This is a genomic window from Bacillus sp. FSL M7-0003 (genome assembly GCF_038628485.1).
Lineage (GTDB): Bacteria > Bacillota > Bacilli > Bacillales > Bacillaceae > Bacillus > Bacillus safensis.
In genome coordinates this window covers 3,509,329-3,624,671 of sequence record NZ_CP152024.1, presented here as the reverse complement: position 1 = coordinate 3,624,671, position 115,343 = coordinate 3,509,329, and the positions used below count along the sequence as shown (strand labels likewise).

110 protein-coding genes, 1 pseudogene and 3 riboswitches (2 of these 114 only partly in view) are annotated in these 115,343 nt (G+C 41.1%); of the genes and pseudogenes, 73 read left to right on the top strand and 38 right to left on the bottom strand.

The features are described 5' to 3' along the window. The 3 genes from MHI23_RS18570 to MHI23_RS18560 form a co-directional block, all read right to left on the bottom strand. Window positions 1-223: the beginning of a shikimate dehydrogenase gene (locus MHI23_RS18570; RefSeq protein WP_024423990.1), read on the bottom strand. It extends 680 nt beyond the left edge of the window; only the first 223 of its 903 coding nucleotides appear in the window; it begins with the start codon at window positions 221-223; its stop codon lies beyond the left edge, outside the window. A gap of 18 nt (window positions 224-241) precedes the next feature. Further along, window positions 242-1,423 carry an MFS transporter gene (locus tag MHI23_RS18565; protein ID WP_208946218.1) on the bottom strand — a complete coding sequence of 394 codons (1,182 nt, stop codon included), beginning with the start codon at window positions 1,421-1,423 and terminating at the stop codon, window positions 242-244. A gap of 445 nt (window positions 1,424-1,868) precedes the next feature. Then, window positions 1,869-2,888, bottom strand: coding sequence for a LacI family DNA-binding transcriptional regulator (locus tag MHI23_RS18560; RefSeq protein ID WP_024423987.1), 1,020 nt, complete (start codon window positions 2,886-2,888; stop codon window positions 1,869-1,871). 264 nt (window positions 2,889-3,152) lie between these two features. Beyond that, a riboswitch (glycine riboswitch) is annotated at window positions 3,153-3,232 on the top strand. Between the two features lie 164 nt (window positions 3,233-3,396). Between MHI23_RS18560 and MHI23_RS18555 the strand changes: the two genes are divergently transcribed. Continuing rightward, a complete protein-coding gene (locus MHI23_RS18555; protein WP_025093724.1) occupies window positions 3,397-4,743 on the top strand; it encodes an amino acid permease in 1,347 nt (448 codons plus the stop codon). Between the two features lie 47 nt (window positions 4,744-4,790). On the opposite strand, the gene MHI23_RS18550 is transcribed toward MHI23_RS18555, so the two are convergent. Together MHI23_RS18550 and MHI23_RS18545 are read right to left on the bottom strand one after the other, a co-directional pair. Beyond that, window positions 4,791-5,471 (bottom strand): DUF3169 family protein, encoded by a 681-nt coding sequence (locus MHI23_RS18550; RefSeq protein WP_342492161.1) that lies wholly within the window; start codon window positions 5,469-5,471, stop codon window positions 4,791-4,793. Then, entirely contained in the window at window positions 5,468-5,674 is a 207-nt protein-coding gene (locus MHI23_RS18545; RefSeq protein WP_003215336.1) for a helix-turn-helix transcriptional regulator, read from the bottom strand. The genes MHI23_RS18550 and MHI23_RS18545 overlap by 4 nt, the downstream gene beginning before the upstream one ends. 170 nt (window positions 5,675-5,844) lie before the next feature. On the opposite strand from MHI23_RS18545, the gene MHI23_RS18540 reads away from it, so the two are divergent. After that, the gene (locus tag MHI23_RS18540) at window positions 5,845-6,468 is read left to right on the top strand and encodes a CoA pyrophosphatase (protein WP_135031597.1); all 624 of its coding nucleotides are present in this window, start codon (window positions 5,845-5,847) and stop codon (window positions 6,466-6,468) included. 11 nt (window positions 6,469-6,479) lie between these two features. Here MHI23_RS18540 and MHI23_RS18535 read toward each other — a convergent pair whose 3' ends face one another. Then, a complete protein-coding gene (locus tag MHI23_RS18535; protein WP_025093727.1) occupies window positions 6,480-6,962 on the bottom strand; it encodes a DUF4188 domain-containing protein in 483 nt (160 codons plus the stop codon). A gap of 4 nt (window positions 6,963-6,966) precedes the next feature. Beyond that, window positions 6,967-7,518 carry a PadR family transcriptional regulator gene (locus MHI23_RS18530; protein WP_025093728.1) on the bottom strand — a complete coding sequence of 184 codons (552 nt, stop codon included), beginning with the start codon at window positions 7,516-7,518 and terminating at the stop codon, window positions 6,967-6,969. 180 nt (window positions 7,519-7,698) lie between these two features. Here MHI23_RS18530 and MHI23_RS18525 point away from each other — a divergent pair, with 180 nt between their 5' ends. From MHI23_RS18525 to MHI23_RS18510, 4 genes are all read left to right on the top strand, one after another. Continuing rightward, a complete protein-coding gene (locus tag MHI23_RS18525; protein WP_224426988.1) occupies window positions 7,699-8,592 on the top strand; it encodes a hypothetical protein in 894 nt (297 codons plus the stop codon). Between the two features lie 348 nt (window positions 8,593-8,940). Next, a complete protein-coding gene (locus tag MHI23_RS18520; protein ID WP_342492160.1) occupies window positions 8,941-10,800 on the top strand; it encodes a beta-glucoside-specific PTS transporter subunit IIABC in 1,860 nt (619 codons plus the stop codon). A 4-nt stretch (window positions 10,801-10,804) separates the two neighbouring features. Beyond that, the gene (locus tag MHI23_RS18515) at window positions 10,805-12,271 is read left to right on the top strand and encodes a glycoside hydrolase family 1 protein (protein ID WP_342492159.1); all 1,467 of its coding nucleotides are present in this window, start codon (window positions 10,805-10,807) and stop codon (window positions 12,269-12,271) included. 30 nt (window positions 12,272-12,301) lie between these two features. Next, window positions 12,302-13,150, top strand: a complete 849-nt coding sequence (locus MHI23_RS18510) for a PRD domain-containing protein (protein ID WP_125586962.1) — start codon at window positions 12,302-12,304, stop codon at window positions 13,148-13,150. 96 nt (window positions 13,151-13,246) lie between these two features. Here the strand turns inward: MHI23_RS18510 and MHI23_RS18505 are convergent, their stop codons facing one another. Beyond that, window positions 13,247-14,425 (bottom strand): Rap family tetratricopeptide repeat protein, encoded by a 1,179-nt coding sequence (locus MHI23_RS18505; RefSeq protein WP_125586960.1) that lies wholly within the window; start codon window positions 14,423-14,425, stop codon window positions 13,247-13,249. A 354-nt stretch (window positions 14,426-14,779) separates the two neighbouring features. Here MHI23_RS18505 and MHI23_RS18500 point away from each other — a divergent pair, with 354 nt between their 5' ends. Further along, on the top strand, window positions 14,780-15,049 hold the full coding sequence (locus MHI23_RS18500; protein WP_235183653.1) for a hypothetical protein: 270 nt from the start codon (window positions 14,780-14,782) through the stop codon (window positions 15,047-15,049). Window positions 15,050-15,081: 32 nt separating this feature from the next. On the opposite strand, the gene MHI23_RS18495 is transcribed toward MHI23_RS18500, so the two are convergent. The 4 genes from MHI23_RS18495 to MHI23_RS18480 form a co-directional block, all read right to left on the bottom strand. Continuing rightward, entirely contained in the window at window positions 15,082-15,843 is a 762-nt protein-coding gene (locus MHI23_RS18495) for an ABC transporter ATP-binding protein (RefSeq protein ID WP_342492158.1), read from the bottom strand. A gap of 13 nt (window positions 15,844-15,856) precedes the next feature. After that, window positions 15,857-18,184, bottom strand: a complete 2,328-nt coding sequence (locus tag MHI23_RS18490; RefSeq protein ID WP_342492157.1) for an ABC transporter permease — start codon at window positions 18,182-18,184, stop codon at window positions 15,857-15,859. Continuing rightward, complete coding sequence (locus MHI23_RS18485; RefSeq protein WP_125586954.1) at window positions 18,181-19,434, bottom strand: MFS transporter; 1,254 nt, start codon at window positions 19,432-19,434, stop codon at window positions 18,181-18,183. Before MHI23_RS18485 ends, MHI23_RS18490 begins: the two co-directional genes overlap by 4 nt. Window positions 19,435-19,503: 69 nt before the next feature. Beyond that, window positions 19,504-20,154: a TetR/AcrR family transcriptional regulator gene (locus MHI23_RS18480; RefSeq protein WP_044334868.1), complete on the bottom strand. Its 651-nt coding sequence runs from the start codon at window positions 20,152-20,154 to the stop codon at window positions 19,504-19,506. A 161-nt stretch (window positions 20,155-20,315) separates the two neighbouring features. On the opposite strand from MHI23_RS18480, the gene MHI23_RS18475 reads away from it, so the two are divergent. The 8 genes from MHI23_RS18475 (at window position 20,316) to MHI23_RS18440 (ending at window position 27,760) form a co-directional block, all read left to right on the top strand. After that, entirely contained in the window at window positions 20,316-21,428 is a 1,113-nt protein-coding gene (locus MHI23_RS18475; RefSeq protein ID WP_342492156.1) for a sugar diacid recognition domain-containing protein, read from the top strand. Between the two features lie 119 nt (window positions 21,429-21,547). After that, entirely contained in the window at window positions 21,548-22,819 is a 1,272-nt protein-coding gene (locus MHI23_RS18470; protein WP_025093737.1) for a GntP family permease, read from the top strand. A 29-nt stretch (window positions 22,820-22,848) separates the two neighbouring features. Continuing rightward, the gene (locus MHI23_RS18465) at window positions 22,849-23,988 is read left to right on the top strand and encodes a glycerate kinase (RefSeq protein WP_342492155.1); all 1,140 of its coding nucleotides are present in this window, start codon (window positions 22,849-22,851) and stop codon (window positions 23,986-23,988) included. A gap of 92 nt (window positions 23,989-24,080) precedes the next feature. Beyond that, window positions 24,081-24,419, top strand: coding sequence for a zinc ribbon domain-containing protein YjdM (locus tag MHI23_RS18460; protein ID WP_034281410.1), 339 nt, complete (start codon window positions 24,081-24,083; stop codon window positions 24,417-24,419). 252 nt (window positions 24,420-24,671) lie between these two features. Continuing rightward, the gene (locus MHI23_RS18455) at window positions 24,672-25,226 is read left to right on the top strand and encodes a hypothetical protein (protein ID WP_342492154.1); all 555 of its coding nucleotides are present in this window, start codon (window positions 24,672-24,674) and stop codon (window positions 25,224-25,226) included. A gap of 204 nt (window positions 25,227-25,430) precedes the next feature. Beyond that, window positions 25,431-26,360 (top strand): ABC transporter ATP-binding protein, encoded by a 930-nt coding sequence (locus tag MHI23_RS18450; RefSeq protein ID WP_025093740.1) that lies wholly within the window; start codon window positions 25,431-25,433, stop codon window positions 26,358-26,360. Beyond that, window positions 26,357-27,307, top strand: coding sequence for an ABC transporter permease (locus tag MHI23_RS18445; protein WP_034624085.1), 951 nt, complete (start codon window positions 26,357-26,359; stop codon window positions 27,305-27,307). Before MHI23_RS18450 ends, MHI23_RS18445 begins: the two co-directional genes overlap by 4 nt. A 24-nt stretch (window positions 27,308-27,331) precedes the next feature. Further along, window positions 27,332-27,760, top strand: a complete 429-nt coding sequence (locus tag MHI23_RS18440; RefSeq protein ID WP_024427571.1) for a DUF4064 domain-containing protein — start codon at window positions 27,332-27,334, stop codon at window positions 27,758-27,760. Between the two features lie 41 nt (window positions 27,761-27,801). Here the strand turns inward: MHI23_RS18440 and MHI23_RS18435 are convergent, their stop codons facing one another. The 7 genes from MHI23_RS18435 to MHI23_RS18405 all read right to left on the bottom strand — a co-directional run bounded on the left by MHI23_RS18435 (window position 27,802) and on the right by MHI23_RS18405 (window position 37,384). Next, a complete protein-coding gene (locus tag MHI23_RS18435; RefSeq protein WP_024427570.1) occupies window positions 27,802-29,130 on the bottom strand; it encodes a citrate:proton symporter in 1,329 nt (442 codons plus the stop codon). Between the two features lie 278 nt (window positions 29,131-29,408). Further along, entirely contained in the window at window positions 29,409-31,478 is a 2,070-nt protein-coding gene (locus MHI23_RS18430; RefSeq protein ID WP_125586946.1) for a beta-galactosidase, read from the bottom strand. Between the two features lie 23 nt (window positions 31,479-31,501). Continuing rightward, window positions 31,502-32,710, bottom strand: coding sequence for a glycosyl hydrolase 53 family protein (locus MHI23_RS18425; protein WP_268481248.1), 1,209 nt, complete (start codon window positions 32,708-32,710; stop codon window positions 31,502-31,504). An 11-nt stretch (window positions 32,711-32,721) separates the two neighbouring features. Then, on the bottom strand, window positions 32,722-33,564 hold the full coding sequence (locus tag MHI23_RS18420; RefSeq protein ID WP_024423962.1) for a sugar ABC transporter permease: 843 nt from the start codon (window positions 33,562-33,564) through the stop codon (window positions 32,722-32,724). A gap of 1 nt (window position 33,565) precedes the next feature. Then, entirely contained in the window at window positions 33,566-34,783 is a 1,218-nt protein-coding gene (locus tag MHI23_RS18415; protein WP_283241896.1) for a sugar ABC transporter permease, read from the bottom strand. A gap of 167 nt (window positions 34,784-34,950) precedes the next feature. Then, a complete protein-coding gene (locus MHI23_RS18410) occupies window positions 34,951-36,216 on the bottom strand; it encodes an extracellular solute-binding protein (protein ID WP_125586942.1) in 1,266 nt (421 codons plus the stop codon). A 172-nt stretch (window positions 36,217-36,388) separates the two neighbouring features. Next, the gene (locus MHI23_RS18405; protein WP_342492153.1) at window positions 36,389-37,384 is read right to left on the bottom strand and encodes a LacI family DNA-binding transcriptional regulator; all 996 of its coding nucleotides are present in this window, start codon (window positions 37,382-37,384) and stop codon (window positions 36,389-36,391) included. Window positions 37,385-37,556: 172 nt separating this feature from the next. Between MHI23_RS18405 and MHI23_RS18400 the strand changes: the two genes are divergently transcribed. Further along, entirely contained in the window at window positions 37,557-38,456 is a 900-nt protein-coding gene (locus MHI23_RS18400; RefSeq protein WP_024427566.1) for a LysR family transcriptional regulator, read from the top strand. 15 nt (window positions 38,457-38,471) lie between these two features. Here MHI23_RS18400 and MHI23_RS18395 read toward each other — a convergent pair whose 3' ends face one another. The 3 genes from MHI23_RS18395 to MHI23_RS18385 form a co-directional block, all read right to left on the bottom strand. Then, window positions 38,472-40,148 carry a hypothetical protein gene (locus MHI23_RS18395; protein ID WP_268423008.1) on the bottom strand — a complete coding sequence of 559 codons (1,677 nt, stop codon included), beginning with the start codon at window positions 40,146-40,148 and terminating at the stop codon, window positions 38,472-38,474. 82 nt (window positions 40,149-40,230) lie between these two features. Then, window positions 40,231-40,641, bottom strand: a complete 411-nt coding sequence (locus tag MHI23_RS18390; protein ID WP_025093748.1) for a hypothetical protein — start codon at window positions 40,639-40,641, stop codon at window positions 40,231-40,233. Window positions 40,642-40,653: 12 nt separating this feature from the next. After that, window positions 40,654-42,138: a lipase gene (locus MHI23_RS18385; protein WP_326848905.1), complete on the bottom strand. Its 1,485-nt coding sequence runs from the start codon at window positions 42,136-42,138 to the stop codon at window positions 40,654-40,656. Between the two features lie 134 nt (window positions 42,139-42,272). On the opposite strand from MHI23_RS18385, the gene MHI23_RS18380 reads away from it, so the two are divergent. The 6 genes from MHI23_RS18380 (at window position 42,273) to MHI23_RS18355 (ending at window position 49,042) form a co-directional block, all read left to right on the top strand. After that, complete coding sequence (locus tag MHI23_RS18380) at window positions 42,273-42,779, top strand: DUF1433 domain-containing protein (RefSeq protein ID WP_125586936.1); 507 nt, start codon at window positions 42,273-42,275, stop codon at window positions 42,777-42,779. Window positions 42,780-42,873: 94 nt separating this feature from the next. Next, a complete protein-coding gene (locus tag MHI23_RS18375; RefSeq protein WP_125586934.1) occupies window positions 42,874-43,809 on the top strand; it encodes a nucleoside hydrolase in 936 nt (311 codons plus the stop codon). Window positions 43,810-43,902: 93 nt separating this feature from the next. Then, entirely contained in the window at window positions 43,903-44,760 is an 858-nt protein-coding gene (locus tag MHI23_RS18370) for a MurR/RpiR family transcriptional regulator (protein ID WP_024423955.1), read from the top strand. 185 nt (window positions 44,761-44,945) lie between these two features. Beyond that, complete coding sequence (gene gntK / locus MHI23_RS18365) at window positions 44,946-46,490, top strand: gluconokinase (RefSeq protein ID WP_125586932.1); 1,545 nt, start codon at window positions 44,946-44,948, stop codon at window positions 46,488-46,490. Window positions 46,491-46,514: 24 nt separating this feature from the next. Beyond that, window positions 46,515-47,843, top strand: coding sequence for a GntP family permease (locus MHI23_RS18360; RefSeq protein WP_024423953.1), 1,329 nt, complete (start codon window positions 46,515-46,517; stop codon window positions 47,841-47,843). 278 nt (window positions 47,844-48,121) lie between these two features. Then, window positions 48,122-49,042, top strand: coding sequence for a hypothetical protein (locus MHI23_RS18355; protein ID WP_198527728.1), 921 nt, complete (start codon window positions 48,122-48,124; stop codon window positions 49,040-49,042). A gap of 32 nt (window positions 49,043-49,074) precedes the next feature. On the opposite strand, the gene MHI23_RS18350 is transcribed toward MHI23_RS18355, so the two are convergent. Next, window positions 49,075-50,412, bottom strand: coding sequence for an amino acid permease (locus MHI23_RS18350; protein ID WP_041108467.1), 1,338 nt, complete (start codon window positions 50,410-50,412; stop codon window positions 49,075-49,077). Window positions 50,413-50,726: 314 nt separating this feature from the next. Here MHI23_RS18350 and MHI23_RS18345 point away from each other — a divergent pair, with 314 nt between their 5' ends. Beyond that, complete coding sequence (locus MHI23_RS18345) at window positions 50,727-52,241, top strand: PAS domain-containing protein (RefSeq protein WP_041108465.1); 1,515 nt, start codon at window positions 50,727-50,729, stop codon at window positions 52,239-52,241. A 39-nt stretch (window positions 52,242-52,280) separates the two neighbouring features. On the opposite strand, the gene MHI23_RS18340 is transcribed toward MHI23_RS18345, so the two are convergent. Beyond that, a complete protein-coding gene (locus tag MHI23_RS18340) occupies window positions 52,281-53,264 on the bottom strand; it encodes a Gfo/Idh/MocA family oxidoreductase (RefSeq protein ID WP_342492152.1) in 984 nt (327 codons plus the stop codon). 128 nt (window positions 53,265-53,392) lie between these two features. After that, window positions 53,393-53,752 (bottom strand): MerR family transcriptional regulator, encoded by a 360-nt coding sequence (locus MHI23_RS18335; RefSeq protein ID WP_039182663.1) that lies wholly within the window; start codon window positions 53,750-53,752, stop codon window positions 53,393-53,395. A gap of 307 nt (window positions 53,753-54,059) precedes the next feature. On the opposite strand from MHI23_RS18335, the gene yidA reads away from it, so the two are divergent. Then, entirely contained in the window at window positions 54,060-54,872 is an 813-nt protein-coding gene (gene yidA, locus MHI23_RS18330; protein ID WP_024423947.1) for a sugar-phosphatase, read from the top strand. Window positions 54,873-54,907: 35 nt separating this feature from the next. Here yidA and MHI23_RS18325 read toward each other — a convergent pair whose 3' ends face one another. Beyond that, complete coding sequence (locus MHI23_RS18325; RefSeq protein ID WP_326349775.1) at window positions 54,908-55,915, bottom strand: helix-turn-helix transcriptional regulator; 1,008 nt, start codon at window positions 55,913-55,915, stop codon at window positions 54,908-54,910. 129 nt (window positions 55,916-56,044) lie between these two features. On the opposite strand from MHI23_RS18325, the gene MHI23_RS18320 reads away from it, so the two are divergent. Together MHI23_RS18320 and MHI23_RS18315 are read left to right on the top strand one after the other, a co-directional pair. Next, window positions 56,045-56,752 (top strand): class I SAM-dependent methyltransferase, encoded by a 708-nt coding sequence (locus MHI23_RS18320; protein ID WP_087975965.1) that lies wholly within the window; start codon window positions 56,045-56,047, stop codon window positions 56,750-56,752. After that, complete coding sequence (locus MHI23_RS18315) at window positions 56,749-57,846, top strand: saccharopine dehydrogenase NADP-binding domain-containing protein (RefSeq protein ID WP_087975966.1); 1,098 nt, start codon at window positions 56,749-56,751, stop codon at window positions 57,844-57,846. Before MHI23_RS18320 ends, MHI23_RS18315 begins: the two co-directional genes overlap by 4 nt. 27 nt (window positions 57,847-57,873) lie before the next feature. On the opposite strand, the gene MHI23_RS18310 is transcribed toward MHI23_RS18315, so the two are convergent. After that, entirely contained in the window at window positions 57,874-59,697 is a 1,824-nt protein-coding gene (locus MHI23_RS18310) for an acyltransferase family protein (RefSeq protein ID WP_056765335.1), read from the bottom strand. 285 nt (window positions 59,698-59,982) lie between these two features. Here MHI23_RS18310 and MHI23_RS18305 point away from each other — a divergent pair, with 285 nt between their 5' ends. The 14 genes and pseudogenes from MHI23_RS18305 (at window position 59,983) to MHI23_RS18240 (ending at window position 72,571) form a co-directional block, all read left to right on the top strand. Beyond that, window positions 59,983-60,786, top strand: a complete 804-nt coding sequence (locus MHI23_RS18305; protein WP_162253743.1) for a S8 family peptidase — start codon at window positions 59,983-59,985, stop codon at window positions 60,784-60,786. A 56-nt stretch (window positions 60,787-60,842) separates the two neighbouring features. Then, a complete protein-coding gene (locus tag MHI23_RS18300; protein ID WP_140352791.1) occupies window positions 60,843-61,634 on the top strand; it encodes an SAR2788 family putative toxin in 792 nt (263 codons plus the stop codon). Window positions 61,635-61,659: 25 nt separating this feature from the next. Continuing rightward, the gene (locus MHI23_RS18295) at window positions 61,660-62,121 is read left to right on the top strand and encodes a hypothetical protein (protein ID WP_056765343.1); all 462 of its coding nucleotides are present in this window, start codon (window positions 61,660-61,662) and stop codon (window positions 62,119-62,121) included. 117 nt (window positions 62,122-62,238) lie between these two features. Then, window positions 62,239-63,114, top strand: coding sequence for an aldose 1-epimerase family protein (locus MHI23_RS18290; protein WP_056765349.1), 876 nt, complete (start codon window positions 62,239-62,241; stop codon window positions 63,112-63,114). Window positions 63,115-63,173: 59 nt separating this feature from the next. Further along, window positions 63,174-64,118: a sugar-binding transcriptional regulator gene (locus tag MHI23_RS18285; RefSeq protein WP_056765350.1), complete on the top strand. Its 945-nt coding sequence runs from the start codon at window positions 63,174-63,176 to the stop codon at window positions 64,116-64,118. Between the two features lie 84 nt (window positions 64,119-64,202). After that, on the top strand, window positions 64,203-64,874 hold the full coding sequence (gene deoC / locus MHI23_RS18280; protein ID WP_075621446.1) for a deoxyribose-phosphate aldolase: 672 nt from the start codon (window positions 64,203-64,205) through the stop codon (window positions 64,872-64,874). 166 nt (window positions 64,875-65,040) lie between these two features. After that, the gene (locus MHI23_RS18275; protein WP_041108453.1) at window positions 65,041-66,222 is read left to right on the top strand and encodes a NupC/NupG family nucleoside CNT transporter; all 1,182 of its coding nucleotides are present in this window, start codon (window positions 65,041-65,043) and stop codon (window positions 66,220-66,222) included. Between the two features lie 25 nt (window positions 66,223-66,247). After that, window positions 66,248-67,549, top strand: a complete 1,302-nt coding sequence (locus MHI23_RS18270; protein WP_342492151.1) for a pyrimidine-nucleoside phosphorylase — start codon at window positions 66,248-66,250, stop codon at window positions 67,547-67,549. Window positions 67,550-67,699: 150 nt separating this feature from the next. Further along, a pseudogene (locus MHI23_RS18265) lies at window positions 67,700-68,184 on the top strand (MarR family transcriptional regulator). A 13-nt stretch (window positions 68,185-68,197) separates the two neighbouring features. Continuing rightward, window positions 68,198-68,836, top strand: coding sequence for a nitroreductase family protein (locus MHI23_RS18260; RefSeq protein ID WP_041108448.1), 639 nt, complete (start codon window positions 68,198-68,200; stop codon window positions 68,834-68,836). Window positions 68,837-68,861: 25 nt separating this feature from the next. Then, the gene (locus MHI23_RS18255) at window positions 68,862-69,155 is read left to right on the top strand and encodes a putative quinol monooxygenase (protein WP_262089865.1); all 294 of its coding nucleotides are present in this window, start codon (window positions 68,862-68,864) and stop codon (window positions 69,153-69,155) included. A 189-nt stretch (window positions 69,156-69,344) separates the two neighbouring features. Then, window positions 69,345-71,729, top strand: coding sequence for an immune inhibitor A (locus MHI23_RS18250; protein ID WP_262089864.1), 2,385 nt, complete (start codon window positions 69,345-69,347; stop codon window positions 71,727-71,729). A gap of 210 nt (window positions 71,730-71,939) precedes the next feature. Then, window positions 71,940-72,194, top strand: coding sequence for an ORF6C domain-containing protein (locus MHI23_RS18245; RefSeq protein WP_012011773.1), 255 nt, complete (start codon window positions 71,940-71,942; stop codon window positions 72,192-72,194). Between the two features lie 5 nt (window positions 72,195-72,199). Continuing rightward, a complete protein-coding gene (locus MHI23_RS18240) occupies window positions 72,200-72,571 on the top strand; it encodes a DUF1304 domain-containing protein (RefSeq protein ID WP_041108444.1) in 372 nt (123 codons plus the stop codon). A 34-nt stretch (window positions 72,572-72,605) separates the two neighbouring features. Here MHI23_RS18240 and MHI23_RS18235 read toward each other — a convergent pair whose 3' ends face one another. After that, window positions 72,606-72,770 (bottom strand): hypothetical protein, encoded by a 165-nt coding sequence (locus tag MHI23_RS18235; protein WP_003214630.1) that lies wholly within the window; start codon window positions 72,768-72,770, stop codon window positions 72,606-72,608. Window positions 72,771-73,025: 255 nt separating this feature from the next. Here MHI23_RS18235 and MHI23_RS18230 point away from each other — a divergent pair, with 255 nt between their 5' ends. The 11 genes from MHI23_RS18230 (at window position 73,026) to MHI23_RS18180 (ending at window position 85,446) form a co-directional block, all read left to right on the top strand. Next, the gene (locus MHI23_RS18230) at window positions 73,026-73,682 is read left to right on the top strand and encodes a type 1 glutamine amidotransferase domain-containing protein (RefSeq protein WP_342492150.1); all 657 of its coding nucleotides are present in this window, start codon (window positions 73,026-73,028) and stop codon (window positions 73,680-73,682) included. Between the two features lie 141 nt (window positions 73,683-73,823). Continuing rightward, window positions 73,824-74,951: a hypothetical protein gene (locus MHI23_RS18225; RefSeq protein ID WP_041108440.1), complete on the top strand. Its 1,128-nt coding sequence runs from the start codon at window positions 73,824-73,826 to the stop codon at window positions 74,949-74,951. A 56-nt stretch (window positions 74,952-75,007) separates the two neighbouring features. Further along, a riboswitch (TPP riboswitch) is annotated at window positions 75,008-75,111 on the top strand. 87 nt (window positions 75,112-75,198) lie between these two features. Further along, a complete protein-coding gene (tenA, locus tag MHI23_RS18220) occupies window positions 75,199-75,897 on the top strand; it encodes a thiaminase II (RefSeq protein ID WP_342492149.1) in 699 nt (232 codons plus the stop codon). Next, window positions 75,882-76,481: an ECF transporter S component gene (locus MHI23_RS18215; protein WP_041108436.1), complete on the top strand. Its 600-nt coding sequence runs from the start codon at window positions 75,882-75,884 to the stop codon at window positions 76,479-76,481. Before tenA ends, MHI23_RS18215 begins: the two co-directional genes overlap by 16 nt. After that, window positions 76,456-78,054, top strand: a complete 1,599-nt coding sequence (locus MHI23_RS18210; RefSeq protein WP_342492148.1) for an energy-coupling factor transporter ATPase — start codon at window positions 76,456-76,458, stop codon at window positions 78,052-78,054. Before MHI23_RS18215 ends, MHI23_RS18210 begins: the two co-directional genes overlap by 26 nt. Continuing rightward, the gene (locus MHI23_RS18205; RefSeq protein ID WP_197202751.1) at window positions 78,044-78,778 is read left to right on the top strand and encodes an energy-coupling factor transporter transmembrane component T; all 735 of its coding nucleotides are present in this window, start codon (window positions 78,044-78,046) and stop codon (window positions 78,776-78,778) included. The genes MHI23_RS18210 and MHI23_RS18205 overlap by 11 nt, the downstream gene beginning before the upstream one ends. Window positions 78,779-78,927: 149 nt before the next feature. Further along, window positions 78,928-79,767: a methyl-accepting chemotaxis protein gene (locus tag MHI23_RS18200; protein ID WP_025093771.1), complete on the top strand. Its 840-nt coding sequence runs from the start codon at window positions 78,928-78,930 to the stop codon at window positions 79,765-79,767. 169 nt (window positions 79,768-79,936) lie between these two features. Further along, the gene (locus MHI23_RS18195) at window positions 79,937-80,752 is read left to right on the top strand and encodes a YwqG family protein (protein WP_098677084.1); all 816 of its coding nucleotides are present in this window, start codon (window positions 79,937-79,939) and stop codon (window positions 80,750-80,752) included. A gap of 235 nt (window positions 80,753-80,987) precedes the next feature. Continuing rightward, a complete protein-coding gene (locus tag MHI23_RS18190) occupies window positions 80,988-81,821 on the top strand; it encodes a PRD domain-containing protein (RefSeq protein ID WP_342492147.1) in 834 nt (277 codons plus the stop codon). 327 nt (window positions 81,822-82,148) lie between these two features. Next, window positions 82,149-84,056: a beta-glucoside-specific PTS transporter subunit IIABC gene (locus tag MHI23_RS18185; RefSeq protein ID WP_025093773.1), complete on the top strand. Its 1,908-nt coding sequence runs from the start codon at window positions 82,149-82,151 to the stop codon at window positions 84,054-84,056. Beyond that, window positions 84,028-85,446, top strand: coding sequence for a glycoside hydrolase family 1 protein (locus MHI23_RS18180; RefSeq protein WP_342492146.1), 1,419 nt, complete (start codon window positions 84,028-84,030; stop codon window positions 85,444-85,446). Before MHI23_RS18185 ends, MHI23_RS18180 begins: the two co-directional genes overlap by 29 nt. A 491-nt stretch (window positions 85,447-85,937) precedes the next feature. Here MHI23_RS18180 and MHI23_RS18175 read toward each other — a convergent pair whose 3' ends face one another. Together MHI23_RS18175 and MHI23_RS18170 are read right to left on the bottom strand one after the other, a co-directional pair. Continuing rightward, the gene (locus MHI23_RS18175; RefSeq protein WP_342492145.1) at window positions 85,938-86,927 is read right to left on the bottom strand and encodes a GNAT family N-acetyltransferase; all 990 of its coding nucleotides are present in this window, start codon (window positions 86,925-86,927) and stop codon (window positions 85,938-85,940) included. Window positions 86,928-88,067: 1,140 nt separating this feature from the next. Continuing rightward, the gene (locus tag MHI23_RS18170; protein WP_342492144.1) at window positions 88,068-89,189 is read right to left on the bottom strand and encodes a 5-methyltetrahydropteroyltriglutamate--homocysteine S-methyltransferase; all 1,122 of its coding nucleotides are present in this window, start codon (window positions 89,187-89,189) and stop codon (window positions 88,068-88,070) included. A gap of 88 nt (window positions 89,190-89,277) precedes the next feature. Continuing rightward, window positions 89,278-89,390: riboswitch (SAM riboswitch) on the bottom strand. A 210-nt stretch (window positions 89,391-89,600) separates the two neighbouring features. Here MHI23_RS18170 and MHI23_RS18165 point away from each other — a divergent pair. After that, window positions 89,601-90,278 (top strand): DUF3298 and DUF4163 domain-containing protein, encoded by a 678-nt coding sequence (locus tag MHI23_RS18165; RefSeq protein WP_254806046.1) that lies wholly within the window; start codon window positions 89,601-89,603, stop codon window positions 90,276-90,278. Window positions 90,279-90,362: 84 nt separating this feature from the next. Here MHI23_RS18165 and MHI23_RS18160 read toward each other — a convergent pair whose 3' ends face one another. Together MHI23_RS18160 and pepT are read right to left on the bottom strand one after the other, a co-directional pair. Then, window positions 90,363-90,542 carry a hypothetical protein gene (locus MHI23_RS18160; RefSeq protein WP_008345664.1) on the bottom strand — a complete coding sequence of 60 codons (180 nt, stop codon included), beginning with the start codon at window positions 90,540-90,542 and terminating at the stop codon, window positions 90,363-90,365. Window positions 90,543-90,831: 289 nt separating this feature from the next. Next, entirely contained in the window at window positions 90,832-92,064 is a 1,233-nt protein-coding gene (gene pepT / locus MHI23_RS18155; protein WP_151862758.1) for a peptidase T, read from the bottom strand. A gap of 226 nt (window positions 92,065-92,290) precedes the next feature. On the opposite strand from pepT, the gene MHI23_RS18150 reads away from it, so the two are divergent. The 5 genes from MHI23_RS18150 (at window position 92,291) to MHI23_RS18130 (ending at window position 95,699) form a co-directional block, all read left to right on the top strand. Then, window positions 92,291-92,614: a WXG100 family type VII secretion target gene (locus tag MHI23_RS18150; RefSeq protein WP_342492143.1), complete on the top strand. Its 324-nt coding sequence runs from the start codon at window positions 92,291-92,293 to the stop codon at window positions 92,612-92,614. A gap of 4 nt (window positions 92,615-92,618) precedes the next feature. Continuing rightward, window positions 92,619-93,815 (top strand): glycine zipper domain-containing protein, encoded by a 1,197-nt coding sequence (locus MHI23_RS18145; RefSeq protein WP_342492479.1) that lies wholly within the window; start codon window positions 92,619-92,621, stop codon window positions 93,813-93,815. Window positions 93,816-93,827: 12 nt separating this feature from the next. Further along, window positions 93,828-94,586: a hypothetical protein gene (locus MHI23_RS18140; RefSeq protein ID WP_041108411.1), complete on the top strand. Its 759-nt coding sequence runs from the start codon at window positions 93,828-93,830 to the stop codon at window positions 94,584-94,586. Window positions 94,587-94,607: 21 nt separating this feature from the next. Next, window positions 94,608-95,135 (top strand): YfjD family protein, encoded by a 528-nt coding sequence (locus tag MHI23_RS18135; RefSeq protein ID WP_076840539.1) that lies wholly within the window; start codon window positions 94,608-94,610, stop codon window positions 95,133-95,135. Window positions 95,136-95,234: 99 nt separating this feature from the next. Next, window positions 95,235-95,699 carry a helix-turn-helix transcriptional regulator gene (locus MHI23_RS18130; RefSeq protein WP_041108407.1) on the top strand — a complete coding sequence of 155 codons (465 nt, stop codon included), beginning with the start codon at window positions 95,235-95,237 and terminating at the stop codon, window positions 95,697-95,699. A 54-nt stretch (window positions 95,700-95,753) separates the two neighbouring features. Here the strand turns inward: MHI23_RS18130 and MHI23_RS18125 are convergent, their stop codons facing one another. Continuing rightward, complete coding sequence (locus MHI23_RS18125) at window positions 95,754-96,101, bottom strand: helix-turn-helix transcriptional regulator (protein WP_024427528.1); 348 nt, start codon at window positions 96,099-96,101, stop codon at window positions 95,754-95,756. A gap of 205 nt (window positions 96,102-96,306) precedes the next feature. On the opposite strand from MHI23_RS18125, the gene MHI23_RS18120 reads away from it, so the two are divergent. The 6 genes from MHI23_RS18120 (at window position 96,307) to MHI23_RS18095 (ending at window position 102,031) form a co-directional block, all read left to right on the top strand. Beyond that, entirely contained in the window at window positions 96,307-97,296 is a 990-nt protein-coding gene (locus MHI23_RS18120; RefSeq protein WP_024427527.1) for an asparaginase, read from the top strand. A 28-nt stretch (window positions 97,297-97,324) separates the two neighbouring features. Continuing rightward, window positions 97,325-98,746, top strand: coding sequence for an aspartate ammonia-lyase (aspA, locus tag MHI23_RS18115; RefSeq protein ID WP_034624136.1), 1,422 nt, complete (start codon window positions 97,325-97,327; stop codon window positions 98,744-98,746). 143 nt (window positions 98,747-98,889) lie between these two features. Continuing rightward, window positions 98,890-100,296: a Na+/H+ antiporter NhaC gene (nhaC, locus tag MHI23_RS18110; protein WP_034281362.1), complete on the top strand. Its 1,407-nt coding sequence runs from the start codon at window positions 98,890-98,892 to the stop codon at window positions 100,294-100,296. 295 nt (window positions 100,297-100,591) lie between these two features. Then, window positions 100,592-101,017: a DUF5082 family protein gene (locus tag MHI23_RS18105; RefSeq protein ID WP_025093782.1), complete on the top strand. Its 426-nt coding sequence runs from the start codon at window positions 100,592-100,594 to the stop codon at window positions 101,015-101,017. A 37-nt stretch (window positions 101,018-101,054) separates the two neighbouring features. Then, a complete protein-coding gene (locus MHI23_RS18100) occupies window positions 101,055-101,318 on the top strand; it encodes a YwqI/YxiC family protein (RefSeq protein WP_024423905.1) in 264 nt (87 codons plus the stop codon). Between the two features lie 287 nt (window positions 101,319-101,605). After that, window positions 101,606-102,031 (top strand): DUF5082 family protein, encoded by a 426-nt coding sequence (locus MHI23_RS18095; protein ID WP_024423904.1) that lies wholly within the window; start codon window positions 101,606-101,608, stop codon window positions 102,029-102,031. A 47-nt stretch (window positions 102,032-102,078) separates the two neighbouring features. On the opposite strand, the gene MHI23_RS18090 is transcribed toward MHI23_RS18095, so the two are convergent. Next, complete coding sequence (locus MHI23_RS18090) at window positions 102,079-102,282, bottom strand: hypothetical protein (RefSeq protein ID WP_024427523.1); 204 nt, start codon at window positions 102,280-102,282, stop codon at window positions 102,079-102,081. Between the two features lie 137 nt (window positions 102,283-102,419). On the opposite strand from MHI23_RS18090, the gene MHI23_RS18085 reads away from it, so the two are divergent. The 6 genes from MHI23_RS18085 to MHI23_RS18060 all read left to right on the top strand — a co-directional run bounded on the left by MHI23_RS18085 (window position 102,420) and on the right by MHI23_RS18060 (window position 108,842). Beyond that, a complete protein-coding gene (locus tag MHI23_RS18085; RefSeq protein ID WP_125586894.1) occupies window positions 102,420-104,378 on the top strand; it encodes a BglG family transcription antiterminator in 1,959 nt (652 codons plus the stop codon). Window positions 104,379-104,467: 89 nt separating this feature from the next. Continuing rightward, window positions 104,468-105,778 carry a PTS transporter subunit EIIC gene (locus tag MHI23_RS18080; RefSeq protein WP_125586892.1) on the top strand — a complete coding sequence of 437 codons (1,311 nt, stop codon included), beginning with the start codon at window positions 104,468-104,470 and terminating at the stop codon, window positions 105,776-105,778. A gap of 31 nt (window positions 105,779-105,809) precedes the next feature. Continuing rightward, window positions 105,810-107,243, top strand: coding sequence for a glycoside hydrolase family 1 protein (locus MHI23_RS18075; RefSeq protein WP_224426844.1), 1,434 nt, complete (start codon window positions 105,810-105,812; stop codon window positions 107,241-107,243). A 12-nt stretch (window positions 107,244-107,255) separates the two neighbouring features. After that, window positions 107,256-107,579 carry a PTS sugar transporter subunit IIB gene (locus MHI23_RS18070; RefSeq protein ID WP_024427519.1) on the top strand — a complete coding sequence of 108 codons (324 nt, stop codon included), beginning with the start codon at window positions 107,256-107,258 and terminating at the stop codon, window positions 107,577-107,579. A 19-nt stretch (window positions 107,580-107,598) separates the two neighbouring features. Continuing rightward, window positions 107,599-107,928: a PTS lactose/cellobiose transporter subunit IIA gene (locus MHI23_RS18065; RefSeq protein ID WP_024423898.1), complete on the top strand. Its 330-nt coding sequence runs from the start codon at window positions 107,599-107,601 to the stop codon at window positions 107,926-107,928. 65 nt (window positions 107,929-107,993) lie between these two features. Next, a complete protein-coding gene (locus MHI23_RS18060; protein ID WP_149126136.1) occupies window positions 107,994-108,842 on the top strand; it encodes a polysaccharide deacetylase family protein in 849 nt (282 codons plus the stop codon). A gap of 1,004 nt (window positions 108,843-109,846) precedes the next feature. Here the strand turns inward: MHI23_RS18060 and fosM are convergent. From fosM to MHI23_RS18040, 4 genes are read right to left on the bottom strand one after another with little or no spacing between them, the layout of a single operon-like run. Then, window positions 109,847-110,272: a FosM family fosfomycin resistance protein gene (fosM, locus tag MHI23_RS18055; RefSeq protein ID WP_081125082.1), complete on the bottom strand. Its 426-nt coding sequence runs from the start codon at window positions 110,270-110,272 to the stop codon at window positions 109,847-109,849. A 59-nt stretch (window positions 110,273-110,331) separates the two neighbouring features. After that, complete coding sequence (gene ribD / locus MHI23_RS18050; RefSeq protein WP_025093787.1) at window positions 110,332-111,423, bottom strand: bifunctional diaminohydroxyphosphoribosylaminopyrimidine deaminase/5-amino-6-(5-phosphoribosylamino)uracil reductase RibD; 1,092 nt, start codon at window positions 111,421-111,423, stop codon at window positions 110,332-110,334. Next, window positions 111,410-112,171, bottom strand: a complete 762-nt coding sequence (locus tag MHI23_RS18045; protein ID WP_342492142.1) for a GTP cyclohydrolase II — start codon at window positions 112,169-112,171, stop codon at window positions 111,410-111,412. Before MHI23_RS18045 ends, ribD begins: the two co-directional genes overlap by 14 nt. Window positions 112,172-112,187: 16 nt before the next feature. Beyond that, window positions 112,188-113,042: a VOC family protein gene (locus tag MHI23_RS18040; protein WP_342492141.1), complete on the bottom strand. Its 855-nt coding sequence runs from the start codon at window positions 113,040-113,042 to the stop codon at window positions 112,188-112,190. A gap of 177 nt (window positions 113,043-113,219) precedes the next feature. On the opposite strand from MHI23_RS18040, the gene MHI23_RS18035 reads away from it, so the two are divergent. The 4 genes from MHI23_RS18035 to MHI23_RS18020 all read left to right on the top strand — a co-directional run. Further along, on the top strand, window positions 113,220-113,552 hold the full coding sequence (locus tag MHI23_RS18035) for a helix-turn-helix domain-containing protein (protein WP_087977956.1): 333 nt from the start codon (window positions 113,220-113,222) through the stop codon (window positions 113,550-113,552). Between the two features lie 369 nt (window positions 113,553-113,921). Continuing rightward, entirely contained in the window at window positions 113,922-114,380 is a 459-nt protein-coding gene (locus MHI23_RS18030; protein WP_342492140.1) for an NEAT domain-containing protein, read from the top strand. A gap of 20 nt (window positions 114,381-114,400) precedes the next feature. Continuing rightward, complete coding sequence (isdC, locus tag MHI23_RS18025; RefSeq protein ID WP_024423890.1) at window positions 114,401-115,054, top strand: heme uptake protein IsdC; 654 nt, start codon at window positions 114,401-114,403, stop codon at window positions 115,052-115,054. A 19-nt stretch (window positions 115,055-115,073) separates the two neighbouring features. Next, window positions 115,074-115,343, top strand: partial view of an NEAT domain-containing protein gene (locus MHI23_RS18020; protein WP_342492139.1) — the start only. It continues 1,548 nt past the right edge of the window; 270 of the gene's 1,818 nt are visible here — the first part of the coding sequence; its start codon is at window positions 115,074-115,076; its stop codon lies off the right edge, out of view.

Here is a 115,343-nt window from a genome sequence, read left to right as displayed (position 1 = left end):
GCATAGAGACGTTAAATCCAGCTGCACCCATTGCTTTCATACCGTTTACGGCTGCTTCTAGTTCATCATTCCCTACTTCAAATGCAAGGTAAGCATAGTTGATACCTGTTAATGTATAGCCAAGGTTATGCATACGTGGTGAAAGGCTGTGCCCGATTGGTGTAGCAAGAAGACCGACTAATTTTGTTTTTCCATCAATATTTCGTTCATGTATGTTTGTCATGATTGACATCTCCTTTAATTATCTAAATAATTTTTTCATGCGTCCAAGAACAAAGACCGCTAGTAATACGCTAATAACCGCAATGATCATATCGAAAAATAACGTCATTTTAATATCGTACGAGCTGACCAATCCACTTGTAATGAGCGGCACGAGAATAAACGCTGAGCTTGCCGCAATGTTGACGTAGGATGAAGCCGTTGCTTTGTTTGTCGGGAACAATTTCATCATAATACTCATCGCCAGCTGGAAGATTCCCGCTGTAAATAGTCCTAAGAAGAAGGTGCTGACAATGACAATGCTGTACGTTTCGATTTGGAAAAGTGAAAGCATTGCAAGGAACGCCCCAATTGGATAAATGATCGCCACCATAATCGGTGAAATGAATTTATCTAAGACGACCGAAAGCAATAGAACAGATACCAGTGCACCAATACTAAAATAAGAAAGAAGCTGTGTGGCTTGTTCTGTGCCAAGTCCGATTAATTTCAACCCGAGCTGCGGAAGCCATGTCTGCCATACGACAAACAATGCAGTCGATGTGAATCCCATCAGTACAACAGCTAAGCCTTCGCCAAGCATTTTTGGTTCTTTCTTCAGCTGATCCTGTACTGGAAGAGCGTCTTGTGAAGAAACTTGCTTATGGTTCGGGAATGGCATAAAGATTAAGTAAATCCCTACGAGTAAATAAAGAAGCCCTAGTCCAAAGAACGCCCAGCCCCAGAAGATGTCATGTGCCACTAGGAACGCCAAGATAAATGGAAGAACAGTCGCCCCAATGGATACAGACGCTTTTACTAAAACAGAAGCCGAACTTGCTTTTTTAGGAAATGACTCTGACAAAGCAGGATAGGTTCCTGAATCAAGCAGTGAGTTGGCAATACCTGCTGAAATCGCAAAGATAAATGCCAGTGTATAACTTGTTGTCGTTGGAATACCGATTAAGAATAATAAGTAAAGAAAATTTCCTGTAATAATGACAGGCTTACGTCCCCAGCTGTCGGCTAACCGGCCTGAGAAAAAGAGCGCAATGAGTTTACCAATTCCGATCGCAGATACAAGCAAGCTGATTTTCGGAATATCTACATGGTAGCGTTCAGATAAGCTGTCCATGTTGGAAGCTACAATAATGTTGATCATGCCAAGCATGAAGTAATTTAAATACATGCCAAGTGACGATTTTATATAAGGATTTTTCATGTTCCCACTCCTATATTTGAAACCCCTTTAAGGTCAAATTCTTTGTATACCCTTTGTTATTGTTTCCTTAAAAATGAATAATATGAAGCCCATCACAACACCCCTTATGTGATTGATGAAAAAATAATGAATATTCATCTGTTCTTCAACCAAGTACATCGTTCTACTAAAATGCAAAAAATAATAACAGCCTTGATGAGGAAGTGAAACTTCATGATTTGATCAGAATCATAAAAAAACACTTTTAACTGTTTTTTGATAGAAATAATGATATGACGAAATAGGTATAACGATATACTAAAAGAAGCAACGAGATAAATATACTCCTGCATTTTAAATGTGTCAAGTTTATGACTTTGTGATTTAAAAAAAGAAAAATGAAACAAAGAAATAGTTGACTTGATCAATAAAAAAAGAGAATTGCAGCACACAATTCTCTTTTTCATCATGATGGGGAGGTTTCTCTAATATGAAGTTGGGGCTTTAAAATCAATCGCTGCAGCTCTTCATCCTGTTCGTTCATTTTATGATATAAAAGGTTCGCTGCTTTTACCCCAATGGATCGGGGAAATGAGGAAACAGTGGTGAGCGGCGGATGGTACATTTCCGCTTCAGGAACATTATCGAATCCAACGACATCGATATCTTCACCAGGCTGGATGCCCCGTGCTGACAGTGCTTGAATGACTCCAAAAGCGACTAAGTCACTAAAACAAAAAATAGCAGTAGGGGGCTCTGGCTGATCCATCACTTGGGCGAGTGCTTCTTTCCCGCCTTCACGAGTAGGTACTATATCAATAATAAGCGACTCATCAATCGTCACATTTTCTTCGTCATGAGCTCTTTTGAAACCTTTCATCCGCTCAATCCAAGTCGAAGAGGTCTTAATGCCGCCTAAAAAAGCGATGCGGCGATGTCCCTTTTGAAGAAGATGATGAACCGCCATCCAAGTACCTTGTTCATAATCAACGCCGACATAGTCACATTGCACGTCTGATAATTCACGATTTGCCAGTACTTTTGGGGTGCGAATTTGATTTAATTGTTTGACCGTTCGAGCAGAGCTTTTCGAAGCTGGGTTTAAAATAATCCCGCCCACTCGGTGCTCTACCATGGTGGAAATGAGCCGCTCCTGTTTATCGACACTGTCAAAGGTTGTACCAAGTAAAACAGTATAGCCCAGCGATTCAAGTGTGGTCTGTACGCCAATTAAAAACTCCGAAATAAAGGTGTTAGAAATATCCGTCACAATCACACCAACGATATTTGAGCTTTTTGACCGCATGTTAGCAGCAACGCGGTCGTATACGTATCCTAAGTCCTCCATGGATTGCAGTACTTTGTTTCGTGTGGCTTCAGAGATTCTAGGATTATTTCGAACAACGAGTGATGCCGTTGAAGTCGAGACACCGGCATGCTTGGCGACTTCCTGTAATGTAACACGCTGTTTGTTCATTTTTTTCATTTATCTTCACCAACTTCCATGGATTGCTTAACTTTGTTCATGATCAAGAGGGATTTCTCCATCAAACGAGCCGAACATCTTTTGATTTATTATACATGAATCAGGGGGGATTGATGAAGTGAAGACATATGCGTACCGCCGTAAATCATAAAAGATTACCATTGACAGCTTTCTGAATGAGGCGTAAAATATGAAATTATTCAGAAATAGCAACATTTTAATTAAATAACGAAGGCTATGAATGCTGTGGGTCACACTATAGCAGGAGCAGCTTCTGGAGAGACCGCATGTGTGTGCGGCGCCGAAGGGTTCACAATCTCAGGCAAAAGGACAGAAGAGTACGAAATATTGTATTTGTGGTGCATGGATGATGCCGTGTATGACTTTTCTCTATTTTGCTATTCTTTTATGACCGTGAGATTGGAGCGCATCCAATCTCTTTTTTTATGGACTTTTTTAAAGGGTTCATTATTTCAGTATAAGATCGTGTCGTAGGAGGGTGTTAGCATTGGCACAACAAGAATTAAAACGAGATTTATCAAACCGTCATGTGCAATTGATTGCCATTGGCGGAACCATTGGAACAGGGTTGTTTTTAGGATCTGGAAAAGCTATTCAATTGGCAGGTCCTTCAATCATTTTTGCTTATTTAATTGTCGGGATGGCTATCTTTTTTGTCATGAGGGCACTCGGAGAATTGCTTTTATCGAAGGCGGGCTATCAGTCATTAACCGATATTGCGGAGGACTATCTCGGCCCGTGGGCATCCTTTGTAACAGGGTGGACGTATTGGTTTTGCTGGATTATGACAGCGATGGCGGATGTCATTGCGGTCGGGGTGTATGTGCAGTATTGGTTTGACATCCCGCAGTGGATTCCTGCCATCATTTGTTTGTTGATTTTACTAGGGTTGAATTTGTTAACGGTAAAGCTTTTCGGAGAAATGGAATTTTGGTTTGCACTCATTAAAGTAATTACGATTCTATTATTGATCGGGGTTGGAATGGTTCTTTTAATCATTGGTTTTCAAACAGATGCTGGACCGGTGACAGTAACGAATTTATGGTCTCATGGCGGGTTATTCCCGAATGGTGTCACAGGTTTCTTATTGTCATTCCAGATGGTGATTTTTGCGTATGTGGGAGTTGAACTGGTCGGTGTGTCCGCAGCAGAAACAGCCAATCCGCAAAAAAACATCCCTTCTGCGATTAATAAGATTCCATTAAGAATTCTATTTTTCTATGTGGGTGCGATCTTTGTTTTACTATGTATCAACCCATGGACTGAGCTCAGTGCATCAGAAAGTCCTTTTGTGAAAACCTTTGGACTCATTGGGATACCAGTAGCAGCAGGGCTCATCAACTTTGTCGTCCTGACATCTGCGGCATCAGCTTGTAATAGCGGCATGTTCTCGACAAGCCGCATTCTGTATAATCTCAGTCATCAAAAGCAGGGTCCAGCTTCCTTCGGACGTTTGAACAAGCATGCTGTCCCAAGTAATGCGCTATTCGTTTCGACGATTGTGGTATCGGTTGGAGCTCTTTTAAGCAAGCTGATTCCCGAGCAAGCTTTTGGTATTGTTACCACGATCAGTGCCATTTGTTTCATTTGGGTATGGAGTATTATTTTAATTTGTCATTTGAAATATAAAAAAACAAAGCCTGAACTGCATGCAGCATCTACCTTTAAAGCACCGTTCACACCTTTTGTGAATATATGTGTTTTGGTTCTCTTCGCTGCGATTCTAGTGATCATGCTGTTTGCAGATGCAACACGCCCCGCGCTCTTATTAACGCCGGTCTGGTTTGGTTTCTTACTATTGATTTATGCACGAAAGAAACGCCGCGCGTCATAATGAACGGAAAAAGCACAGCCTTTGCATGAGGCTGTGCTTTTGTTCATTTAACGATTTCTAATCTTTAGCACATAATTTGCATTCAAAATGATTAAAACAAGTCCAATGACCATGATTGAGAACAGCTGAGAGTGATTGGCTCCAAGGGAATACACAATCAAAATAAACATGGCGCTGGTCAATAGGATATTCATCATTTGATACGTATGAAACAGTCCGTCAAGCATCACATGCTTTTCGCCTTCGTCCGAAATGGCAAGCAGCTTTTTACTGTAGTCTTTGTCAGATAGACTTGGCAGGTTCCGATTAGGGTAGACAAGCTTTAGAACAGATATCGATATATATGAAATGATAACGGTGACGATAAATAAAGCAGCATTGACGAGAATCAGCCAGAGTGGCTGCTCGGTGACGATCGCGATACCGATGGCAATAATGGAAAAAATGGTACTTACCGTATTGGCTAAAGTCAAATCAGTAAAGGTCCGATATTGTTTTGCTTCCAGTTCATCCTCCTCATCTCCAGAGACCGAAAGAGACACTCTTTTTTTCATACGTGAAATCCCTGAAAAACAATAAATAATCAATAAAATCGTCAATCCACTGATGACAAGAGTCGCTTCAAATGCAACATCAAGAAGTGTCATCTCAAATTCGGCTGCCAGCAGACAGTAAGCGCCGAGAAAGCCAAGGAGAGCACCTAAGAGCATTTTGTATACAGTTTTCATGAAAGTTCATCCTCCTCGAATAGAAAAATACGTTCAATGGGTTCCTGAAAAATTCGTGAAAGCTTAACCGCGAGCAAGAGAGACGGCATTAACTCATCTCGTTCCATTAAGCTGATGGTCTGACGAGAGACCTTTGCACGCTTTGCCAGCTCAGTTTGGTTTAAACCATCACGCGCACGAAGCTCTTTTAACCGATTTTTCATTCTGTCACCTCAATTTTGCTTGAAATCTTTCCTTGATTGTAAAGCATTATATTCATTTTGACAAGTAAAGTTGTCAAAATGATAAAAATAATTGTCAGAAGGATCATCTTTATTCAAAAGGAGAACCATGATACGCTAAAGGAAAGAGAAACAGAAAACAGGTGATGTCCGTGTTCATTGATCAATTAAAAAATGACTTACATCAATCACAGCCGTTGTTCATTGGAGAAGAGACAGCGTTCAAAGCAGCAGTCCTTATCCCTTTGGTGCAAGTAAATGGAGAATGGCATATATTATTTGAGGTACGATCGTTGACCATGAGAAAACAGCCGGGGGATATTAGCTTTCCTGGGGGCAAGCTTGACGGCAGCGAAACTGCACAGGAAGCTGCACTGCGAGAAACACATGAAGAGCTGGGTATTCCGCCAGAATCGGTCGAGATCCTTGGACAGCTTAGTCCTTATATCGCGTCTCCATCCTTCGTGGTATACCCATATGTTGGTATCATTGATGAGCAAAAAGTGAAACACTCCTTTAATCAAGAAGAAGTAGAGGAGACTTTTACCGTGCCTCTATCATGGCTCAGCCAATATGAGCCGTACTTACATCATGTATCCGTTCAGCCAACACCAGGCGAGGACTTCCCTTATGAAAAAATCATGAATGGTGAAAAATACAGCTGGGGAAGCCGTTCGATTGAGGAATGGTTTTATGATTACGAAAACTACACCATATGGGGATTAACAGCCCGCATATTAAAGCATTTTGTGACCGTTGCAAAAAGAAATTCCTAGAGAATCGCTCTCTAGGAATTTGTTGTATTCAGACGTTCTTTCGCTGTTTGTTGTCCTTTACTTATTGAGATAGGTGATTTTGCTTGGCTCAGTCCGTAGGAAGGCATGTTCACGTAGATGGATTCATACGAGCCAGCTTGAATTTGGTATGTCTCATGATAAATTCCGACCGCGTCATTACTTCGTGCTCTTTGGTTAAATTCTTTCCAAGCAGCCAAATGCTTCTCCATCTTGGCATAGGCAAGGAGTTCATCGGTTGATTTCCAATATTGAATCATCGCTGTCGTGCGTAATCCGAAATAATTCTCTGTCCCAAGAAACCCTAGCTCCTCTTGATGGGTATACAGCTCCTTGATCATGCCAGGCATCGCCATGAACACAGGCAGCCATTGATGAATGGCCCAGCGTTTGTTGATCCTCATTCCGATGATGAACACAACAATCGAATCAGAATTGTCCGTTGTAAATCTGCCAGCACGTATGTCTTTTTTCATTCATTTACCCTTCCTTCTTCATCGAATGGAATGTATCCACGCACCAATCAATTCCTGCTTGAGCCACTCTTTTCCCATAATCTAAAGTAAACAGCCAATACTTCGCATCCGCTTCATCTGGATAAAGCTCTTGAATGTTTTGTTCAATTGAAACATAAGTTTCATAACGAATACGGAGCTGCCGCTCATAATCCTGTAAAAGCACCAATTTTTTCTCAAACGAAAGATATTGACCGAAGAATAACTTTAATAACACCTCATTACGCTCTGTTGGTAACTGATCGAGCGGCTGCGCCAGCCACTCTCTTAACGTATTCAGTCCTTTTTCAGTCAAATGATATTCCCGCTTGTCTGAGCGGCCAGAAGTAGCAGCAGGTGAAACTTCCGCAAGGCCTTCCTCGACTATTAACTTTAAAGCTGGATAAATTTGTCCATAACTGATTTTCCAAAAATGATGCAGGCTTCTATCAATTAATTGCTTCACTTCGTACCCTGACTTACAATCAGTCGTTAAAATACCTAAAATCGCATACGTCGTATCATTGTATTTTTTCATATCAGCACACCTATCTAAAAGATATATCATTTAGATATATAATATGTGATATCCATTGGTGATACAAGAAGTTTTATAAAAAATCCAATGAAGGAGGTGAAGAGATCGCTAGGAGATGCATCACAATATATTGATAGAAAAAATAAAAATCCGTCAGATCAATGATCAGAGGAGGTATGTATGAATAGATCGAAAATCTGGATCGTAGCAATTTTAGCGGTAATAGTCATCGTTGCTGTCAGCTGGATAGCATACCAAGCAAATGCAAAAAAGAGTGTATTGAACAACTATTACGCCTTTGTATATAAGACAAAGGATCAAGTGAACTGGTTCAAGGTAACGGAGAGAAAAGGGAAAGTCACTGGTTATCTGAATGAAACCATTTTGGAGGAAAACCCAAAAAGACACTTTGATCCCAACCTATTTATCAACAAATATAAATTAACTGGTAAAACTGTTGAAAACGGTTACGAATTTCAAGTGAAGCAAGGGAAAGAGACGATCACATATAAAGTTCACCTTGATGAAAAAGATCTTTCTGTGAAAAAACAAGGTGAAAAGCAAAGCATCACATATAAAGCAGTTGATCAAACAAAACTACGTGCTGTTCAAAAGGACATTCATGACCGATATGATGAATTGATGGAGGACTCTGAGAATAGATTCCATGATTATGTAAGAAACTTTATTAAGAAAGTAACAGGCGCTTATGGTTATCTGTATACAGCGGAGGATGGTTCATACCAGCTATTTCTAAAAGTAAAACGGATGTATATGCAGTCTGAATGGGCAGGTTCTTTTTTGATGAGAACGGTCCCAGGAGATGGTGGTGAACCATATAAAGAAACGAAACATACAGCCGGTGGTGTTTCAGATGGGATAATGTTTGATTTGAGTACTTATCCTGCAATTGAAAAGGGGTTTATTTTAGGGGAAACTGATCGAGATGCAACATCAATTAAATTCCCTTTTAAAATGGCAGGCGGTACAATAGAATTTAAAGCTGTCACGAAAGAGGAATATCAAGAACAAACGGAAGCATTCAAAAAGCAGGCTGAAGAAAAGAAAAAATAGATGATGATAAACCAGATGGGTCATTTTAAACTTATCTGGTTTTTAGATGGAAGTAGTTTTTGGTGAGTGTTAAAAGGATATTTATTGTATAAAAAAACAGGAAGGTTACTTCAACAATGAAAGAAGAGTAATTTGGGTATATAGACCTTAATAATTTTTAGAAAATTAAATGTTGACGCTTTCATATAATCAATATATACTAAAAGCAAATCCAATATGAATAAATTAGACATGTGACTGGTCATGCAGGCAGGATCTAAAAACGATGAATTTCTTTTATTTGTCGTTTTAGGTCCTTTTTTTATTGCCAAAATATAGGTCTCGTGTATGAGAAAAGGGGGAGGAAAAATGAATTACACACAAGTTGCCAAAGACGTTTTACAGCATGTAGGCGGCAAAGAAAACATTGCGCACCTTGAGCATTGTTCAACAAGACTTCGCTTCACACTAATCGATCAGAAAAAAGCAGATGTATCAGCACTAGAAAAAACACCAGGTGTTATAGCTGTCAGAATGTCAGGACAATGCCAAGTAGTCATTGGGAATGACGTCATTGAAGTGTATCAAAAGGTAACAAGTTTAATAGGCAGCAGCTCATCAAGCCAAGACGTGCCATCCAATCAGCCAAAAGAAAAAAGAAAAGCAGGCACAGTTCTGTTAGATTTCATTGTCGGTGTCTTCCAGCCGCTTGTACCGGCTATCGCAGGCGGAGGAATTTTAAAATCATTTCTTCTCCTTTTCTCTTTATTAGGCTGGATGGATGCAAAGGGACAAACCTATCAAATACTGAACATGGTAGGTGACGCACCACTTTACTTTCTGCCTTTACTAGTTGCTGTAACGACGGCGAATAAACTAAAAGTAAACCCACTGGTCGCACTATCAGCAGTCGGTGCGCTCCTTCTGCCGAACATGACGGCGATGCTTACAGAAGGTGCGCAATTACTTTCATTCGATGTAAAAAATATAGCTTATGCGTATCAAGTGTTTCCGGCAATCCTTTCTGTATTGCTTTACGCGCAAATGGAAAAATTCTTTACGCGGTTTTCACCAAAACCAATTCGGATTTTCTTCGTTCCGATGATGTCATTGGTCATTACTGTACCAGTTACGCTACTTCTGTTAGGGCCGATTGGTTTTACAGCAGGACAAGGTTTTTCATCTATTATTCTTGCGATGTTTAATACGGTAGGCTGGGTAGCTGTCGCCATTTTAGCAGCGGTTCTCCCGTTCATGGTGGCATCAGGCATGCACAAAGCAATGGTCCCTTATGCAGTCACAACGATGGGGAACCTAGGGAAAGAAGCACTTTATTTACCAGCATCACTTGCGCATAATATTGCGGAAAGTGGAGCTTGTTTTGCTGTCGCACTTCGAACAAAAGACAAGGTACTCAGATCAACAGCCATTTCGGCAGGAATATCAGCATTTTTTGGCATCACAGAGCCGGCGCTGTATGGTGTGACACTGCAAAATAAGCGAGTCCTTGGAAGTGTTATGATTGGTTCGTTTGTTGGCGGGATTTTCATTGGTTTAGTTGGTATACAAGCCTTTGTGCTTGTTGGCCCTGGATTAGCAAGCATGTCGATGTTTATATCAGATGAGCTCCCGCGAAATTTGATGTTTGCTATCATTGGAGCGGTCATTTCGTTTATTGTCGCCTTTATCGCTGCTTTTGTATTAGGTAAAGATCGAACTGTAGAAGAAAAGACAAAGGCCCAAGCTGGGTTTGCTGAAAAAATTGGAGCAGGAGAAACATTCAAAAGCCCTGTGATTGGTCAAATGATCTCTCTATCTGAAGTGAAAGATGATATTTTCTCTTCAAAGGTCATGGGAGAAGGAATTGCCATTGTACCTTCAAAGGGAGCACTTTATGCACCAGTAGATGGAGAGGTAACCTTACTGTTCGAAACAAACCATGCACTTGGTATGAAGACGGACCATGGAGTTGAAGTATTATTCCACATCGGCATTGACACCGTTCAGTTGGAAGGTCAGTATTTCCATCCAAAGGTGCAGGCTGGAGAGCGTGTTCAAGCGGGTGATTTATTGATTGAATTTGATCTAGAAAAAATCATGGAAGCAGGGTATGATCCAGTAACTCTTGCTGTAGTCACAAATACAGATCAATATGATATTAAGGTACAGCCATTACAAGAGGTCAATCGTCAAGATACATTGATGGTTGTTACACAATTAGGAGGATAATCATATGAAAAAAATCAAAGGTTTTCCAAAAGGATTTTTATGGGGCGGCGCCATTGCTGCTAACCAGGCAGAAGGCGCCTGGAATATAGATGGAAAGGGACCGTCTGTTGCAGATATTGCAATGTACCGTTCCAACTTGAGTGTAGAAGATTATGAAGGTCATCTTGCTGTTACCACTGAAAATATAGATCGTGCGATGAAAGATCCAGACGATAAAAAATACCCAAAGCGCAGAGGTGTTGATTTCTATCATCATTATAAAGAGGATTTGGCTCTCTTTTCTGAAATGGGATTTCAAACACTTCGCATTTCTATTGCATGGAGTCGTATCTTCCCTACTGGAGAAGAAGCGGAACCGAATGAAAAAGGGCTGCAATTTTATGATCATGTATTTGCAGAAATGAAAAAACACAACATAGAACCGATCGTGACACTCTCTCATTATGAAATGCCATTAGCCCTTAGTGTGAAATATAACGGCTGGGTTGAAAGAAAAGTAATCGACCTCTTTGTAAAGTTCGCCAATGTTTGTTTCGAACGTTATAAAGATGATGTGAAATATTGGCTCACTTTTAATGAAATTGATAGTATTCACCGCCACTCTTTCATTACAGCGGGAATTATTCCTGATCGCTGTCCAGAAGGAAAAGTGGAAGAGACGGTGTACCAAGCACTTCATCATCAATTTATTGCATCTGCTCTTGTAACAGCAGATTGCCATCGTATCATCCCAGGTAGCCAAGTAGGATGTATGCTGACTAAATTGACAACGTATCCGCATACGTGCCACCCGAATGATGTGGAACAAGCTTTGAAACAAAACTTAGAAAACTATTTCTATGCAGATGTTCAGGTATTTGGCGAGTATCCACCGCTGATCAAGCGCATGCTTGAGAGAAAAGATATTCATATTCAAATGGAAGCAGATGATCTAACCATTTTAAAGGAAAACACAGTAGATTTTATCTCATTCAGCTACTATATGTCTTTAACGGAATCAGCCCAAGAAGGATTAGAAGAGACAGAAGGAAATACCATTCGTGGAGTCAAAAACCCTTATCTTCCTTCAACTGACTGGGGCTGGCAAATTGATCCGGTTGGTCTGAAAATTTCTTTGATCGAATTGTATGATCGCTATCAAAAACCTCTTATCATTGTCGAGAACGGCATGGGTGCAAAGGATGTAGTTGAAAGTGATGGCTCAATTCATGACGACTATCGTATTAACTATTTTAAGGAACATTTCCGTCAAATGAGAGAAGCCATTGAAGAAGGCGTCGATCTCTTCGGATATACGAGCTGGGGCTCAATTGATATTATTAGTGCAGGTACATCACAAATGTCAAAACGCTATGGCTTCATTCATGTAGATCAAGATGATGACGGGAACGGGACATTAAAACGATCTCGAAAGGACTCATTTTATTGGTACAAAAAAGTCATTGAGACAAATGGTGAATCGCTTGATTGAACACCACAATCATGAAAACAGGTGATGACGATGTTTAAAATCAAAAAAGTTTTAAACTCGAGCGTGGTCCTGGCTGAAGATCAGAACCAACAGGAGATGGTTTTGTTCGGCCGAGGAATTGGCTATGGACAGAAACCAGGTCAAATGATAGAAGAGAAAAAAGCGGACCAAGTCTTTATGTCAGTCGATAACATGAGAGCAAAAGAATTTCTTCAACTGTTAGATTCAATGCCTCAGGAATTTATCGATTTAACTCAACACATCGTCCAATATGCAGAAAAACGTTTAAACTCAAATTTAAATTCAGGTATTTATTTTACCTTAATGGATCATTTGAATTTTGCAGTGGAACGTCATAAAAAGAATATTAATATTACGAATCGCGTGTATTGGGAAATCAAAAATTACTATACAGAAGAATTTGAAGTAGGAAATTACGCACTTGAGTTAGTCAATGACACATTTGGCATACAATTACCAAAAGAAGAAGCTGCCAATATCGCCTTTCACTTAATTAATGCATTAGGTGAAGAGTCCGAGTCGAAAGATGGTATGAAATACGCCAAGATGATCGGAAGTATTGTCAATCTTGTGCGCTACACGTTGAATATGGAAATGGATCAAGAGAATATTCATTACAGCCGGTTCATTACACATGTGAAATTCTTCGTAGAAAGATTTTATGCTGATAAATTATTATCAGATCAAGAAAATGAGTTATTTGAACAAATTGCACACTTATATCCTCAAGCGATGGATGTTGCTTTTAAAATCAAAGACTATATTAAACAGGTGCATAGTATCGTCATTCCTAATGATGAGCTTACTTATCTTGCGGTACATATACACCGCCTCATATGTTATCAGCAACTAAAATAAATGTGGAACCACTTGCCTTGATGAGGCGAGTGGTTCTTTGTATGACCAATGTTATATTAAGTTCCGATAGGGCGTTCTGTTGTACCAGGATTGCCATCATTTAATGTATTGAAAGCCCCTGTTTGTCCTAAAACAACGATGGTCAAAGTGATGATCAATAAACTCATTTTTTTCATTAGAATTCCCCCAGTCAATGATAGGATGTTTCATGCGATCAGCTTCCTTTAAAAAGAGATAGGCTTGATGAATTGCTCCCAGCTCTTCAAAGTGTTTTGCAGCTAATGCACTTAATTCACAGACTCCTTCAGCATCTTTTAATTTTTTAAGAATGCTGATTTCATCGAAACAGGCTTGAGCTTTTTGAGCCATATCTTCAGTGAAGTATAGATGGTAAAGCAAATTCATTTTTGCTGTATAGGTGGGGCATTTCTCTGATTCATGTTTTTGGTTCACCAATTCGAAGTAATAGAGAGCTTGTGTCCTTTCATCGATAGAAAGCAGCTCTTTCATTAACATGTACATGGAGTGATGAAAGTAACACGAAGAGAGGTAGTCTTCATCACTAAGAGCCTTTTCTAGGGCATCAATACATTTTTTGGATTCGCCAGCTTCGGCGTACAAAATGCTGATATTATGATAAAGCTGTGATGTTAGAAAATGATCGTTGAGACTGTCTGCGATGTGTAATGCTTTTTTGTAGTAGTCTTCTGCTCTTATAAAGTCACCAATGTCCATATAATTAGCAGCGGCGATGACAAAGGCTGCAGCTAGTCTTCTCTCATATCCTTCATGACTTTTGAAAATATCAATAGCATTCTGAATATAGTGTAGAGAAATCAGGCTTTGACGAAGCAGCATATATAAGTTAGCGATTTTCGTATGAAATTCTGCTACTTCTATTTCATCAGGAATGTGTTGTAGTTTTTTCTCGGCAATTTTAAACAGTCCAATGGCTGATGCATAGTCTCTTTTATATGAAGCGTAAAGGGCTTTGTATAGGTAAAAGTAGTATTCAATTAAGTCGTTTGTTTTAGAGGGGCAATCTGGCTCTGGCTGTTCCTTCAGTTTTGTACCTCTCCGTTCATATAACATGAGCTTATACTTGCCTTCTAGCAATGAGTAATAGGTCAAAACTTCCTGATTTTCTTCCATTTTTTGAAGTAATTCTTTTAATTCTGTATACATTGCTTTTGCACTGTGTACATCATGCTTGCGAATTGCAATTCTCCAATCATTTAAACGATTCCCCACCTGTTCAGCAGAAATGATAGCCATGGAAATTTCACCTCTTTAAGATCCTTTCACCTGTTTCATAAAAAACGATATCACAATTTTTGGTAAAATATAATCGTTTCTGCGAAGTGATTGACAAGAGGTAATAAAAAGGACCTAAGGTCATGTGATGTACGATATTGTAAGGGTGATTGCTTGTTAGCACAAATGAATAAAATCTCTTTTTGGAAATCTAAAAAAGGGATATATACAATGGATTTTATGATAATGAACGAAAATATCACTCGTATAATTGGAATAAAGCAGTTTTAACTATTTCAGAGGAAAAATGGAAGGTCGATCTAGGAAAGAAAATCATGTATGATGTTGCTAGATCATGAGATAAGAAACTGGTAGATGACGACAAAAGTAAGTATTAAACACAAACTCCGACCTTTTAGAAAGGATGTTGAAATGAAAAAAAGATTTCAAAGTTTAAATAGACAAATCACAGTCATTATCGCGACTCTGTTACTTGTTTTAGTGACTGTTTATATGTCAAAGAGATACTTTTATAGCAAAGAAATTGAGCTGCTGACAGAATCTTGTCAACAAGCTGGCGGCAAAATCATCTTAGAAACAAATAGTTTGTCTATGGATTACTCGTTTGAGTGCCAGAAAAAGTAGAACAGGCAGTTTCCTGCCTGTTTTTACTCAAATTAAAAACCTAAATCTTGCAGCCATTGATTTAATCTCATTTCTCGTTTCTCGGCAGTTGAATGGTCATATCTACCTAATTGTAAACTGTCTGCAATTTCTCCGTCATTCATAAACATGATTTTTTCAGAACGAAGAGCCACCTTGGGGTCATGTGTGACAAGCAGCAGTGTTGCTCCTTCAGCGTGTACTCTTGAAAAAATATTCATCACTTCCTTCGTTGTACTGGAATTAAGAGCCCCTGTTGGTTCATCAGCAAAAAGTATGTCTGGTTCATTCATGAGCGCTCGGCAGATAGCGGCTCTTTGAAGCTGTCCTCCCGATACTTCTGTCAAATATCTATTTGCCAAATGATCAATATCAAGTTTTTCCATTAAATATTGAGCTCGTTCATTCAATTCTTGTCTTGGCTTTTTCTTTGCTAAATAAGCTGCAGTAATGATGTTGTCAAATAGATTAAGATTTTTTAATAAATGGCTGTGCTGAAAGACAAACCCCATCTCTGTTAAGCGCAGAGCAGTTAACTGTTTGTCTGTCATTTCTGATAGTGATTGGCCTTTATATTTGATCTCTCCTGTTGAAGCTTTTTCTATGCCGCTAAGCTGATAAAGTAAGGATGTTTTCCCACATCCAGAAGGTCCCATAATGGTCACGAATTCCCCACGCTTTATCGATAAATGAATATTCTTAAGAATCGTTTGTTTCTGTCCTTTTAATGAATCGATATGCAATGACAATCGCTTCGTTTCAATCAAGTGTTCCATGTGAAACATCTCCTTATAAAAGTGTATGCCTTGTCGTTTGACTAGAAAAAAACGCCTTCAATAACCAGGTGGTCAAAGCTAAATTGACAATAAATAGTGTAACGGGGTACACAACTGACACCCATTGCGGTGACAGCCACTGGAGGCTCGACGCCCCTAATGTTGCTCCACCTATACTCATCAAAGCAGGACCAATGGTATTGACCGCGATTGCTCCAATAAAGGCGCCAAAACACAGAACAACGATAAAACTCGTTATATATTGTGCTGTTATATCTGTTATAGAAAATCCAATTGTTCTTAGCATGTGGTTTCGGCTCGAATCTTTTGCCTTTAACATGTGCAGAAACATGAATAGCATTAAGCTGGCGGTTCCAAAGGCAGCTAATGCAGCAAAAAATGCAATGACTTTTACAATAGCTGCTGTGCTGCCGATCGTTTGATGAACGTATTCTTTCATATCTGTCACTTTTGCAGGAGATACCTTTTTTTCAAATATTGTCTTTTTCTCTGCAATATTTACTCCTGGTTTTAGTTGGATTTGAAGGGTTTGCCAAAGAACTGGTTGAGGAAATGGCTGTGATATAGCTTTTGCTGTTTTGCCTCCATTGGTCACGTCCTGATAAATACCTGTCACCGTTCTTTGGATTTCATGCCTATTATTTACGAGAGTGATTTTTTCTCCTATCTTTTTCTGAAGTGAATCTGCATTTAATACGGATAAGGCAATTTCTTCATTCTTTAAAGGCTGCCGCCCTTTTAAATAGTTTAGGGGAAATGCTGAGAGCTCACCTGTTTCTAAGTAGAGCGTTTCTAATGTGTTCTCCTTTGATTTCACCTGAAGAGAAGTAGTTTTATAGATGGCTGCTGTTTGTATGCTCTGATCTTGACGAATCATTGATTCTATTTCGTTTGTATTTTTCGCTAGATGATTTCCTTGGCGTATATCCATTCGAAGGTCACTTTTACCAGAGCCAAGGTATGTGATGAAATCCGGTGATTGTAAGGTATGCCATAGCTGAATAGGCATGAGCATTAAAAATGTACAGAGTGCAATAATACAAGAAATCGTTGTGTACAACTTCTTTCGTGATATCAGATCTTTTAAACCAAGCCAAATATTGATTGGTATGAACCTGCTTTTCTTGAGGTGCATAGGTATTTTTTTCTTATGATTCGGTGAATTGATAACGCCTTGAAGTGCTTGAGCAGCTGATATTTGACCAAACTTTCTTAGGACAGCATAGCTGCAAGAGATGACGATCATTGCCGTCGCAATAGAAACAAAAAGCGGGATTAACCAATGAGCAAAAGAAGGCTGATTCCCCATGTAACGGTGAATATTGGTTGTAAACATATCACCAAATATAAGCGTTAACACATATCCTGCTATACACCCTGCACAAGCAAGCGCGGCATATTTACCAACGTATAATTGCTTGATTCTTGTTAAAGGGATCCCAAGCACCTTCAGTATGCCAATTTCACGTTCATCCTCTTCTATAGAAGCCGTCATAGCAAGATGGAGAGAGAGAAGGGCTATACTGATGAGTAGCAGGCAAACAAGCAGGAGAATGGCAATGACCATTCCATCTGTCAATGCATTCAGCATACGCAGTAAAGGTAGTGTGACAGATGGACCTTGTTGTGGCAGCTGTGATGATTGATAGATTGCTTGAAAAGCATCTGTCTGCGAGGCATCATGTAGTAAAAATTCGATTAAGTACTCTTTTTGTTGAAACACTTGATTTATTGCATCCCAATCCTCGTTATGAAGAAGAAATCTTTTTGAACTGACAAGACTGGGGTTCATTTGTGCATCTCGCAAGAACGCTTTGATGCGAAAGATGAATTGATTAGCTCCTTTCTCAATCAGTAATGTTTCACCTATGTTAAGCCGATACTTTTGTTGAAAATAAATTGGGACAGCCACTTCACCTTTATTGACAGTAAGCTTTTCGTTTTGTTCATCTAGAAGAAAATCAAAGTTGTAATTTTGCTTCACAAATAAATGATCCATCACACCTGCTTTGGCAGGCTCATGTCCGAACCTGATGTTTGCATGTTCAATTGGTATCATTGGGACGATTTGATGGGCTTTTACCATGGATTGCTTGCTTGAAAATACTTCAATGTCTTTTTCATTTAGGTCGCCGTCATGCATTTGGACAAAGTCTGGCGCTTTGGCAGAATGGAGCAGGTTAGAAATGGAACCATTCAGCTGTACGATCATTTGAGCTGCACTTGCTGCGAGAAATGAAGTCATCATGATGCAAATGGTTAAGCCGATTGAAATGAGACGGTGTCGGGTTAAGTCTTTCTTTATAAACGCTAATCTCATGAGGCTGCTTCTCCTTCATGCTGAAGCATATTTTTTGTTAAGCAGGCTAGTGCAAACATGAAAGTACTGACGATGAGCACCGTCACATACATGGTGGCTGAAAACGTATTGAACAAAAATCCATACATCATTTGGCCAAGCGGAGCAGCACATTGAGAAACCATTGTCAGATTGGCCATTACTTTTCCTAATTGATGATTTGGTGTTTTCTTTTGAACATGTGAAATCACAACGATTGAGATCATAGTTAGCAGCATAGCAATTGGAAGACATCCTGCTAAAAAGAGAAAATAAGCTGGATAAGTACCAAATTGAAGAGCTGTTTTGGATGTTGAAAGCGCCATAGGCAGCAAGATGACTGCGATGACAAGAAGCCAGCGATATAAAGTAGGAATGCGCCAATGCTTCGCTACAAGTCCAACTAGCAGAGCCCCCGCGATGACAGCGAACTCAATCAAGCCCATGCCTATTCCATACATGATGTCACTGCTCTTCATTGTGACCCTTAAAATGATTGGACCCCCAACAATAAAAAATGGTGTAAGGATGAAATTTAACATTGCGGCAAGCAGCATGGCTTTTTTTAAAAATGGCTGGCTGCCAATATAAGAAAATCCTTGTTTCATATCTTTTATGAGTACCTTGCTCATGGACTCTGTCAGCGGACTAGGGGAGAAGGAAATGTTTAGCCGTAAAAGCATGCAGGCTGATAGAAAAAATACGATGGCACTCGCACCGATGATGGCTTGGCTTCCAATCATTCCGTATAGAACTCCTCCGATAATAGGTGCGAGAACACCTGAAAGTGCCTGAACGCCATTGACAATGCCGTTTGCTTGTTCTAATTGCTCTTGTTTCACTAGCTGTGGAATGCTGGACATGACAGCGGGAGCATAGAACGTACTCATCACGCCAAGCATTATCATGACAGCTCCGATCATATAGAGTGAATCATTTCCCGAAAATAACCAAAAATAAAAGGCAAGAATCATCATGCCGGTGAGGACATCAAATAAAATCATTAAATTCCTTCTGTTAAATCGGTCAGCGATTGCACCAGCTAACGGTGAGAGAAGGAGCGGGATATTGGATAAAGCGAAAAGTAAGGCATATAAATCAACTCGATGCGTCATATCCAGTACGTGTAAAGATAGAACAAATCGAATGAGAGAAGATCCGAAAACGGAAATAATCTGTCCGAGAACGAGGTAGATAAAGTGGGATGACCCTCTTTTGGATAACAAAGACATGAATATCACTCTCCTTTTAGACCGACCGTCAGTCTATAATGTATGCAGGATTGGTATTGAAGTGACCAATCACTGATTATTTTCATCCAGCTCTCCAGATAATCGCTTCAGCAGGAATGAAAAGCTCCCCTTTTCTGCATGCAATGAGGATTCGAGTATATCTATAAAAGCTAAAGCGCGTTGTATACTTTCTTCGGCTGTCCATTGAAAAAGGCCTTCATCAAATATGACCTGTGCAGAAGCAAGGAGAAATTCAACCGTCTCTTGCGGATACTTCGTTTTGAATGTCCCTTCCTCTACACCTTGCTGAATGACATCTGCCAACACGGGTGATAGTTCTTTAATGGCTTTGATTAAGCTTTTTTGATGCATTTCTGCATTAGAAGGCTGATGGAACTGATCGATCATGCCCTGTTTATGGCTTCCTTGCTGAGGTGATTGCGCCATGATGATACGAAATAGTTTGTCAACGACTGGAAGGTCTGGCTCAGCTGCAATACGCTTTGCCACGATGATATCTTCTTTGATGATCCTGTCAATAATGGCATCCATTACTTCTTCTTTGGATGCAAAGTAGTAGTAAAAGGTGCCTTTTGCGATGCCAACGGCTTTTAATATGTCAATAATCGTTGTTTTCTGATAGCCTTTGGTTGAAAAAAGCGCTTCGGCTGCGTTTAATATGTCATTTTTACGTTCCTCAGGATGTTTAACGGTTCTCATAAAGCCATCCTTTCTTTCAACTAGACTGTCGGTCGGTTCTTGATTTGATTAAACACTTTTCAGGGTGTCTTTGTCAATGGCTGGTTTTAAAACACTTTGCATTTATTGTTCAAAGACACTATGATACATTGAATGAAAAAAACCTTCAGGGGAGATGACAAATGCAATTTTTGACCAGTGAATTGGCTCAAGAAATGGTTGAACGTACGATGCATATTTTACATAAAAACATCAATGTGATGAATGCAGATGGTGTCATTATTGGTTCTGGTGAACGAAACAGGATTGGCCATAAACATGATGGTGCACGGCTTGTGCTGACAAGCGGGAACAGTGTGGAAATTGACCAGGAGACCTCTTTGCGCTTAGAAGGGGTGAAACCTGGAATTAACTTGCCTATCTGCTTCCATGAACAAGTAGTTGGTGTGATTGGAATTACTGGTGAACCAGAGGACATTCGGCATCATGCCGAGCTGGTGAAGATGGCAGCTGAACTGGTGTTAGAGCAATCTTTTCTGCTTGAGCGGGTTCAATGGCGTCATCGAATAGAGAGTGAAATTGTCAATCAGTTGATTTCATATTCTGATGTTGGGGATCATCAGCTGAAAAATCGAGCTGCTTGGCTGGGGATGGATTTAGACAAGCGCCGAATGGCTATTGTTTTTCAGCCAGTTCCATCCTCAGAGGATGCTGTTCATAAATTGATGCATGCGATTCAATATGATAAGAATGCGGATGATTTACTTGGCATGACCTTTTGTCATGAATTGATTCTTTTAAGTCAGCCCATACCTGAACATCGAGTAAAGCAGGCGGCAGGTCATCTGCAAAAAACAATGCAAAGAGCAGTAGGAAGCCAAGTGTTAGTGGGGATAGGGACTGTCGCTGAAGACATCAGCCAGCTGCCAATTTCTTTTCAGCATGCGAGAGAAGCCCTGAGGTTAGGGAAGGCTCTTGATCCGGAAGAAAGTATGTATTTCTTTGAATCGTATCAGCTGGAAAGCTTATTCATGAAGGTGGGAATTGCTGAAAAGAACAGTCGATGGACTGACTTTTACAAGCCTTTGACACAAGAAGCAGAGCTAGCCCATACATTAAGGGTTTACATTGAAGAGGGCGGTGATTTGCAAAGAATTGTTGATCGTTTATTTATTCATCGGAATACATTGCGTTATCGTTTAGACAAAATTCAAGGATTGACCGGAAAAGACCCTCGTCATGTAAAACAGTTAATCGAGCTTTATATGGCGCAGCTAATGACTCAACTATATTGATTGTGCAAATGCACAATTCGGAAGAGTGGTCAGTTAAAAAAGTTCATCCAGATTCACAACACAACCCCTTAGGGTAAACGCTTACAATTGGAGGAAGATATTTTTAGGGGGACTTGAGAATGGGTGGAGATGTGACGGTAAGTACTTTGGGAGCCATGGCGGCGCTTGTGATCGCGATTGTTCTCATTCTAAAAAAAGTATCACCTGCTTATGGCATGCTGGCAGGTGCATTCATAGGCGGATTGGTTGGCGGTGTAGACATTGTTCAGACCGTCAACGTTATGATGGAAGGTGCTAAGGACATGATTCCGGCTGTCCTTAGAATTATGGCCGCAGGTGTACTGGCTGGTGTTCTCATTGAATCAGGTGCAGCGTTATCTATCGCTGAGGCCATCGTGAGAAGGCTTGGTGAGGCGAGGGCACTATTAGCACTCGCTCTTGCAACGATGATTTTAACAACAGTGGGCGTTTTTGTAGATGTTGCGGTTATCACAGTAGCGCCCATCGCACTTGCCATTGCCAAACGCGCAAAGCTCTCAAAAACGGGAATACTCCTTGCTATGATTGGAGGCGGGAAGGCAGGAAATATCATGTCACCGAATCCGAATGCCATTGCCGCTTCAGACGCTTTTGGTGTACCTCTGACTTCAATGATGGCTGCTGGAATCATTCCAGCTGTGTTCGGGTTGGCTGTTACATATGTATTAGCTAAAAAGCTTGCAAACAAAGGGACGCCCGTTCTTGAAGAAGAAACTGGGCAAAGTAAAGTTCAAATACCTTCTTTTTTTCAAGCACTGGCTGGTCCGCTGGTTACCATTTTATTGTTGGCTTTAAGGCCGCTTTTTCAAATCAATATAGACCCAATGATCGCTTTACCGATTGGAGGGATTGTAGGTGCTCTTTTCATGAAAAAAGGGAAATTTCTCAATGATTATGCGATGTCGGGGCTTCATAAAATGTCAGGTGTAGCGATCATGTTATTAGGGACAGGTACATTAGCAGGAATCGTATCAAATTCTTCCTTAAAAGATGTGTTTATTCAGGCACTGGATGCATCGGGTTTACCTCCATATTTACTTGCGCCAACTTCAGGGATATTTATGTCAGCCGCGACCGCTTCGACAACAGCAGGAACGGCGGTAGCGAGTGGTGTGTTTAGCGGAACACTGATTGGGCTTGGTGTATCTGCTCTTTCAGGAGCAGCCATGATTCATGCTGGCGCAACAGTGCTTGACCATATGCCGCACGGGAGCTTTTTCCATGCAACAGCAGGAAGTGTTCAAATGGATATTAAAGAGCGTTTGAAGCTCATGCCTTTTGAATCGTTAATCGGTTTGACGTTAACCGTTGTATCGACCATTATTTTTGGCGTTTTCCAGCTGTTTGGCTGAGGACATGATAAGAAAAGAGGGGCTTTAGGATGAAAATTGTGATCGCACCAGATTCATTTAAAGAAAGTTTATCTGCTTATGAGACAGCATGTGCCATTGAACGAGGATTTCGTTCTATTTTGCCAAACGCAGAGTATATCAAACTGCCAATGGCAGATGGAGGAGAGGGGACCGTTCAATCGTTGGTTGATGCGACTGGCGGACACATTGTTCATCAAGTGGTCACGGGCCCGCTTGGTGAGCCAGTGAATGCCTTTTTTGGCATGTTAGGAGACGGTCAGACTGCTGTCATAGAGATGGCTGCAGCCTCTGGTTTACATCTTGTACCGCGAGAAAAACGTAATCCATTATGGACCACATCTAGAGGAACTGGAGAATTAATACTTGCAGCGCTGGATAAAGGAGCGAAGCACGTGATCATTGGCCTTGGCGGAAGTGCAACAAATGATGGCGGTGTTGGGATGATGCAAGGATTAGGTGCAGATTTCCTTGATAAAACAGGACATTCCCTGACGTCAGGCGGCGGGGCACTTCATCAATTAGCTTCAATTAATTTATCTGGACTCGATCCAAGACTGCAATCCGTCCGTCTGGAGGCGGCTTGTGATGTGGATAATCCTTTAACGGGTGAGAGAGGAGCGTCTGCTGTTTTCGGTCCTCAAAAGGGAGCAGATGAAGAAATGGTTCAAGTGTTAGACAAGAATCTGGCTCATTTTGCACAAGTAGCTGAAAAGCAGTTCAATGTCTCCTTTGGAGATGCAGCAGGGGCAGGAGCGGCAGGAGGGCTTGGTGCGAGTTTATTAGGCTTTTTAAAAGCTGATTTGCAAAGAGGAATCGATATTGTGCTGAAGGCTGTTCATTTTGATGACGTCATCAAGGAGGCAGACCTTGTCATTACGGGAGAAGGCCGAATTGACCGGCAGACCATTTATGGAAAAACCCCAATCGGCGTAGCCAAAGCAGCAAAGCAGTATAATCTGCCTGTGATTGGTATTGCAGGCTCTCTTGCAAACGACAGTGGAGTCGTACACGATCATGGAATTGATGCACTGTTTAGTATCGTTCCAGGTATTACCTCTCTGTCTGAGGCGATACGAGATGCGGCTCTTCATGTAGAAAGAACAGCTCGGAATATCGCGGCTGCGTTAAAAATTAGGAGAAAGAAGTAAACGATGAAAAATGTTTCCTTTTCTATCACATTCCTTTTATATAAATGTGGTAAAATCGATATAAATGATGTAGAAAGTTGGAGGAAACAAAAATGTCTAATCTACCGAATTGTCCTTCGTGCAGCTCACCTTATACTTACGAGGACGGCAGTTTGCTGATTTGTCCTGAATGTGCGCATGAATGGTCACTTGAACAAGAACAAGCGGCAGAGGAACAGCTTGTTGTCAAAGATGCGAATGGGAACCTGTTAAGTGATGGGGACACGGTCTCTGTCATTAAAGACCTAAAAGTAAAAGGTTCATCATCCGTTTTGAAAATAGGAACGAAGGTCAAAGGCATTCGTTTAGTTGAAGGCGATCATAACATTGATTGTAAAATTCCTAGCTTCGGCGCAATGAAATTAAAATCAGAGTTTGTGAAGAAGATATAAACAAAAAAAGCTATACTATTAGAACTTGCCGATTAAGGCTAAATCTGAGCAAGAAATAAGTATAAGAATGTTGTAGTTGTACAAAAAACACCTAAATTGTTAAAGGAAACATATCCCTTAATAAATTAGGTGTTTTATATTTATTAAAATGATGAGGAACTATTCAAAGGAATATCCGTATACATTATTGGAATAATTTAAGCTTATCATTTCATAAATTAATTGAGTCCAAAAAATAAATGGGAGATAAAAATGGAGTTTGGGTATTTTAAGAAGCCTGTAATTAAAAAAACGACCAAATGTATACCAATTATTAATAAAGATGGTGTTAACATTGGATTTATAAAAAGATTTTATACAAATAAAGTGGAAAAGTTGATTGATTACATATTTGATGAGTTTTATGTGAATGTTGAGGTAATGGATTCGAATTCTAATATGGTTGTAACAGCTATTGAAAATAAATCCCTCCAATCCATGTTTCGTTCAAATTGGGTGATAGAATGTAAAGGTAAAGGAAAGTTAATATTAGAAGATAGAACTAAAATCAAAATAAATCCAATGATGAAATTAGTAATAGATGATACTACATATTATCTAAAGAAGGGTATTGCCAATAATCGTGTAAGATTAGAAAGCTCAGAGCAGACGATAGCTGAAATTACATACGATAAAATAATCCCTCCTGCAACAGTGAGTATTGAAAAAAACAGGGGGACTTATCTTTACACCTTATTGCATGCCTCTATTATATATTTATGTTACGAGAGTAAGACGGGATCGCATTTTGAATCCCACAGTCTTTAAGTAATATAGAATTAGAGTTTTTTAAATCATTACCTTAACTCTACCTTAAAAAAGGCAGATGATTCGCTAAATTTTGGCTAATCCCCTTCACAACTTTTGGGCATTGCTGTACCATATGGAAGTGTTCTTCTATTTTTGACGGATCATGGTGTTTATCAGGAAATAGAATGATAGATGATACTTAGACAAAGAAGGAGAGGTAACGTGACGAACGTTTTAGAACTGCATAATGTATCTAGACATATTAGCGGGAAAAAGATTGTTCAAGACTTGAGCTTTTCTGTCCAAGCGGGCGAAGTCTTTGGCTTCTTAGGACCTAATGGTGCAGGGAAAACAACAACCATTCGTATGATGGTCGGTCTTTCTCCCATTACATCTGGTGACATTCTGATTAATGGCCATAGTATTCAAACATCCTATCAGCATGCCATCCAACATGTCGGTGCGATTATTGAAAATCCAGAAATGTATAATCATTTAACGGCAAGACAAAATCTTGTTCACTTTGCCAGAATGAATGGGAAAGTGGATGAAGCGCGAATTGATGAGCTGTTAGAGCTAGTCAGCTTGCAGCATGTGAAGCATAAACGTGTGCGTACATTTTCATTAGGAATGAAACAGCGATTGGGCATTGCGCAGGCACTCATACATAGACCGAAACTGCTAATCTTAGATGAGCCGACCAATGGACTTGATCCTGAGGGGATTCGAATGATACGAGATTACTTGAGAAGGCTTGCGAAGGAAGAAGGGCTGGCTGTAATTGTTTCAAGTCACCTCATGTCAGAGATGGAATTGATGTGTGATCGCTTTGCAATTATCCAAACCGGAAAGCTGATTGCGATTGAGGATCAGCGTGCTGAGACGAAGCAGGATGATTTGGTTAATTATCGAATGAAGGTAGCAGCCGGGGAGCTTGAAGAAGCACAGAAGCTCATTGATGCATTTGAGGAAGGCGTCACTGTAAGAGAAGAGGAGCAGTACTTATTTTTCTCTATGCCAGAACAAAAAATGCCAGAATTAATCCGTCATTTGAGCAGCGCGTCTATTCATTTGTACGAGATCAAAATTGAAAAACAAACCTTAGAAGATAAGTTCTTAAGCTTAACAGGTAAAAAGGAGGCAGACGTATGATTCGCCTCATTCAAAACGAGTGGATGAAGATCAGTTTTCGTGTTGGTACTTGGATTATGGTTGGGCTTCTTGTTTTAGGTATGGTTGCCACGTTGATCTTTGTAGTGAAAACAAATGACAAAGATCAAGCTTCAGGTGATTGGAAAACCCAGCTAGAAATGATGAATAAGGAAAACAAGAAGGAGCTCAAAGAGACAGAGAATGGTTTCTTTAAAAGAGAGCTTGAAAAAGAGATCACTATTAATGATTATCGAATCAAGCATAACTTGCCGCCAGCTGATCAGTTTAGAGACAGTGTATGGGACTATGTGAAAACAAACGCCAATTTACTTCAGCTAGTCGGTGTGTTTGTGATCATTATTGCTTCCACCATTGTATCGGCTGAATACAAGCATGGTACAATTAAATTATTATTGATTCGTCCACCATCAAGGCTAAAGATCCTAATATCTAAATATATTACGGTGCAGCTGTATGCTCTTTTACTTGTTGTGGTGCTATTTATCTTGTCATTCATATTGGGTGCTATTTTCTTTGGACTTAACACTGATTATGTGAATTTGGTGTATCAAAATGGTGAAGTGATTGAACGTTCGCAGTTTGCAAATATGGTCTATTATTATCTTGCTCATTGTGCAATGTTTGTCGTTTTGGGAACCCTTTCGTTTGCCATTTCTACAGTATTTAGAAGTGAAGCTATCTCCATTGCCATTAGTGTTTTAGCGTATATTGTGGGTGGATCAGTCACAGGTATTTTAATGCTCTTCTTTGATTGGTCAAAATATCTGTTATTTGCAAACGATCCATCTCAATACTTTATGGAACAGGTTACTATTATCGATGGTATGTCTCTAGGATTCTCACTAACCGTCCTAGTCATCTATTGGGCTATTTTCTTAGCTATTGCCTTAATCGTTTTCCAAAAACGAGAAGTAAAAACAGGTTAATTTAACTTTTTAGGAGGTTTACACATGATTAAACGTAAAGGTGAAAAAATTATGGGGATTATTAGTATTGTCCTCAATGCCATTGGTGTCGGGTTTGGGGCATTAATCCTTTCTGTGGGTCCATCATTTTATGATGAAATCAATGAAGTGTTAAAAGAGGAAGGGGAAACATTGCCGATTGAAACGCTTCAGGCTTCGGTTCATGCGTTTGGTACTCAGTTCATGGTCGTTTCCGCAATTGCGGCTGTGCTGTCGATTGTAGGTGTGATTTTCTTGAAAACCGACCGTCGTGCCGTGCTTTCAGGTATTCTTTTCTTGGTTTCTGCTGTGACTCTTTTAATTGGAACAGTTGGCCTTGCATTCGCTCCAATGGTTCTATTGTTTATCATTGGATTAATGTCTCTTATTAGAAAGCCGAATTCAGACATTCACACAAGTGAATATCCTTCATAATGAAAGAAAAGACATGCGCATATCCGCGCATGTCTTTCTTTTTAAATGATGCCAATCAGCATCGCCACGAACAGAAGGATAATACTGAATCCCCACATCCAAAAGAAGGAGTAGCGGATGTGTTTCCCCATATCAACCCCTGCAAGACCTACAGCGAGCCAAACAGCGGGAGCAAGCGGGCTGACAAAGGTTCCAATGATGTTCCCAATCATCATGGCATATGCCGCAGAAGTGCCTGGTACGCCAACTTCAGATGTAATGGATTCAACAATTGGCAGAAGAGCGTAATAATAGGCGTCTGTACTTGTCAGCATATCAAGCGGCACTCCAAGCATCCCAACAATGATATGTAAAAATGGCAGCAAGAAGGCTGGTAAAATGTGAATACTGTCAACAGCAATGGCTTTCAGCATCCCTGTGCCTTCAAGAATTCCTAAAAATGACCCTGCGGAAAAAATCACAGCCGCCATCATCAGCGCACTAGGTGCGTGTGCCTTGATCCTTTCCATTTGCAGATTCACATTCGGAAAGTTAATTAATAGTGCGAGAGACAGGCCAATCATAAACATAAAACTAGCAGGCATCACGTTCAACACGAGAAGCACCACAACACACAAAAACAGAACAAGGTTCACCCAAATGAGATGATAACGCTTTAAAGAGGCGTCTCCCGTTTCACTAATAGACTGAATGGCACGATCCCAATCTGCACCTTCTAGTTGAACCGCAGCTATTTCATTTGCAGCAATTTTCACCCGAATTCGCTTTTCTTCTCTCTTTCCTAAAATGAATGCCATTCCTAACACGAGTACAACGCCAATGAGCTGAATTGGAATGAGCGGCACCCAGAGTTCAGAGGGGTCCATATTCAGGACACTTGCTGCCCGTCCAGTCGGTCCAGCCCATGGAATCATATTGGTTAATCCAGCACTCGTCCCGATTAATAACAGCAGTAAATAAGGACTCATATGTAATTTTTTATAAAGCGGAAGCAGTGCAGGTACAGTTAATAAAAAGGTCGTAGCCCCTGCTCCGTCTAAGTGTGCGATAACCCCAATCAAAGCAGTTCCCATTGCAACTGTGACAACATTTCCTTTTGTCAGCTTGATTAAAGTCTTAATTACAGGTTCAAAGAACCCTGTATCTTGCAAAATACCAAAAAATAAAATGGCGAAGATAAACATGGTCGCCACCGGCAATACTTTGATAATCCCTTCCTCAAAGAAGGTTTGAATGTCATTGATCCCAAATCCCGCAATGAGCGCCCCTATTAAAGGCACCATGACCATGGCGACAATTGGACTTGCTTTCCCCCAAATCAGCAGCACAACAATCGTTAAAATAATCATCAATCCAACAAACGTTAACATAAGCCCCTCCCCCTACAAATAAAACGTTTACATTTGTCTATACTTTTCATCCAATGCATTCCCACAGGTGCATTGAAAAAAAGGGTATCAAATTTATGAGTATTAAGCAACCGCTTTCATACATATAAAATGGTAAAAAAGGATGGATGGACCAGTCGTGGCGCGGCATCAAATATTGTAAAAAAATTTAGATAAAAATAACGATTAAAGTTCACAATAATTAATATGGGTATTTAGACTTATTAAATTAAAAAGCGCCCAATAAATGGACGCTTCTTTCAACGATTTTTCAAGATGACATACTCGTAAGGATTAAGTTGAAGCTGCTCAGGCACTTGCTGTCCAGTCAGCATATTCTCATAGCTTGCCTCTGAATCTAGTGACATGTTCTGCTGCTCTTCTGTAAAATTCATCAAAAACACATAGTCCTGCGACCCGTCTGTTCGTTTTTGTACACTGACTCCTTCTGGAATTGCAGTGGATAGGACGGGCTGTATGCCAATACCTGCGATAAGGTCTTCGTAAAACTCATCATAAAAAGACTGCTCATTTTCTGAGGCCATATAGTATGCTTTCCCTTTTTCTAATGAACGGACAGTCAGGGCTGGCTGTCCTTCGTAGCAGCCATTCTCAAAATGCCCTAACACAGAGGCCGTTTCAGGATGTATAGATTCGCAATATTGTCCGACATGATAGGTGCGTCCATTCCCTGTGGTCATTAACACATGTTCATCAGGCATCAATGTGTTGATTTCCTCTGCCCAAATGCCAAGTACATGGCGGAGAGGACCAGGGAAACCGCCGAGGAAACAGAGATCATTTTCGTCGACTATGCCGCTCCAGTAAGTCGCGATAAAAATGCCCCCCTCTTTGACAAAGGCTTCAATTTTTTCTGCAACGCCTGGTTTGATCATGTAGAGCATTGGCCCAATGAGCACACGATAGGATGAGAAATCCTTTTCCATCCCGACTATGTCAACAGAGATACCTTTTTTCCAAAAGCTTCGATAGTGAGTTTGACAAGCCTCTACATAGCGTTTGTTTGTATTATTTAAGCCTTGCGCATCATCAATGGCCCAGTGATTTTCCCAATCATAAATGATGGCGACCTCTGGCTGAACGGATGTGCCCGCAATTGGGTGCAGCTGCTCCAGTTGTTTCCCTAGATCAGCTACCTCTTGAAACACGCGCGTATGTTCATGACCAGAATGATCGACAACGGCACCGTGGAATTTCTCAGAGGCGCCTCGGCCTTGCCGCCACTGGAAATAAAGCACGGAGTCTGATCCGTGGGCAATTGCCTGCATGGCAGAAAGGTGTGCCATGCCTTTATGTTTGACCTTGTTCACTTCATGCCAGTTTACAAGGCTCGGCGTACTCTCCATGACGAGAAACGGCTGTCCGTCCTTTAAGGAACGATACAAATCATGTACAAAGGCAACGTTCGATGCTAATTCGGCCGTTGTTTCTCTGCCGCTGTGCCAAGCAGGATAGCTATCCCATGAGATCACATCGACCTCTTTTGCAAATTGATGATAATCCAGCCCAAGAAATGGACGCATATGCGGATAGTCGCCCATAAAGTTCGTGGTTACTGGGATATGAGGCGTCAATTCCCGCAGCGGCTTAATTTCATTTTGATAAAAATTGATCGTTTGTGCTGTGACAAAGCGCTTCCAATCCAGGTTCATGCCGTGAATCATGTGCTCCCCGTGTGGTGCGGGTGACTCGATTTGTGACCAATCACTATACGTGTGGCTCCAAAATCCCGTCCACCATGCTTGATTCAAAGCCTCAAGATCGTGGTTGTATTTGTCCTTCAAATAGTCTCGAAATGCTTCCTGGCACAGGTCGCAATGACACTCGCCGCCGTACTCATTCGAAATGTGCCACATGATCAGTGCTGGATGATCCTTGTAGCGTTCCGCAAGCAGCCGGTTGAGTGTATTCGTTTTTTCTCGATAAACCGGAGAGGTGAAGCAATGATTATGGCGCAGTCCATGTAAGTTACGCTGACGATTCGCTTCGACGCGCAATACTTCTGGATATGTTTGTGACAGCCAAGCAGGTCTTGCTCCGCTTGGCGTTGCGAGAATGGCGTGTGCCCCCTGTGCTGCCAAGCGGTCCATGATGTCATCCAGCCATGCAAAGTCATACTGACCCTCTGCTGGCTCTAGCTTACTCCATGCGAAAATGTTGATGGAGAATGTTTGACAGTGTGCAAGCTTCATTAATCGAAAATCTTCGTCTATGATCTCGGGCATATGCAGCCATTGATCTGGATTGTAATCGCCACCATGCAAAAAACCTTTCACATTTGGGTGAACGAGTGGGTAACGCTTTCCCATTTTGTCACGTCCTATCCTTTTAGTTACGGTGTCATTTGTTTAAATACATCAAGAGAAGGCAGTGCTTTTCCGTTGAAATCAAACATCGCTTGATTTTCCCACGCATTTCCGACAGTCCCGGTTGTTTGGATATAAGCGAGCCCGTATTGACTAGACCACGGAGCACCTTTCGCTGGAATCCAAAGCGGCTCCCAATAAAAGAACCCCTTCCCGCGGTTGTTGTTTACTTGTGAAATTTTTTCGGATAGATCTCGTATAAAAGATGCCTGGCCTTGAGGTGAGGCTGGATAACCGGCTGTATTGACAGAGTCTTGGTTAAATGAGTTATCTAGGTTGTCACCGTTTGCTGTCGTAAAGCCGTAAGCAGTTTCTACCACGATCACGTCTTTATTATAGCGGGCACTGATATCATTCATATTGGACGTAAGACCGCTAAAGCCGCCGTCCCAATACGGGTAATAAGATAAACCGATCGTATCGAAGGAGACGCCTCGTTTTGTGATTTCATCAAACCACCAGCGGGATGCACCATTGTCTCCGCCATGTGCAAGGTGAAGCATGATTTTGATGTTTGAATCGACAGAGCGGACGGCATTTGTGCCAGCTTTTAGCAGAGCAGCGAGCCGGTCAAATTCACCACCGCCTTCACCCCAGCTTTTTCCGTTTGGCCACAGCATACCTGAGTTCAACTCATTCCCGACCTGAACCATATTCGGCAAGGCATTTTGCGCTCTCATCGCTTTGAGCACATCACCTGTGTAAGTGCCGACCGCTTTTTCTAAATCGCTTTGTGAGAGGGATGCCCACGCTTTCGGTTTGAATTGTTTACCGGGGTCAGTCCAGAAATCACTGTAGTGAAAATCAAGCAGCACTTTCATGTTTTGTGCTTTTGCACGTTTCGATAAAGCGATGGCTGTGTTGAGATCATTTGTGCCGCCGTTATAGGCACGGCCTTGATTGTCATATGGATGGTTCCACAGTCTGATACGCACATAGTTGACGCCTTTATCCTTTAATAGCTTGAGCGGATCAACCTGCTGTCCGTTCTGGTTGTAGTATTTGCCGCCGCTTTTCTCCACTTCTGCAAGCATCGAGATATCGGCTCCCTTGATGAAATCACCTTGCAGTCCATTGACCGGTTTCACAGAAATCGTATCGGCCCTTGCTTCAGGCAGAATACCTAATCCCATCAGAAAGAAAACGACAACAGTGACAAGCAACCATTTCTTCATCAAATCTCCCCTTATCCTTTTGTCCCGCCTTGTGTGAGACCGGACACAAATTGTTTTTGTAAAACAAGGAACAATAAAGCGACTGGAATCGCAATGAGTAAAGCCCCGGCTGCAAAGGTCGTGTAGCTTGCACCCATTTTGTCTGACACAAGATTGTACAGACCGATTGGGAGCGTATACATTTCGGGTGAGCGGACAATGACACTGGAAATGATGAAATCACCCAGCGGACCTGTAAATGAGTTGATTGCGACAACAGCTAAGATGGGCTTAGCGAGCGGCATAATAATTTGGATGAAAATCCGGAAATGCCCTGCGCCGTCCATTCTGGCTGATTCATCGAGATCCTTTGGAATCGCATCAAGATAGCCTTTCATTAAATACGTATTCATCGGAATTTGTCCACCTGCATAAATCAAAATCAGGGCAAGGTGGCTGTTAATGAGTCCAAGCATTTGAGCAAGAACAAAAATCGCTATCAGCGCTGAAAATTGAGGAATCATTTGCAGCAGCAAAAAGAGCATCAGCCCATTTTTCCGTCCTTTGAAGCGGAATCTGGAAAAGGCATAGCCTGTAAAACTGACAAGAACGAGCGTTAAAACCATTGTGGCAATACTGATCTTCATTGAGTTCCAATACCATTTTGCATAAAGTGCCCCCTGACCGAAGAACAGCTCGGTGAAGTGGCTGAACGTTGGATTCTTCGGAAACATGCTTGTACTCATGAGGCTGTTCCCAGGGTTAAAGGAAGCACCGATCGTCCAAAGCAGTGGATATAGAATACAAATGGAGGCAATGAAAAGGATAAAATAAGTGATGCTCAGGCGAATGAGCTTGTTTTGTTTTGATCCCATATCACATCATGTCCTCCTCTTTGAATGAATTCGTTCTCTTAAACTGCCAGAGTGCAATGGCGATGACAAAGATTGAAAGTAAGATCGTGACAGCGGCAGCGAGTGCATATTGAGAAGACTGCATCGTGAGTTTGTAAATCCAAGAAACCAAGATGTCCGTTCCCCCAGCAGTTGAGCCAGCGACAGGCGGTCCTCCGCCATTAAATAAGTAGATGATATTAAAGTTGTTAAAGTTAAACGTATATTGCGTGATTAATATAGGCGCAATGGAATAAAGGACAAGCGGTAACGTGATGGACCGGAATTTCTGAAAGAAGTTTGCCCCATCAATGGTCGCAGCTTCGTATAGATCCTCTGGAATTGCTTGCAAAACACCGGTTGTCATAATGAAAACAAAAGGAAATCCAAGCCAAGTCTGCATCGCAATGAGTGCAATTTTGCTCCAAAATGGATCTGTCAGCCATGGTTTTGGATCAATTCCAATCGATGCAAAAAGTGTGTTGTTAATGGCCCCAAATGTATCGTTGAACAGTCCAGCAAACACCAAAATGGTCACAAAACCCGGAACAGCCCAAGGGAGAATCAAAATGGTTCTAAAAAAACGTTTTCCTTTTAAATCCTTCTGATTGAGCAGAACCGCTAGAAAGATGCCGACAGCACATTGAAGGGTCGAAGCAGCCAGCGTCCATACGACGGTCCAGCCAAGTACATCAATGAAAGTGTCTCTCCAAATATCAATTGAAAAGATATTTTGGAAGTTCTTGATCCCTACCCAATCGATCAGATTGGCAGGAGGCGAGTGGTATAAATCGTAGTTCGTAAAGGCAAGCGCAAAGCTGAACATAATAGGAAAGACAACAGAGAATAGAAGTAAAAAGAAAGCAGGAGTGCTCATTAAGTAAGGAAAGCCTTGGTCGATCAGCTGATGATATTGAGCTCGGATGGAATGAAGCGGAATCCCTTGATCACGTTTCTTTCCGTTCATAAAAGCATCACGCATCATGAGTACGTAAAAGCCGATACCAAAACCAGCTGTTAACAGCGCAATAATCCCTTTTGCTAAAAGAAAAACAGAGTTGTCACGAGGCAGCATCGTACCAAGTGTGAACAGCCCCCAAAAGCCAATATTGAATAAATCATAAAATACGATGAAAAAAGAGACGCCAAACAGGAAAAAAAGTGCCCCTTTGCCGTACTGTTTGTTGTACATTTGCCCCATCCCGGGTATTAAGGAGAACATTAGCGCCCGTCTCCGGTGTGTCTTTGATTCCACTATGTGTGTGCGGTCTAGTTCAAGGTTACCCGTCACGTCTAACACCTACTTCATATGAAATTAGATCAAATACGGGCAGCTTGATAGACTTAAAGGCTACCCGTGTTTGATGATTACTTAGAGTGATTTGCTTTAATTTGAGAGTCGATTTGATTGACCGCATCATCAAATGCCTTTTTCACATCTGTCCGGCCTGTTGCAATGAGACCTAACGCGCTGTCAATCGGCTTCCACACTTCTGCCATTTCAGGGGTATTCGGTGTCAGCGTGGCATATTTCGTTTGTTTTGAAACAGCATCCGCATTTGCGTTTCCTGTGATGATTGGATCCTTCATCAGCTTTTTCACTGGTGGAATTTCCTCTGTTACTTCGAATCGCTTCTTCGAATTTTTTTCATTCGTGATAAATTCAACAAATTTCTCAGCAAGGTCTTTATTTTTAGAATAAGAGGAGACGTTGTAGCTCTTTACACCTAAGAATGAGCTCATATGCTTTCCGTTAGGGAGTATTGGCAGCTCTGTTACGCCATAGTCAATTCCAGCTTCTTTATATGGACCAAATGACCATGGACCAGAAATGACAGCAGCGGCCTTTTTCTCTGTGAATAAGGAGTTGAGGACATTGATTCCTTGTTCACCAATGATGCCTTTCGGGAAAAGTCCTTCGCTAAAGAATGTTTGAATGTATTTTCCGCCTTCAACAGCGCCATCGTTGTTCAGGCCAATATTGTTCACATCATAGGAGCCATCGCTTTTCTGTTTGAAAATATAGCCTCCTGATCCGCCTAACACACTTTGTGCATAGTAAATTTCATCCCATTTCGCTACAAAACCGTATTTCCCGTCTTTTGTCAGCTTTTTCGAAAGGTCATACCAGCCATCAAGTGTAGTTGGTGCCTTTTTGACAAGGTCTTTGTTATAGAAAAGTACTGTCGTTTCAACGGATTTAGGAAGGCCATACAGCTTGCCGTCTACCGTTTGTGATTGAATGGATTCGTCTGTAAAGGAATTGATCACTTTTTGATCAGGCTTGATTTCCTGTAACAGCCCCTCAGTGACAGCTGATCCAATTTGATCGTGAGGCATCGTGATGACGTCTGGGCCTGTCCCGGCTGCTCCATCAAGACGGAGAGCTTCGATTTGGTCGGCATACGCTTTTTCGACCACTTTGATTTTCACATCGTTTTGTTTTTCGAATTCTTTTACAGCGTCTTGAATCCCATCAGATTTTTTGACATCCTCCCATACTAGCAAGGTCTTTGTACCTGTAGATGCTGGCTGTGTCCCGCTTGAATTGTCATCTCCTGGCCCGCATGCTGAAAGCAGAAGCACAGCAGTACCAACGACTGCTGATAATGTCGCCCATTTTCCCTTTTTCATTGGTAATCCCCTCTCGTTCTTTTTTCACAGATGATAAGAAAACGCTTTCTTAATGTGAGAATATCAACTTAAGTAAAAAAAGTAAACATATTTTATTAAATTTATTAAGTAAAATTTTTTACTCGTATAGAGAGAAAAGAAGCCCTCCACATTAGGAGGGACTTCCAGTTGATTATATGGTGCTTTTTCGAAAGACAGGCTCTGAGGCAATCAGAACAGTTTTAGGTAGTGTTCTGCCGTCCACAAGTCTTTCTAAAAGTAAATCGATCGCCGTCTCACAAAGTAATGACGTATGGATGTGATACGTGGTGAGCGGCGGCGATACATATTGAGACACATGAATATCGTTGATACTAAAGACGCTGACGCGGTTCGGCAGAGAAAATCCTCGCTCATTTAATGCTTGTAAGCAGCCGATGGCAAGAGGGTCACTAGCGACACAAAAAGCGGTGGGCAAATCATCACCAAGCTCGTCGATCGCCTTCATCATCAGCGAATAGCCTTCATCTACTGAGAAATGGTGGCCGATATAGACCAATCGCTCATCAAGCATTTGGCGGGCCAGCATGTATTCACGGAAAGTCGTTTCACGAATATCTGGAATGTGCACATTCGTATTCAGATCAAGGTCTGTGCCGCCAATGAATCCAATGGATTGGTGCTCTTTTTCGATAAAAGAATCGATGATCTTTTCAACAATTCGTTTCAGGTTCGGCTTTACAGAATCAAAACGGTCTTCATCTGGCGTCGTATCAATAAAGACAATGTGCGGAGTGATCGCATATAATTGGTCAAGCTCTGACGTTTTAAAGCGGCCGATGGCGATGATTCCTTCTGTAGCAGAATCAATGGAATGTAGCCCATCAGACGGATTGTAAGCGGTGACATTTAAGCTCCGAGTATTGGTGAGTTCCTCAATGCCGAGTCGAATGGATTTAAAATAAATATCTTCAAGCTCTTCCTTTTCGGTCATCCAATAGAGAAAGGCGATTTTTTTTAATGAATGTTTGAATGTCTTCTTTTGGTAGGACAAAGCTTCTGCGGCGGCATATACTTTTTCGCGTGTTTGATCGGTGACAGATAGGTTGGGATCTTGGTTCAGTACGCGAGATACCGTTGCAATGGATAAGCCTGCTTTTTCTGCAATGTCCTTTATTTTAGCTGCCAAATCAGCACCTCCTATAGAAAATATCTCCTCTTAGTATAGAGTCTTTAAAAAAATTAGTAAATATTTTTATTAAATTGTTTTCGTTTAGGCGGTTCTTTACGTGCTGGAAAGGAATTAGTAAGATATATATAGGTAAGGTGTTGGATTAAGATTTCTGATAGGAGAGGGACCGATGTATTACGATGCACTGAAGACATTTGTGACAGTGGTGGAGGAGAAGAACTTTACAAAAGCAGCCCAAAAGTTGCGGATTTCTCAACCAAGTGTCAGTCTTCATATTAAGAACTTGGAGCAGGAATTCCAGACCGTTCTGCTGAATCGTTCGCCAAAGCAATTAACCGTTACACCAACTGGGGATATGCTGTACCATCGATCAAAACAAATCATTCGTCTCTATGAACAGGCGAAGCAGGACATTTATGAGCATCACCACCTGGCAAGAGGAAAGCTGACCATCGGGGCGAGCTTCACCATTGGTGAGTATGTGCTGCCGCAAATATTAGCGGAGTTTCATCAGCTCTATCCGCATGTTGATATTGAGGTGGTCATTGATAATACAGAGGCTATCGCCAGACATGTCCGTTTATTCCATGTCGACATCGGTTTGATCGAGGGACAGACCAATGACAAAGAGCTTTCTGTAGAAACTTTTCTAGAGGACGAACTTTATATTGTGGCGCCATTAGATCATCCTTTTGCCAAGAGAAAAGATGTCACCATTGATCAATTACAGAACGAAACATGGATCACGAGAGAAGAGGGATCAGGGACAGGAGAATATTTACAGCATGTCCTGAAATCAAATGGACTGAAAGCGCGAACCTTTGTAACCTTTAGCAGCAATCAAGCGATTAAAGAAGCTGTGATCCATGGAATGGGTCTTTCTGTTTTATCTAAATATGTCCTCCAGCGAGGCAGCATTGGCGGTGAATTGGCTGTTATTTCTGTGAGAGGCATGGATTTCAAACGAAAGTTCTCCTATGTCGAGTCACCGATGACCGGGGGAAATAAAAATAAGGAATTGCTCGTTGAATTGTTAAGGAAAGAGAAAAAGGACGCTTCTCCTCAGTAGGAGAAACGTCTTTTTTTATAACCCTTTAATTTTGATTTCATCGACTGGAAGGAAAATCTCACCTGTATCTGTATATTTCATCGTGACCTGATCGCCTTCTTTTAAATAAATGACGAGAGGTTCTTTTTCAGATGACATAGTGTAGCTTTTTCCATCGTCTAGCAGGAAGGTGACGGTTGTATAATCACCAGTCTTTTCTTTGTAGACTCGTTTGACCTTCCCTGTTGCTTCTTTCTTTTCCTGCTTAGAGGAACTGTTAACGGTACCGCCGCCTTTTTGAAGAGCTGTCTTATAGGCTCTCAGTGCTTCGTTTGGTGTAGAAGCATACGCAGCGATTTCTGGATTGGCTGCAGAAACGATAAAGTAGTTTTGCAGGAATCCATTTGAATCGAGAACCGGTGTGAGCCAGCTGGCTTCCCCATAGAAATTATAGAGAATTGGCATGCGGCCTTTCCATTTCTTCTCGATGAATCGTTTCTCAATAATTTGTAGAGCGCCCTGAGAATCCATGTAGGATTCTTCAAGATTTCCGGTATAATAAGTCGCTTTTCCTGTCCGGGCATTGGTCAGGGCATATCCGAGCATGGAATCAACGCCCTCTTTCGGACTTGTGAAATCTGTGAAGTAATACATATCTCCTTTTGAATCAAATACAGGGCTCACATTGGCTTCCGTTCCTTCATCGGAAGGCAGCTTGACATCTGACTTTCCAAACATACTGTTCCAGAACCCGTGAATATAGTTTCCGAAATAGCTGTTTTGCAGACTGACCGCCTCTGGTGAAACAGCACCGTCGATAAAGGCAGGTACTTGATCTAGAGCATATTTCTTCGTCGCACCTGTTTTGGCATCAACAACGACGACACCGGAAGCTTTAAAGCCGTTTCGGGCAGAGATGAAATCGCCATACGTTTGAATGTAATAAGGCTTGCCGTCATCATTGATTTCCAGCTGTGTACCGCCGTAGAAAATCAAATCTGGGTACTGGAGACGGATATGCCGCTCAATTTCTTTGTTGAAATAGGAGGAAGGCGTATAGACCATCTCCGTTTTCACGAATTTTGGATTAGCAGAGGAGTCGGTCGCACTTAATGTGAAGTAACCCGGCGTGCTGCCTGCACGAATCCATTTAAAGAAGTCCGAGAACTCCACTGGAGCGATGTATACATACTCACCGTTGACCTTCTGAATTTGCAAGCTGCCAAGCTCATAGTAGCTTGTGTTTGGCACCTGTCCGAACGATTTCTTCATTTTGTTTCGGGCAAATTGAGGCGGCACACTCGCAGGTGTTTCTTTTTCATCAAATGCTTTGATTTCTACTTTTTGCTCCATTTTGGAAACATCGAATTTCTCATTCGCATTGAATAGAAAAGCTGTCGCCATGTAAACACCGAGCAGCAATAGAATAAGAAACAGCACGCCTTTGATTTTACGCTCCAATCCAACCGACAAAAAGGCTCCTGCTGCTGTCACAACAAGTCCAATCAGCCATAGAGATGAAGGGTTACGGTCTAAATTGGTAATGTAATAGAAAACAAAAATACCGATCATGAACAGCAAAGCAAGGCCTGCAATCCACATGAGCGGCACCTGCTGTTCTGTTCCTTTCTTTCTAACGATCAACCTGAGCGGTGTGAGCAAAAGGGTCAAGACAAGACCGATCACAACCGAAAATAACAAAATATATCCCACAAACAGATCTCCTTTCAAATCAATCACTCTTTTAGTATATACGAGTGAGGCGGGGAAAAGATTCATCGGATGGAAGGTTCATCTAAATGCCAATCGAGTTGATGGCAGATTGAACATCTTCTTTCAGTTCGTAAAATTTGAGTCTTTGTTCAATTTTTTCTATTAAGGCGTCTATGGCTTCACCTGACATGTGCGTATGGATGCGCTGTTGCTGTTTATACACTTTGACCAGAAGGTCGTCAATTAGATCTAAAATTTTTTCCGCTTCTTGGCGATCTTCTGCAAATTCATTTTGAAGCTGATGCCGGATAGCTCTGATAAGTGCTGTTTTCTGTTCTTCTTTGATCTTTGCTTTCAAAGCTGCCAGCTCTGCTGGTGTCATGTCTTCCGTGTCAAAGTTTGCTTTTGAGAAGATGGAGCTTGATGTATGCGTATCTGTCATTCTTTGCAAAAAACGATCTGCATCTGTTGGTTGTTTCTTTGAAAATTCCATTTGTCGTTCTCCTTAAGAAATACCCATGTTCTTCGCCAGGGCTGTATCTGCATCGTGGTATTGTTTTCCTAGCTCGCTCATATCATCTGATATTGAGTCCAGCCATCTTTTTAAATTCATAGCGTTATCAATCGCTGTATCATACTTTTTGACCGAATAGAACTCATTCTCAAGACCCTCTGTTTTTAAGTGGCGAATCACAGTATCCACATCTGAAGCCGTCAGCTGATCATATGAACCAAAGCCAACAATTTGTTTATACCTTGAGCGTACCCGTTCCACAGATTGATCGACTTTGTCATCGAGTTTCTCGATTTTGCGAATGATTTGCTGCATATGGTGATCGGCATATGTCGAGAATTTACGCCCTGTGTTCATGAGAACGTGGGATTTAATTAAAATCGCCACCACACTATGAGGATCAACATTTGATTGGCTCAACTGATGTAACATGGCCGTGGTAAGTGAAGGGTTTTTTCTCAACATATCATCAATGGTTTGAACGGAGCCGCCTGGCGAAAAGGTATAACGATCTAAGCCATGGCTGCCAGCGATTGCTTCAAGGAATAAATTCGCATCCAGTGAAGGATTCACACTCATTGCCCGATTGAGGAGGTCTTTCATGAATTGGACGGCTTTTGAGGAGTCCTCGGAGTAATCGACACCTTCGGGGAGAGCGGCATCATACATCACTTTCACTCGGCCGATTTCTGTCGTATGGCGATTTAAAAGAGAAAGCCCGTCATTGAGATTGATATATTCGGTTAATCTGCTACGGTAATCGCCTTTTAATGCTTTAGCTTGTAGACCATCTGATAGATTTGGATAAATATTTGGATTCTCAAATGTGACCCCGCCTTGAATAAAGTCGTTTTTGACAAGAACATAGGAAGCATTTGACCCGCCGAGTGAATGACCTGTCACATACATTTTCGCATTCGGCATTTTCTTATGTATTTCTTTCGCATATCGATCCGCTTGAACCATTTGATTCTCTGCACCATGCTCAAATGGAATATTTTTAATCAGATACTTTGTATCCGAAACCATCCAATCTTGAACAATTTCATTTGTATAGGCGGTCGTGCCTGTTGTCAACTTAGTCGTCACTTCCTGTGAACCCTTCGATCTACTAAAAGGAGGCAGCTTCGTCAAAATGGTAGAAAGAAGATCATCTGACTCTTTTTTTCCATGTTTTTTAATGGTATCTTTATATTGGCCTGCACCAATCGGTTCAGAACCACGGTATGCGATGACGGCGTTTTTGATTTTGGTGAGGTCTTTGCCTCCATTAGATCGAGTGAAATCCTCTTCAGAAACAAGAGTTAAGGCATTGAGCCCTTTTTCCGTCTCTTTATAATCAATGACGTACATGTTGTTACCATTACTTATTTTTATCATGTTTGAATCACTATAATTTTCTATTTTATAGGATTCGTCCGAAATTTTATTGTAGTCTTCGTCGCTAAGCATAATTCTTGATATCTTTTTAGACAAAACTGTCACTCCTGTAATATTTATCATAATAATTATATTATATAGTTTATTAAATATCTATTATGATCTGGGATTGAAAGAGTATAAAGTTTAAAAATATATTTTAAATTTTTAAAAGGTGGATATAGTTGCTAATGAAAAATACATTAAAGGTTTTATTTTCTCTAATTGTAATAATAATCATATCGTTGGCAGTGCTTTTAATCCAACATGATAAGCAAAATAAAACTAGCGATTCAGGAGGAAAGAATACTGTGCAAGAAAAAGAGAAAAGTGATCAACAAAAGGCAGAAGAACTAGCCGAAAAAATGAAACCGAAAATAGAAAAAGATCTTCATGAAATGGACATCCATCAATTTATAAAAGATATAACTTTTAAAAAGGGAGTTACCATTAGTCCTATGGGCTATATTATTGTTAAAGGATACGTTAACGATGAACCTGAGAAGTTCAATTTTTCTGCATCTTTAAAGTATAGAACTAAAGAAATTAGTTCAATGAGTTATTCATACGAGTTATCAATTCGATTCAGGGATTGGGAAAAATATAAAGATGAACCGGAATTAAAAGAGAATTTCCTAAAAAGCCTCCCCAAAAAAGAACGCGAACAATATCTTAAAGACATTGGAGAAAAAGAGTAATAACAAACAAGTAATTTCCGATTAACCCCAAATAGTTGAAACAGGCATATGCTATCATTCACCTAACAACACTTTTAAGGGGGAGATTTCACCCATGGCAAATACAAAGAAATTGATCTTAGATGTAGATACTGGAATCGATGATGCGATTGGGATTTTGCTGGCAGTGAAAAGTAAGCAGTTTGATATTTTGGGGATTACGACGGTATGCGGGAATGTGTCTGTCGATGCGGCTACATTGAATACGTGTAAAGTGCTTGAGCTGGTTGAGGCAGATAACATTCCTGTCATCAAAGGTTCAGCAACTCCTCTTTTAAGAACGCCTCACTATGAACATCGGGTACACGGAGAGGATGGAATAGGCGGGGCTTTAAAGGATGCCCGGCCAAAGAAAACAGCAGATGCTGGTTTTGCGCCTGATTTTATCATTGAACAAGTGCTGCAGTATTCGAATCAGGTCACGCTTGTGTTGACAGGGCCTTTAACGAATTTAGCCCTTGCGGTAAAAAAATGCCCTGAGCTGATTCATCATGTGAAAGAGGTCATTTTTATGGGTGGTGTCGTGAAGGGGCAGGGGAACGTCTCACCAGTTGCGGAATTCAATACATATGCAGACCCAGAAGCAGCGAAATTGGTGCTGGATGCTGAATTCCCTTCATTGACTCAAGTGGGGTTAGATGTCACCAGACAGGTCTTGTTAACGGATGAGAGAATCGATGCCATTCAAAATGAAACGTTGGCAGCTTATATCAGAGAGAGTACAAGCATTTACCGACAGCGCTATTTTGAGCGCAATGGTGTGTGGGCGTGTGCCATGCATGATCCGCTTGCTGTAAGTCTTGCCATTAACAAGGAGCTTGTAAGCACACAGGCTTTTCATGTAGAAGTGGAGACGAAGAGTGAGTTTTGTGACGGTCAAATGATCTGTGATTTTCAGCATCAGTGGGAGAAAGAGCGTAATGTCCAAGTGTGTATGGATGTAGATGATGAAGCTTTTTTCGATTTATTGATCAAAACGATGAATTCATAAAAAAAGAAGTCTGTGCAAGCAGGCTTCTTTTTTATAAGATGGGAACATGAGGAAATGTATGCGTTCACATGAATAAGGAAGGAGTGAAGTCAATTGGCTTCTGTCAGTTTAAGTAGTATTGAAAAAATACGCGCAGCAAGCAGAGGATTGCCGCCAAAGCTGAAAGGAATTGCAGAACATATTACGAGTGAACCTGGCGACATTATTCATTTATCAATTGTCGAGCTTGCCAAAAAAACAGCGAGTTCAGAGGCAACGATTTTTCGTCTTTGTAAAAGGCTTGGATTTGAGGGCTTTCAAGATTTGAAGATTGCAATTGCCCAGGAAATAGATCAAACAAAGCCTGATTATGTAGATGAAGAAATGAGTCTTGATGATGATACGGCCGTTTTTATGCAAAAGGTTTTTCAGGCGAATATATCTGCATTAAAGGATAGCTTTCAATTACTGAATCCAGAGGATGTAGAAAAAGCCATACAAATCATTCATGAAGCAAAGCGCTTAGAGTTTTATGGGAGTGGCGGGTCTGGCCTCATTGCAACAGACGCTTTTCATAAATTTATGAGGACAGGCATCAACTGTATTGTTCACACCGATTCCCATTTTCAAGCGATGTCTGCCGGTCTTCTCGACCAGCACAGTACAGTGATTGGTATATCTCATTCTGGCCGTAATAAAGATTTACTCGATGCAATGAAAACAGCAAAGGAAAAAGGAGCGAAAACCATCGGTATTACAAGTTATCAGCGCTCTCCATTGAGCCAGCTTGCCGATGTCACATTGTATACTTCGACGCAAGAAACGGCTTTTCGAACAGAAGCGATGTCTGCAAGACTTGCTCAGCTCACTGTCATTGACGTACTATACTTTGCACTTGCTCACTTAAGACAGCAGGAAACTTTAACAAATTTAAAACAAATGAGAGAAACCATTTCACAAAAAAGGGTGTAATGGTTTCAAAAATAAATTTTTCTATTAGTGAAAAATGCCGTTGTGGTAACGATTTTGAGCTTTTAAGTGAAAATAATTTTCTTTTTAGTCGTTGAATGTCGAAAAAATTATTCCTATAATGGGATTTAACAGGTATATCAAAACAATAAAATATGATTTCAAATCAATGATTGGGCGTGATACAGATGAAGGGAAACCAGGCGGTAATTGGTTTGGATATTGGAACAACAAGTACAAAGGCGGTTCTGTTTGGACCACAGGGGAAAGTGATAGCAAAGCATTCGGTTCCTTATGATCTCATTCAGCCCCAGCCAGCATGGGTTGAACAGGACCCTGAACATATATTAGAAGCCGTCATTGCAAGTGTAAGAGGTGCATTGACGAAAGCAGCATTTGATGCAAAACATCTCATAGGCGTCGGGATTAGTACAGCGATGCATTCCTTGATTGTGATGGATAAGCATGGCAAGGCGTTAACGAACAGTATCATTTGGGCAGATAACAGAAGTGCAGAACAAGCGAAGCGAATCACTTCAGAAATGGACGGCTTCCAAGTGTATAAAAGAACCGGTACACCGATCCATCCAATGTCACCGCTTTCAAAAATACGGTGGATCAAGGAAATGGCACCTGATGTCTTCAAGAAGGCAGCGAAATTCATTTCTATCAAAGAATATATTCTTTATCATTTCTTCGGTCAGTATGTCGTCGATTATTCAATCGCTTCAGCAACGGGACTGTTCCGTTTGGAAACGCTTCAATGGGATGAGCAGGCGCTGCGTATTGCTGGAATTGAGGCTGATCAATTGTCTGAACTTGTTCCCACGACGTATCAGCTGAGAGGGCTTCAGCCAGAGATCGCCCTGCGAATGGGCATTGCGGAAGATACACCATTTGTTGTTGGTGCGAATGATGGGGTTCTAGCGAACTTAGGTGTGGGAGCGATTGGAAAAGGTGAGGTGGCTGTCACGATTGGGACAAGCGGTGCAGTCCGTACGGTCGTGGACAAACCAATAACAGATGAACAGTCAAGAACGTTCTGCTATGCGTTGACTGATAAGCATTGGGTGGTTGGAGGACCGACGAATAATGGCGGGATCATGCTGAGATGGCTGAAGGATGAATTCGGATCCTCGGAGGTAGAGGTAGCAAAGCGTCTTGGAGTGGACCCTTACGACCTGATGATTGATATTGCGAAAAAAGTTCCAGCCGGCTCAGAGGGACTGCTGTTTCTGCCATTTTTAACAGGTGAGCGTGCACCATATTGGAATCCAAATGCGAGAGGCACTTTTTTTGGGATCGGTCTTCAGCATAAGCGGGAGCATTTTATAAGAGCTGTGTTAGAAGGCGTCATTATGAGTGTGTTCTCAATCGGTGTTGCCTTAAGGGATTTAACCGGTTCAGCAAAGGATGTCAGGGCGTCGGGCGGATTTGCGCGATCTCCGCTGTGGCGGCAAATTTTAGCGGATACGATGGGCAGGGAAGTACTTGTCCCAGAAAGCTACGAAGCATCAGCACTTGGGGCGGCTGTGCTCGCACTTCATAGTTTAGGTTATATGGAAGAGATAGAAGAGGTTCAAGATTGGATTCGAATCTCTGCCCGTCATGAACCAAATATGGAGAACAATGAAACATACATAGAACTGTTTTACTTATATGAGCGTCTCTATGACAAACTCAAGGATGAATTTGATGTCATTAGTGCGCTTCAATTAAAACAAAATCATTAAACATCAGGGAAAAGGTGGGAGAGCATGCTTTTATTCATCGTGATTGCCGCAATTGTCCTTTTACTCATCCTCATAACAGTTGCTAAGTTGAATCCGTTTGTGAGTTTAATTATTACCTCTATGTTAGTCGGCTTTGCCACAGGGATGGACCTGCAGGAAATCATTCAATCCATCAAAACGGGGTTAGGCAATACGTTATCATTGCTGGCCATCGTTCTAGCGCTTGGAACCATGCTTGGGAAAATGATGGCTGAATCAGGTGGAGCTGAGCGGATCGCTCACACATTAATCGGCCGGTTTGGGACAAAAAATGTGCATTGGGCGATGATGTTTGTTGCCTTTATTGTGGGAATACCTGTCTTTTTCCAGGTCGGATTCGTTCTTCTCATTCCTTTATTGTTTACGATTGCGATTGAAACGGGAATCTCGCTCGTGACAATTGGGATTTCGCTCATTGCTGGCTTGTCTGTCGTTCACGGTCTTGTGCCGCCTCATCCAGCTGCCATGGCAGCTGTCGGCATCTATCATGCCAACGTGGGGAAAACCATTTTCTTTTCCATTATTGTCGGTTTGCCGACAGCTATTATTGCTGGGCCGCTGTATGGAAAGTGGATTGGAAAGCGGATTCATAAACCAGTTCCAGAGCTGCTGAGAAAGCAATTTACTGAACGCAATGAAGATCGAAAACTTCCCGGCTTTGCAAATACGATGTTTACGATTTTGGTGCCAGTGATTCTAATGCTTCTTGCCACACTGGCGGATATTATTTTACCAGAGGACAATATTTGGTATCAGGTATTTAAGTACATTGGAGATCCAATTACAGCACTGCTGATTGCAACGGTGTATTCTTTCTTCAGTCTTGGCTTTGTGCAAGGGATGAGCCGTGACCGGGTGCTTTCCTTTAGTAATGAGTGCTTAGGACCGATTGCTTCTATTCTGCTTGTCATTGGAGCAGGCGGGGCTTTCAATAATGTGCTCATCGATTCGGGTGTTGGTGATTATATTGCAGATTTAGCCAAACACTCGCCGATCTCGCCAATTTTGCTTAGCTGGCTGATTGCTGCGGTTATTCGTGTGGCAACAGGATCTGCTACGGTCTCCATGATGACCGCAGCTGGTATTGTCGCACCGATTGCTGCATCTATGCCGGATGTGAGCAGAGAGCTCCTAGTGTTAGCTACAGGGGCGGGTTCATTGATTTTGTCTCACGTCAATGACTCTGGTTTTTGGCTGATCAAAGAGTATTTTGGTATGACCATTAAAGAAACGTTTTTGACATGGACGGCTATGGAGACGATCATTTCTGTTAGTGCCATTGCATTTATTATGATCATTAATATGTTTATATAGTGAAACGCAACAGCCTGATTCTTCGGAATTGGGCTGTTTTTGCTTTTGACAATACCACCTCTTTCAGATTGGGGTAAAATAAAGATATTGAGAAGCGGGAGGCGGACACGATCGAACCATTAAAACACGTTTATCATGAATTATTTATTGAAGAATTAGCGGAGAAACTTGCACAAGCGTCGACTGGGTTTGATGCTGGAGAATTCCAGCGGCTTGTGTTTCAAAAGGATTGGCAGCAGCTTGAGTTAAAAGGCAGAATGAGAAGAGTCACTGAATCGATGCATGCCTGTCTGCCTAAGGATTATGAGCAGGCCATTGAGGTGCTGCGTCAGACAGCCCCGCATTTTTCAGGACTTAGTGCGCTTGTATTTCCAGACTACGTCGAAATGTACGGTCTAGCACAATGGGATATCTCGATCAAGGCGCTCGAATTCTTTACGCCTTTTTCCACTTCTGAATTTGCCGTTCGGCCTTTTCTGATTCAGGATAAAGACAAAATGCTGGCGCAAATGCTTGTATGGTCACAGAATCAAAATGAGCATATTCGGCGGCTGGCTAGTGAAGGATGCAGACCACGTTTGCCATGGGGATTAACTGTTCCTGCACTTAAAAAGGATCCTTCGGTTACGCTGCCTGTTTTAGAAAACTTGAAGTCGGACCCAGCGCGCTATGTGCAAAAAAGTGTAGCGAACCACTTAAATGACATTTCAGCGATTCAGCCTGATCTGATGAAGAAGACGGCTAAAAGCTGGTATGGAACGAATGAACATACGAACTGGATCATCAAACATGCTTCCCGTACCTTACTAAAAAAGGGCGATCCTGATATCATGGCTTTGTTTGGCTATGGGGATGATCCATCTGTTCAAGTAACAGATTTGAAGGTAGTGCAAGACCCTATTCGTATTGGAGAGAAAATGACCTTTCAATTTACACTTCAGGCCGCTAAGCCACTAAAACTGCGTGTAGAGTATGCCGTAGACTATGTCAAAGCTCGGGGTACCCGCAATCAAAAGGTATTTAAAATCACAGAATTTGAAACAAGTTCAGCGTTACATAGAGAATTCGTCAGGTCACAGTCCTTTCAAAATATGACGACGAGAAAGCACTATGAGGGAACCCATACTTTAACGATTATCATCAACGGCATTCCAAAAGCGTCGATTGATTTTGAGGTAACAGAAGATAGCAGCTCATAAAAAAAACCCGCCAATTCGGCGGGTTTTGGCGTTTAAGCCTTCTTTTTCATTAAGAATGAAGCGATGATGGCAGCGACTAAGAAGCCGATACTGATAATGGAGCTAGGCAGGTTTTCTTGTCTGAATAGGAACAAAACAAAGCTTAAACTGAGTACAAGACCTGCAAATAAAGTTAGATACGGAAACAGCCACACCTTGAAATACGGCTCCTGTGGATATTTTGGACGCAGCTTCAGATGTGCCATACAAATGCTGATCCAAATGAGTGAAACAGCAAAACCAGGAATAGCCAGCATGTAGCTGAAAATTTGGTCTGGATATAAGTAAGCAAAAAATGTTCCGATGAGAAGAAATAGAACGGTAACCCATAAACTTAAAATGGGTACGCCTCTTTTGTTGACCTGTGCCAGTTTTTTCGGACCGCCATCTGATTTAGCCAGAGAATGAATCATCCTCGTCGTTCCATAAATTCCGGAATTCGCCGCAGATAGAACGGCTGTAATCAAGACGAAATTAATAAAGTGAGAGGCGCCCTGCATACCAGCAGCAGAAAAGACTTGGACAAAAGGACTGTTATTTGGGTCAATTTGATTCCAAGGAATAAGGCCGCAGATAATCAAAATCGGCAATGTGTAAAATAAGATAATCCGCCACATCATACTTTTGACTACTCCAGGCAGAACCTTCTCCGCATCCTTTGTTTCAGTAATGGTCAGCCCAATCAATTCAGAGCCTCCATAAGAGAAAATAACCACTAAAAGTGATGCAAAGATCGCACCCCATCCATTCGGGACGAAGTTTTGATAGTTGGTAAGCGCTGGTGTGCTTTGTTCGTTTGGAATGATCCCAAATAATAATGCTGCACCGAGAATAATAAAGACAATAATAACGAAAATCTTCATTCCAGCGAACCAAAACTCAATTTCACCAAAGTATTTTACATTATTTAAGTTAATTCCGATGACTAAGAGTGAGCAAAGTAAACATAGTGACCATAGCGGCACGTTCGGCAGCCAGTATTGAAGCAGACTGCCAGCTGCAATAATCTCAATGACACATACAGTGAGCCACATAAAACAGTAAACCCAGCCGACGACAAATGAAAAACGTTGACCAAGCGCAATTTGTATAAGGTCGCGAAGATTATTTCCCGGATACACAATGGCCATTTCGGCTAATGCTGCCATCACAATGAGGAGCAGCAATCCGGCAAATACATAGGAAAAAATGACCCCAGGACCTGCTAAACCAATTGTATCGGCACTTCCTTTAAAGATTCCTGTACCAATGACCCCGCCCATCGCAATCATGCGAATGTGACGCGGTGATAAAAGCTTTTTTAATTCTTGTTGCTCCTGATTCGCGCTCATGACGTTCTCCTTTTTTAAAAATGCTTATGTTCCATTTTCTTTTTTCAAGACGTCAGTGTCAATATAAAAAAAGAGATTTTTCAGACAAAAATAGAGGTTGATTCTATCAAAACATTTATTTATATCCATAATTCCCTTATTTCATCCATATTCTAAAAACGAAACTTCAAATAAATGAACATTTGCCTTATTTATGACATAAACAATTTTCAGTTTTTGTCGATATATCATTTGTATTACTAAAGTCCTAATAAAGAATTGTTTATAACTGTAAAATATTTCAAGAACGTTAGAGTTGAAAGGAGTTATGAAAGATGTTTAAGAGAAAAGCAAATGATTCATCGGCTGAAATCCTTCTGAGTGAAAGCAGCCAATTAATAGAAAGAATCGAAAAAGGAGACCTTTCAGCAAGATTAGATACTGCTGCATTTTCTTCTAGCCAAACGATTGAAGCAGTGGCACAAATCAATGAAGCTTTGCAAAAGATGCAGGAAGCACATGAAAATATTCAAATGCGGGTGGAATTAGTGACAAAAGCCATTCAAGTTGGCTTATGGGATATGGTCGTCATCGCTGGAGATCCAGTCAATCCAAAAAATGAATTCACATGGACGGATGAATTCCGCAAAATGCTCGGCTTTCAAAATGAGCAAGATTTCCCCAATCTATTAGACAGCTGGGCATCTCGAATACATCCGGATGAACAAGAATATACATTAGATGCATTTTCTTCGCATTTATTGGATCATTCAGGGCGTACGCCGTATGATATCGAATATCGCTTAAAGTTAAAAAACGGAGATTATCGCTGGTTCAAAGCAACTGGAACGACCGTTCGTGATCGAAATGGTGTCCCTCTTCGTGTGGCGGGAGCTCTTTTTGATATTCATGATCAGAAATTGAAAGAAGAAGAGCTGCAAGCATTTGTCACAAGATATGACTTAATCAACCGTGCGCTTGTCGAAGCTCCTTGGGACATGGTGGTAGAGGCAGGCGATCCAGTCAATCCAAATAACGAATTCTGGTGGTCTCCGCAGTTCAGAAAAACGCTTGGCTTTACAGACGAAAAAGATTTCCCGAATGTACTGAGCAGCTGGAGCGATCGTCTGCATCCTGAGGATCAAGAAATGGCTCTCCAAGCTTTTGCAGATCATTTAAATGATCACTCTGGACGTACACCGTTTGATATTGATTACAGATTGCAGCGCAAAAATGGGGAGTACCGCTGGTATCATGCCGGTGGTGAAACCATTCGTGATGAAAAAGGTGTGCCTCTTCGTGTGGCAGGAACCATTCGTGATATCACGTTAGAAAAAAACAAAGAGAAAACAGCGAATGAAATGGCTTCACAAGTAGAACAGCTTTCAAGTTCTATTAGTGAGATGGTATCGGGCATTAGCTCTGTGACAAATCAAGCACAGGAGCTTGCTGTTGCTCAAGAGCAGTCAACGTCTGCCGCAAATCTAGCAAAAAATAGTGCTGATGAGACGAAAAATATTTCTGACTTAATCAAAGAAGTGGCGAACCAAACGAACCTGCTTGGTCTAAATGCTGCAATTGAAGCAGCTAGAGCTGGTGAACAGGGCCGCGGATTCTCTGTTGTTGCAGATGAAGTACGGAAGCTGGCGCTACATAGTGCCAATGCAACGGAAAATATCGAATCTAGTTTAACGGAAATGAAAACACAAATTGATGAAATTCTTGAAAATATCTCGAATATGACAGCTCTTACGCAAACTCAGGCTGCTTTAACAGAGCAGGTGAATGCTTCAGTCGATGAAGTGAATCACATGTCTCAGCGTCTTGTGGCGTATTCAAAGAGTATTTAATCGTCAAAAACCGCCCTCTCATAGAAGGCGGTTTTTTCATTAAAATTGATCTGCTGGGAAAACAATACCTGCATCTTTTCTTGCGGCATCAAGAACTTTCATCACGGAGAGACTTTCATCAAGCCATGCATAGCACTGTTCATGATTTTTTGTTTCAATGATCTGCTGGAAAGCTTCTGCTTCATAAAACAGCCGATTTGGATTCGTTTGTGCATTGAGTGAGATGACCCTGTCATCAACATGCAGCAGCACTTCCTCGCACCCATTCGCCCCATTTTTCACATGAATGAAGCCTTTTTCTCCTTGAATCAATGCAAAGTTCATGCTGCTTGTATCCTTACTGCCGACACTTGTCGCAATAAAATCATTGTAAGTGAACGTCAAAACACCAGATGTGTCAATACCGTTTGGATGGCGGTTTGCCTGATATCGGACTTGCTCTGGTGATCCAAAGAGGTTCATGATGAAATGGACATTATAGATATTAATATCCATCAGCGCTCCTCCAGAGAACTCAGGGTTAAAGACATTTGGCGTTTCGCCGGCTAGCAGCTGATTATATTTGCTTGAATATTGACTATAGTTGCATTGAACCAGTTTGATTTTACCTAATTGATGAAGGTGCTTTTTGATCAAATGATAGTTTGGCATATGAACGGTCGTAATGGCTTCAAATAGGAGAAGCTGCTTTTCCTTTGCGAGAGCGATTAAGGCTTCCAGCTCTTTTACATTAGAGGTGAAAGGCTTTTCGCATATCACATGTTTTCCGTGTTTCAATGCTTTCGTTGCATGCTCGCTATGTAAACGATTCGGTGATGCGATGTAAACGGCTTCTACGTGAGGATCTTCTAGCATAGCAGTTAGATCCGTATAAGTTGTCTGCACCCCAAATTTGTCTGCGAACTTCTTTGCCGTTGCTTCCTTTCTTGAATAGACAGCGTGACAAGAAGCACCGTCGAGCTGTTCAATCGCTTGCAGGAAGCCTTCCACAATGATACCTGTTCCGATGGTTGCGATGTTCATTCTCAAAACCCCTTCCACTCGTTTAAGCTGACTCTAGTATAACCGATGTTTTCATTGAACGTGTACTGAGATACATGAGCGAAGTGTGCCAGTGATCAACACCGGCACACCTTTGGCAGCCCTTACAATCAGCTGATGTTTGCTAATGTTTGCTTTGTTAACAATTGAATGGCAGCCTTCCTTTTTTTTAACTCTTGAATAGAGTGCTGGATATCTTCGACTTTTTGCTCGAGCAGCTGTTCAGCTTCTGTTTTTGACTGTTTTTCAAAAAGTGACTTGATAATTTCACGAATTTCTTTAAGGGAGAAATCTAGCTTTCTCGCTTCGGTGATAAATGATAGCATGAGTACATATTTTTTATCATATAGACGATAGCCGTTATGTGCTCTCTTTGGCTCTGGGAGCACTCCCTCATTTTCGTAAAAACGAATGGTTTCAATATGTACACCAGACATTTTTGACAATTTACCTCTCGTAAACGTAATCATTCCCTGCACCTCCTTTCTTTGTTATTCATCATACAATTAGATTTACTCGTTTCAAAACATTCTATAGTGGTGGACAATTGTTCTGTTTTACTTGTTTCAAATGGGTGATCAGCACGAGCACGATGATTAGAATGCGTTATAATAGAGTAGACTCATGTGATATTTGTTACAGATAAGAACAAGTAGACAGCGTGAAGAAAAAACGATAGGCTAAAATAGGTAAATAGTAATGAAATAACCTGTCATCATCGTAATGGTGGCTCAAAATAGTGACAGCACGTTTTTGCTGAGAAAAGGGGACCAGTGAATGTATAAATTAGTCGCAATTGATATGGATGGTACGTTATTAAATGATCAACATATGGTGCCGGATGAAGTGTTTGAAGCCATTCAACAGGCTAAGGCAGAAGGAATTAAAATTGTTTTATGTACAGGCCGGCCAATTGGCGGGGTAAATCGCTATTTAGCTGATCTTCAGCTTGATCAAGAGGGAGATTATGTGATCGCCTATAATGGAGCGCTTGTTCAAAACAGCCATACAAATGAAGTGGTGTCAGAGCTGACATTATCCTATGATGACTTAACTTCGTTATATGAATTGAGCCGTCAGCTGGACACGCCGATGCATTATTTCGATTCAGCCAATTTATACACACCGAATCGTGATATTAGTGAATACACAGTGCTTGAATCCTACTTAACAAAACTGCCGCTGAAATATATGCCTGTTGAAGAGGCAGATTCATCGATGAGACTTCCAAAAATGATGTATATTGATCAGCCAGAACGTTTGGAAAAAACGATACAAGCCATTCCATCTGAAGTGAAGGAAAAGTATATGATGGTGAAAAGTACAGATTTCTTCCTTGAAATCCTGCATCCTGATGTGAGTAAGGGAAATGCCGTGAAGCTTCTAGCGAAGGAGCTGGGAATTCCTCGTGAAGAAGTCATGGCTATTGGGGATAACGGGAACGACGTCTCAATGCTAGAGTTTGCGGGCTGCGGCGTCGCTATGGGAAATGCCATTGATGATGTCAAAGCCGTAGCTGATGTTGTAACAAAATCTAATAATGAAGCCGGAGTAGCACATGTCCTGCATGAGCTGGTTTTAGGAAAATAAGAAAAGAGCGGTCTGCCAGTGCGGCAGCCGCTTTTTTATATATTGGAGAAAAAGTAAACAAGCATACGTCTGCTGTTTAAATTCGTCTTTTGCAGCATCGCTTTCACATGATCATGAACGGTATGGGGTGAAATATATAACGTACTCGCAATTTCCTTTGTCGACTGGCCCTTTAATAAGCAGTCGAGGACGTTCATCTCTCTTTCTGTCAGCTTGTACGTTTTCGCTGCATAAGGAAGAATATCATTTGTTTGGGCTCGTTTGATGTGAATCATGACAGCCTCCTCCTGCCTGTCAGCCTGCGCCAATCGAAAGGCTTGAAGGGAAAGAAAGACCCCCGTAGGCATTCTTGTGATGCTTGCTGCTGTTTGATCGGTGCCGCCGTATAAAAGTTTAGCGCCTAATGCTCTGAACGGGCGGGGCATGACGGCTTGGTCATGGATTTGCTCAAAGGCTTGAAATGTACGAAGCCAATGGAGCCCTGTCTCATTTCCATAAAGAAGCTTGTAATGAGTTGAAAGAATGAGAAATCCTTGCTGCTCCGCCGCATCATCATCTTCAGTGTCCCTTTTTTTGAAAAGCTCATCTCTCAGCTTGGCTGCAAGTGACGGTGTTAGATCGATGACTGCTTGTATATCTCGCTTCTGAAAAGATTCCTTGCCCTGTTGACGATAAAGGCTGGCGATACCCCAGCATTCTCCTTGAATCACAAGGGCTGCCCGCAATTCATCAGACCAACCGTTAGGTATCAAAATATGCAGATAGCGCTCGCTGCTCAGATATTCTCCGCTTTGGACGAGACTCGCAGCATGAATAGGGCCTTTGGCTAGAAACTCATGCTGATGCACGTCCTTTTTTAAAAATTCATTTTGAAAGAGCTGGTCATGAATTTCTTCAATCGGTTCATCAGTGTAGGAACCTGTCGAGAGGAGAGTGGCTGGATCGATGGTTGTGATACAGGCGGCATCAAAATCAAGGACAGCAGCAAGCTCGTCCCGAATGTGCTGCCTTAGCTGCTGAAAATGAGTGGCTGGATTGACCACATGATCTCCTCCTCAAAAACCCCCACTTTTAGGGATCGTTTTTTCTGGTGCCTCTTTTTACAATAAAGATGTCATATCGATAGTGTACAGGAAACGATGGAAAGCGGAAAGGAACTGGAGGAGAATCATATGAAGGGACACCAGCATTGGCACGATCCTGTTGCTGAATTATACGCAGCAACGATTTCACATAAAGTACCCGGCTATCACCTTTTGCATGAGTTAACAGTAGATGTATTAGAAACTGAAATAAAGGGAGCGGCCTCTCGTATTCTAACTGTCGGAGCGGGTGGGGGCGAAGAGATCATCAACATGCTTCAGAGAAAAGAAGACTGGCTCATCACAGGAGTCGATCCCTCTGCATCTATGCTGGATATGGCGAAACAGCGGGTTTCACAGCTCCATATGGAGGCGCGTGTCACATGGTATGAGACCGCATTAAACAAGGTGTCTGCTGAAGCTGTTTACGATGCCGCAGTGAGCCTGCTCGTAATTCATTTTGTAGAAAATCGGCTGCCATTTTTACAGGAGATTGCACAAAGGCTTCAACCAGGGGCCCCGTTTGTACTCGCATTTATACAAGGAGAGATGAATTCCAGCGCATTTCAGCAAGAGCTTCATATGATGTCTCTTTTCATGAAGCGGCAAGGTCTAGGAAAAGAAGTGTTTTCGTCCTTTCATGACAGGCTGGGACGTGCCACATATCCTGTGCCTGAGGAGGAAATGAGAGGACATTTAATTGAGGCGGGGTTTCGAGACATCAGACCTTATTTTCAGGCAGGAATGATCAAAGGGCTTGTTTGCAAGCGAGGTCGTAGAGAGGCGGATGAGAGATGAGATCACAGGTGATGGTAATTGGCGGCTATGGACATGTCGGACAGCAAATATGTCTTCAGTTAAGTGAAGTGTATCCAGGGCAAATTGTTGCGGCGGGCAGGAGCTATGAGAAGGCCGAACAATTTTCACAGAAGACAAAAAGAAGAGTCAGTCCTTACAAACTAGATGTTAGTCAGCCATTACATTCTGACTGGATGGATGAAACAAAGCTGGTGATCATGTGTCTCGATCAAGATGACACGTCATTTGCTGAAACCGTTCTGCGGGCAGGCATTGATTATATCGATATTTCTGCAAAGGGGGCGTATATGGAGCAAATGGCACAGCTGGATCAGCAGCAAATCAGTGCAACGGCTTTGCTCAGTGTAGGTCTCGCGCCCGGTCTTACAAATTTATTAGCTGCGAAAGCGGCTTCTATGCTTTCATCAGTGGATCAAATAGATATTGGGATTATGCTTGGGTTGGGGGATCAGCATGGAAAAGCCGCGATTGAATGGACGATTGATCATGTCCATACTGATTATGAACTTACTGAGCATGATCAGCGGAAAAGAGTGAAAAGCTTTACTGGAGGCAGACAGGTCAACTTTGGTGAACAGCTTGGAAAGCGGTATGCCTATCGATTCCCCTTCTCTGATCAACAGACATTGCCTTCCACACTTCATGTGCCATCTGTGACGACAAGGCTTTGTTTTGATTCACGTCTCGCGACGGGTGCATTGGCTCTCACAAGGAGCCTTGGGCTGACATCGTTCCTTACACTGCCGAAGATGAAGGACAGAGCCATTTCAATGATTCAATCTTCTCAAGTGGGAACAGATCAATATGCAGTCAAAGTGGAAGCGGCAGGGACGGATGGGAAAAAGGTTCATCATGCAGCGCTTGGTATAAAAGGACACGACGAGTCTCAAGCAACAGCTCAAGTCGCCTGTGCTGCGGCCCTGCATTTATTGAACAGGCGGTTTCAGTCAGGAATTTTTCATATTGAACAATTATTTTCACTAGCATATGAGAACGGGCATTTTGCTTTGGTGGATCAAAAAGCAAAGGAAGAGCAGACATTAGCGATAAGGGCCAGCCTTTTGACAGCATAAAAAAAGACTAGCATTCTGCTAGTCTTTTTATGATGAAGTCGACACATCCCCTTTTTTCTTAATGCTTGCTGTGATGAGCTGTGTCAGTGTGTCAGAACCTTTTTTTGAAAGGTGGACACCATCGGACTGAAAATAGGATGGCTGTCCAGTAGCGGCTGAATGCCAATCGACCAAGGTAACATTTTGATCTTGATCGGCCACTCGCTGAATGACCGCATTCACATCATTTTCCCATGACCTTGGAACCCTCGTATTCACTAGGAAAATATGTGCCTTAGAAAAGTTTTGAATGAATGCTTTCAGCGTGTCCTCAGTAAAATAACCATTTGTACCAAGTTCAATGATAACAGCAGCATCAGATTGATTAAATGATTTGTATTGAGGGGCAATGCTGACGGCTTCGTTCATTTGTCTGCCAACTTTCCCATCGATGGTAATTTGTTTATATGCTTTTTCGAGATTCGGCGCAATGTCTAACATGACAGAATCACCAATGGCAAGAACTTGGTGAAATTGTTTTTGATCAGCTGCTTTTTTCTCGTGCTTTTCTTTCTTATTCTTCACTTTTGATTCCGGTGGTTCGGCTGTTTTTTTCGGTGCTGTCTTAATTTGCGTCACTTCCTTCACATGTGGGGAGGAAGTGGACGAGTTAGACATGCCAATGATAAATAAGATCAAAAGAGCTGCGGTGATCCCAAGGAACACCTTATTAGATGTAGACCACTGTTTGATTCCTTTTTTCCAAATAGACCAAGAGGAAAAATATTGTCTGAAGCCATGCTGGCGGATCGGCTGTTCGATGAAGCGATAGGAAGCCTCAGCAACTAGTAAAATGGCGATGAGCTGCAATGTGACACGCGCTATGGAAGGCTGTCCAATTTCAATGACCGGTGTGGTCAGTACGATAATGGGATAATGCCACAGGTAAATACCATAAGACCGTTTACCAAGCCAGACGAGCGGCTGAAACGACAGCCATTTTCCTATAAGACTTGCAGGGTGGCAAACGCACGCAATTAAGATGGCCGCATTCAGACAGAATAAAAGCATGCCGCCCTGATAGAGAAAGGCATCGAAATCGTCCACTGCATAAACACAAAGAAGGAAAATCGCAAACGAACCGAACCCGGCAATATGTAAAATACGTCTGCCAACAGGAAGTAATTTTTTGCTGGACAGTCTTTGCATAGGCCACACAAATGCCAGGGTGCATCCAATCAGGAGCGCAAATGCACGAGTATCTGTTCCATAATAAACCCTGCTTGGATCAGTATCTGGTGAATAAAGAATCGCCATCCATAAGGCAGAGACAAGTGCAAGTCCAAAGGTGATCATAGGCAGATGGGATCTGTTTTTTACCCATTTCAGCCCTGCAATCAACAGTACCGGCCAAATGATATAAAATTGCTCTTCTATTGCCAGAGACCACAAATTTTTCAGTGGAGATAGGGCATTGAAGCTATCAAAATATGAAAGCTGGTGAAAAATGTACCACCAGTTACTGACATAAAAAAAGGACGATATGGCATCGCCACGAATGGACAATAATGCGTTTGATCCAGCAATCGCGCACCAGCTGACGGTTATAAAAATCATGATGTAAGCGGCTGGAAGAAGCCTCCTAATCCGTCCCATCCAAAATGGCAAAAGCTCTTGATAGCCTAAATCCTGCTTATGTAACAAGATCGTTGTAATCAAGTAACCAGAAATGACAAAAAATAAATCAACGCCAAGAAACCCGCCGCTTGCGGGTCTGATATGTAAGTGATAAGCAATAACTGCCAATACAGCAACGGCTCTTAGTCCATCTAATCCTAAAATATAACGAAAACGATTTTCCTTGCTGTTCATGAAAATGAATCCCCCATCAATTGTAAAAGAACCTTTATTTAATAAAGGTTACTCATATATTGTATATATAATAGACGTCAACGCATAATATTTAGTTTGAATTTATTCAATAAATTTTTATTGTAAACCACCATATATTAATATATAACATTTTTGGTTTTATATTGACTCAAAACCATAATATAGAATAATATATGAAAAAAGGAGTGGTGTTGAATCAATAGTTTGATAAAAAGATTTTTGATAATATTAATAGTTCTTTTAATTTATTTTAAGTGTTTTGAATTGCACTCAAAAAATTTAAACTTCACTAATAATATTCATCAACAGATTCCATGGAGCATAAAGCTAACAAAAAAATATGTGGAAAATAATAGAGGAGGAGAAAGTGTACGAATAGCAATAATTGATAGTGGGATAGATGGGACTCACCCTGATTTGGTAGGTAAAGTTAAAAAAGGACTTAACACAATTGGTACAGGAGGAGAACAAGAGGACAGTTTAGGGCACGGTACTGCTGTAGCTGGAATAATCACAGCTAATGATAATGAAATTGGACTTGTGGGTATAACGCAGAATGTAGAGTTATATCCTGTTAAAATTCTAGATTCAAAAGGCAAGGGTTCAATAAAAAATTTTGTTAAAGCTGTTCAATGGTGTATTGATAATAAAATTGATGTTATCAATGCTAGTTTTGGATTAATGAAAGATGATCCATCTGTTAAGAAAATTATAGACAAAGCAATACAAAAAAACATAATTATAGTAGCTGCTGTTGGTAATAAGTATGGAAGGAAAATGGATTACCCAGCTGCTTATGAGAATGTTTTTTCTGTAACCGCTGTGGATAAGCATAAGAAGGTAGCTGAATTTTCATCTAAAGGAAATTACAATTTTGCTGCCCCTGGTGTGGATATACCAGTTCTAAAGCCTCATAACAACTATGCGATTGAAAGTGGTACCTCTTTAGCGAGTGCCCATATTACAGGTGTAGTAAGCTTAATTTTACAGTACCGGGAACGTTTTAATATTAATTCTGAAGAACGTTTAAACCAACAAATATATAAAGTTTTGAAAAAATGGTATTGATGATTATTTGAATAAAATTGTTTTTTAGAACAAGAAACTCGGAGGTTTAGTTTAGGATGAATAAAATAAGTAAGTTAATCTCAATTGTTATATGTCTATCGCTGGTTATAACTTTGTTTTTCCAATTTCCAAATAAAACAGAGGCTGTTACCACAAAAGATTTTCATGTTTTAGAAGATAGTAATGAAAAATATGTAATTTCACAGGAGCAAGACGGAGTAACTGGTATTCTAACTCTAAATAAAAAAACAACAGAAATCAGTTATCAAACTGAAGAAATTGGTAGTGAAGGTGAAAAGGTTTCAAAGGATTATGAAGTTGACTTGCAGACACTTTTAAATGATAATTTAGATGTTACATTTAAAGATACAAAAGATGATAAAAAATATGAAGTGAATTCTGAAGATATTCAAGCATCTTTTGCATTTGTTATCCCTATTGGTATTGCTATTGGGGCAGTTCTATTAGAACATTTATTAGCTTTGGGACTTGCAGTAACAGTAGTAGGTGTTACCTATATTGCTTATTCTGAATTTATAAAAAGGAAAGACAATAAACATAATCACTTTATTGCTTATCGAGACAAAGATAAACCTCATTTATTTATTGGAAAAGGCGTAAGTCGTGCAAACGCTGTAAAAAGATTAGCTCAGAAAAAAGATACATGGTCTACTTCCAAAAGCAATGCACAATCTATTGCTAAAGCAGCCAGTCCGATTGGAAAAGTAATAGGTGCAGAAATTGACAAAAAAGGAAAAAATAAACATTATCACTATCATCCAGTTTATAAATTAAAAGGTAAATATGAAAGAACAGGAGCACATGCTTTTTTTGGCGCCCCTAGATAAGAAATTGAGATAGAGGAGGTTTTCGATGATTGTTCTTAATCGTGAACCAAGAAAGAAGGAATACAATGCGCTCATCGATTTATGTTGTGAAGTATGTGATGAGTTCCAATTAGTTTTTAGAAAAGATTTTGCTGATTTTGCTGATTATCGTGAAATTCTAGATAAACTTTCACCATCTCTTAAAGAAATGAAGGAAGAGTCTGAATGGGCTACCACGATTCTAGGAGATGGTCAAACAGCATATGTTTATTATTATTATGCCAATGAACACACAAAAAATCTTTTGAAAGAACTTTCGAACTCTCTATACGGGTGGGTTCACCCTAATTTACTGGAGGATTTATCATTCTTCAAAAATGGGAAAGAGTGGATGGTTTCAAGCTCACATGAAGAGGAGAGCTATATTTTTCCTGAAAACGAAGAAGAAATTGAGAGTTTAAAACAAATCAAAGGTCTTAGATGGACTATAGAAGAAGATGATGAATAAGTAATTTAAACGGCTTTTCCCTAGAAGGGAGAAGTCTTTTTTATTCTAACTAACTCTTTTATACTCAAAACCAAAATCCCTGTCATAATAAAAGAAGAAGGAAAGGGGATGTATTGAATGAAAACGATTGAAAATGATCAGTTATTGGTTCAGATTCATGAAAAAGGAGCGGAAGTCAGGGAGGTGCTTGACAAGGAAAGCGGGCGTCACTATATGTGGTCTGGTGATCCAGCTTATTGGGGCAGGGTGTCGCCTGTCTTATTTCCGATTGTTGGGCGATTAATGAATGACCAATACAAGATTGACGATCAAACCTTTGAGCTCACGCAGCATGGTTTTTTACGTGATGTCAATTTTGATTTATATGAAGAAACGAAGCATACGGTGACCTTTCAATATGAATCAAGAGGCCGGCATGTGAAGCAATACCCGTATGAATTTACAGCGCGAATTCGTTATGAACTATTGGAAAATGGACTGAAGATTTCCTGGGAAATTGATCATGACGGAGAGGATACGATGTATTTCTCCATTGGAGGGCACCCAGCATTTCGTGTTCCTCTTGTTGAAGGCGAGCAAACAGCAGATTATTCACTCACATTGACACCTTCCACTGATCATCTCCCTGTGCAATATGAACTGCGGAATTCACTTGTCAGAGAGAAAGAAAAAGGTATTGAGCTTGAGTCGATCCAGCTTCGACCGGAGCTTTTTCAGCTTGATGCGATGATCTTTAGCCATATCAATCGAGTGTCATTGACTTCAGGTGCAGGTCACGGAGTTGAGGTCGATCTCACAGGCTTTCCTTTCGTTGGCATTTGGTCGCCTTATGATCAAGAAAAAGGAACGATGGCTCCTTTTGTTTGTATTGAGCCGTGGTATGGCATCGCCGATATGGAAGGGACGAATGGACAGTATAAAGAGAAGTTTGGGATTCAAACATTAGAAAAAAATGAGACCTTTCATGCCGCTTATACGATTTTCTTCAAATGAACATTTGTGCATGATGAGGTGAACAATTTGTTATGATAGAAGAAAAAGGGGGCGTATGAATGGATCGAGAGAAACAACAGCTGAGTATTGAAGCGGCAAGGCTTTACTATATGTCTGATTACAGCCAGCAGGAAATTGCCAAACAGCTCGACCTGTCGAGACCAACTGTATCTCGGCTGCTTCAATATGCGAAAGAGAAGGGGTACGTCCAGATTACGGTGATGGATCCGTTTGAGGATTTAAATGAGCTTTCTTCATTGCTCAAGGAAAAATATGACCTGCTCGAAGCTCATGTGGTGTTTTCGCCAAAGGACGACTATCCAACCATCACCGATTATTTGAGCCGATTTGGTGCAGATTACTTGCAAGAGACGGTGAAAGACGGTGATATCGTTGGCGTGAGCTGGGGAACGACTATGTATCAAATTGCACAAAAGATGCAACCTAAACAGGTAAAAGGTGTAGAGGTTGTCCAGCTCAAGGGCGGAATCAGCCACTCTCATGTGAATACATATTCGGCGGAAACCATCCAGCTGTTTGCTGAGGCCTTTCAAACAGCACCGCGTTATTTGCCGCTTCCTGTAGTATTTGATAGTGCTGCCGTCAAAGAGATGGTTGAGCAGGACAGACATATTCAGCGAATTATTGAAATGGGCAAGCAGGCGAATATCGCTGTGTTTACTGTTGGAACGGTAAGAGATGAAGCACTTTTGTTTAGACTAGGTTATTTCCGTGAAGAAGAAAAAGCGCTCCTCAAGGAATCCAGTGTCGGAGACATTTGCTCGCGTTTTTATGATCAAGATGGACGCATTTGCAGTGAAGCCATTAACAATCGCACAATTGGCGTAGAGCTAGATGATTTAAGGACAAAAGAACGATCCATTCTTGTCGCTGGCGGTCATCGAAAGGTGGCTTCTATACACGGTGCACTAAGAGGAAAATATGCGAATGTATTGATCATCGATCAGCACACAGCGAGGGCTCTTTTAAATGTCACAAAATAGATGAACAAAATTTCATAACTATGTTTACAATTGTTCACTCGTCATATATGATGAAAGTATCATAATTAAAAGGAAGTGTGAAGCATGACGATAGCAAAGCTCATTGATCATACAGCACTAAAACCAGATACATCTAGAGCTGCAATTATGCAGTTACTTGAAGAAGCAAAGACTTATCAATTTGCATCTGTTTGCGTAAATCCAACTTGGGTATCTCTAGCGTCGAAAGAACTAGCAGGAACAGGTGTTGATGTATGTACAGTCATCGGTTTTCCGTTAGGCGCAAACACAACAGCGGTGAAAGCATTCGAAACAAAGGATGCCATTGAAAACGGTGCAACAGAAGTGGACATGGTCATCAATGTTGCGGCATTGAAAGACGGCGAATATGATGTGGTTGAACAAGATATTCGTGCAGTTGTAGACGCAGCAAAAGGCAAAGCATTAGTGAAAGTCATTATTGAAACATGTTTACTTACTGATGAAGAAAAAGTCAAAGCTTGTGAGCTTTCAGTGAAAGCGGGCGCTGATTTTGTGAAAACATCGACTGGATTTAGTACAGGCGGTGCAACGGCTGAGGACATTACATTAATGCGTAAAACAGTAGGACCTGACATCGGTGTGAAAGCATCAGGCGGCGTGAGAACAAAAGAAGACGTTGAGGCAATGACAGCTGCAGGTGCTACCCGTATTGGCGCAAGTGCAGGCGTTTCCATTATCAAAGGGGATCAATCAGCTCCTTCGAAAGACTATTAATTCATACGATCCTATGGTAGGATAACATTCATGACTCATAAATGATGAAAAAGTCATATGCGGAAGGAACTCGCTTCTGGGAATTTCTTCCGCGTTTTGTTTGCGAAATAGGGTTTGTTCTATACAAGCGCATTAATGTAAACGAATTCATTCAAGGAGGAAAAACATGAAATACGTGATTGGTATCATCGGTTTGCTAGTGATTCTCGCCATTGCATGGCTGGCTAGTAATGGGAAAAAACGAGTGAAATTCCGTCCAGTAATTGTCATGATTGTACTGCAATTTATTTTAGGTTATATTCTGCTCAATACAGGTGTTGGAAACTTTCTAGTCGGAGGCTTTGCAAAAGGATTCCAAATGCTTCTAGGCTATGCCGGCGAAGGAATCAACTTTGTATTTGGCGGGTTAATGAATGATAATGCGTCCACTTTCTTCATCAACGTCTTACTGCCGATCGTCTTTATCTCGGCGTTAATCGGTATTCTGCAGCATTGGCGTATTCTTCCGCTTATCGTACGCGGAATTGGATATTTGCTTAGTAAAGTAAACGGTATGGGGAAACTAGAATCTTACAACGCAGTAGCGTCTGCGATTTTAGGTCAATCAGAGGTCTTTATTTCTATTAAGAAACAGCTTGGATTATTACCTCAGCAGCGTCTTTATACATTATGTGCATCTGCAATGTCGACGGTATCGATGTCGATTGTCGGTGCATACATGCAAATGATTAAACCAGAGTACGTGGTTACAGCACTTGTGCTGAACCTATTTGGTGGATTTATTATCGCATCGATCATCAATCCATATGAAGTGTCTAAGGACGAAGACATGCTTGAAGTCGTCGAGGAAGAAAGACAATCCTTCTTCGAAATGCTTGGCGAATACATTATGGATGGTTTCAAAGTAGCGATTGTTGTTGCTGCAATGTTGATTGGATTTGTTGCATTAATTGCGATGATTAACGGTATCTTTACAGCTGCCATCGGTGTTTCTTTCCAAGATGTACTTGGATACGTCTTTGCTCCATTTGCGTTCATTGTTGGTGTTCCTTGGAGCGAAGCGGTACAAGCAGGAAGCATTATGGCGACCAAAATGGTATCTAACGAATTTGTGGCAATGCAAATTCTATCCGGTGATGCTTTCCAATTCACTGCTCGTACAGAAGCGATCATTTCTGTATTCCTTGTATCATTTGCGAACTTCTCTTCTATCGGTATCATTGCTGGAGCAGTCAAAGGCTTAAACGAAAAGCAAGGAAACGTAGTCGCACGCTTTGGATTAAAGCTGTTATTCGGTGCAACTCTTGTCAGCTTCTTAACAGCAGGCGTTGTCGGTTTGATTTACTAATTTAAAAAAAGGAATGGTGAAAACAATGAGAATGGTAGATATCATTGCGAAAAAACGTGACGGAAAAGAATTATCTTCAGAGGAAATTTCTTTCTTTGTCAAAGGTTATACGGACGGAACAATTCCTGACTACCAAGCAAGTGCCTTGGCTATGGCGATTTTCTTCCAAGATATGACGGATCAAGAACGTGCAGACTTAACACTCGCTATGGCGAACTCAGGAGATACAATTGACCTGTCCGCCATTGACGGTATTAAAGTAGACAAGCACTCAACAGGCGGTGTAGGCGATACAACAACGCTTGTACTTGCTCCTCTTGTTGCGGCACTAGATGTACCTGTTGCGAAAATGTCAGGGCGCGGTCTTGGGCATACGGGCGGTACAGTGGACAAGCTTGAAGCGGTCAAAGGCTTCCACGTAGAAATTACAAAAGCCGAATTCATCGAGCTCGTGAACCGTCATAAAGTAGCAGTTATTGGCCAATCAGGCAACCTGACACCAGCTGATAAAAAGCTGTATGCTCTTCGTGATGTAACAGGAACTGTTAACTCAATTCCGCTTATTGCAAGCTCCATTATGAGTAAGAAAATTGCTGCTGGTGCAGATGCGATTGTACTTGATGTGAAAACAGGCGCAGGTGCTTTCATGAAAACACCAGAAGACTCAGAAAAGCTTGCAAAAGCCATGGTACGCATCGGAAACAACGTAGGCAGACAAACAATGGCGGTTATCTCTGATATGTCTCAGCCGCTAGGATTAGCGATTGGAAATTCTCTTGAAGTGAAAGAAGCGATTGACACACTCCGAGGCGAAGGTCCTGAAGACTTAAACGAGCTTGTGCTCACATTAGGAAGTCAAATGGTCGTTCTTGCGAAAAAAGCAGACACACTTGATGAAGCAAGAGAAAAGCTGATTGAAGTGATGAAAAACGGCAAAGCACTTGAGAAATTCAAGGAATTCTTAGAAAACCAAGGTGGAGACAGCTCAATTGTGGATCAGCCTGAAAAACTGCCGCAAGCACCTTACAAAATCGAAGTACCTGCAAAAGAATCAGGTGTCGTAGCTGAAATCGTCGCGGACGAAATCGGTGTTGCAGCGATGATCCTCGGAGCAGGACGCGCAACAAAAGAGGACGATATCGACCTATCTGTCGGCATTATGCTGAACAAAAAAGTGGGCGATCGTGTTGAAAAAGGAGATTCACTTGTGACTCTGCATGCGAATCGTGAAGATGTTGCAAATGTCATGGAGAAAATTTATGACAACATCCGCATTGCTGATCATGCCGATGCACCAACATTGATCCACACAGTCATTACTGAATAAAGAAAAAGGACAAAAGTGATTCGTCGCTTTTGTCTTTTTTTATGGTCATTTTAGGCTCATTTTTTCTATTGAAATAAAAAAATTCACTTTATGAAACAAACCTCTTGCAATCATCAAACAATGGGTGTATATTAATTGACGAGTCAATGATTGATATATCAAGTAATTGATTTCTGAATAGAAAAGAGGGGATAGCATTGACTGCATTTTGCTCTGAAGAGGCAGAAGTATTATATCGTTTGCAGTGCGTGAACCGTATGATGGGCGTGAAGTTCGAAGCATGCACGGGCATCAGCCAATCAAGACTTGAGTTGCTATCGCTGTTATTCCAAGCCGATGAAATCAGCCAATCAGATTTGCAGAAAAAAGTAAATATTGATAGTGCAGCTGTGACGCGTCATTTAAAACAGCTAGAAACAAAAGGAATGGTCACACGCAGAAGAAAACCAGAAGATAATCGAGTCACACTTGTCCGCTTAACAGAAGAAGGCAGAACGAGAATCGAAGCTTCTAAAATAGAAAAAGAACGATTTATCTCAGAAATGCTTGAAAACGTAAGTGAAGAAGAACGAAGGCTTCTCACTGATGTGCTCATCCGTATACAACAAAACATCGAAAAGATTCAAACAACCTAAAGGAGTGTTACACATGGCTACAACATTAAAAACAAACGATTTTATGGAAATTATGAAAGGGCGCCGCTCTATTCGTAACTATGATCCATCTGTGAAAATCAGCAAAGAAGAAATGACAGAGATTTTAGAAGAAGCAACAACTGCACCATCATCAGTAAATGCACAGCCTTGGCGCTTCATGGTGATTGACAGCCCAGAAGGAAAAGAAAAGCTTGCACCACTTGCAAAATTCAACCAAACTCAAGTGTCAACATCAGCAGCTGTCATTGCAGTTTTTGCAGATATGAAAAACAATGAATACTTAGAAGAAATTTATTCAAAAGCAGTAGAAAATGGCTACATGCCGCAAGAAGTGAAAGAAAGACAAATTGCTGCATTAACTGCACATTTTGAAGTTCTTCCAGAACAAGTGAACCGTGAAACAATCTTAATTGACGGTGGACTTGTGTCTATGCAGCTTATGCTTGCTGCACGTGCACATGGTTATGATACAAATCCAATTGGCGGATTTGATAAAGAAGTCATCGCTGAAACATTTGGCTGGGATAAAGAACGTTATGTACCAGTCATGCTTCTATCCATTGGGAAAGCAGCTGACGAAGGTTATGCATCTTACCGTTTACCGATCGACCGTATCACAGAGTGGAAATAATTTTAAAAAAAAGGGAGACGATCACATGATCATTATTCATGCAGGGATGACCATTCATCCAGAAAAAGAAAACGTATTTTTAGAAGAAATTAACGAGTTAATGAAAGCTTCACAGGCTGAAGAAGGCAATGTTTCCTACAAGCTGTTCAAGGATACAGAAAAAGAAAATACCTTTTTAATGGTAGAAGTGTGGAAAGATGACGCTGCGGTTCAGAGCCATAATACAAGTGCTCATTTCCAGGCTTTCGTCGCGAAAGCAAAAGAATTTTTAGCCGCTCCACTTGACGTGGTTGCCTTTCAAGGCCAGCAGCTTTCATAGAAAAACAACAAACACCCTAGGCGGTTATCGCCTAGGGTTCTTTTATTTTCGACATATGGTTCCACCCATTTCATTCACGTATTGTGCATTTTCCACAAAATTTCTGAAAATAAAATGTTTTTCGACTTAACTATATTGGAATATGCTAGAATTAGATATTATTTATTACCAAAATAGGGAGGAACCAATATGAAAAAAGGGAAATGGACGAAAATTGCACTAACCGCTGTCCTAAGTTTAGGCACATTGACAGCTTTCAGCACCCCTCTATCTGCCCACACCACAGAAAAATCAACATCCTCAGATGGCGGTCATTATTCAGGTATTCCATTTGACTCAAGTGTCGTGAATGAAGACCGTCTCGTCAAAGCCTTGAAAAAACAAGGAAAGATCAAAAAGAATGCCAATGAGGCAGAAACCCAAAAAGCATTAAAGTACTATCTAAAGAAAAAAGAAGAATCGGCAATGAAACAAAGTGCCAGCACCTTAACAGAAGAGCCTGAATTCCTGAAAGAATACAAACAAGAGGTACATAACAAACTTGCCAAAAAGAAAAAATTAAAGAAGCATAAAGGAAAAGAAGGCAATCAAGTAAAACCGGTCAAAAAGGAAAAGTATAAAGGTGACGTCCGCAATGATAAAGTATTGGTTTTATTAGTAGATTTTAAAGATTATAAGCATAATAGTATCAAAAAAGAAGAGACTGATATGTACTATGACAAGTACGATCAACAGCACTATCAAGATATGCTTTTCGGAAAAAATGGCTACATCGGTCCAGATGGGAAACGGAAAGTATCCATGAAGCAATATTATGAAAAGCAGTCTGGCGGCAGTTACACAGTTAGTGGAACAGTTGCAGGATGGTATACAGCGAAGCATGAAGCAGCTTATTACGGCGGGAACGTACCTGACGATTCAGGCAGTGACGGCAGACCGCGCGAATTGGTGAAAGAAGCACTCGAAGCAGCAGCAAAAGATCCGAATATTGATCTCAGCGAGTATGATCAATGGGACCGCTATGATATTGATGGCGACGGGGTTTATAACGAGCCAGACGGCATCATTGACCATCTGATGGTCGTTCACGCCGGCGTAGGTGAAGAAGCAGGTGGCGGACAACTTGGCGCTGATGCGATTTGGTCACACCGCTGGTCACTTGGTGATGTATTTGAAATTCCGGATACTGAATCTGAAGTTGGTCAAGGCGGGAAATTAGGCGCGTTGGATTACACCATCGAGCCTGAAGATGGCGCAGCAGGTGTGTTCACACATGAATTCGGACATGATCTTGGTCTTCCTGACGAGTACGATACACAGTACACAGGCAAAGGAGAGCCCGTTTCTTACTGGTCGATCATGTCAAGCGGAAGCTGGGCAGGTAAAGTTCCTGGTACGGAACCAACAGGCTTTAGCCCATATGCGAAAGAAATGCTCCAAAATCTGCATGGAGGCAACTGGCTTTCTGGACAAACCATCGATGGTAAAACATTAAATAAAAGCAAAACAGTATTAATTGATGAAGCAGCAACAAAAGGAACAAACCATGATGCCGTTCGAGTCGATTTACCAGATAAAGAGATTGTCGTCACGACACCTGCTCAAGGGAAATATTCGTACTTCAGCGGAACGGGTGACAATTTGAATGCAACCATGACGACAACAGGTATTGATTTGTCAAAAGGAAGCAAAGCAGAGCTGACATTTAAAGCATGGTACGATATTGAAGAAGATTATGATTATGCGTATGTCGAAGTGCGTGAAACAGGGACTGATCAATGGAAGACCATCGCGGGTAACATCACGAATGATCGAAATGAAGCAGGTGCAAACGAAGGCAATGGCATCGACGGAAAATCAGACGGCTGGGTAGATGCAGCCTTTGACCTGTCTGCTTATGCAGGGAAGAAAATCGACCTGCAATTCCGTTACACAACTGATGCAGGCTATGCACTCCCAGGCTTATTCGTAGATGACCTGAACGTCACAGCAGATGGAGCGAAAGTATGGTCAGATGATGCCGAGGGCACGTCTACTTTTACCTTTAATGGATTCTCAAAATCTAATGGAAAACAATATGCAGCACAATACTATTTACTAGAGTGGCGCTCTTATGCTGATGTCGATAAAGGCTTAAAGCATATTAAACGCGGGGCAAGTCTGATGAGCTATAATAACGGGTTGGTTGTTTGGTATGTCGATCAATCATACAGTGATAACTGGGTAGGAAAACATCCGGGGAACGGCTTCCTTGGCGTAGTAGATGCAGATCAGCAAGTATTAAAATGGAGTGATGGTTCCATTGCCGCAACAGGGTTCCAAGTACATGATGCAGCATTCTCTTTGAATCCAAGTACGAAGCTGAATATAGATTATACAGCCACAACGGGCTTAACTTTGCAAGATCGCTACATTCGCCCGGCTCGTACATTTAGTGATAAAAAGAACTATGTGAATCCAAACAACCCAGATGCAGGACGCGATGTACCGACATATGGGTTATCCTTTAAAGTCGTTGGACAAAGTAAGGATCGTTCTGTTGGAAAGGTGTTAATTTCGAAAAGTGAAAAGTAACTAAATAGAAAGCCGGATTCTATCATTGAATCCGGCTTTTTGATATGTGAGAAAAGGATTGTGAGGGCACGATTGTTTTTTCAATCGAATGTCTGTTCTTTTTTATTTTGATATCCGAATGAAACCATTATATAATAGACACTGGAAGGTTTTTCTTTTAACCAAGATTCTTTTTAGCTGTTAAAACAAAGGAAAGGATGAGCGTTACCAATGAGTTGTGTCACTGCCAAGCAATTAAAGGTGATTCGAGGGACGATGCAGACTTTTTGCAGCCATTTGGAGTATGATGGCCACGGTAAGCTTCATATCAATACCATCATGGCTTTTATTAAAAAGGAATTCGGCGTGAGAAAAATGAAAGACATTCCACAAAGTCGCTTTACAGAAGCGCTAGAATTAATACAAGACTTTGATTTATACACGGACAAAATAGAGATTCGTGACCGTCTATCAGAAAGGAATTAACTAAATTGAATATTTTAGCAATGATTTTAGTAGGAATTGTCGCATTAGAACACATTGTCATCATGTTATTAGAAATGTTTTTTATGGAATCAAAGATGGCGAAGCGATCTTTTAAGCTGCCAGAACACTTGCAAAAAGATCCAAATGTCAAAGTAATGTTTGCCAATCAGGGGCTTTATAACGGGTTTTTAGCTGCAGGACTCATTTGGGGGCTCATTCTTGGATCGAATACCGTTGGATATATGATTCAGCTGTTTTTCATTCTTTGTGTGCTCATCGCAGCAGTATTTGGCGGTGTAACATCCAATAAATCAATTATCATCAAACAAGGAGTACCAGCAATGCTTGCACTCATTGCACTGATGCTGGCGATCTAATCTTAAATAAAGCCGCCCCTAGTGAGGGCGGCTTTTATCTTTTTCGAAGACCCATTAAACGAATAATGGATGTCAGACAAAGGGCAACGGCAACGGCCAAAATGATTTTTCCGTACATGACCCCCGTTAGGTTCATCAAAAAGACGGCCAATATAATACAGAGCGTGATGATGATCATCACAATCGAATAGGTTTTCATCTCTTTTCCACTCCTTTAAAAATCCCCTCATGTGACGAGAGATCTGTCAATCTTTCCTCATATTATATCACTCAATGACAATTTTACATGAAATTCCCTACCAATAGAATGTGACATATTGATTAGATTTCGAGTCATACCATATTTTTTAGAAAATCGGGTATAACATAATGAGCTGGCCTAAATTCATATTGCTTGATATTTAATTGTGCAAAATATAAAATAACCACAAGATAAATCGAAAGGATGATCAAGATGAGTAAGAAAGTGTTATTAGTATCGACAAGCAGCCCGGAAATGAATGGACATCCAACAGGCTTATGGCTAGAAGAGTTAGCAGAGCCATTTCATATTTTTAAAGAAAATGAACTAGAAGTACAAATTGTCTCTATTCAAGGTGGCGCTGTACCAATTGACAAAAATTCAATTCCTGAAGGTGTCCCAGCGCAGTATCAAGATGTGTATGAATTACTTCAAGACACAAAGGCGCTTACAGATGTGAATCCCGCTGATTATGACGGAATTTTCTTTGCTGGAGGACACGGCCCTATGATCGACTTTGCGTCTAATCAACTGGTAGCGGATGCGATCTTAGCGGTTTCAGATAAAAATGGTGCGATCGGAGCCGTTTGTCATGGCGTTTCAGCATTCGTTGATGTGAAGGACCAAAATGGCAAATCATTTATCGAAGGCAAAAAAATCACAGGCTTCACAAATGAAGAAGAGGAAGCCGTGCAGTTGACATCAAAAGTTCCATTTTTATTGGAAACAAAACTTCGTGAGCAGGGGGCAGCGTTTGAAAAAGGAGAGGCCTTTGCGCCATTTGCTGTCGTTGACGGACAAATCATCACTGGACAAAACCCGGGATCAAGTGCAGAAACAGCACGCTTGATTGTCAAAACCATTGCATAAAACGATCAAAAACCAGTCGTGACTCATGCGGCTGGTTTTTTTGTTATAAAAATGTCCCAAAAAAGACCAAAACAATAATTAGAATAATGGTAAAATAATCACAGGGTAAAAAACCCAAATGAGGAAAAAGGGGATGTTCCTGTGAGAGCATTTTATGTCAAAATCACCGCAGCTTTACTGTCTGTTTTACTCGTCGCAACAGGTTTGTTTTCACCAGCATTAAAAGCAGAAGAAGCACCGAAATCAGAAGGGAAAATATCACCACTGACGGAAAAAGCGATTCAGCAAGTGCAAGAATCGTTTGAAAAGCAGGATGAAGGAACCGCTATTCAACAGAAGCAAGTGAAAAAATCATTTAAAGTGAATAAGAAGAAAGGAATCAGTATCAAACGAAAAGCTGCTAAAGAAGGCAAAATGCGCACGTCTGCCGTTCGCTCCATTGATGGACTAGCTATTAATCAATCGGCTGTCTTAACAGAGGACGACCCAGTTGATTTATGGTTTTTAAGCACATCTTCACCTCAGGCACTCATCAGCCGGATTACCTCTTCAAACCCTGATTATTTTGTTCAATTATTTGTTGTTGATTATGAAACAGGACAAGCCTACCCGACAGATTTAATTCAACCGGCAGGCAGCCTGCTTGGATTGACCAATTTACCAGCAGGTGATTATGCATTCGGTATTACAAGCGGCGGAGAATTTGGAGATTCCTACACGATACAAGTGAATGCAAAAAACCCGCCCAATTTCACGGGGGCTGTATCCCTTTCCTCCACCTTGCAATATTTTGTAGCTGAGTATGCAAACGGGGATGTATTTGCAAATGGTACAAAAGTGTACAATAAGCAAACAAAGACCGCCGATTATAAATGGGAGCGTGAGTTTTACTTCTCATATGATGGAAAATATGAACAGAGAACTCATTCTGTTGACAGTGTGAAAGTGAAAAGTATTTCGGCACCAGTGTCGTACTCCGCTCCATACGCAAGTTCCTCTGAGGCCATTCTCGTCTACTTAGATGTGGAGACTTTATTTATGTATCATGAATCATCGTTTGCTAGCGGGCAGTACTACCATAGTAGCTTTGTTGATACACTCGGGAAGACAACACCAAGACGCTTAGATATTGATGATATGACAAATTACGGTGATCATATTTTAGCTGTAGATTTAAAAACAGGAAAGCCGATTGATTTCTTCAGTGTGCTGAATTTCTACTATGCTGCAGGGATCGAGAAGCTGCCAACAATCAGAACGTTGAATTAAGAAAGGCGGTTGACATCAAATCGCCACATGTGTAGAGTAAAGATAATTAAATGACAAAAGTCCACTAGGGGAGTCATGTATGACTGAGACAAGAGAAAATCTTGGACCCTTTGAACCTGATCTAGTTCGTACTAGCGGAGGGAAGTGGAGCTGGACCTTGTCTTATTCATGATTGAATCGATAAGAAGGCCGCTCCATTTGGGGTGGCTTTTTCATTTATTCAACTGAAGAAGAGGAGGCTTTTTTTATGACATTTTCTACGGGATTAAGGAAAGAAGCAGAACCGTTATTTGAAGCCATTTATCAGCATCCGTTCGTCAGAGGCCTGGCAGCAGGAAAGCTGGAAAAGGAACAAATCATTCATTACGTCAAACAAGATGCAGAATACTTACAAGCATTCATTAAAATTTATGCAGCAGCGCTCAGCAGATGTACAGACAGGGAGGATATTGCGTTTTTCCATCAGCAGATTGCGTTTGTACTAGATAGTGAGACGCACCCTCATCAAAACCTTTGCCGAGTGGCAGGAGTAGCATATGATGAGCTCCAAGGTGCTTCTTTGGCTCCGAGTGCTCACCACTATATTCATCACATGCTGCAAGTTGCGCAAGAAGGCACGCTTGGTGAAATCATCGCTGTCCTGCTTCCATGTCCTTGGACATATTGGGAAATAGGGAAACGAATGCTTACAGATGTGCAGCCAGACCCGTCACATCCGTTTTATGAGTGGATCACATTTTATGGAGGATTAACTGATTCTGTCACAGGTGAGCTTTGCAGGCGGCTCGATCAATTGGCGGAATCAGCAAGTGAGAAGGAAAAGGAAAAAATGAAACAGCATTTTGTCTTAAGCTGCCAGCTCGAGTACAAGTTTTGGGAAATGGCCTTCACTGTTGAAGAGTGGCCAGTTCAACTGGAGGTGCATTCATCATGGCATGGAAGATGAAAGAAGTCGTCCTTGCGGTGATTTTATCCGTTGCGTGCGGTGTGATCTATTTAGGGTGGTCCACGCTATACTTACCGATTACAGCACTTGTGGGTCCAGCAGGAGGCAACATCATGTTTGGAATATGGGTCATTGCCAGTCCAATCGTTGCATATATCATTCAAAAGCCGGGGGCTGCTCTGATTGCAGAAACAGCCGCCGCGGCTGTGGAATTATTGACAGGCAGCCACTTTGGACTTTCAGCTCTGCTGATTGGTGTATGCCAAGGGCTTGGGGCAGAAATCGCCTTTGCTCTTTTTGGTTATAAACGATATCGCATGTGGACACTGATGCTCTCTGGTGCCTTTGCCGCTATCGGAGCGATGGCGTACAGTCTCGTGGCAAATGGCTTTGGTTATTACACGCCTCAAGTTTTACTTATGACCCTTGTGACTCAAATGATCAGTGGAATGATACTTGGCGGCTGCCTTGCGAAAGTGGTGGTAGACGCACTATCCAAAACAGGTGTACTGAATCAATATGCCATCATGAAAGAAAAACGAAACAAAGGTGAACAGCATGAATTCATTTCTCGCGTGCAATGAACTCTCTGTCCGTTTTTATGAAGAGCCTAAGCCCGTTTTGCATCAAATCTCCCTTACGATTCAAAAAGGGGAAAAGGTGCTTATTTTAGGACCGAGCGGAAGCGGGAAATCCACGCTCATTTCGGTTCTGGCTGGAATCATTCCAGATCATGTGGAAGCAGACATGCAGGGTGAAGTGGTGCTGCAAAGACATACAGGCGTCATGTTTCAAGATCCAGACTCTCAGTTTTGTATGCACCGCGTCAATGAAGAAATTGCCTTTAGCTTAGAGAACCGTTCCGTCCCTCGTGAAGAGATGGATGACATCATTCGGCAGCTCATGCAAAAAGTCCAACTGAATGTCGATCCGCATACAGAGATTCACACTTTATCTGGCGGCATGAAGCAGCGATTGGCACTTGCTTGTCTACTCGCATTACAGCCGGATGTTCTATTCTTTGATGAACCGACAGCACAGCTTGACCCGGCAGGTAGAATGGACATATTTCAACTGCTGCAGCAGCTTGCAGCCGATCAGCAGCAGACCATGATTTTTGTAGAGCATGTGCTTGACGGTGTCATCGAATGGATGGACCGGGTGATTTTATTAGATGATCAAGGCAGCATTTTAGCAGATGGATCTCCAAAAGATGTGCTCACGACATATGAGGAAGAAATGAAAGAGGCAGGGATTTGGCGGCCCAAATTATTTCCCGAGAAATGGTCCACGATCATTCAAGATCCATATCATCCACTGAGTCAAACTTTTATGCAAACCTTTAAAGCACGAAAAGAGCAGCGTGAAAAAGTGCCATCAATCGAACGAAAGACAATGATTCGTACAGAAAATCTTCAATTAAGCTACGGGAAAAAAAGGATTATGAGTGATCTCCAGCTTGATATCAAATCAGGGGATTGGGTGGCGATCATTGGGGAAAATGGAAGTGGAAAAAGCACACTTCTCAAACATTTGGTTCGTTTAGAGCCAACGAAAAAAGGCCACATTTTCTTAAAAGATACACTCCTAAAAAAGTGGTCAGACCGAGAACTATATGAAAAAGCAGGCTTTGTGTTTCAAAATCCGGAGCTTCAATTTATACAAGACACAGTATTCGATGAAATTGCCTTTGGCGGCAGACAGCGAAACTGGCCAGAATCAGTCGTACAAGAGAAAACGGTTCAGCTGCTGAAAGAGTTCGGTTTAGAGAAGCATGCAAAAGCACATCCCTTCACCTTAAGTTTAGGGCAAAAAAGAAGGTTAAGTGTTGCCACGATGCTCCTTTTTGATCAAGATGTATTGCTGTTAGATGAGCCGACTTTCGGGCAGGATGAAAAAACGGCGAAGGAGTTGATGAGGCGTTTAAAAGAGCGTCAGTGCCAAGGCACGACCATTGTGATGGTCACACATGATATGGAGCTTGTCGATGAGTGTGCCGATCAAGTGCTTCTGTTTCATCAAGGGAAGCATGTGTATGATGGGACCCCTTATGATTTATTTTCAAATCAAGAACTTGTCGATGCTTATCAGCTGAGAGCTCCTTTACATTATCGCTATGTGGCAGAAAGAAAGGACGTGCTGACGATTGCAAAGTAATCAATCCTTTCTTTCTACTGTGAATCCAGTCATGAAATTACTCGCTCATCTGCTTGCGATGGGCTGTCTCATGTCGATTTCTGACCCTAAAACTACCTTTATCATTTGGCTGTTTGCTCTTGGCATTGGAGTTGTTTTAGGTGGATGGAATATGAAGTATCTCGTTACAAGGCTTGTCCCTTATTTGCTCTTTTTTATTCTCGTCTTTTGGATGATGGCGGCCTTCGGCAAGGGGGATCATACCGTTTGGAAGTGGGCGTGGTTTCATATCACAGAGGAGAGTTTAAGAAATGGGCTCACCATCGCTTTTAGAATGCTGGGATTTGTGACATTTGGTCTCCTTTTTACGTCCACAACAGATTTGACGGCATTTATGATGAGTCTGATTCATCAATGCCGAATGTCCCCAAAATGGGCGTATGGCATGCTTGCCGGCTTCCGGTTTATTCCGTTATTTCAAAGTGAATTAAAACAAATGAAAGCTGCACACAAAATCAGAGGCTACAAGCAAAAAAACAGCTGGAAAGCCTTTATGCGTTATGCATTGCCCCTTTTTACGCAAGGCGTACGAAAATCAGAACGCTTAGCGATTGCAATGGAAGCCAGGGGCTTCACAGGGACGAGAGAGCGAACGTATTATCATATCATCAGCACCTCATGGATTGACTATATGTATCTTTTTCTCATCGGTATCAGTGTCTTCATGTGCATTTACTTTGTTTAAAAAACACCCACATTCTCTTGATAGAATGTGGGCTTTTTATATGTCTTAGGTCATTTGATTGATATTAGTACACATTACAGGCTGTAATAGATCATATAACGAACCGATAAAGAAGGTGTACTAGAAAAAGAGAGGATGAACGTAAGCGAATGTCACAGAGAATCGATAACATAATAGACGCTTTACCAATCATTGGACTCGCTATGAGAGAGCAGCTAACCTTTTCTGTTTTAGGGAAAGAGAAGGTTCTTTACTATCAGCAGCATGGGAATATTGATTTAGGATTTAAAGCTGGTGATGCACTAGATGCTGGATTCCAAAACTTTGCGATGCTGAAAAATGGGAGAGAACCATCGTTTATCCAAATTCCGAAAGAAGTATACGGGATTCCAATGGATATCGTAGCCGTTCCAATTAATGATGAATCAGGTCAAGTGGTTGCTGCCTTCTGTGTGGCATATGACCAAACGAATCAACAACGATTAGATCACATCATGACGGAGAGCAACGAAGCTTCCGAAAAACTAGTCGCAATGGTCCAGCAGGTTGCCGCACATTCAGAGGAACTACAAGCGACAAGTGAACAAATTCTACAAAATACGAAAACCACTGTCGAAAATTCCTCTAAAATCAATCAAGTGTCCAATCTCATCAAAGGTATCTCTGATCAAACGAACTTACTTGGACTCAATGCATCAATAGAAGCTGCAAGAGTAGGGGAAGCAGGAGCAGGCTTTGGAGTGGTCGCAACAGAAGTGAGAAAGCTGTCAACTCATGCGAAACAGGCGACGACTGATATTGAAACAGCCCTAAAAGATGTGCAGGGGTCGATCAAAGGAATGGAAGAAGAAATTGCGCAAATTGTCGCTTCCTCTGAGCATCAAGCAGAACTAGTAGGCACTTTTACGAAAATTATTGAAGGTCTTCACGAAACAAACGAAACGATGAAAGCATTAGCAAACGACTTAGTAAACTATCAAGTGAAATAAAAGAACGACAAAACCTCCAGCTGAATCGGAGGTTTTTTTATCATTTCAAGGTGAGAAACTTGTTAGGATTATGACCGTTTTATCGCTGACAGGCAGGATACACTTCTGTATGATAGAAAAAGAGAGACTAGTTTTGTCATTAGACCTATTCATAAGGAGGAAGATCATCGTGACACAATCAGCGAAGCTGAAAGAAATACTTGCACCCTACCGTCCGTTGTTAGATGAAACGGAAAAACCAATGATTCAATTGCAGATGAAACAAGGAAAAACAGGACCATACGACAGCAAAATAGCTGGTGATCCTTATTTTCCAAAAAACGACGAATATCCAGTTGACGGCGAAGGACATCCTATGAAACTTTTGGCACAAATTAATTTCGGCCAGCTGCCCAAGATGAAGGATTATCCAGAAACAGGACTTTTGCAAGTTTTTATTTCTGTGCATGATGATCTTTATGGGATGAATATTGACCATAAAACAGAACAAAAAGATTTTCGCATCAAATTTATTGAGGAACCTTTCTTGGCAGAAGAAGAGTTAATGACTGATTTTTCTTTTGTGAAAATTCCAGACGATTTTTATTTTCCTGTGACGAAGGAAGGCGCAATTACAGGTGAATTATCAAGCGAAACGATCAGTGTAGGAGATTTCCGCTTTGAAAAAGTCACAGGAAAGAACAGCTGGGACCTATTCGAAGATGCAGAAGGTGTTAATGGCGATGAAGCAGATGCCCTGCTGGATGAATTTTATGAAACAGCGAGTGGCTTTGGTCACAAATTGGGCGGGTACCCAGGGTTTACACAAGAAGACCCGCGTACCTATGTAGATCAAGAACATACCGTTCTGTTATTACAAATTGACTCAGATGATGAAGTAGATTTGATGTGGGGAGATTGCGGTATTGCCAACTTTTTTATCAAACCAGAAGACCTTAAACGAAAAAATTTCGAGAATGTCGTCTATAATTGGGACTGCTCCTGATTTTGTAAAAAACACACTTTAAACACTCTTTATAGAGTGTTTTTGTGTATGTTTTTAGACTTTTTTGCCCCTATTTCGTCATTTTTGAGAGGTAATATGTCATTCTTTCTAGTTGACCGGATCAAAAAAAAATGTAAAATCATCTTAAAGTCCTCTTTTTTGAAAATAATAATAACATGACATATGAATCAACGATAAAATGCTCGAAAAAGCGGAATGTACTGGGGGGTATCAATTGATCATTTCTAAAGTAATCAATAATAATGTTGTCAGTGCGTATGATGACGAGCAGCATGAGCTGGTCATTATGGGCAGAGGGATCGCGTTTCAAAAGAAAAGCGGAGACCCGATTGACGAAGAACGAATCGAAAAAGTATTTTCTATTCAAAATAAAGATATATCAGAAAAATTCAAAACCCTGCTTTATGATATTCCAATCGAGTATATGCAAGTGTGTGAGGCGATTATTGAGCATGCGAGAACAACCCTTAACAAAGATTTAAATGACAGCATCTATGTGACGCTGACGGATCATATCACCTTTGCCATTGAACGTCATCAAAAAGGAATGGACATCAAAAATGCCTTGCTCTGGGAAATCAAACGGCTGTATAAAGATGAGTTCAAATGCGGTTTAGAAGCTATTCGGATCATTGAGGACAAGCTGAGCATCCATCTTCCTGAGGATGAAGCCGGCTTTATTGCCATGCATATTGTCAATGCAGAGCTCAATGAAGAAATGCCAAACGTGATTCAAATCACCAAACTTATTCAAGACATTTTAAACATCGTTAAATATCACTTTCAAATTGATTTAGATGAGGAATCATTAAATTATTTCCGATTTGTGACGCATTTAAAGTTTTTCGGACAGCGTCTGTTTAACGAAACACAAATGGAAAATCAAAATGAGTTTCTGTATGAAGTGGTAAAAGAGAAAAACACTGCAGCTTTTCAATGCGCAGAAAAAATTAACGAGTATGTTCAAAAAGAATACAACCGAAGTCTCATAGAAGATGAAATGCTATATTTAACTTTGCATATAGACAGAGTAATAAAAAGAAAATAAATTCAAAAAGAAAGCGTTGACATCACAAAATTAACATGATAATTTATAACTATAAACTAAATAACCCACAATCTTTTAGGATTGTTACTGGTCAAGCAGGCAAAACCTAAATCATTGTCCCTATCTTTGATAAGGCGTGATTTAGGTTTTTTTATATCTAAAGACTTATAAAAATTAAATAACGATCAATCGCTATGAAGGATTGTTACTGGTTAAGCAGGCAAAACCTAAATATCGATTAATGTCTGAATCGCTATTTCTCGGACATTAATGGATGTTTAGGTTTTTTCTATATCAAGATGAAATCAACGATTGGAGGGTAACACAATGAACCACAAACAAACAGCAAAAGAAGTGCTAGAACTTGTCGGCGGTGAAAAAAATGTTAAGCAAGTTACACATTGTATGACAAGACTTCGCTTCAACTTATACGATGAAAGTAAGGCAGATAAAGAAAAGCTGCAATCAACAGACGGCGTCATGGGCGTAAATCAAAGCGGAGGCCAATATCATGTCATTATCGGCAATGATGTCTCAAATGTCTATCAAGCGATGATCGCTGACTCTGGACTATCAACAGATGTAAAATCAGGCGGTACAGAGGAAGCGTCAAAACAAAATGTGATATCAAAGCTATTCGATTTTATCTCTGGTGTCTTCACACCGATTCTTCCAGCCATCGCTGGGGCCGGTATGATCAAAGGGATTTTGGCATTGATGCTTACATTCCAGTGGATATCAGATAAAAGCAGTACGTATGCGATTTTAACAGCCATCGGAGATGGAGCCTTTTACTTCTTACCGATTCTGCTTGCTGTAAGCGTAGCCAAAAAAATTGGCACAAATCAGTATATCGCGGCAGCCATTGCAGCAGCAGCACTGCACCCGCAGTTAACCGCTTTACTGGGCGCGGGAAATACAGAATTTCTAGGCTTGCCAGTGGTTGCCGTTGTGTACTCTTCATCGGTGATTCCAATTCTACTCACCATCTGGCTTGGTTCATATGTTGAAAGATTCGCAGAAAAATATAGTCCAAAATCATTAAAGATCATCCTTGTTCCAACAGTCACACTTCTAGTCGTTGTACCAGTTATGCTCATCGCGGTTGGACCGCTTGGCGGGATTATCGGAAGTGGCCTTTCAGGTGGAATTGATTTATTGTTTAAACATGCAGGTCTTTTGGCCGGACTCTTGATCGGCGGATTCATGTCACCATTGATCATTACGGGGATGCACTATGCACTGCTTCCAATCATGATCAACAACATTACGTTAAACGGTTTTGACTACATTCTTCCAATGATGTTTGTAGCGAATATGGCACAAGCAGGCGCAGCATTCGGTGTCTTCTTAAGATCAAAAAACAAAACATTCAAATCATTGGCGATGTCTACAAGTATCACAGCTTTAATGGGTATTACTGAACCTGCTATGTATGGTGTGAACATGCGATTGAAAAAACCGTTCCTTGCAGCCCTTATTGGTGCAGCAGCAGGCGGCGTGTTCATGTCAATCTTTAAAGTAAAATCATATGTGATATCTGGATCAGCAGGCCTCCCAGGTCTACCAACATTCATTGGACCAACATTTGTCTACTCAATCATCGGTTTAGTCATCGGATTTGTTGTAGCAACGATCATGACACTTGTTCTAGGATTCAAAGATGTACCAGTGAAAGATGATACAAAAGCAGACAAACCAGAAGAAAAGAAAGACACAGCGGCACTTCAAAATGAAGTGGTACAAAGCCCGCTTGAAGGTCAACTAAAGCCGCTCAATCAAGTAAATGATGCAACATTTTCTAATGAAATCATGGGTAAAGGTGCAGCTATTGTACCAACAGCTGGGCGTGTTGTAGCACCGTTCAACGGCAAGGTTGAAACCATTTTCCACACAAAACATGCCATTGGCTTGAAGAGTGAACAAGGTACAGAACTTCTCATTCATGTCGGGATTGACACGGTAAAACTTGGCGGAAAGTATTTCACAAGTCATGTGCAGTCAGGTGATCTGATTCAAGCAGGAGATGTACTCATTGATTTTGATATCGAGGGCATTCAGCAAGAAGGCTATGATGTCACCACACCTGTTATTGTCACCAACACGAATGATTATGCACAAGTTGATGCGAAAACAGATGGAACGATTACAGTAAAAGAGACACTACTTACAGTCAGTGTAGAAGAAAAAGAGGAGGGTATTCAACATGAACAAGTTAGAAAAAACATTTCCTAAAGGTTTCTTATGGGGCGGCGCTGTTGCAGCCAACCAAGTTGAAGGCGCATATAATCAAGATGGAAAAGGCTTATCGACAGCTGATGTGTCACCAAATGGTATTATGCACCCATTCGATGAATCAATGAAAGACCTTAACTTATATCATGATGCAATCGATTTCTACCATCGCTATAAAGAAGATATTGCACTCTTTGCAGAAATGGGATTCAAGTGCTTCAGATTATCCATTTCTTGGCCGCGTATTTTCCCAAATGGCGACGATGCGGAACCGAATGAAGCAGGCCTCGCTTTTTATGAAAAAGTATTTGATGAACTGCATAAGCACGGAATTGAGCCAGTTGTCACCATCTCTCACTATGAAATGCCGCTCGCACTTGTGAAAAACTACGGCGGATGGAGAAACCGCAAGCTTGTGGATCTTTATGAAATATACGCTAAAACATTGTTCACTCGCTTTAAAGACAAAGTGAAATATTGGATGACATTCAATGAAATCAATGTCGTGTTACATGCGCCTTTCACTGGCGGCGGACTTGTATTTGAAGAGGGTGATGACGAGAAAAGCATTCAATATCAAGCAGCACATCACCAATTTGTTGCAAGTGCTTTGGCTGTCAAAGCAGGACACGAAATCATTCCTGATGCGAAAATCGGCTGTATGATTGCAGCGATGACAACTTATCCGTACAGCTCAAGACCAGAAGATATGTTTGCTGCAATTGAGCAAGACCGTAAAACATTATTCTTCTCAGATGTACAGGCAAGAGGTTATTACCCAGGTTACATGAAACGTTATTTCCTTGAAAATGACATTAACATCGAGTTCCAAGAAGGGGACGAAGACATTTTAAGAAACCATACAGTGGACTATATTGGCTTCAGCTATTATATGAGCTTTGTGACAAGTACAGATCCAGAGATTCTTGGACAAGTGACTGGCGGTAACTTATTTGAAGGTGTGAAAAACCCTTATCTAGAAGCAAGTGATTGGGGCTGGCAAATTGATCCGAAAGGACTTCGTACAACACTGAATCAGCTGTATGACCGATACCAAAAGCCATTGTTTATCGTAGAAAATGGATTGGGTGCTGTCGATCAAGTAGAAGAAGACGGATCCATTCAAGACGATTACCGAATTGATTACCTCAGAAGCCATTTGCTAGAGGCGAGAGAAGCGATCGCAGACGGAGTTGACCTGATCGGTTATACAAGCTGGGGCCCAATTGACCTTGTCAGCGCATCAACGGCTGAAATGAAAAAACGCTACGGCTTCATTTATGTTGACCGTGATAATGAAGGAAACGGTACATTAGATAGAAAGAAAAAGAAAAGCTTCGATTGGTATAAACAAGTGATTGCGACAAATGGGGAACATTTGGATTACTAAACAGAGAAAATATTGTTTCGCTCCTTTAAGAACATATAGTGTCTTGAAACGGTGAAAACAATTTGAATCAGGCATTATCATTCATTGGGTCTCCTCTAGGGGCTTGATGGTGATAATGCCTTTTTTATGAAAAAGACAAAATTGAACAAAAAATAAACCACACTTTAAATTGTTGCGTGGTTCATATAAATCATATAATGGTTTTAATTCGGTAATACCTATTCTTCAAGTATTTCTTTTATATCTTCAATGATTAGGGTATTTAAAATTAAATTCTAGTAGACTTAACCCTTTCCCAATTGTGGTCTAAGAAAAGAATCCTATTCTCTAGTGGTTATCAGCAGCAATTCTGTCTTCAATTCAGTAATTATACATCTGAATCTTTCTCCACTGTATGAATTCATAATCAATGTTATAAAATTTAACTAGCTCAGGATAGACTATTAATAACTTGGTAGTACTCATGGAACTAGTCAGTCAGCTTTTTATAGTCATTGTATCAACCTTTTTTCAAATTCTAATTCATCTTTGACATGTATTCCGTAATTTCCTATAGAGGGAATTGTAGGTTTAACCATTCTTGCTTTATCAATTGCACCAATATAGATATTTTTGAAAGAATATCCCTTTCTTTGATAAAACCTAATTGCATTTAAGTTATCATTACTAGTGATTAAATTAATAGAGTGTATATTTTGTGTTTTTAGATTTTGTTCTAACTCAAAAAGTAATCTACTTCCAACACCATGGTACTTTTTTAGAGCCTCCAAAGTCAGGATTTCTGCCTCTTCTTTGAATATTTTGTAAACTAATATTCCTACTATATAATCTCCACGTTTAGCCAACAAAATGTTTTCATTTAAAACATTATAAGTTGTTCCTTTAGACACCATAGTCGTTCCACCCCAATGTTCATTAAAAAACCATGTTAACCACGAAAAGTCTTTTGAACTTGGCTGAGTTATTATCAATTCTTCTGAAAGAGAACATTTTTTTGACAGCTGGATATGGGCTATTTCTTTTTCATGCGCTTGATCCTCAGAAAAATGGATTGAGATGCCTAGTTTTTCGGCGTTTATTTGAGCAAGTTTTTGTGCATAGTTCGAAAAATCTTCAGGGTCAATACCAAAATAAAAAAAACTCTCAGGTGGATTCTTTTTGTACCACAGTTTGCTACTGATGACATATTCGTTTTGTTTTGTTTCAGTTATGCTGATATCATCATATAATAGTGCTCTTCCTTCAATAAACTCTAAGACAAATTCATCTAATTTGTTTTGAGTAAATAAACGGTTTTTTTCTTGAAAATATCCTATTTCACTTAATTTGCTGTGAATCCAATTAATTAAATCATCCTCGTTTAGTTCATTATCTCTCGCTAGTGCCATTAGCATTGCAATGTAATTAACGATTGTTTTGCTTCTCTTAATTGAAATATTTTTATAAATGTTTTCTAGAATATCATTATTAAGTTTATTCATTTTACATATACAACTTCCTTTTCAATTAATTGTTTACTCAATGCTTGCAGGTCTTCGATACATGTTTAAACATCTGTATCATATTCTTCAGCAATTTCCTCCATTCTTTTTTCTATAACAAGTTACCAAGATTGTGGCTTTGACTCGTTTGTATCCATACTTGTTGGAATATCTCCGATTTCATCATAACTTCCATAAACTCTTCAACAGAGAATTCTAAAGGATGGAATGAATAATTTGAAATACCTGCGCTGGTGTAATGGGGTAAGGTTTTTAATTTTATTACCTATCGACGGATAGTTAATTTTCTTTGGCGAAATCATTATATAAATAACATTCATCATAAGTTAGCAATGAATTTACACTCCTTTCATAAAGTGTTAAGGTATGAAAAAAACAAGTTTATGATACATGTACATTAGCAATAACTACATTACTAAACTCAACAAGAAGTGTAGTTTTATAAACTTTATTCTTGTAATCATTCTTTTATTTATGTATTAAATTTCAATTTAATATCCTAACGGAAGTCATAATATCACATTTTTCATATTTTTTTAATTAAACAATAAATTTTTGACAAGTTTTTATATCGATACTCTCTATCTAATAAAGTGAATATCAGGGGACCTTAACGAATATTTAGTACCACCTGTAGGGGCAATGAGTTGGTATGAAAAAGGAGTTGCCCTAGCATTTGATTTTTTTAGGTTTGCTTGAGGGAACAATGGAAAAAGCAGTATTGTAATTTCTAAGAATTAGGGTGGATCTTCAGCACATTTTGATGCGTAGAGCAGTTAATATTGATTTTTTGGATGAAATTGAACAAAAAGATAGAACAAAATTAATATCAATGATTATTAATTTGCCAAACGGTTTCAGAGGAGTTTCAGTAGGAGATATTCTGGCAAGGAAGATGACTCGAATGTATATCAATCCACCTAACTTGTTGTTAGACAACTTATGAGTATAAAAAATGGTTTTTAAGAAGAAACTTATGTTCAATATCTTCTTAAACTCAACTCATAGAAGTAATACGATTAAACTTAATATCAAGTTGATTGAGATGACAAAATAATAAAGAACCGCCAAAAAAGCGGTTCTTTATGATGACGGTAAGCTTTTTCTGTAGGTTTCCGCCTATTTCCACACTTGATCAGCAATCTCAATCACATGACGCAGCTTTTCCCATTGCTGCTCTTCTGTTAACAGGTTGCCTTCCTCTGTTGAGGCGAAGCCGCATTGTGGACTCAAACAGATTTGGTTAATGTCTACATATTGAGCCGCTTCCTCAATGCGTTTTTTAATCTGTTCAACTGGCTCAAGCTCTCCGTATTTTGAAGTGACAAGGCCTAGTACGATTTGAAGGTTTGGGTTCTTCACATATCGAAGGGGCTCAAATCCGCCAGAACGATCGTCGTCAAACTCTAAAAAGAGACCATCAAGATCTAAGCCGGCGAAAATAGTTTCTGCTGCTGCTTCGTAACCACCTTCAGCTGCCCAAGTTGATTTAAAGTTACCGCGGCAAATGTGCATCGTAATCACCAAATCCTTTGGGCGGTCGGCAACAGCTTCATTGATTGTCTTCGCAAACGATTCACGAAGTTCATCTTCTTCACGGCCAAAGGCTTTGATTTGTTCATGGCCTTTTTCAGAAAAGAACACTGCCCATGCCGTATCATCCAGCTGCAAGTAGCGGCAGCCTGCATCATAAAAAGCACGGATGGCTTTCTTATACGCTTGTGCCACATCATGGTGGAATTCCTCTAAGCTGTCATACACTCCTTCTTCAAGCTTTCCACGGAAAAAGAGCATATTCGGACTTGGAATCGTCATTTTAGCCGTATGATCACCAGCGATGCTTTGAAGGAAACGATAATCCTCCAGCATTGGATGATCTGTAAAATCGATCTTGCCTGTTACCTTGATCCCTCTTGCTTTTGTCGTTGTGTTATGAAATTGAATGCCTTGATCTGCTTCAAATCCTTCCACCCCATCGAGTCCTTCAAGAAAGTCAAAATGCCACCATGCACGTCTGAATTCACCATCTGTGACAACCTCTAACCCAATTTCTTTTTGCTTCTCTACAATACGTGTAATTTCTTCGTTTTCAATTTGTCGGAGCTGCTCTGCTGTCAGCGTACCATCTGCTTTTTGCTTGCGTGCTTCCTTGATGCGCTCTGAACGAAGTAAACTTCCTACTTGATCTGCGCGGAATGGCGGTTTTGTTGTTTTCTTTCCAATGGTTTGTAATTGTGTCATGCTGAATCCCTTCTTTCCTCAGGTTAAAAAATCAAATAAAAAAGCTCTTCCTTAGATAAGGAAGAGCATCATATACTGTGAGAACTCTGCCTTATCTTCAAACAAGCATCTGCTTGCTTAAGGAATTAGCACCATTCTGTTCCTAGGAACAGCGGTTGCCGGGTTTCACAGGGCCAGTCCCTCCACCACTCTTAATAAGGTTACCTTTTGATTCAATTTTCTTAATAAACACAATTATTCAACCTTTTCAGGAAAAAGTCAATGGTTTTATCGTTTAATTTTCTAAATGAACAAATCAAGGGAAACAAACCCGATGTGGAAAAATGAAGAATAATATGGAAAAATTACTTCTTTTGGTTCTTTTGTCATGGTATACTCATTTGGTAATAGACAAAAATGGGGGTATTTACTATGACAATGAAAAAAGGCATAACGATCAGCCTGGTCATTTTCTCACTGATTGTTTCCTTGTTTGCGCCAGTTGGATCTGCTGATGCCAAACAAGCAAAAAAAGCAAAAGTAAGCACACACTATTATAAGAAGAAAAAAACGTTCAAATATGCACAGGTGAAAAACCTAAGCAAGACGCATATGAAAACCATCAATCGTGATTTAAAAGAAGATATCGCATTCTCTTATTCTACGTACTTGTTTTTAAAGGACGAAGCGAAAAAGGAAGGCTACGGGAAGGTCACGTATGAGAGAACGTATAAAACGAAATTTAATAATGGTAAGAAACTGAGTATCTTAAACTATGATTACATGTATAACGGTGGAGCACACGGAGACACGATGGTTTCCAGCATGAACTATGTGTTAACAAAGAAAAAAACAAAGCAGCTGTTCTTGACAGACGTTGTGAAAACAAAGAAAAAGCGTACGAAAGTAAGAGATTATATTTATAACTACACAAAGAAACATAAAAGCAAATTCTACGCGAACCTGAAAAAAAGTGACATTGAAATCAACTACAACACGCAGTATTACTTTACGAAAAAGGGAATTGCTGTTGTCTTCCAGCCATATGAAATTTCACCTTACTATGTTGGAATTCCTATGATTCAAGTGCCTGCGAAGGTATATAAATAAAAGGAAATACGACCACTGAATCTGGTCGTTTTTTGCTGTTTATTCAACAAAAAGAGCCCCCTCATGAGGCTCTTTTATTTGGATTTATACTTGTTTAGGTGCATCGTTTAGTGGGTGACGGCGTTTTCCGTTGTAGTGGCGGCGCATACGAAAGATTTCAAACTCCGAAAGCTCTGCGCTTTTTCTTTTTTGGGTGCGGTTATCTTTTTTGAAAGAGAATAGTAAGTAGCAGCAAAGTGAAGCGATAATCAATAAAATCATCATATGACATTCCTCCAATTCATCCTATTCTTTAAGTGTTGACAGGGTGAGTGATGTTTATAACTGAAAATAAGCAGCAGACTTGGTTTAGTTCTTAAGATTCATTCGATCTGCTATTTTAGGTCTAAAATACTGGTTGTTTTTAACTATTATATTTCCAGTTATTTCACTCGTCAAGAAGAATTTTTTCTGGGGTTGTCTCTATTAGTACGAATAAGTGTCATAAAAGTTTCAGAAAATTGTAAACTTTTATTAAAAAACCGTTCCCGAACAGGAACGGTTGTAAACATGTCTATGCTTTTTCTTCAAATAAACGGGCAATTTCAACGATAACTTCGGTTGCTTTCACCATGTTTTCGACGGAAATAAATTCATATTTGCCGTGGAAGTTTTCCCCGCCAGTAAAGATGTTTGGCGTTGGGAGACCTTTATATGAAAGCTGGGAGCCATCTGTGCCGCCGCGGATTGGTTCAATGACCGGTGTTACTGAGCGGTTTTCCATAGCTTCATGAGCAATGTCCACAATATGTTTCACCGGCTCAATTTTTTCTCTCATATTATAATATTGATCCTGAATGCTGAGGGTGATGCTGTTTTCTCCGTAGGTGGCTTTTAAGTCATTTGCTATTTTTTCAAACAGTGCCTTGCGATTGTTGAATTTCTCTTTATCAAAATCACGGATAATATATTGCAGCTCAGCTTCTTCTACTTCCCCTACAAATTTCGTCAGGTGGAAAAAGCCTTCGTAGCCTTCTGTATATTCTGGAGATTCTTCAGAAGGCAGTTTGTTGTGAAAGAGCATCCCAATTTTCGCAGCGCTGACCATTTTGTCTTTTGCTGTTCCTGGGTGGACGTTGTTTCCTTTAATGGATACTTTCGCGCCTGCTGCGTTGAAGCTTTCATATTGCAGCTCGCCAAGCGGTCCGCCGTCAATTGTGTACGCATAGGAAGCGCCAAAGGCATCAACATCAAACTTGTGCGGCCCTCTGCCAATCTCTTCATCTGGCGTAAAAGCGACGCGGATTTTTCCATGCTTGATTTCTGGGTGTTCGATGAGGTAATGCATAGCTGTCATAATTTCTGCGATACCAGCTTTGTTATCTGCACCAAGCAGGGTTGTGCCATCTGTAGTGATCAGTGTATGTCCTTGGTACTTTTGTAAATTTGGAAACTGTTGTGGAGATAAAACGATATGTAGATCTTCATTTAAGGTAATGTCGCCGCCTTGATAGTTCTCATGAAGCTGCGGTTTTACATTTTTGCCGGTGAAGTCAGTGGCTGTGTCGATATGAGCCAGGAAGCCAATGGTCGGCACATCTTTGTCTGTGTTAGATGGGATTGTTCCCATGACATAGCCGTTTTCATCCATAGTCACTTCTTGAATCCCGATGGATTTCATCTCTTCAACAAGCTGTCTCGCCAGGTTCAATTGTCCTTCAGTAGATGGGCAGCTTTCCTTTTCTGCATCTGACTGCGTATCTACCTTCACATAACTTGTGAAACGCTGAATCATTTCCTCTTTCATCTATACGTCACTCCTTTTGTAGAATACGTCCATTTTATCACGTCTTGAATGCGCTTCATAACAAGAAAGGCTTTCTCTGGCAATTAGAGAGGAAAAAGGCCTACTTTCATTAGGTAATATGCTGAATGGTTCTTTAGGGTGATTTTTTTGGGTGTCTTTTTATTTATAATGGGTACATATAAAATCATCCATTTGTACGTTAAATTGGGAGAAAGGGGTGCGAAAGTTGGATTCTAGTCAAACGCTGGCACTCGCTCAAAAGTTTCAGGAAGCGGCTGATGAGATTCGGCAGTCCAAGCAGCTGCTGGAAAATCGTCTGAAGGCAGTAGGATCAGGCTGGCAGGGAGAAGCAAGGGATAAATTTGATCAAAGCTTTGAAGAAACAACGGCACGCTACGATCAATTTGAAAAAGATTTGCTTGAAACAAGTCAGGAACTGCGGGATGCAGCGGTCAAAATTGAGGAGCGTAAAGCTGAAATTGCCAGAATGGAAGAGCTTGAGCGAAAGAGACGAGAAGAACGGAGAGAAAGAAACCGAGAATGGAGATGATGTGATGGCACGTGACATTGTGGTTGATCCAGATCAGCTGACTGGGCTGGCGAATGATTTTGTAGGTGAGCTGTCAGCCATTGAAACGAAGCACCGCGATTTACATAGTGAACTGGACGGGCTGATTTTAGGCTGCGATCCTCGGTATAGAAGCTGTTTTTCTGGTGTCGGGGATGCATGGGGAGCAGGACAGGCATTAATCAGCAAATTGAGCAGTGATGATATTGCCATTCGTCATGCAACGGATAAAATGGTCGAAGCAGATGATATATTGCGGAAATTGTACAGTATCTATGATCAATATGGTACACTCACGAGCTTAGCTGGTATCGTGATGATGCAGGCGAAATATTACGGGCTTGGGATGACGACTTTCATTAAAGAGAATGGCCGATATGCAGCGCAGCATTCAAAGCTGCTGCTTGATCTGACCAGCCGGGTAGAAGGAACGAGATTTGACCGGTTAGCAAGGATTTGGCTGAGTAAAAAAGAATTATTAAAACGATCGAACTGGCCGATGGCTGACTTGGTCCATAAGAAATTCACAAAATTTTATCCTGACGATACAGTTGCGTTCACAAACAGTGTTCGTGATTTTACAAAAGGAAGTATTAATTGGAAGGACACGGCTGCGATTAAGTCTGTTCTGAAAAATGGTGCAAGATTTGCGAAAGGAAATGCCATTATTGCAACAGTTGTCACTGGTGCAACAGAAACGGTTGGCTGTGGATTGAAAATTGCCGAGAACTATGCAGAATTCAGTGATCAGCCCGAAGTTCTTAAGCGTGAAAATGCAAAGGCTGTTGGAAATGCAGTGAACAATACGGTCTTTATCGCTGGCGGTTCTGTCGCAGGTGCCGTTGTCGGCGGGGCTCTTGGCAGCTTTGCAGGTCCGATTGGAACCGTTGTTGGCGGAGCCATTGGTTCAGCAGTAGGTGGATTTATTGGAGAAAAAGTCGCCAAGCTGACATCCGGTTTTGCTGAACAGATGGCAGTGAAATTAAAGGATCCGATTCATGCAGTCGTGGATAAAGGGAAAAAAGCATTTGAACTGGCGGGTCAAGGTGTGAAAGCAGTGAATGATACCATTGATCAGGCAAATCAAGTGATACATAAAGGGATAGAAAAAACAAAAGAAACCGCAGATTCGCTCATAAAGGGTGCAGGCGATTTCTTTAAGGGTGCATTTTCTTTTGGATAAGGAGAGATCAAGTTGGATCAGCTAAGTCTAAGTATTGAGGAACTCATCTTTAGTTTTTACAGTGAAGGCTATTTTGAACAAGGCATGTCCTTAAAGGAGGCTTATTATCCTGAAGTAGAGGACGAGCGCTTGGGGTTTTTATTTGAAATTGCGTGCCGCTCTTTGCTTGCAAAAGGTGTACTGGAATTTCGAAACAGACAATACCGTTATAAAGCGGAATACCGTCATTTCATCCAGGCGATGAATGATGCCTCTCACACGATCAAGGCATCTAAATTTGGAGACACAGATGAAGAAGTCAGCACCTCTTTTCACACAACACAAGCGGGTGTATATGCGCATCATACGCTTTATGATCAACAAGTGCATCAGATTCGCAAACTGGACGGCGATCAGCAGGCAGAGGAGCAAGTGACAGCCTTTTTCAACATACAGATGAATGATCACCCTGAACCTGTCATCAGCCTGCAGGCAGAGGAATTTGAAATGCTGTTAGAACAGGCAAGCGAAGCGAAAAATGAGTGGCCATCCTTCCTGAATAAAGCAGAGAATCAAGAGCTCGTGAAGGCATTTGTTTCTGATATACAGACGAGAAAAGGAAAGCTGGACTCTCTCATGAAGGTCGTCTATGACAAAAATAATACGCCTGATGTGGAGTCCATGATATTTGTGATTCCAGGTGAGAACCAATCTTGGCTTGTATCAGGAATAAAAGAAAATCAATTTCGCATTGAGACGGCTCATCAAGACGGGTTACGTTCTATATTCTAATGGAGAAAAGGAGAATGACGCTTGAATCCAAGTGAAGTAATAGAAGTAAGGAGCAGACCTTTTTTAAGAGTATGGGCATTCTTAGCAACGGGCGGCTTCGGTATCATCGGTATTTGGTTATTTTCAGAAGCTCTTACATTTGAATCGAACTATACATTGTTTTTATTTTTAGGCGGACTATTAGGTATTGTCTATGGCTGGATCTCCTTTTTGATGATTTTGCCTGCTTTTACGAAGAGGGGAAATGTGATTTTTCGCATTCAGCGCGGAGAGAATGGCGCTGTACTGCACCGGGAGCGGACGGTTCCTTTTCAAGATATTCAATCAATTGACATGCGCAGGCATCGTTACAGTATAAGAGGATTTCTTTTCATGGATGTGCTCATTCGGAAAGTAGATGGGAAATTGATCAAAATTCCGGCGTACAGCATTTTAGATGAAGAAGTATTTGAGCAGACCGTCAAACAGGAGATCTATCCATATTTACATCAGACAGCCCAAGAAAATTGGAGACAGCAGCATGGCCAAGGAGAAGAGAAGAGCGACTAAGCTGTTTTTGTCAGAATTCTATAGGATGAGGCGCCACTTTTTCGAAGAAATCGTGTATGATGTCAGTAAAGACTGAACACTCGAAAGAGGTGATGAGAGATGGATAAAGAGATGGTAATCGACCTCGTCACAGAACAAATGGCACGGATTCGAAAAGAAAAGGATTATACGCAGGATCGTATGGCGGAGGTACTTGGTCTATCAAAACGGCATCTACAGCAGGTTGAAAAAAACAGGCTGCGTCTCAACTGGACGCAATCCGCGGCCGTATGTGCATTATTCAGAGATAGTGACATTTTGAAAGGGACTCTTGGGGATGACCCGCTCGAGATTTTGGAAGTTGTGGCACATGATGAATTACATCTATCAGTAGAGCGTACGATTGGCGGCAAGGTTTGGTGGAGGACGTCTGTCAAAAAAGGCACGTTTCGCCTTCAGCAAAATGTACTTAGTCAGCATTACCGCATCTTAGATGAGGAGAATTATCGCTATTATAGTTCGTTTAATAAAGAAGAAGCGAAGCGGCGGCTAGAGGAATTAAGCCAGCTGTCTTCCTCATATTGAGATTGGAAAAGGAAAGAGAGGCACCTGTTTATAAGGAGCCTCTCTTTTCTGTGTTTATACTTTTAGAGTGTTTTTCGCCCGAATAAAGGCAACAAGCTGTTTGATTTCTTCATCATTTAGGGGAACGCCGTCTACATAAATGGTTCCTTCTTTTGCTTCCGTCAGTTCAATTTTGATATCAGAGATTTTGCGTTGTATCTCTGGCTCGTCCGTTCTACCAAGTAAAAAATCAATGGACGTATCATACAAATCAGCCAGCAGCTTCACTGCTTCAAGCGAAGGTCGTCGGTACCCAGATTCGTAACCGGCATAGGTGCTTTTGGCGATACCTAGGCGATCTGCCGTATGCTGGAGAGACCATTTTTTCTTTTTTCTAAGGGTGGTTAAACGATCGAGTATCATACATGAACGCTCCTTTATTTACAACAACAGTATATCATATTTTGACATAGAATGTACGCGTTATGCGTAACAATTTCTTGATTAATTCGCGTTATGTGACTATAATGGCAATGAAGGTACGCGTAAAGCGTATATTATAGAATAGCACAAGCTAGCTTATAATATGTGTGACAAACGAAGTAATTTTACGAAAGAGGTGGACCTGTTGAAGAAATTATTGCTTTTAACGACTGGTGGGACGATTGCATCTGTAGAGAGTGAAAATGGTTTAGCTCCAGGTGTTAAAGCTGAGGATCTTTTGAGCTATTTAAACGAAATTAATGCAGAATATACAATGGACACAAAGTCCCTAATGAGTATAGATAGTACAAATATGCAGCCTGAATACTGGGTTGATATCGCAACAGCCATTTATGAGAATTATGACCAGTATGACGGGTTTGTCGTTACTCACGGAACCGATACAATGGCCTATACATCAGCAGCGCTGTCTTATATGCTGCAAAATCCTGATAAGCCGATCGTGATTACAGGTTCACAAATTCCGATTACTTTTAAGAAAACAGATGCGAAGAAAAACATCACAGATGCCATTCGCTTTGCATGTGACGGTGTTGGCGGCGTGTATGTCGTGTTTGATGGCAGGGTCATCCAAGGAACACGTGCGATCAAACTAAGAACGAAAAGCTACGATGCATTTGAAAGCATTAACTACCCATATATTGCATCAATTGAAAACCATCAAATTGAATACAATAGCAAAGTAAAAAGAACACCAATGAAACCGCTTAAATTAGATGCATCCTTGAATACAGATGTGTGTCTGTTAAAATTGCATCCAGGCCTGAAGCCTGAGTTTTTAGATGCAGTCAAAAGCATGTACAAAGGCGTTGTCATTGAAAGCTACGGCAGCGGCGGAATTCCTTTCGAAGGAAGAAACCTTTTAGAAAAGATCAACGAATTGCTGGAAGAAGGCATTTCTGTTGTCATCACCACTCAGTGTCTGGAAGAAGGAGAAGACATGAGTGTGTATGAGGTAGGACGCAAGATCAATCAAGAATTGGTGGCACGTTCAAGAAATATGAATACAGAAGCTATTGTGCCGAAACTGATGTGGGCACTAGGCAAAACAACAGATCCAAGAGAAGTCAAAAAGATTATGGAAACGCCAATCGCAGAAGATTTAGTGATTTAACTATTCTATAGAAAGCAGGTCATAAGAGATGGTTCAAGCAACTTATCGCTATGAGAAGGATTTTCTTGGTGAAAAAGAAATTCCAGCAGACGTGTATTATGGGGTTCAAACCCTCCGTGCAAAAGAGAATTTCCCGATTACAGGATATCGGATGCACGAGGAACTAATTAGAGCCTTTGCCATCGTGAAAAAAGCAGCAGCTCAAGCCAATATGGAAGTTGGACGTTTATATGAGGGAATTGGAAATGCCATCGTTCAAGCGTCTGATGAAGTCATTGAAGGCAAGCTGCACGAGTACTTTATTGTCGATCCAATTCAAGGCGGCGCAGGAACGTCCATGAATATGAATGCCAATGAAGTGATTGGAAACAGAGCGCTAGAAATCATGGGACATCAAAAGGGTGAATACATCCATTTAAGCCCAAACACACATGTGAACATGTCGCAATCAACGAATGACTCATTCCCAACGGCGATCCACATTGCTGTGCTCAAGCAGTTAGACATTCTGCTTGAAACGATGCAAGTCATGCAGGACGTCTTTCAAAAGAAAGCGAAAGAATTCGATCATGTGATCAAAATGGGACGTACGCACCTTCAAGATGCTGTTCCAATCCGTTTGGGACAGGAATTTGAAGCTTACAGCCGTGTGCTGAGCCGTGATATTAAGCGGATCAACCAATCAAAACAGCATTTATATGAAGTCAATATGGGTGCAACAGCTGTTGGGACAGGCTTAAACGCAGATCCTCGTTATATTGAGATCGTGGTGAAGAAGCTCGCTGATATATCTGGTCTTCCTCTTGTAGGCGCAGAGCATCTCGTGGATGCAACGCAAAATACAGATGCTTACACAGAAGTATCCGCCGCTTTAAAAGTATGTATGATGAACATGTCTAAGATTGCCAATGACCTTCGCTTAATGGCATCTGGTCCGCGCGCAGGTCTTGCTGAAATCGCATTGCCGGCCCGCCAGCCTGGATCATCCATCATGCCTGGGAAAGTCAATCCAGTCATGGCAGAGCTCATTAACCAAATCGCATTCCAAGTCATTGGGAACGACCACACGATCTGTCTTGCTTCTGAAGCAGGCCAGCTTGAGTTAAATGTGATGGAGCCTGTTCTGGTCTTTAACTTGCTTCAATCTATTAGTATAATGAATAACGGATTCCGCTCATTCACAGATCATTGCTTAGCGGACATTGAAGCAAATGAAATACGTTTGAAAGAATATGTAGAAAAAAGTGCAGGCGTGATCACTGCCGTGAACCCTCACTTAGGCTATGAAGCAGCCGCTAGAATTGCAAGAGAAGCCATTTTAACAGGACAATCGATCAGAGATCTTTGCTTGCAGTACGATGTTTTAACGGAAGAAGAACTTGATATTATCTTAAATCCATACGAGATGACAAAGCCTGGTATTGCGGGTGCAGAGCTCCTAGAGCGATAATAATATCAAAAATTTTATTTTATTAATATGTGGAATTGCCTGTGAAAAAGAGAAAAACAGGCAATTCACTTTCTTTCGAATTGACACACTTTTTTCACAATATTTTGAAAACGCTTAACGCACGCACAAAGGGAGGAAACACAATGAAATCACCACGTCTACCATCTATTTTAGAAGTCGTAGCTGTACTTGGCTTGTTTTTAGCGATTGTTTTATCATTTACTCTTTACTTCAAATTAGATATTCAGCTAGCATTGTTTATCTCATGGTTTATGGTTATTGCTTTAGGTATTCGATTGGGGCATTCATACAAAGATCTTCAAAATGCCATTACAAAAGGGATATCGAATGGTTTAGAGGCTGTTTTGATTTTAATTGCTGTAGGTGCACTTGTTGGAACATGGATTGCCGGTGGAGTGGTACCCACATTAATTTATTATGGACTGGAATTTATTCATCCTAATATTTTCTTACTAGCTACACTGATTATCTGTTCCATTATGTCTGTTGCTACAGGAACATCATGGGGGACAGTTGGAACCGCAGGTATTGCCATGATTGCGATTGGTGAAGGTTTGGGAATTCCATTACCTATCGTGGCTGGAGCTGTTTTATCTGGAGCTTATTTTGGCGATAAGTTATCTCCTTTATCTGATAGTACTGTGCTTGCTTCCTCACTTTCAAAAGTGGACGTGCTCGCACATGTTAGAGCAATGATGGTCTTATCCATACCTGCATTTGTCATAACTGCTATTATGTTTACAATTACCGGGTTTATGTATGGCGGAAAAAATATTGATCAAGGAAAAGTAGAGTTTTTGAAACAAGCACTGCAAGATACATTCACGATTAATATTTGGATGATCATTCCGGCGCTTATTGTTGTGCTATTACTTGTCTTGAAAAAGCCTTCAATGCCTGTTATTGCGATTGGTGCGCTTCTTGGCGCAGTTTGGGCAATGGCATTCCAAGGAATGAATCCAGCCGATGCACTTGGTACAGCTTATAATGGTTTCTCTATTAATTCAGATGTAGAATTCTTAAATACATTGTTAAACCGCGGTGGTATCGTTAATATGTTAGGGTCTCTAGTGGTGATTATCCTGGGGCTTGGTTTCGGTGGAGTACTAGAATATTTAGGCGTATTAAAAGTCATCGTCGCGACATTTGAGAAAAAATTACATAATGCAGGGAATGTAACGCTATCTACACTCGTTGTTGCATTCTTCGCCAATATCTTTGGCTGTGCGATGTATGTATCGTTAATCCTTACACCGAAAATTATGGAAAAGAGCTACGATAAATTAAAGCTAGACAGACGAGTTTTATCCAGAAACTCTGAGGTCGGTGGTACGCTTACGTCTGGTATGGTCCCTTGGTCAGATAACGGTATTTACATGGCAGGAATTCTTGGCGTATCGACATTCTCTTATTTACCATTTATGTGGTTGAGCTTTGTTGCCATTGGTCTTGCGATCATTTACGGATATACAGGTAAATTCATTTGGTACGTGAAAGATCAACAAGAAAGAGAAGAATCGGCCTCATAAGCCGTTTGCAAAAGCCGCTCCTGAACGGGGCGGCTTTGTTTGTCCTAGGACCGAGAGACTATATGTGACAAATAGCAAATGGACAGGAACTTAGACCTCCTATAAAAGAGGTCAAAAGGGGCAGTGTGAAGCTGAATGAAAGCATATTTATCCCATAAAAAGGGCACAAATCCCTATTTAAACATGAGTCTTTGAACCTTATAATAACAATATTGGAAAAAGTGCTATTCACCTTACGCTCGTTTAGAGGGACTCTAAGCAGCGTTTTTATTTTTTGACAGGAGGAGGAACCCATATGAGCTTATCGGATATGCTGTCTGCCCTTAACGGTGGCATTTCAAATAAAAAAGCAGAAATTGAAGAGAAAATCGCTCGACTCAAAAAGGCGAAAAGCAAGGTTGAACGTGAACAAGATGCGGCAGAAACAGATTTAAAGCAAATCAAGCAGCCAAAGCTTGGGACCTCTTGGAAAGGTGAGCGAAGCCAGGATTTCAAATCAGATCGAAATGAAGCACATGATGCGCTGCAAACGATCGTGAATGATCAATACCCACGCTACGTGAGCCGCATCGAATTCAAAATCACTACATTAGAAGCAGAACAAGCTGCGTTATCCTTTGCCAGTTCCTTAGCTGGAGACGCCGCACGTCTTGCTGAAAAAGGAGAAGACGCAGTAGAGGACGCAAAACGCTTGATCTCAAAAGCATGGAGCAGCTTGTAAACGAGTTTCATGCTGAACAAATCTGGAGGATATCACAATGGGACAAATTAAGTTAAACTACCAAACAGTTATGGATAAACTAGATGAAGTCTCCCAAGCCGTCGAAGCTTTAGCGATGAAAAAAGCAGCAGATAAAGCGGGTGAAAACAGCCTTGAATTTGTAACCAAGTGGACGGCACGTGAAGCAGAAGTGAGCGAAATGGTCTCAAGCTTTAAAGAAGCCTTAATTAAAAATGTTCAGGATACACGCTCTAACGTGAAAACATTAAAAGAACAAGACGAAGCGATTGCTGCAAAATAATCAGCACAATCGCTTTTATTTATGGGTACCATTGACATAATGCGATTGTGGTATTAAAGTCTCATATAAAATTCAGGGTGTAAGACCTTGTATTATTCCGTTTTTCTTCCAAACGCGTCGCTAAAAGGACACCTTTTCCCTATTTAAGCCTGAGGCTTTTCGCCTTATACTATACTTAATGAAAGCAGAACGATAGAAATGTCAGGATTGGAAAAATCAAGTGAGTCGATGGTTTCCAAAGGCGCTCACGCCGTGCTTTCGTATGAGGTCAGATAGAGGTGGATGACATGAGTTTATCCGAGATGCTGCACCATCTGCATATGGGAATTGAGAACAAACGTGCAGAATTTGACGAAATGATCTCTCGGTTAAAGACAGCCAAAAGTAATATTCGAACAGAACAAGATCTTGCCCAGTCAGATATCAAAGAAATTAAGAAGCCTGCACTAGATTCGTCATGGAAAGGCGAGAGAGGAACCGACTTTCATCGCCACCGGAAAGATGCTTACAGCGTGATGCACGACGTCGTCAACAATGAATATGAAAAATATATAACAGAGATTGATCAAAAAATCTTACACTTTGAATTGAAAAAAATGGAGCTGGCTGTTGCCAGTAACTTTGCAGGAAGAGCTCAGGACGTGATGGAAAAGGGCGAGGATTTTGCAAAGGATGTTAAACATTTGATTGAACGGGGCTGGAAAGCTCTTTAAAACTATAAACGAAACAGCCGTCTCTTAAAAGGCGGCTGTTTTTTTGTTTAGTCACATCCACCACCGCCGCTGTCACCTGAATCACTCCCACAGGAGGCTTCAGAAGCGTGATGGGTATACGAATCAGTATAAGTGCTCGTCGTTGAGCTATGATGTGCAGAACGCTTAGCAGATGCACGTTTATCATTTGATGCGAACAAGCTGGCAATGATGGCTCCTAAAAAAGCTAATATGATAATGACAACAAACATAAAAGCATCCCTCCTCTAGTTTCATATTCATACGAATGAGCCATATCTAGGTTCCCGATTTGAAAGAAATACTGGGCAAAGAGTTCTATTTTCGTTTATGATGATAGGCAAAAGTAAATGCCAAGGGAGGAGAGCCCATGCTATCTCTACGTCAGGAGGAGCTTCTGAAACGATTGATGCAAGCGGAGCAGGAACTGACAAGTGAAGAAATTGCACGTGTGATCGGAGTCACATCACGAACCATCCGCACAGATATGAAAGCGCTTAAAGTGATCTTAGAAGAACATGGTGCCGCACTGCATATTAAACGCGGGGCAGGGTATACATTGAGCGTTGAAGATTATGGAGCATTTCGTACATTTTTGAAAACCTCACTGAGAGAAAGGAATGAGAAAAAGGAACCGTCCATTCCCAATCAGCCTGAGGACCGTGTGGCTTATCTATTAAAAAGGCTGCTTCTGTCAGAAGACTATATCAAATTAGAGGGATTGGCAGAGGAATTATTTGTGAGTGAATCTACAGTGAAAAATGATTTGAAAGCTGTCAGGCACTTGTTTTCATTGCATGGACTTTCTATATCGCACCGGCCTAAATATGGCCTTCGTCTGACAGGCGATGAAATGAAATTAAGATATTGTATGGCAGAGCATGTGTTTCAGCAGGAGCATGCGAATGCTGCACTGTTACCTGAAGAAACGTATCAATTGATTCAGGACATCGTGCGTTCACGTACAAAAGCTACCGGACTTCATCTATCAGAAATCGGTTTAAGTAATTTAGTGACCCACATTGCCATCGCATGCAAACGAATTGAAGAAAAAAAGCTGGTCAAGATGCCAGAAGCGGAATTGAGAGAAATTCAAGTGCAGCCAGTTTTTCAGGTAGCTCAACAAATGGCAGAAGATATTCGCCGCGTATTAGCGATTGATTTTCCGTTATCTGAAATGGCGTACATTGCGATTCACTTAATGGGAGCAAAGATGATGGCATATGGAGAGGCTGGCCATACGCTATTTCATCTGCTGGACGAAGACCATTTTCGTTTCACTCACCAATTGCTTGCTTATGTAGAGGAGCACATGTCACTTGATATTCAGTTTGATAAGGAGCTGATCGTTGGTTTAAGTCTTCATTTGCGTTCTGCCATTCATCGTTTTAGATACGATATGAACATCCGAAATCCTTATTTACCAGACATTAAAAGGCATTATCCCATTGCGTTTGAGGCGGGTGTTTATATGGGCAGATGGCTGAAGGAAAAAGAGGGTGTTGAGATTCCTGAGGATGAAATCGGATATTTGGCACTTCATATTGGGGCTGCAATCGAGCGGACAAAATCACAGCATGTAAGAAAGACATGTCTTATTGTGTGTGCGACGGGTGTCGCCAGCAGCCAGCTTCTTCTTCATAAACTCACGGCAGCTTTTAACGGAAGGCTGGAGATCGCTGGAACTGCAAGTGTCGGGGAACTTCCTTTGTATGATTTAAGAAGCATTGATTTTATTATTAGTACCATTCCGCTTCAGAATACATTGCCGGTGCCAGTCATTGATGTACATACGATTCTAAGTGACGATGATATTGTGCGGCTGAAACGATTTGTGCAGAATTCACAGGATACAGGAGTTTTGCGGTATGTGAGTCCGGCACTGACATTTTTTCAGCAAGATCTCCAATCAAGGGAAGAGGTTCTTCAATTTTTTGTGAACGTGCTAAAGGAGCAGCATCGAATCCCAGACGAGTTTGAACAATTATTGTTAGAAAGAGAGCAAGTATCACCCACATCTTTCGGTCATTTGGTTGCGATTCCTCATCCAATTAAACCGGCAACAGATGACACGTTTTGTGCGATCTGTACGTTGAAAAAGCCGGTACTGTGGGGAGAAGATCGAGTACAAGTCGTATGCTTGTTAAGCATCCAGAAGACGTATCAAAAAGAATTACAGTCGCTTTATCAATTTCTTGTGCGGCTGACAGAACGGAAGGAAGTGGTGGAACAACTCATCAAAGCTGCTTCATTTGAAGAACTGACAGCTGCGCTTCAAGTATTGGAGCATTCAAATGAAAAAACGCGGCACCCATTTCCGCATCTGTGAGGAAAAAGATTAGATGTTAATGAAAGCGCTTTTAAAATAACATCAAAAAGGAGGATGATCACGAGTTTTTGCAAAGGGGGAGACGGATCATGAGCTTCAAGGAGAAAGCGGCAGATGTCATGGAGCATGTGGCTTATCGCATCACCAACCAGAAATATATTATGGCGATTAAACAGGCATTTGTCACACTGATGCCGATCATCATTACAGGAGCTTTTGCTGTACTGGTGGCGAATATGATTATGAGCCCGGAGACAGGGCTTGCTCATTTTGAGATATTCAGGTTTTTAGCAGAGCTTCAGCCTATTATGAAGGCAATCAATTATGCCACGCTGAACTTTTTAACCATTGGGGCTGTGTTCCTCATTGGGATTGAGCTTGGGAAAATCAACGGTCACAAGTCTCTGTTCCCAGGATTGATGGCATTGATTTCATTTATATCTGTTATTCCAACGACACTTCTTCTTGAAGTCGATGGATCGATGCGTGAGGTTGTTGACGTGTTGGCAAGACAATTTTCTGATCCAAAAAGCTTATTTTTAGGGATGATCATTGCGATCGTATCTGTGGAGATTTTTTGTAAGCTGACCGAGGTGAAATGGCTGCAAATCAAGATGCCGGATTCGGTTCCGTCGAATGTGGCAACATCATTTTCGTCACTTTTCCCATCGATCATTACAATTACAATCATTAGTTCATTCGGCTTTGCATTTCATCGTGTGACAGGCATTTATTTGCATGAAGCAGTGTATAACGTGGTGCAGCGTCCATTAGAAAGTGTTGTACAGGGGCTGCCTGGGATTTTAACGTTGATGTTTGTGGCGCAATTTTTCTGGGTGATCGGCATCCATGGCAACCAGATGATTAAGCCGATCCGGGAGCCGCTCTTATTAGGATCGATTGCAGTGAATATGACAGCATTTCAAGAGGGAAAAGAAATCCCGAATATCATCACGATGCCGTTTTGGGATGTGTATATGAGCATCGGTGGTTCAGGTGTGACCATTGGTCTTTTGATTGCGATTTTTATTGCTGGGAGAAGGGAAGAGATGCGAAGCATTGCCAAGCTCTCATCAGGACCCGGACTGTTCAACATCAATGAACCCGTTATTTTTGGATTACCTGTCATGCTAAACCCTGTGATGGCGATTCCATTTATCGTCACACCGCTTGTGACAGGTACGATTGGGTATATTGCGACGGCTACAGGATTCGCTGGAAAAGCGGTCGTGATGGTGCCATGGACGACACCGCCGCTTGTGAATGCATGGCTGTCCACCGCTGGCAGTATGGGCGCTGTCATCACACAGCTTATCTGTATTGTGGTGGCTGTTTTCATCTATTTACCGTTTGTTCTCTTGTCTAACCGCAAGCCAGAAGCAGCACCAGATTCAGAATAAACATTCAGACGAAGAAAAGGGAGGCGGCGACATGAACAGAATTGAGATTCCAAGTGATTTTATCCTAGGTGCTGCGGCTTCTGCTTGGCAGACCGAGGGATGGAAGGGAAAGCGGGCGCATCAGGACTCGTACATCGACTTATGGTATAAGGAAGGATATCACGTGTGGCACGAAGGCTATGGTCCTGCTGGTGCGACAAACTTTTACGAGCGCTACCCTGAAGATGTAGCCTTAATGAAAGAGATTGGGCTGACACATTACAGGACATCGATCAATTGGTCGAGGTTTCTCATAGATTACGAGAATGGGATAGTGGATGAGGCCTATGCTCGTTACATTGATGATCTGATCAATGAATTAATCGCAGCAGGTGTAGAACCAATGTTTTGCTTAGAGCACTATGAGCTTCCTGCCGTTTTGCTTGAGAAGTACGGCGGATGGTCATCAAAGCATGTTGTCGAGCTGTTTGTACTTTATGCAGAAAAGGTGTTTGAGCGCTACGGAGACCGGGTCAAGCATTGGTTTAGTTTTAATGAACCGATTGTTGTCCAGACACGTGTTTATCTAGATGCCATCCGATATCCGTTTGAGCAAAATACGAAGAAATGGATGCAGTGGAACTATCATAAAGCTCTGGCAACAGCAAAAGTGGTGAAGCTTTTTCAGGAGATGGGGTTGAAGGAATCGGCAGGAGCCAAAATCGGCGTGATTCTCAATCCAGAAGTGACGTATGCAAGATCGTCTGCCCCGCATGACCAAGAAGCGGCACGTATGTATGACTTGTTTTTTAATCGAATGTTCTTAGATCCTTCCATCAAAGGGGAGTATCCAGAGGAACTGATCGATGTGTTGAAAAAGCATGATATTCTTTTCGATTCTACAGAGGAAGAGCTTCAGATCATCAAGAATCATACGGTGGATGTCGTTGGGCTTAACTTGTACTATCCGCATCGTGTCAAGGCACCGAGTAAGGCTTGGAACGAAGGAACACCTTTTCATCCATCCTATTATTACGATATGTTTGAGCTTCCAGGGAGAAAAATGAATCCTTTCAGAGGCTGGGAAATCTACCCGAAGATTGTCTATGATATGGGGATGAGAATAAAAGAAGAATACGGAAATATTGAGTGGTTTGTGGCCGAAAATGGCATGGGTGTCGAAAAGGAAGAACGGTTTAAAACAGAAGACGGTATCATTGATGATCAGTATCGCATTTCATTTATCAGCCAGCATTTGAAGCGGGCACTTCAAGCGAAAGCAGAAGGATCAAATTGCACAGGCTATATGCTTTGGGCATTTACAGACAATGTCTCACCGATGAATGCCTTTAAAAACCGCTACGGATTAGTCGAAATACAGCTGGAGAATGAACGAAATCGTCAGCTGAAAGCATCTGCGTATTGGTATCAGACATTAATCAAAACTAGGGAACTGACAGTTGAAACAGAAGTCATTTATCAATAGGAGTGATGAGAAATGAAACGAATCATTCTCGCTTGTGCAGCAGGAATGTCAACGTCCATTGTGGTGTCCAAAATGAAGGCTGCCGCAGAAGCTAAAGGGCTGGATTACTATATTTATGCTATACCTGAAGGAGCCATTGCGGATGAACTAGAAGAGCATGGAGAGGATGTACAGGCGATTTTACTTGGACCGCAAGTTAGTTTTATGAAAAAAGCAGCTGAAAAAACGGCGGCACCCTATCAAATCCCTGTCGATGTCGTCAATGTGAGATTATACGGAACAGCAAACGGAGAAAAAATTCTAGAGCATGCACTGACACTAGCAAATGAATCTTGAATAATTGGAGGAGAAGCAGATGACGGTATTAGAGGAAATGCAGGGAGCAGCCTTTCAAATCATTGCCCATGCAGGCGAGGCAAGAAGTCATTATGTAGAAGCGATTCGTCTAGCAAGAGCTGATGATTTTGAAAAAGCGCAGCAGTTGATCGAAAAAGGGGAGGAAGCGTTTCGAAGCATCCACAACCTGCACTTGTCGCTGATTCAAAAAGAAGCGGCAGGTGAACAGCTTCCGTTTTCTTTACTGCTGATACACGCAGAAGATCAAATGCTCACAACAGAGACCATTCATCTGCTCGCCATCGAAATGATCGAAATGTGTAAAAAAATGAATACCCTGTCAAAATAGTTGTCAATGAATAACCAATTTCTGTTATAATCATTCGGTAGATAAAGAGAAAGCAGGATTGGTGAATGAAGAAAACATGTAGGCTGATGACGATTGGTCTTATGCTGCTGCTCATTTCGGGCTGTATGGGAATGAAAGAGCAGGCGGAAGGAAGCCAGCAAGTCGTCAAAGAGGAAAAGGGTCCATTACAAACAAAAGAGATTCAGCAGAAAAAAGAAACGGCAGTGATAGAGACAAAAACCTGGATGAAGCAAAAGGAGCCGGTCGAGCTCCCGATTTTGATGTATCATAGTATCTCAAGCGGCAACTCGTTACGTGTGCCAAAGAGCGAATTTGCATCTCATATGAAATGGCTGAAGGACAATGACTATGTCACACTGTCGCCAGAAGAGGCGTACCGCGTTTTCACAACAAATTCGATGCCAAGTAAGAAGAGTGTCCTCATTACATTTGATGATGGATATACGGATAACTATACAAAGGCATTTCCAATTTTAAAGCAGTATGGAATGAAAGCAACGATTTTCATGATTGAGCAATCCATTGGCCGTCCAAATCACTTAACGGATGAGCAAATGGATGAGATGATGGCACATGGGATATCGATTGAGAGTCATACGATTCATCATTTAGAGCTCAATCGATTATCAAAGCAGCAGCAGGAAGATGAGTTAAAAGGATCAAAGACATTCTTCGATCAGCGGTTTTCTCAGCGTACGAGAATGGTCAGCTATCCTGTCGGGCGCTATAATGAAGAGACGTTGAAGCTGGCGAAGGAAGCTGGATATCAAATGGCTGTCACCACTGAACCAGGACATGCGAAGAAGGAACAAGGCATGATGTCCTTGCACCGCGTCCGCATTTCACCGGGACTTTCACCAGAAAGCTTTGGCAGGCTGGTCGAAGGGAAGTGACGATCAATGTTTCACATGAAACATTTTACGACAAATTTCGCGGGACCTGAATAAAACTTGTTTAGGATTTAGATAGATTCATGCAATATAAGGAATCAGTTTTTTAATATACTGATTCTTTTTTATTTAGCTAAACAAGGTCATACAGTTGCCAATAGAAAGTAGGAGGGCATAAAGTAAATATGATTTTTAAGTTATATAGATTGTTGTTCAGTTTATTTGATCAATTGAACAACAAAAAAGCTGTATCATTCATTTTAAACATTGTGCAGGAATAAAAAAATAAATTAAGCTCACTCTAATTTAAAATTATTGTAACTAAAGCTCTTATAGTTTTTTACACATGAAGGTTAAAAAAGTATGCTTATCTATGGTAACAAATTGATACATATGGTAACATGTAATTGCACAAGTTTTTTTGTTCAACTCGGACTAAGTTGAACTAGTTTTCAAACTGAAGCACGAGAGCTTCAAGGTGAATTTCTTGAACGTCACCATATAACTGAAAAGAAATTTAATTTGAGCACTCGGCTGACTACCGTGTGCTTTTTCTATGTATAAATTTATCATGTGATGAATATACTGAAGTAATATAGAAAAAATAAAGCAGCCCTCCAAAAAACAGAAACGAGATAGAACCAGCATTACCTTGACTAGGGGTAATGAAGGTGCCACTTTATTTTTCATTATCATTTTAAGGGTTAATTCAGAACGGTCTCTTATCTATCATCCATGCTATGAACTGGACTAGAGTTCGGATTGAATTTAAGATAAGTAACCAAAGCTTGTACTTGCAGGTACAAGCTTCTTTCTTTTTGTTCTTGCGTCTCTCAACGCGTGAACGCACAAGTTTTGTTCTCAAACTGACCCCTCCTTTCTCGGCATAAAAACACCTTTAGTATAGAAGGGGGGAGGACTATCGCTTGCTACACGTTTCTATGTATATTTTACCATCCTTTCTATTAAATGACGAATAGCACTTTGTTGTTTCCTCTTCGTTTTCATCATTTATCAAAAAACTCCATATGAGCTTTTTCTTCCTTGTAATAATCCATTCGGTCTTTTAAGGTTCCTGTATGAAACTCGAATTTATGTCCATCAGGGTCCGTAAAGTAGATGGAATGACGATCCTTTTTATCTCTCGGCCGGCTTGGTAAGATGTAGACGTTCAAATTTTTTAATTTGTTGTACATGTGATCTATATCCTCTTCATCAATTGAAAAAGCGATGTGTGTGTATGAGTGATGGATATCTTGGCGAGGAATATCCTTTTCTACATTGAGGGCAAGCCATAGCCCGTTCAAATCGAAGTAAGCTGTCGTTCGGCCCTTTGCTAACAATGTGGCGTCAAAGACCTTTGTGTAAAAATCAATAGATGCATCTAAATCAGAAACAGAAAATAACAGATGGTTTATTCCTTTTATTTTCAAATCAATCACCCCATTATAAATGATGAGAAAAAAGCTTGCAGATCCGATCTACAAGCTTTTTATTGATAAACGGGATAGCCCGTTATTTTAATATCTTTTCCAAGTGGTTCCACGGTGAGTTGATCCAGTTCAATGGCATCACTCATGAGGCGAATGCCTTCGCCTCCAAAAAAGGAAGGGGAAAGTCGTCCGCCAATGAGCTTAGGCGCCATATAGATGACCAATTTATCTACAAGCTGCTGTTCTAAGAACGAGGCGTTAATCTGGCCGCCGCCTTCAATCATGAGAGAAGAGATATTTTTTTCTCCCAGCACTTGAAGCACTTCTTGCAGGGGCACCCGCGTGTCGCTGTCTGTCATAAAGACACGGACGCCAGCTTCTTCTAAAGCCGCTCGTTTTTCCTCATCGGCTTGCTTTGTTGTAAAAATCCATGTAGGTGCCATCTGATCGGTGACGATTTTTGCTGTCAGTGGTGTTGACAGCTTAGAGTCTAAGACAATTCGAATCGGATTATTCCCATTTGGAATCCGCGCAGTTAATGAAGGATCATCGTGAATGACGGTTTGAGCACCGACCAAAATCGCATCATTGATACTGCGGATATGGTGAGCATCATAACGGGATGTCTCAGATGTAATCCACTTGCTGTCAGACGTGGAAGAGGCGATTTTCCCATCTAAGGTAATGCCCGCTTTGAGCGTCACAAAAGGTGTTTTTTTCGTAATAAAGTGATTAAATACTTCATTCATTAGAATGGATTCCTGTTCAAGTACGCCCGTGATGACTTGGATACCCGCGTCTTGTAAAATGGCAATCCCGCGGCCAGCGACAAGCGGGTTTGGATCAAGTGCCGCCACGACAACGGTTTCGACGCCGGCTTTCACAAGTGCTTCCGCACAAGGGCCTGTGCGCCCATGGTGGGAACAAGGCTCAAGGGTCACATAAATCGTGGCTCCTTTTGCCTTGTCCCCGGCCATGTTAAGTGCATGAATTTCAGCATGCGGTTCACCGGCTTTCATATGAGCACCGACTCCAACAATTTCATTCTCTCGCACAATCACAGCCCCGACGAGCGGATTCGGAGATGTCTGACCTTTCATTGCCCGTGCATTATCAAGGGCTAGCTTCATATATCGCTCATGATGTGGCAATCGTACGCACCTCTTGCTCCGCCTTCATGTGACCTGAGCGGTTGATTTTTGTCTGCAAGTATTTTTCGTTAAATTCAGAGACATCTCCCCAAAGTGGAATGCGTCCAGAAAGAGATAAACCTGCATGGCTGATCGCATCTGTCTTTTTCGGGTTATTGGTAATGAGTCTGACCGGCTTTGTACGAAGTGTTTGAAGAACGGCAATGGCTTGTTCGTATTGACGTGTGTCATCTTCAAAACCAAGTGCTTCGTTCGCTTCTACTGTATCATAGCCGTTTTCTTGAAGAATATAAGCCATGGCTTTACTGAAAAGACCAATGCCGCGGCCTTCATGATTGGCTAAGTAAAACAGGGCTCCCGCTCCATTGTCCTCAATCATTCGCATAGACTGCTTCAATTGGAATCCGCAGTCGCAGCGCTTGCTTCCGAAAATATCGCCAGTGTGGCAAATGGAATGCATGCGGATAAGAGCTTCGTCAGCGTGCTCAAAATCCCCATATACAAGAACGCTTGACTGCTGATGATCAGCAAGCTGGCGGGACGAGAGGCTTTCAATTAAAGCTTCATCCGACAATGGCTCTTTTCCATCATCTTTTAACCATGAATACCAGTTAAACATGACGGTTCTGCCGTCTAAATTCACTGGGAGTTTAATGGGTCCAGTGATATATATATACCCGTCTTCTTGCTGTACTCGTTTGATTTTATCTTTTAATATGGCTGTTTTAAGCTCTGTGTGTTTGTCCATATTCTGCACCTTCTTTTTAGTCTGTTTCTTCAATCTGTAAACGAACGAGAACGCCAAATGGATCAACAAATTCGCTGCTTTTTCCTGTCGTGTTGACTTGAGTGCCTGCTTTTGTCAGGCGTTCGATGACGGATTGTCTGTCTGCTTCTTCTGGGAAAACCAGTGTATAGCTTCTAATTCCTGAGAAACGTGGATCAATGGCTCCTTTTCGTCCGCGTCCCCATGCATTAAAGGCAAGGTGGTGGTGGTATACACCAGCGGCGATAAATAGGCTTGCTGGTGGAGCCATTCGGATATGAAAACCGAGCGTATGGACATAAAAAGGATCTGCTTCTTCTGGGTTGAGATGGAAATGCAAGTGTCCCATCACTGTGCCCGCAGGGAGTCCTTCCCATGTGGTATCAGCGGCTTCCTGCAGGAGTCCATCTCCATCAAGCGGTGAATTTCCGCCACCTTTCAGTTCTCCATGCTCACCTACCCAAATGTCCTGAGGACGGTCAGCATAAATTTCTACGCCAATGCCGTCAGGATCACTTAAATAAATGGCTTCACTGAAAAAGTGATCGCTTGCTCCAATTAAAGGATAGCCTTTTTTGATCACATGTGCCAGCCATGTGCCCAGGTTTTTTCTGGTAGGTAATAAAACAGCAAAGTGATAAAGTCCTGGCTCATGATCAGGCTTCTCTTTGAGCTGTACATCCTCTTTTAACAAAAGAATCGGTTCCTTTGCATTGCTACCAAGTGTCACCGTGGAATCTGTTTTTTCTAATATAGAAAATCCTAAAATGTCTGTATAAAAAGGTAAAGAACGATCAAAGCTGGACACATGTAATTCTGTCACACCCAGCCTTAGCTGCTCAATTGTCTTCAAGCTCGGTCATCTCCTTCATGATATATGCATCGGCATGTTCAAATGTTTTTGAAAATCTATAAAAAATGAATACCTTGTTACTTTTAGTAACTAAACTATATAATAGTTAGTGACTTATTTCAAGTAATTAATTGTGTTATAATGAAAAAAAGAGAAAAAAGCAGGAGGGAGTAAGATATGGCTCAAGTAGATGGCTGCCCAATTACAGATGCCATGGAGATTCTAGGCAAGAAGTGGGTCATTCTCATCATCAATCAGCTTCTGACAGGGCCTAAGCGTTTTTGTCAGCTTGAAAATGAAATGAACATCAGCGGAAGATTACTATCAGAAAGGCTGAAGGATTTAGAAGCTGAGGGACTTGTTGAGAAAAAGGTATACCCCGATATTCCAGTGCGGATTGAATACGAATTAACAGTGCAAGGGAAGAAAATTGAACCGATTATTCGTGAAATGTATGCTTGGTCTTTAGATCGTAAAAACAGCAAAATAGGGGAACATGTTCCTTCTTAATCGATTTCGATCAGTGTGTCTGATCGAAATTTTTTTGTGTGATTTTCCAGAAAACTAAGACAATAGTATGAAAAATGATGTTGACAATCATTTCATGCATTATATAATATCAAGGAGAAGAGGGTTCTTTTCCCTGTAATGGAATGGAGGTTATGCCATGGTATTATGAATGGGACAGATTGCCTAAAACTCTTATCAATCCATCATTTAGAAGCAGGCATCTTTGACTTTAAGAAGCAAAGATTTATTTTTTCTACTCAATTGATAATGATTATCATAATCATCTATAAGTGTGTTCCAGCACTTATGAAGGTTATTTTTTTTATTGTCTATTGAGAATAATTATCAATATCATTTAGGAGGGTTCACATGAAAGTCATTCGTTCAACATCACCCGTATTATTATTCCTTAGTTTTGTTCTATTATTTGCTCTAGCTCCTGTTAGCTCAGCCTCAGCAGCTGGCTTAGCAGATGGTCAATATTCAGCGCAATATGTGGTATGGAAAGCTGATAGCGATTCGACTTCAACAGCGAATACGTATTTCGAAAAACCAGCCAAGCTTGTCGTAAAGAATGGAAAAATCAAAGCGCAAGTCACGTTAACGAATAGCTCTTGGATCACAAGCTTTAAAACGCTCGATCAAGGTGTCTACAAAGATGCGAAGGTGATCAGTACAAATACAGCTGCGAATAAGAGAACAGTAGAATTCAATGTGAACAGCCTGACTGAGGTCGTACCAGCAAAAGTGAGTGTGACTGTACCGGCTATCGGATATACAGGCAATTACGACATTCGTCTCAAGTTTGATGCGGCATCTGTTCAATAGAAAGGGAGGAAATTCGCTTGATGAAAAAAAGGATGAGGCTGTCAGTCTTCATGGCGGTTTTTTTACTGGCACTTATGCTGCCTTTTTCAAACGCACAGGCTGCCGCATTAAAGGATGGTACATACTCCGTCAATTATACAGTGCTGAAAGCTGAAGGAAATGCGGTCTCAATGGCAAATGATTACTGGCTGAAACCAGCAAAAGTGATAGTGAAAAATGGGAACCTGACAGTGCAAATGACGATTAAAAATAGCAGCTGGGTAACGGAATTTAAAGTACCAGGAAATGGCGGCTATGTCGATACAACCGTTCTCTCAACAAATAAAAAAGCCAATACAAGGCTCGTTCAGTTCCAGGCTCAAAGCTTGTCTAAACCAATCACGTCAAAAATTCATGTCACTGTGAAATCTGCTGATTATGATCATGATTACACCATTCAGCTGAAATTTGATGAAAGCAGCATCAAGTCACTTTCGTCTAACAGTGCAAATCAATCATCGGGTGCAGCAGAAAGTCAGCAGCCATCAAAAGAATCAACGAACAAAGCTGATTCATCCACAACGAAACAAGAAGAAAATCCTCAAACTGGTGATACAGGCCAAATAGGGTGGCTCCTTGTGCTTGTCTTATGTTCAGGCGGGTTTTTAGCAAGAAAGTGGATCATCAAGCATTAACGGAAGGAAGTGTCACCATTTGAAACGTCTTTTTCATCTAAAGGCAGCCATTCTGCTCGTTTTATTCAGTTTGTTGACTGCGTTTCAGATTCCTCAAGGAACAGCTCAAGCGGCATCATTCGTTGATGGTGAATACACAGTCGGATTCACCATTTTAAAAAATGGCAGCACAGAAGCGTCCATGATGGATACCTATACAGAAAAGCCAGCTAAGCTGATTGTGGAAAATGGCAAGAAAACAGCCTATGTCACACTGAAGCAAAGCAAAGAAATAACAGATTTCAAGGTC

Coding starts and splice junctions, on each gene's coding strand:
- MHI23_RS18475 (WP_342492156.1), top strand. CDS start 20,316: ATGCAATTTTTGACCAGTGAATTGGCTCAAGAAATGGTTGAACGTACG.
- MHI23_RS18505 (WP_125586960.1), bottom strand. CDS start 14,425: ATGGCTATCATTTCTGCTGAACAGGTGGGGAATCGTTTAAATGATTGG.
- MHI23_RS18560 (WP_024423987.1), bottom strand. CDS start 2,888: ATGAAAAAAATGAACAAACAGCGTGTTACATTACAGGAAGTCGCCAAG.
- MHI23_RS18250 (WP_262089864.1), top strand. CDS start 69,345: ATGAAAAAAGGGAAATGGACGAAAATTGCACTAACCGCTGTCCTAAGT.
- MHI23_RS18295 (WP_056765343.1), top strand. CDS start 61,660: ATGATTGTTCTTAATCGTGAACCAAGAAAGAAGGAATACAATGCGCTC.
- MHI23_RS18480 (WP_044334868.1), bottom strand. CDS start 20,154: ATGAGAACCGTTAAACATCCTGAGGAACGTAAAAATGACATATTAAAC.
- MHI23_RS18565 (WP_208946218.1), bottom strand. CDS start 1,423: ATGAAAAATCCTTATATAAAATCGTCACTTGGCATGTATTTAAATTAC.
- MHI23_RS18470 (WP_025093737.1), top strand. CDS start 21,548: ATGGGTGGAGATGTGACGGTAAGTACTTTGGGAGCCATGGCGGCGCTT.
- MHI23_RS18390 (WP_025093748.1), bottom strand. CDS start 40,641: ATGGAATTTTCAAAGAAACAACCAACAGATGCAGATCGTTTTTTGCAA.
- MHI23_RS18485 (WP_125586954.1), bottom strand. CDS start 19,434: ATGTCTTTGTTATCCAAAAGAGGGTCATCCCACTTTATCTACCTCGTT.
- MHI23_RS18210 (WP_342492148.1), top strand. CDS start 76,456: ATGAATTCATTTCTCGCGTGCAATGAACTCTCTGTCCGTTTTTATGAA.
- isdC (WP_024423890.1), top strand. CDS start 114,401: ATGAAAAAAAGGATGAGGCTGTCAGTCTTCATGGCGGTTTTTTTACTG.
- MHI23_RS18430 (WP_125586946.1), bottom strand. CDS start 31,478: ATGGGAAAGCGTTACCCACTCGTTCACCCAAATGTGAAAGGTTTTTTG.
- gntK (WP_125586932.1), top strand. CDS start 44,946: ATGAAGGGAAACCAGGCGGTAATTGGTTTGGATATTGGAACAACAAGT.
- MHI23_RS18245 (WP_012011773.1), top strand. CDS start 71,940: ATGAGTTGTGTCACTGCCAAGCAATTAAAGGTGATTCGAGGGACGATG.
- MHI23_RS18495 (WP_342492158.1), bottom strand. CDS start 15,843: ATGGAACACTTGATTGAAACGAAGCGATTGTCATTGCATATCGATTCA.
- MHI23_RS18465 (WP_342492155.1), top strand. CDS start 22,849: ATGAAAATTGTGATCGCACCAGATTCATTTAAAGAAAGTTTATCTGCT.
- MHI23_RS18105 (WP_025093782.1), top strand. CDS start 100,592: ATGAGCTTATCGGATATGCTGTCTGCCCTTAACGGTGGCATTTCAAAT.
- MHI23_RS18435 (WP_024427570.1), bottom strand. CDS start 29,130: ATGTTAACGTTTGTTGGATTGATGATTATTTTAACGATTGTTGTGCTG.
- MHI23_RS18160 (WP_008345664.1), bottom strand. CDS start 90,542: ATGATGATTTTATTGATTATCGCTTCACTTTGCTGCTACTTACTATTC.
- MHI23_RS18035 (WP_087977956.1), top strand. CDS start 113,220: ATGGCTCAAGTAGATGGCTGCCCAATTACAGATGCCATGGAGATTCTA.
- MHI23_RS18100 (WP_024423905.1), top strand. CDS start 101,055: ATGGGACAAATTAAGTTAAACTACCAAACAGTTATGGATAAACTAGAT.
- MHI23_RS18075 (WP_224426844.1), top strand. CDS start 105,810: ATGAACAGAATTGAGATTCCAAGTGATTTTATCCTAGGTGCTGCGGCT.
- MHI23_RS18400 (WP_024427566.1), top strand. CDS start 37,557: ATGTATTACGATGCACTGAAGACATTTGTGACAGTGGTGGAGGAGAAG.
- MHI23_RS18170 (WP_342492144.1), bottom strand. CDS start 89,189: ATGACACAATTACAAACCATTGGAAAGAAAACAACAAAACCGCCATTC.
- MHI23_RS18285 (WP_056765350.1), top strand. CDS start 63,174: ATGGATCGAGAGAAACAACAGCTGAGTATTGAAGCGGCAAGGCTTTAC.
- yidA (WP_024423947.1), top strand. CDS start 54,060: ATGTATAAATTAGTCGCAATTGATATGGATGGTACGTTATTAAATGAT.
- MHI23_RS18375 (WP_125586934.1), top strand. CDS start 42,874: ATGGCAAATACAAAGAAATTGATCTTAGATGTAGATACTGGAATCGAT.
- MHI23_RS18535 (WP_025093727.1), bottom strand. CDS start 6,962: ATGAAAAAAGACATACGTGCTGGCAGATTTACAACGGACAATTCTGAT.
- MHI23_RS18125 (WP_024427528.1), bottom strand. CDS start 96,101: ATGATACTCGATCGTTTAACCACCCTTAGAAAAAAGAAAAAATGGTCT.
- aspA (WP_034624136.1), top strand. CDS start 97,325: ATGGTTCAAGCAACTTATCGCTATGAGAAGGATTTTCTTGGTGAAAAA.
- MHI23_RS18165 (WP_254806046.1), top strand. CDS start 89,601: ATGACAATGAAAAAAGGCATAACGATCAGCCTGGTCATTTTCTCACTG.
- MHI23_RS18255 (WP_262089865.1), top strand. CDS start 68,862: ATGATCATTATTCATGCAGGGATGACCATTCATCCAGAAAAAGAAAAC.
- MHI23_RS18460 (WP_034281410.1), top strand. CDS start 24,081: ATGTCTAATCTACCGAATTGTCCTTCGTGCAGCTCACCTTATACTTAC.
- MHI23_RS18490 (WP_342492157.1), bottom strand. CDS start 18,184: ATGAGATTAGCGTTTATAAAGAAAGACTTAACCCGACACCGTCTCATT.
- MHI23_RS18520 (WP_342492160.1), top strand. CDS start 8,941: ATGAATTACACACAAGTTGCCAAAGACGTTTTACAGCATGTAGGCGGC.
- MHI23_RS18300 (WP_140352791.1), top strand. CDS start 60,843: ATGAATAAAATAAGTAAGTTAATCTCAATTGTTATATGTCTATCGCTG.
- MHI23_RS18175 (WP_342492145.1), bottom strand. CDS start 86,927: ATGAATAAACTTAATAATGATATTCTAGAAAACATTTATAAAAATATT.
- MHI23_RS18085 (WP_125586894.1), top strand. CDS start 102,420: ATGCTATCTCTACGTCAGGAGGAGCTTCTGAAACGATTGATGCAAGCG.
- MHI23_RS18420 (WP_024423962.1), bottom strand. CDS start 33,564: ATGGGATCAAAACAAAACAAGCTCATTCGCCTGAGCATCACTTATTTT.
- MHI23_RS18180 (WP_342492146.1), top strand. CDS start 84,028: ATGAACAAGTTAGAAAAAACATTTCCTAAAGGTTTCTTATGGGGCGGC.
- MHI23_RS18045 (WP_342492142.1), bottom strand. CDS start 112,171: ATGGACAAACACACAGAGCTTAAAACAGCCATATTAAAAGATAAAATC.
- MHI23_RS18345 (WP_041108465.1), top strand. CDS start 50,727: ATGTTTAAGAGAAAAGCAAATGATTCATCGGCTGAAATCCTTCTGAGT.
- deoC (WP_075621446.1), top strand. CDS start 64,203: ATGACGATAGCAAAGCTCATTGATCATACAGCACTAAAACCAGATACA.
- MHI23_RS18315 (WP_087975966.1), top strand. CDS start 56,749: ATGAGATCACAGGTGATGGTAATTGGCGGCTATGGACATGTCGGACAG.
- MHI23_RS18530 (WP_025093728.1), bottom strand. CDS start 7,518: ATGAAAAAATACAATGATACGACGTATGCGATTTTAGGTATTTTAACG.
- MHI23_RS18515 (WP_342492159.1), top strand. CDS start 10,805: ATGAAAAAAATCAAAGGTTTTCCAAAAGGATTTTTATGGGGCGGCGCC.
- nhaC (WP_034281362.1), top strand. CDS start 98,890: ATGAAATCACCACGTCTACCATCTATTTTAGAAGTCGTAGCTGTACTT.
- MHI23_RS18335 (WP_039182663.1), bottom strand. CDS start 53,752: ATGATTACGTTTACGAGAGGTAAATTGTCAAAAATGTCTGGTGTACAT.
- MHI23_RS18510 (WP_125586962.1), top strand. CDS start 12,302: ATGTTTAAAATCAAAAAAGTTTTAAACTCGAGCGTGGTCCTGGCTGAA.
- MHI23_RS18090 (WP_024427523.1), bottom strand. CDS start 102,282: ATGTTTGTTGTCATTATCATATTAGCTTTTTTAGGAGCCATCATTGCC.
- MHI23_RS18440 (WP_024427571.1), top strand. CDS start 27,332: ATGATTAAACGTAAAGGTGAAAAAATTATGGGGATTATTAGTATTGTC.
- MHI23_RS18185 (WP_025093773.1), top strand. CDS start 82,149: ATGAACCACAAACAAACAGCAAAAGAAGTGCTAGAACTTGTCGGCGGT.
- MHI23_RS18445 (WP_034624085.1), top strand. CDS start 26,357: ATGATTCGCCTCATTCAAAACGAGTGGATGAAGATCAGTTTTCGTGTT.
- MHI23_RS18070 (WP_024427519.1), top strand. CDS start 107,256: ATGAAACGAATCATTCTCGCTTGTGCAGCAGGAATGTCAACGTCCATT.
- MHI23_RS18235 (WP_003214630.1), bottom strand. CDS start 72,770: ATGAAAACCTATTCGATTGTGATGATCATCATCACGCTCTGTATTATA.
- MHI23_RS18030 (WP_342492140.1), top strand. CDS start 113,922: ATGAAAGTCATTCGTTCAACATCACCCGTATTATTATTCCTTAGTTTT.
- MHI23_RS18290 (WP_056765349.1), top strand. CDS start 62,239: ATGAAAACGATTGAAAATGATCAGTTATTGGTTCAGATTCATGAAAAA.
- MHI23_RS18060 (WP_149126136.1), top strand. CDS start 107,994: ATGAAGAAAACATGTAGGCTGATGACGATTGGTCTTATGCTGCTGCTC.
- pepT (WP_151862758.1), bottom strand. CDS start 92,064: ATGAAAGAGGAAATGATTCAGCGTTTCACAAGTTATGTGAAGGTAGAT.
- MHI23_RS18200 (WP_025093771.1), top strand. CDS start 78,928: ATGTCACAGAGAATCGATAACATAATAGACGCTTTACCAATCATTGGA.
- MHI23_RS18215 (WP_041108436.1), top strand. CDS start 75,882: ATGGCATGGAAGATGAAAGAAGTCGTCCTTGCGGTGATTTTATCCGTT.
- MHI23_RS18230 (WP_342492150.1), top strand. CDS start 73,026: ATGAGTAAGAAAGTGTTATTAGTATCGACAAGCAGCCCGGAAATGAAT.
- MHI23_RS18095 (WP_024423904.1), top strand. CDS start 101,606: ATGAGTTTATCCGAGATGCTGCACCATCTGCATATGGGAATTGAGAAC.
- MHI23_RS18145 (WP_342492479.1), top strand. CDS start 92,619: ATGGCACGTGACATTGTGGTTGATCCAGATCAGCTGACTGGGCTGGCG.
- MHI23_RS18545 (WP_003215336.1), bottom strand. CDS start 5,674: ATGAAAAATCGGTTAAAAGAGCTTCGTGCGCGTGATGGTTTAAACCAA.
- MHI23_RS18500 (WP_235183653.1), top strand. CDS start 14,780: ATGACGACAAAAGTAAGTATTAAACACAAACTCCGACCTTTTAGAAAG.
- MHI23_RS18270 (WP_342492151.1), top strand. CDS start 66,248: ATGAGAATGGTAGATATCATTGCGAAAAAACGTGACGGAAAAGAATTA.
- MHI23_RS18275 (WP_041108453.1), top strand. CDS start 65,041: ATGAAATACGTGATTGGTATCATCGGTTTGCTAGTGATTCTCGCCATT.
- MHI23_RS18355 (WP_198527728.1), top strand. CDS start 48,122: ATGCATGCCTGTCTGCCTAAGGATTATGAGCAGGCCATTGAGGTGCTG.
- MHI23_RS18065 (WP_024423898.1), top strand. CDS start 107,599: ATGACGGTATTAGAGGAAATGCAGGGAGCAGCCTTTCAAATCATTGCC.
- MHI23_RS18525 (WP_224426988.1), top strand. CDS start 7,699: ATGAATAGATCGAAAATCTGGATCGTAGCAATTTTAGCGGTAATAGTC.
- MHI23_RS18410 (WP_125586942.1), bottom strand. CDS start 36,216: ATGAAAAAGGGAAAATGGGCGACATTATCAGCAGTCGTTGGTACTGCT.
- MHI23_RS18455 (WP_342492154.1), top strand. CDS start 24,672: ATGGAGTTTGGGTATTTTAAGAAGCCTGTAATTAAAAAAACGACCAAA.
- MHI23_RS18380 (WP_125586936.1), top strand. CDS start 42,273: ATGAAAAATACATTAAAGGTTTTATTTTCTCTAATTGTAATAATAATC.
- tenA (WP_342492149.1), top strand. CDS start 75,199: ATGACATTTTCTACGGGATTAAGGAAAGAAGCAGAACCGTTATTTGAA.
- MHI23_RS18360 (WP_024423953.1), top strand. CDS start 46,515: ATGCTTTTATTCATCGTGATTGCCGCAATTGTCCTTTTACTCATCCTC.
- MHI23_RS18550 (WP_342492161.1), bottom strand. CDS start 5,471: ATGAAAACTGTATACAAAATGCTCTTAGGTGCTCTCCTTGGCTTTCTC.
- MHI23_RS18310 (WP_056765335.1), bottom strand. CDS start 59,697: ATGAACAGCAAGGAAAATCGTTTTCGTTATATTTTAGGATTAGATGGA.
- MHI23_RS18320 (WP_087975965.1), top strand. CDS start 56,045: ATGAAGGGACACCAGCATTGGCACGATCCTGTTGCTGAATTATACGCA.
- MHI23_RS18340 (WP_342492152.1), bottom strand. CDS start 53,264: ATGAACATCGCAACCATCGGAACAGGTATCATTGTGGAAGGCTTCCTG.
- MHI23_RS18350 (WP_041108467.1), bottom strand. CDS start 50,412: ATGAGCGCGAATCAGGAGCAACAAGAATTAAAAAAGCTTTTATCACCG.
- MHI23_RS18130 (WP_041108407.1), top strand. CDS start 95,235: ATGGATAAAGAGATGGTAATCGACCTCGTCACAGAACAAATGGCACGG.
- MHI23_RS18425 (WP_268481248.1), bottom strand. CDS start 32,710: ATGAAGAAATGGTTGCTTGTCACTGTTGTCGTTTTCTTTCTGATGGGA.
- MHI23_RS18260 (WP_041108448.1), top strand. CDS start 68,198: ATGGCTACAACATTAAAAACAAACGATTTTATGGAAATTATGAAAGGG.
- MHI23_RS18080 (WP_125586892.1), top strand. CDS start 104,468: ATGAGCTTCAAGGAGAAAGCGGCAGATGTCATGGAGCATGTGGCTTAT.
- MHI23_RS18415 (WP_283241896.1), bottom strand. CDS start 34,783: ATGGGGCAAATGTACAACAAACAGTACGGCAAAGGGGCACTTTTTTTC.